Source organism: Serratia sp. PF-27, assembly GCF_030053255.1.
Classification (GTDB): Bacteria; Pseudomonadota; Gammaproteobacteria; order Enterobacterales; family Enterobacteriaceae; genus Serratia; species Serratia bockelmannii.
This window is the reverse complement of sequence record NZ_JASGBT010000006.1, coordinates 113,330-226,426: the sequence shown is the minus strand read 5'-3', so window position 1 is coordinate 226,426 and position 113,097 is coordinate 113,330. Positions and strand designations below refer to the sequence as shown.

Sequence of the window (113,097 nt, the reverse complement as noted above, 5' to 3'; positions counted from 1 at the left end):
GCCGGACAATGCCGACGCGGCCGAAGTGAAACGCGTTATCGACACTGGCCCCAGCGGCGCACTGAAATATAGGGAGAAATAATATGGAACATAAAATACTGGCAGACGAGAAGCGTTTTTATATCAATGACGAGCATGGCAAGCTGATCGCCGAGATCTCTTTCGTGCCGAGCGGCGACAAGCTGACCATTATCGATCACACCTGGGTGGATGAGTCATTGAAGGGGCAGGGCGTCGGCAAAAAGCTGGTGGCGCTGGTGGTGGAGAAAATGCGCGCGGAGCAGCGTAAAATCATTCCGCTATGCCCGTTCGCCAAGCATGAGTTCGATACCACCCCAGCCTATCAGGACATTCGCGCCTGAGGCGATAACGGGGCGCGGCGCGCCCCGATCATTCAGCAGACGCCGAAATCGCCGTCCTCGTGGTACAGCGCCACCTCGTTGGCCTGCACCTCCGTACGCTGCTCTTTACCCAGTTCATTCCAGCTGCAAACCAGGGTTTCGCCGTCGATCGCCACCACGGTCATCTTCGGGCCGCCGGTGGTGCGTTGTACAAAATCACCGATATTGAATGCCATGCGTTCCTCCACAACAGATTAAACCTCATCTATTGATAACACAGAATGGCGCCGCCGTTGGCAGGTGTTTCGTTATGCATTAGATTATATAGCGATTATCACCAAGGAGAGCAGACTAACATGCCGGGATTATTGATGTTTTATGTGGGCGGTACGGCGCCGGGCGCCAATATTGAGTTGCACGACGTGCAGTTTGCGGCGGCGGATCGGCCGGAAGAGGCGTATCCGCTGCTGCGTGAAAAGTGGTTCGGCGATAAGCGCAAGGTGCATGTCGACGGCTATGCGCGCATCGACTGGGCGGACGGTTACGACGTGAGCCTGGAGCCCGCGCTGTTCGCCGGTGAAGAGAAGCTGTTTTTCGTCAACGTGGGCGGCTACCGCAGCGATGAGCTGGCGGAACTGCACCAGTTCGGCCTGTTCGTGGCGCGCTCCGCCGACGAGGCGAAAGACAAAGCCAAACGGGTACTGCTGACTGACAGCGCGCAGCAGCACAAGGATGACCTGGCCGAAGTGGACGACTGCCTGCTGCTGCAGGCGCTGCAGGGCTACCACGTTCATTTGCGCGCCAACCCGCACGGCAAACCGGCCCGGCCGCTGTGGCAGGGGTATCTGCCAATCGGCGAACCCGCGTTATAACGCCGCCAGCGCCTGCAGCTGTTGCCGCAACCAGCGGCAGGCCTCCGGCCGGCCGTTCTTGCGGTGCAGGTAGATTTTGATCTGATACGGCGGCACCGGAAACGGCAGGGGATGGATATCCAGCGCCGCCGCCTGCCGCAATTTTTGCGCGGCGTAACGCGGCATGCTCATCACCAGTTTGCTGTCGGCGACGATGAACGGCGCGCCCAGCAGCGAAGGCGTGCGGATGGCGATATCGCGCTGCAGCCCCAGTTTGTCGAGCTGGTAGTCAATGACGCCACGCTGTTCGTTCCACGGCGTCACCACCAGATGACGCGCCTGCAGGTAGTTTTCCAGCGTCAGCTCGCCGTATTTCGCGCTGAACGCGGGCGAACAGATCGCCACATACTCATCCTCTAGCCAGCTCACCTCGTCGATCTCCGGGTAGCTTTCGCCATCGGTTTCGGTAAAGCCCAGCGCGAAGTCGATGCGCCCCGCCAGCAGATCGTTCAGCGCCACCTTGCGCTCGGAATAGCGCAGCTGAAACGATAACCCCGGCGCCAGGCGCTGCATCTGCGCCATCAGTGCGGGAAACACCGCGAAAGCGGTGTAATCGGTAATGGCGAAGGTGAAGCTCTCCCGGCTTTCGGCGGGGACGAAGCGCGGGCGCGGATGCAGCCCTTTGGCCAGCAGCGCCAGACTTTCGCTGACGGTCGGGGCCAGGCTGTCGGCATACACCGTCGGGTGCATGTCGTTGCCGACCCGGTAGAACAGCTCGTCTGCCAGCGCCTTGCGCAGCCGGATCAGCGCGTGGCTCAACGCCGACGCACTGAGGGCCAGCTCTGCTGCGGCGCGCGTCACCGATCGCAGCCGATAGACCGCTTCGAACACCAGCAGCAGGTTGAGATCAAGACGCTTCAAATCCAGATGCATGATATTCATTACCTGTTGATGAAAATGCAGTTCATACAGTATTTGAGGCGCGATATGCTGGCAAGCACAGTCATCAACACACTCAGGATTTGCCATGACCATTGAGATTTATCCGGCGCAAAAAAGCGACGCCAAACTGATTCTGGATATGATTATCGAGCTGGCAGTGTACGAAAAGGCGCGCGAGCAGGTGCTGGCCAGCGTGGAAGACATCGAACGCAGCCTGTTTGGGCCGGGCGCCTGTTCCGAAGCGCTGATTTGTACGGTGAACGGCGAGCCGGCGGGTTATGCGGTGTTCTTTATGAGTTACTCCACCTGGCTGGGTAAAAATGGCATCTATCTGGAAGACCTGTACGTGGCGCCGAAGCATCGCGGCGCGGGCGCCGGTAAAAAGCTGCTGCGACACATCGCCCAGCTGGCGTGCGAACGGCAGTGCGGTCGCCTGGAGTGGAGCGTGCTGGACTGGAACCAACCGGCCATCGATTTCTACCTCAGCATCGGCGCGCAGCCGCAGGGCGAGTGGGTGCGCTATCGTATGGAAGGCGAGGCGCTGACGCACTTCGCGGCGCACGGGGCGGCGTTACCGGCACAATAGCCGTTGGGGGGAGGCGGCCTCCCCAACTGTGGTGATGTGAACGGTTTACTGCGGATCAATCAGGCGGGTTTGCGGGCGGCGAGAATGAAGATCATCGGGCGCTCCTGCTCTTCGCCCAGCGCCGGATTAGCGGCGATTTGCTGCGCGCTGGGGCCCCATTCGTTCAAATGCTGGATGATAAACCCTTGCTGCGCCAGCGGGTTGATATAGCCGCCAAGCGTGCGGTGCTGCTTGATGACGCCTTCCGCCAGCCAGTTGGAAACGCGCTGGCCTTCTCGCTGGTAACCGTTGACCGGCCAGGATTTCTGCCCGTTGCCGTCGGTCAGCCAGCCCTGCTGCGCCGGGGCGGTGTAGATCGGGTGCTCGGCGGTGAAGATGAACTGCCCGCCGGGTTTCAGCGCGGCGTACACCGTGGCGAACAGGGCGGCCAGATCCTCGAGGTAGTGCAGCGTCAGCGAGCTGTAGACCAGATCGTAACTTTCCGGCGGCAGCTGCAGCTGCGCCAAATCTTGCCGACGGTACTCGATGCCCGCGTCGGCGGTCATTTCCCGCGCTTTGGCCAGCATTTTTTCCGAGACGTCCAGTCCCAGCACGCTGACTGCGCCCTGTTCGCGCGCGCTGCGGCAGAACCAGCCGTAGCCGCAGCCGAGATCGACCACGCTTTTGCCCTGTAAATCCGGCAGGATGCGGCGGATGGCGGGCCATTCCGGCGCGCCGTCCAGGCCGTGCTGCGAGCGGCTGAGCTGCGCATAGCCGTCGAAGAAAGCCTGATTGTCATAGATGTTTTGCGTCATGATGACTCCTTAGTGAATGACGGCGGCGGAATGCCGCTGCCATACCCTGCATATTGCTGCATAATTCTACGCTGACAACATGAATAACGGGAATGACGATGGACATGATTTCGGTGCGGCAAGCGCCCGAGCTGGCGCCGCGCGCCATTGCGTATTTTCAGCGGCACTGGGCCACGGCAGAGACGCTGATGATGTATGAAGACGCCATCAACTGCAGCCTCGGCGCCGCCAACCCGCTGCCGCAGTGGTACCTGCTGATGGAAAATGACCAGATCCTCGGCTGTGCGGGGCTCATCACCAACGACTTTATCAGCCGTGGGGAGTTGTATCCCTGGCTGTGCGCGCTCTACGTAGAAGAGACGCAGCGCGGCAGGGGCTACGGCGCCAAACTGATTGAGCATGTAGCTGCGGAAACCCGCCGGCTGGGCTTCCCGCAGCTGCACCTGTGCACCGATCTGGAAGGGTATTACGAACGCAGCGGCTTCGTTTATAACGGGCTCGGGTATCACCCCTGGGGCGAAGCCTCACGGGTCTATTCACGGGCGCTGTGATCGCCCTCGCCGGGGGCGTGTAAGACAAACCTGACTTTTCTTTCACCTCATCGCGCAACGCGGGTTACACTGACCGCTTGTTCGCCACCGACCGGGTTAATTCGCCGCCGCGATGAGAGTGCCACGCCAGCTACAGCAACGCTTTACCGCCTGCATCGCCATTATGGCGGTGCTGTTGCTGTTTGTGGCGCCGGTGGTGTCGAAATCGCTGATGCACCACCCGATGATGGGCGGCATGATGCAAACGGACGCCGCTATGCCGCACGACATGCACGGGATGGCGATGCCCGCCGCCGAGCATGCCGGCCACCACGGCATGGATCCTGCGGAGATGATTTTCTGCGGCTATTGCGAGCTGCTGATCCACGTGCCGCTGCTGCTGTGGGCATTCGTCCCGCTGCTGTGGCTGATGGCGCGCATCGCGCGCCTGCCTTGCGCGCCGCGCATCGTTTCTCCGCCCCTTCGGCGCCTGACTCTGCGGCCGAGCCCGCGCGGGCCGCCCGGCCAACCGTTTTTCCCTATTGCTTGATCATGGGTAACGCCGTCCGTATCGCTGCGGACGGTTTGCCTGCGCGCACAGTTTGAAAAACGAGAAAGGCCATGTCTTCAATAACCAAAACTCCACCTGCCGCATCGCCGCGTGGCGCGATGCTGAACCTGATCAGACGGCTGCATTTTTATATCGGCCTGCTGGTCGCTCCTTTTATTCTGGTCGCTGCACTGACCGGCACGCTGTATGTGCTGACGCCGCAGCTTGAAGAGGCGCTGTATCGCGATGCGCTTTTCACCGAACCGCACGGGCAGGCGAGATCGCTGGCTGACCAGATCGCCGCCGCCCGCCGTGCGGCGGGTGACGAGGCGCGCATTTACGCCGTGCGTCCGGCACCCGGCTCAATGGACACCACCCGCGTGCAGTTCGCGAGTGCCGATCTGGGCGCCTCCGAGTCGCGCGCGCTGTTTGTCGATCCTTACACCCTGGCGATCAAGGGCGACATGACGGTGTACGGCACCTCTGGCGTGCTGCCGCTGCGCACCTGGCTGGACAAGCTACACAGCAGCCTGTTGCTCGGCGACCTGGGGCGCAACTACAGCGAGCTGGCGGCCTCCTGGCTGTGGGTGGCCGCGCTGGGTGGCGTGGCGCTGTGGCTGGCGACGCGGCCGAAGCGCAAGCTGAAAAGGGCAAAAGGGGGCTTCGCCGCCAGCCGCCATTGGCATATCACGCTGGGCGTGGCGCTGCTGGCCGGGCTGCTGTTCTTCTCGGCTACCGGGTTGACCTGGTCGCAGTGGGCCGGCAGCAACATCGACGCACTGCGGGCCAACCTGGGCTGGCTGACGCCGCAGGTCAACACCAGCCTGCAGGCCGATGCGCCGCAGACGCCGGCCGATCCGCACGCCGAGCACCGCGGGATGATGCCGGGCATGAAGATGGGCCCTGCCGCGCAGGCCAATGCGTTGAACGGTGATTGGGATCGGGCGCTGCACGCTGCGCGCGCCGCCGGGATCGACGCCGTCAAGGTCGAGCTGCGCCAGCCGAAAGGCGAGGGCAAAGCCTGGACGGTGACCGAAGTGGATCGCAGCTGGCCGACGCAGGTGGACGCGGTCGCCATCGCGCCGCAAAGCTTCGCCGTCATCGATCAGGTGCGGTTCGACACCTTCCCACTCATCGCCAAGCTGACCCGCTGGGGCATCGACGCCCACATGGGCATTCTGTTCGGCTTGCCGAATCAGCTGCTGCTGGCGGCGTTCGGCCTCGGGCTGTGCCTGATGATTGCGCTGGGTTACCGCATGTGGTGGAGTCGCCGCCCGGCGGCGGGTGCGCAGCATCCGGTGCATACGCTGGTTGCCGCCTGGCTGGCGCTTTCCCTGCCGGCACGCGTCGTCACGCTGCTGGTTGCAGCCGTACTGGGTTATTGCCTGCCGGTAATGGGCGTGAGCCTCGCGGCGTTGCTGCTGGCGGACGTGTGGCGCTGGCGCGGCCAGCGGCAAGGCCTTCAGGACGAAACGCCGGAAGCGGCCGCCCGCCGCGCCGAGGTGCGCAAGTTCCGCGCGGCGGTGGCGACAGTGGCGGTGGCGGTCGGCTGCGTGATGGGCCGGGCGATCCTCGGCGGCACCGTCGAACAGTTTCAGCTGCCGTTCGGTGACTGGAGCGCACAGATGGTGATCATGCAGAGCCTGATGGTACTGCTGTATACGCTGGTGTTCACCCTGCTGCTTTCCATTCCGCTGTGGTATTTCTTCCTGGGGGAGAAAGAGGGGCGGTGAGGTAGCGTCCGGCATGCCTGCGGGCATGCCGGATATTTGGGAATAGGGCTTAAGCGCGTATCATCTCACCAGATAGGCAATTTCCACTGAAAGGAAGCGAACGATGACGTTTGAATAAGTGTGGGATATGTATAACTAAATGTATTTATTAATATTTTTGTGCTGTGCTCTATCCATCTGCGCAATTTTGTTCAGAAAGATTTTTCAGTTCTGATCTTCTATAAAATATCCCATCGGGCCGTGCCAAGCCTGGGGCTTTGGCGTACTCCCAAACTGAAAAATGCGTGAATTGGTAATCGCTCCCTGGTTTGGTTATTCTCTGAGCTGGACACATTTTGCTTAAGGAAAGCGAATGGACGCAAAGCAAATTGCACATGGAATTTTGGATGGAATTTCGACTATTCCCAGCGGGATGTATCATGGTGTCGTTCGCACTTGGCAAGGAGCTGGATTGGCTGGTAGCAACCTTAAGACTAGAAACCAAGAAGAAACAGAACGTTTCGCCCGTATGGTCAAGTCGATGGGTAACAGTGAAGAGCCCTTACGACGCCTGATTACTATTGTGATCACTGATTTCTATCAGAAATTAGACGCTAGCGGCAAAGAGTCCATCAATAATAAACTAGCCTATGGTGCCGGTCGTCTTGGTGGACGAACTGGGGGCCAATTTGCATTGGCGCAATTTGTGGCTCACATGATGCTAAGGAAAGCGACCTCTGCATTAGCCTATAAACAATTTGTACGCTTTGGCGCTTCGTTCACTCTCAACCTTGTAATGTTACAGGGACTTATCGAAGAGGCAGCCCAAGCATCCCGACGAATGCAAGTTAAGTTTCCTCAAACATACCGGAAGGTGTCGGCGTTAAATTTAGATATGGCATATTTCTTGGTTGAGGCGCAACTAGAGCCATATCTCCAATTCATTAACAGCCACCCTATGCTTTGTAAAGGTATTCAGAATGAACTCTGCAAAATCCTCTCTAACCAGAAAACTCACTAAGTATATAGGGTTAGGTGCTTCACATGCTTTGGAAGCCATAGTAACCGGCGTTTGCGCGATTGCTGCTTTCATGTCGCTGTTCTTACTTGATGGGGCAGTGATGAAGGTTGCTGGCTTTGTTGGTTTCTTCGTTGCCGGCTATCTAATCACCCTGGCGATTGCATGGCTGCGTGGGGAGCGGTAACAAAGTGGCGACGTAATTTTCTTGTCGCCATTACCAATGGTTCCACTGTGCTCATTACTTCACCTACTGTATTCCCAAAGCTCTCGGGGGCTGCTTTTTTACTGGATCTGTGCGGAGCATCCTGGGAAACTGTGTCGTTAGTGGGGTGATAGCCCGATTAGGCAGGCATATTCTTAACCACCGATTCCATTCCCCACTGGTTCGAGCGGACGCTTCTTCTCCAGATTTTACTGGGTGTTCTCGGATAAAAACAAAAAAGCCCGCAACCGAAGTTGTGGGCTTTTTCGCTATTATCGCCGGGTCTATCTGGTTCACTGGCGACGTATTTGGTGGACTGGCGGTTTTGCATGCGCTTTCCCGTCCCGTCACTCCCTTCGCAGCCCTGTCCCTCCGCGGCCTGAGCCTGCCCATGCACCTGCATGAAAACCGACCCACGAAGCGTGCAGGCGAGGCGGGGAAAGCACTGCGCGCCAGCGGTAAAGTATTTATTTAATGATATTTAATTTCGCGGCCTGAGCGCGTCGCTGCGCTGCGCAGGTTCGCGGGAGTGTCTGTGGTTAGCACGGAGACGTTTGAAGACGTGACGGGCTTCTGAGGTGACCAGTCGAGTGGTAAGAAAAAGTCCCCCCAAAGAAGGTGAAAATCAGTTATTCCGGCATTCATTGAAACGCTTCTAAAGCTGCTATTTCCCTAACGTATTCGGGCCTGTGGCAGCCTTGCCTCGGAATGCAACTGCATTAAAACTGACACACAAAGCGGGCAGGTGAGGCGGGGAAAGCATTGCGCGCTGATAGTGTTAAATCATTTTAATTTGTTGGTGCTAACAATAGATAACATAAGGCATCAGTTTTGGCCTCAGAAGTTTACACAGTTGCATTGAGTGTTCATAAGAAGGAGAGAGGCCTGAGTGGCTCAATGTTGAGTGAGATCAGGTTAACGAGAATGAACAATACTTGTTCATTTACTCTTCTTAAATTGCTATTCTAATTGAATGAAATTGTTGTAACTTTAAATTATCAGGCTTGAAATGGAGTTCCAAATGATTGCATCACTACTCACCAATGAATACGTAAGTGCCTTTGGATATATAGTTGGGGTGGTCTCTGGGTGTATAGCAATATACCAGACTATGCAAGTGACCAAGAAAAATAATGAGATACAACAGCTTAATGTTACGATAAATGATCTCAATTCGCAGATTACAAATATCACAACCAATAGGAACAATATTAATCAAGGGGGGCGCTCCCAATATTTCCAAGATAATAATGGGCCTGTTAATATTGATAATCGGGGGTAGATATGGGCTCTGGTGTTAATTTTAATGATAATACTGGCCCTGTACATATAACTAACCAGCCACGAGTATTAAGAGCCAGTGTTATTGGGAAATTGATAGAAATTATTTCCAATCCAGTTGGTGGCGGGCAAAGTTTAAATAGAAGTGCGTCAAATATTGACGTTAAAATCTCGTTCAATGATCTTAAAAGAAACAGATGGGTAGCTGAACTTTACAAAGAAGATGCTTTACTAGTTGATGAGTCTATTAAAACACTTGATAGTATAATTTTAAATGGTAGTGCCAAACTGAAAAGACAATTTAGAGGCTATTATAACGCGGCGTTGGGATTATATGGGCTCTATGAAAAGCCATTTAACATTGAAGTTGTCAGGAAAAACTCAGATAATATTATAGATGATGTTATTAGAGCTGCTCAAGAAACGGTTAGTTCATGCTCTAATTTAGATTCCGAGTTTTTACAAGAAGATATTGATAATGGCATTCGTATGATTGTGAGTTATTCAATTATCGAGTGCATAGTGCTGGAGAATCCAAATGATTACAATTGATTCGGATCCAAAAGCAAACCCTGTATATATTGGAAGTGTGGTACTTAGGCTTTTCCAAAGCAATGATTCAATGGTGATTGAAATTTCTCGACTGTATGATTTAGTAAATGCTGTCTTTGAATTATCGTTTGATCTTTTTCTTTACTCATTAGATTGGCTTTTCATAATCGGCGCAATTGAGTTAGATGGAAATGGTGGGGTAGTATATGCGGCTCAATAAACTTATTGTTTTAAAAAACAATGCTATTGTTAGGGAAGTGACGTTTAAAGACGGTTTAAACCTAATTGTAAATAAAAGAACTTCAGGTAAAGATAGTGGTAATAGTGTAGGTAAATCCACGTTATCACGCGTTTTAGATTACTTGTTTATGTCTTCAGGTAATGATATTTATCATGATGCTGAATTTGGAAAGGATATACCTGAAATAGTATCATTAATCAATGATAATATATTAAGGTTTACATTGGATTTCAATACGGTAGAAAATAAAAAAGCAATTATTTCTCGAACAATATCTACCGATGAGAAAAATTCAAAGTATTATTTAAGCGATATTGAAGTTGATAAAAAACAATATTATGACTTCATTGCTCAAGCAGTGTTTGGGTTGACTACAGATAAGCCATCTCTAAGAAATGTGTCGCATAAATTCATTAGAAACACGAATGAAAAAATGCAGAAAACTCTTAACTTTTTACATGCTAATACAACTTCTGATGTCTACGATTTATTATACTTATTTTTGTTTGGATTCAATGGGTTACCGTTGATAAAGAAAAAGGGCGAATTTAATAAAGATATAAAAAAACAAAAAGCATATCTTGCCGCATACAGAAATCCGAACAGAGAGACAGTTTTATCAAAAATGATTAAGCCTCTAAAAAAGGAAATTGCAGAGGCAGAGAAAAATATTAAAAATTTTGATTTCAAAGATAGCCATGATGAAAGCCTAAAAAAGCTATCAGAAATACAAAGGGTTATCAGTGACTACTCTTTGACTTATGCTTCTTTAAATATGCGCGTTAGGAATATTGAAGAATCGATCTTGTCTCTAAAAAATAATATCACGCAACTTGTAGAAGACGATTTAATTGAAATATATAATTCAGCCGGTCTTTATTTTAAAGGAGAGCTTAAAAGATCTTATGAAGAAATGGTATTATTCCATAATGATGTAATTAAAAATAAAATTAATTTTTTAGAATCGGAGTTGTTAAAGAAAAAAGAAGAGATTGATGCTGTAAATGAAAAAATTAATGATTTTCATGAGCAAGAGTCATCTTTATTTAAAACAATCAAAGAGCCTGAAACGTTAAAATCTATAAATCAACTATTTAATAAACTAACTGAGTTACGTGAAAATCTGGCTAGCATAGAGACTAATCTCACTCGTATTAATGATACTAATGCCTTAATAAAATCGCTTGAAGATAGTAGGGGGGAGTTACTCGAAGAGATCGAGTTGGCTGTTCAAGGTCTAGAAAAAAATATCGAGATTTTTAACGAGTTTTTTGGTGATCTTACAAAGGAAATTTATGGCGAGAGATATATCTTTGATCTTTCTTTCGATATTGATAAAGGAAAATGTAATTTTGATATTTCATGTGTTACGCCAAATAGTAACGGGGGTAAGAAGAAGGGCGAGATAACTGCATTTGATTTAGCATATATTAAATTTGTTGATAAAGTTAAATTGAAGAGACCAACTTTTGTAATTCATGATAGCATTGAAGATGTTGATGTGAATCAAATTAGAGATATATTTTTTGAAGCAAACAATATAAATGGTCAATATATTGTGTCAATCTTAAGTGATAAGTTTTCAGAAGATGTTGATTTAAAAATGATGAAGAATAACTCCATCCTTGAGTTATCTTCGACAAACAAATTCTTTAAGATATAATTATAAAAGGTTTGTTTGATAAACAAACCTTCCCCACCATGCCATTAGCTCTAATCTTTTATTCAGGTACGTTGAGCGGTTATAAGCTCTTCGTACTTCATTTTTATCACTATGGGCTAAGGCTGCTTCGATAACATCAGCATTAAAGCCCGCCTCATTTAAAGCTGTGCTCGCGATAGAACGTAGCCCATGTGCAACAAGTCTACCTCCGTAACCTATCCGTTTTAAAGCGGCATTAGCAGTCTGGCTATTCATAGATTGCTTTGGATCATTTCTACTTGGAAAAATGTGTTCTCGATGAGCACTAATAGGCTTCATCACTTCCAAAATTTCTAATGCCTGTGGCGATAAAGGAACAATATGTTCACGCTTCGCTTTCATCCGTTCGGCTGGAATCGTCCACAGTTTGGCACCGAGATCGATCTCTGCCCACCGAGCACCTGAGGCCTCAGAAGGGCGCACAAGCGTAAGGAGTTGCCATTCAATGAGACAGCGAGTCGCAACAGAGAGATTCGACATCACCAGAGAACGCATTAGCCTCGGCAACTCTTCTGGCCGCAGTGTCGGCATGTTTTGCTTTTTGGGTTTCTCAAAGGCCATGCCAACACCTGATGCCGGATTCGCATCTATCAGACCGGTGTTAACCGCATAAATCATTATCTCGTTAACACGCTGTACCAAACGACGAACAGTCTCAAGTGCACCACGAGCTTTAATTGGCTCCAGTGCTTCAACAATCGTTCTGGCTTTTATCTCCTGAACAGGTATCGAACCGATTGTGGGGAACACGTCTTTATCTAAAGAGCGCCAAATGTCTTTTGCATAATCTTCTGTGACGCTTCTGCTTTTTATCTGGAACCAGTTAGCGGCTACTGTTGAGAAAATGCTATCCAGCTCAATCTGACGTTGTTCTGACGCTAGCTCTTGTTGCTGCTGTGGATCCATGCCTTGTGCGAGCGTGGTTAAATGCTGGTCGCGTATCTGACGAGCTACTGCGAGTGTAAGAGCAGGATATGAGCCTAGACTCAAATTTGTGCGGCTGCTACTTCCCGGCCGTTGATAGCGGAAGCGCCAGAGCTTTTTACCAGTAGTTTTGATGAGTAAGAACAGGCCATCACCATCATGTAAGGTGAAGTCTTTTTCACGGGGTTTAGCTTTGAGTATCTCGTTGTTAGTCAGTGGGCGTGTAATGCGCGCCATGTCTGGATCCCTTCCATAATTGGTACACGTTTAATGGACCACAGTATAGCGTGTACCTAAACGTGTACCAATTTTCTCTGGATTTAGCCGGATGCCCTCGGACAACGACAGACACAAAAAAGCCCGCAGGGCTTGTGCCGTGCGGGCTTTCAGGATTTCCCCGGACGTATCCGGAAGAGCAAGTGGTGGAGCTGGGGGGATTTGAACCCCCGTCCGAAATTACTACACCGTCGGCACTACATGCTTAGTCCAATCTTTACATTCGCCGGCCAGCTGCGGATGGACACGCTACTGACAGACTAGCCTGATTGAGTTTAACGCTTCAGCCCCAGGCAGGACATCCACGCGATCTCTTTTGGGTTTGACCTCTCTTGATCCCCGTCCTAAGAGCGGAGGCTAGGGAGAGAGGGCTCTAAGCAGGGTATTAAGCTGCTAAAGCGTAGTTTTCGTCGTTTGCGACTATTTTTTTGCGGCTTTTTACGAGGCCAACCGCCCCTCGGCATGCTCCTAGGGCTTCGCAAATCCCGTCGAATCCAGAATCAGCCCCAAGTAACTTTGTGCAGTATACCAGAAGTTTACCTCGATAAGCCAGCGGCTTAACGATTGGCGTGCTTCATGATACGGGCTTTCGCCGTCTGCCATTCGCGATCTTTGATGTCATCGCGTTTGTCGTGCTCTTTCTTGCCTTTGGCTACGCCGATCTTGATCTTGCTCCAGGCATTTTTCCAATACAGGGACAAGGCCACCACGGTGTAACCGTCGCGGTTGACGCGGCCGAGCAGGGTGTCCAGCTCGCGTCGGTTCAGCAGCAGTTTACGGGTACGCGTCGGATCGCACACCACATGCGACGAAGCCACGTTGAGCGGGGTGATGGTGGCGCCAAACAGATAGGCTTCACCGTCACGGAACGTCACGTAGCTGTCGCTGAGGTTGGCTTTGCCTGCACGCAGCGATTTAACTTCCCACCCTTGCAGCGACAGGCCCGCCTCGAACTCTTCTTCAATGAAGTATTCGAAACGCGCGCGCTTGTTTTGGGCAATGGTGGCGGAACCGGGTTTGTGTGCTTTTTTCTTTGTCATAGTGCGTTCATTATACTGGATGCTTCAGCGAAAGAAATCCTTTCCCGTTCAGCACCTGCGCAATTTTTCGCATTTTTGGTGCCCTCATCCCTTAGCAGATTTTTTGTTTGCCGCCAGATAAATGGTATTATCTGTACGTTTTATGTCTTACAGGAAATGATATGCCCCAGATCAGTCGGTCTGCATTAGTGCCGTTCAGCGCCGAGCAGATGTATCAGTTGGTTAACGATGTTCATTCTTACCCCGATTTTCTGCCAGGCTGCACCGGCAGCCGGGTGCTTAACGCTACCTCCAACGAGATGACCGCCGCGGTGGACGTCGCCAAGGCCGGTATCAGCAAGACTTTCACCACGCGCAATACGCTACTGGATAACCAGAGCATCAATATGCAGCTGGTCGATGGCCCGTTCCGCAAGCTGATGGGCGGCTGGCAGTTCACGCCGCTGAGCGAAGAGGCCTGCAAGGTGGAGCTGCACCTGGACTTCGAGTTCACCAACAAACTGATTGAGTTGGCGTTCGGCAAGGTGTTCAAAGAGCTAGCGGGCAACATGGTGCAGGCATTCACCCAGCGGGCGAAAGAGGTCTACAGTGTCTGACATCCAGGTCGAGGTGGTGTACGCCTTGCCGGAGCGGCAGTACCTGCGCAAGGTGAAGCTGGCCGAAGGCAGCAGCGTCGAGCAGGCGATCCAGGCTTCGGGCCTGCTGGAGCTGCGCCAGGATATCGATCTTAAAAGCAACAAAATCGGCATTTACAGCCGCCCGGCCAAGCTGGGCGATACGCTGAACGATGGCGACCGGGTGGAGATTTACCGACCGCTGATCGCCGATCCGAAAGAGCTGCGCCGGCAACGGGCAGAAAAGGCAAAAAAATAAGGCGCTTATAGCGCCTTATTTTTTATCTGAAACTGATTTTTTCTTCCGCGTTGCAGCCTGCGACTGTCATGAGGAACACCATGCCCCCTCATGGGCCGGAAGAGCGGGCAGCGTCGATTACTTGGTCAGCGCCGGTTTGTTCTGGATGTCGGTCAACACGCCTGCGCTGTCGAAGGTCAGCGTCAGCGTCTGCTGGGTGATATCTTCATGGCCAGGCTGCTGGCGGAACACATAGAACCACGTCTGAGTTCCGAACGGGTCTTGCAGCATTGGGGTACCCAATGTGTAAGCGACCTGTTGTTGGGTCATCCCTTTCTGAATTTTCGCCACGTCGGTCGACGTCAGGTAGTTCCCCTGGTTGATGTCAGGACGATAAACCACCTTTTCAAAAGTAGAACAGCCTGCAGTCAGCATCACAAGAACTACAGCGGCGGCAGTCAGCGTTTTACAGCGCATAGTAATCACATTCCTTTAGGGCATAGGATGCCGATGATAATAGACCTTGCGGCAGTTGGAAACCTTTATACCCTTCATCTTTCACGTTGCGACGCGTTGGCTTTCCTTTAGCACCTCAAGCGCTTGGCCTGTTTCAGGCCGTTGAGGGGGCTTAAGATCACCGCCGCGCCGCACTTTAGATATATTTCGGGCCAACAGCGTCACTGTCAGACCGCAGGAAAGTGAAAAAGTTGAGCTTTTTTATGCCGCCAGCAGTTCTTTGGCGTTCGCCAACGTATTGCGGGTGACTTCGCTGCCGCCGAGCAGGCGCGCCAGCTCCTGCAGCCGGGCGCGTTTATCCAGCGGCGCCATCTGGGTTTCGGTGACCGTGCCGTCGGTCTGCTTGCTGACGAACAGGTGCTGATGCCCGCATCCGGCCACCTGCGGCAGGTGGGTGACGCACATCACCTGGGTGGATTCGCCGAGCTGGCGCAGCAGACGGCCGACGATGGCGGCGGTCGGGCCGCTGATGCCCACGTCCACCTCATCGAAGATCAGCGCCGGGGTTTCCATCTTGCGGGCGGTGATCACCTGAATGGCCAGCGCGATGCGCGACAGCTCACCGCCGGAGGCGACCTTCACCAGCGGTTGCAGCGGCTGCCCTGGGTTGGTGGAGACGCAGAACTCGGTGCGGCTGGCCCCTTCGGCGCTCAGATGCTGCGGTTCGAAGCGCACGTCGATGTTGAATTTGCCGTGCGGCATGGAGAGCGCCTGCATGCTGTCGGTGATGAGCGTGGTCAGCTCGGCCGCGTAGTGCAGGCGTTTCTGGTGCAGCTCTTCCGCCAGCGCCAGCGCCTGCTGATGATGCTGGGTGACCGCCTCGTTCAGGTGCTCATGATCGCTTTCCTGCTGTGAAAGCAGCTGCTGTTCATCCAGCAACTGCTGATGCAGCTGCGGCAGCTCTTCCGGTGCAACCTGGTGTTTGCGCGCCAGGCTGATTTGGCGCGACAGGCGCTGTTCCAGCTCGTGCAGGCGGTTGGGATCGAGATCCATGCGATCGGCGTAGTGGCGCAGCTCGTCGCTGGCTTCGCTGATCTGGATAGAAGCCTCTTCCAGCATGTCCAGCAGGCCGCTGAGCTTGTCGTCCAGCCCGGCTAGCTCAAGCAGCAGGTGTTTGGCGCTGTAGAGCTGGCTGAGCATGTTGTTCTCGTCGCTGTCGGCCAGCAGCTGCAGCGTCTGCTGGCTGAGGGTCAGCAGCTGGCCGCTGTTGGCCAGGCGCTTGTACTCGGCGTCAGTCTGTTCGAACTCGCCGGCCTGCGGCGCGAATTCGTTCAGCTCTTTCAACTGGTATTGCAGCAGATGCTTGCGCGCTTCGCGCTCGATGGACTGCTGCTGATGATGCGCCAGCTCGCGGCAGCTCCGGTGCCAGCGTTGGTAGGCCTGGCTCATCGCCGCCAGCAGGGCGGGTTCGTCGGCGTAGGCGTCGAGCAGCGCTTTTTGGTGCTCCGGCTTGAGCAGCAGCTGATGGGCGTGTTGGCCGTGGATTTGGATCAGGCGTTGCCCCAGCTCGCGCAGCTGCGACAGCGGCACGGCGGTGCCGTTGATAAAGCCGCGTGAACGGCCGTCGGCGTTGATCACGCGGCGCAGCAGGCATTCGTTGCTGTCGTCCAGTTGGTTCTGTTCCAGCCATTCGCGCGCGGACGGGGTGTCCGCCAGCGAGAAGCGGGCGCAGAGGTCGGCGCGGGCGGCTCCCAGGCGCACCACGTTGCCGTCGGCGCGGTTGCCGAGGCACAGCCCCAGCGCATCGATGGCGATGGATTTGCCGGCGCCGGTTTCACCGGTGATCGCCGTCATGCCCGGTTGAAAATCGATTTCCAACTCACGAACGATAGCAAAGTTGCTGATGGTTAATTGCGCCAGCATGGGAACCTTCCTGTGTATAAACACATAACTGTAGTTTCATACAGTATAAACTGGTTTTATATACAGTAAAGTGGCTGGCACAGATTTTAGAACAATTTTTTCGACCAGCCCAGCTTGGTGCTTAACGTGTTGAAATAGCTGTAGTCCTTCGGGTGAATCAGATTCAGGTGGAAATCGCTGCGGCGGATCAGCACTTCTTCGCCTTCCTGGATAGGCAGCGCGATCTGGCTGTCGCAGCTGATCTCCAGATCGCTGCCGATCTGCGAGAATTTCAGGCGGATGGTGCTGTCGCCGTTGATCACCAGCGGCCGGGCGGAAAGGGTGTGCGGGAACATAGGCACCAGCGCGATCGCCTCCAGCGACGGGGTGAGGATCGGCCCGCCGGCGGAGAGCGAGTAGGCGGTGGAGCCGGTCGGCGTGGCGATGATCAGGCCGTCGGAGCGCTGCGAGAAGGCGAAGCGATCGTCGATGTACACCTCGAATTCGATCATGTGTGCCACTTTGCCAGGGTGCAGCACCACTTCGTTGATGGCGGTGCTGATGCGGCACTGCTGGTGCTCTTTATGCACGATGGTTTCCAGCAGGAAACGCTGTTCGTCGATGTATTCGCCTTCCAGCACGTCCGCCAGCTGCTGCAGGGCGTTGTCGGGATCGAGATCGGTGAGGAAGCCGAGGTTGCCGCGGTTGACCCCGATCACCTTGATGTCGTAGCGCGCCAGCACGCGCGCGGCGCCGAGCATGTTGCCGTCGCCGCCAACCACCACCGCCAGATCGGCCCGCTGGCCGATATCCGCCAGGCTGCCGGTCACGGCGTCTTTCAGCCCCAAATCATGGGCGATTTGGCGTTCGACCATCACCGAATAGCCGCGGGCGACTAGCCAGTGGAACAACATCTCGTGGGTTGCCAGCGCTGAAGGGTGACGCGGGTGGCCAACAATGCCAATACAGGCGAATTTTTTATTCATTTGTTGTGATTTTCCTCACCGGGACCCGTTTATGCCCCACATTGTGACCGGTTGACTTGAAACCCCGGTTTTGATCCCCATAATAAGCCAAGTTGCGAGATTAATGCTAAAACGCGGAGATATTCATGAGTAGTAAAGAACAGAAGACGCCAAACGAGCAAGTCTCGGAAGAAATGGAACAACACGCTCATCACGATGATACGCTGCCGGAAGCGGCGGAAGGCGTCGATCTGCGCGATGCGCGTATCGCCGAACTGGAAGCCCAACTGGCGGAAGCGCAGCAGCACGAGCACGACAGCCTGCTGCGCGCCAAAGCGGAAGCGGAAAACATCCGCCGCCGCGCTGAACTGGACGTCGAGAAAGCGCACAAGTTCGCCCTGGAGAAATTCTCCGGCGATCTGCTGCCGGTGATCGACAACCTGGAGCGCGCGCTGGATCTGGCGGATAAAAACAATCCTGAACTGGTCGCGATGATCGAAGGCATCGAGCTGACGCTGAAATCGCTGCTGGACGTGGTGCGCAAGTATGGCATCGAAATCGTCGGCGACGTCAACGTGCCGTTCAACCCGGAAGTGCATCAGGCGATGAGCATGATGGAATCCGCCGATCACCAGCCGAACCACGTGATGATGGTGATGCAGAAAGGTTATACGCTGAACGGCCGCCTGCTGCGTCCGGCGATGGTCGCGGTCTCCAAAGCCAAGGCGTAATCGCCCCGGCAACGGCATAAAGAAAGGCACCCGAGGGTGCCTTTTTTGTCTCTGGACTATGCCTGCGGCAGGCGCGGCATCCAGTCGATCGGCGTGAGCCCTTGCTGCTCCAGCAGCTGATTGGCCTGCGAGAAGTGGCGGCAGCCGAGGAAACCGCGGTGCGCGGAGAGCGGTGACGGGTGCGGCGCCTTCAGCACATGGTGGCGGTTGCGGTCGATAAAGTTGCCTTTCTTCTGCGCGTGCGAGCCCCACAGCAGGAACACCACGCCTTCGCGGTTCTCATTCAGGGCGGCGATCACCTTATCGGTAAAGGTTTCCCAGCCCAGGTTGGCGTGCGAGTGCGCGCGGCCGCCTTCCACCGTCAGCACGGTGTTGAGCAGCAGCACCCCCTGTTCGGCCCAGCTTTGCAGGTAGCCGTGATCCGGGCGTTCGAAGCCGGGAATGGCGGTCGCCAGCTCTTTATACATGTTCACCAGCGACGGCGGCGCCGGCACGCCGGGGCGCACCGAGAAAGAGAGGCCGTGCGCCTGATTGGGGCCGTGATACGGATCCTGGCCGAGAATGACGACCTTGACGTCCGCCAGCTCGGTATAGCGGAAAGCGTTGAACACGTCCTTCTGCGGTGGATAAATGGTCTTACCGGCCTGGCGCTCAGCGGCAACAAAGGCGAGCGTTTCAACAAAATAGGGCTGCTCTTTCTCTTTGCCGATCACGTCATGCCAGGTGAGGGAGGTGGCCATAAACGCTCTCCTTTGTTTTCTTTAGCAATTCATGGGCTATAGCTTACCGTTTCAGCACGCGCAGCGAAACCCGCTTTTCATTTCTCGCCGCCGTGCCTTATGCAATTATTTTTGAAAATTTACAAAAATAATTGGTTTTTGCTGCAGTGGGAAAATTGATATAAAACATAAATTTGCCTCTTCACGCCCTGTGCCTACCCGGTAAAAATTGACTTTAATCAAGGAACTGGCCCGGTCAGGCTGGTATACAGAACAACAAGACAACAATGGTTTTACCAAATGGCCGAAACCAGAATTGGGTTTTCTCACGACGTGAATTTTTACGCCCTTGTACGGAGGCAACATAATGATTACCGGTATTCAAATTACCAAAGCGAATGACCAGGCGCTGGTGAATTCTTTCTGGCTGCTGGACGATGAAAAAGCGGAAGCTCGCTGCGTGTGCGCCAAGGCCAACTACGCGGAAGATCAGGTTGTCGCGGTGAGCGACCTGGGCCAGATCGAATACCGTGAAGTGCCGCTGGAAATGCAGCCGACCGTGCGCGTGGAAGGCGGTCAGCACCTGAACGTCAACGTGCTGCGTCGCGAAACTCTGGAAGACGCGGTCAAGCACCCGGAAAAATACCCGCAGCTGACCATCCGCGTGTCCGGTTATGCGGTGCGCTTCAACTCTCTGACGCCGGAACAGCAACGCGACGTTATCGCCCGCACCTTTACCGAAAGCCTGTAATTTGCGGCGCAGTCAATCAGGGAGCTTCGGCTCCCTTTTCTGCGTTTGGCGGCCGAAAACCGAACGCGGATCACATTCTGTACAAAGATAAGCATTTCTAATACAGAACTCATCCGACCTGCCGATAGCTAAATCAGCACCTATTCAGGTGCTCAATAAAAAGTCTATCGACAAGGAGTCGGCATGAGTATGCCTTTAAGTTTTACCTCTGCAGTATCCCCGGTGGCCGCGATCCCTACACCTCGCGCCGCTGCCGAGACGGCGACGGCGGCGCAGCCTGCGGCAGCGCCGGCAAATCCGGCGCCGGTGGCCACCCCTTCTCAGAACACGCTCAATGCGCAGAATCTGTTGAATACGCTGGTCGGCGATATTTCAGCGGCGGCCCCGACGGCGGCGGCAGCGCCGGGCGTGACCCGGGGGCAACAATCGCAGGAAGGTGATTATGCGTTGGCGCTGTTGGCCAAGGACGTTTATTCACTGAACGGCCAGGGCGCTGCCGGGTTCAACCGCCTGAGCGACAGCGCGCTGCTCGGTTTCGGCATCGATCCCGCCAGCCTGCACGACGCGGGCAGCGGTTTCCAGGCCGGGGTTTACAGCAACGACAAGCAGTATGTGTTGGCGTTCGCCGGCACCAACGACTGGCGCGACTGGCTGAGCAACGTGCGGCAGGCGACGGGCTATGACGATGTGCAGTACAATCAGGCGGTTGCCGCTGCCAAAAGCGCCAAGGCGGCCTTTGGCGATGCGCTGGTGATCGCCGGTCATTCGCTTGGCGGTGGCCTGGCGGCCACGGCTGCGCTGGCGACCGGTACCGTCGCGGTCACCTTCAACGCGGCTGGGGTTTCGAATTACACCCTGAATCGCCTGGGTATCGATCCGGCGGCGGCGAAGAAAGATGCCGAAGCCGGCGGCATTCGCCGCTACAGCGAGCAATATGACATGCTGACCAGCACCCAGGAGTCGACTTCGCTGATCCCGGACGCCATCGGCCATAACATCACCTTGGCCAACAACGATACCCTGACCGGCATCGATGACTGGCGGCCGAGCAAGCATCTGGATCGCAGCCTGACGGCGCACGGCATCGACAAGGTGATAAGCTCGATGGCGGAACAAAAGCCGTGGGAGGCGAAGGCCAATGCCTGAAGGGCGTCGCTTGCGGCGGGCGCTGGCGATAGCCTTACTGGCGCTGGTCGCGGTGACCGGTTTACTGATGATGGCTAAGGAGCAACAGATGGGGCAGGAGATTTCGCCGTTTGACGGTCGCAGCAATCTGGCGCTGGCTCAGGCGGTGGCGCATGGCGATACGCAGGGTATCCGTGCACAGGCCACGCAGGATCGCTTGCGCGAACGGGGCGATCGGCAGGTCACGCTGTTGCAGTGGGCGGTACTTTCGCAGCAGCCGGCCAGCGTGCAGGCGTTGCTGGCGCTCGGGGCAGACCCGGCGGCAGCGGGGCTGGACGGCAACAGCGCGCTGCACACCGCGGCGATGTTGCAAGATGCGCAGTACCTGCGGCTGTTGCTGGCCGAAGGGGCACAGGTGAACGTGCGTAATGCCGTTACCGGCGCCACGCCGCTTGCGGCGGCGGTGCTGGCCGGGCGCGAAGAGCAACTGCGGCTGTTGCTGGCGGCCGGAGCGGACACCACCTTGAGCGATCGGCTGGGGGATACTCCGCTGCATCTGGCGGCGAAGATTAACGCGCCGCACCTGGCGCTGCTGCTGTTGCAGGCCGGGGCCGATGCCCGGGCACGCAACCAGCAGGACGTCGTGTTCCAGTTTTACTTCTCGCAAACGCCGGCGCATTTGCAGAATGACGAGCTGAAGGCGCAGTTCCGCGAACTGGATAAATGGCTGCAGGGGCACCGTCTGGCCACGCACTACGCGCAGCAGTAAACGCCCATAAAAAAACCGCCTGTACAGGCGGTTTTTTCTTAGGCAGCGGTGGTTATTCCGCGTCGCCGGCCGGTTTGGCCTTCGCCTGACGGCGTTTGCCGACGTTTTTGGCGTCGCGATGGCGCACTTTCACCTTGGCCTTTTCTTTGTTCTTCGCCTTGTCTTCCGCGCGCTTGGCCAGCACTTTCTTCGACGGTTTACCGTTGCTCTTCTCGTTCGGCACCTTGGTTTTCGGCCGCAGTTCGTCGATCACGCGCGCTTTCAGCGGCTCGTTCAGGTAACGGCCCACTTTGCCCAGCAGCAGATGGTCGTGTGCTTCCACCAGCGAAATGGCGGTGCCTTTGCGCCCGGCGCGGCCGGTACGCCCGATGCGGTGCAGGTAGGTGTCCGCCGTGCGCGGCATGTCGAAGTTGAACACGTGGGTGATATCGAGGATATCCAGGCCACGTGCGGCAACGTCGGTGGCGACCAGCACGTTAACCCGGCCATCCATCATGCGTTTGACCGCCTCGTTGCGTTTGGCCTGCACCATTTCGCCTTCGAGATAGCAGGTGTTGATGCCCGCTTCGCGCAGCCAGGTGGCCAGCTCATGCACGCGCTCGCGCTTGCGCACGAAGATCACCGATTTCTGCACGTCTGGCTGCTGCAGCAGGTGGATTAGCAGCGCGGTTTTGTGCTGCACGTCATCGGCGCGGTAGTACCACTGCAGGATCTTTTTGCGTTCGCGGCGCGACGGATCGGCCTCCACTTCCACCGGCTCTTTCAGGATGCGCTCGGCGAATTCGCGGATCGCTTCGCCTTCCAGCGTGGCGGAGAACAGCAGCGTTTGGTTGCGCCAGCGGGTTTCGGCGGAGATGGTTTCGATGTCCTGCGCGAAGCCCATGTCGAGCATGCGGTCGGCTTCGTCGAGGATCAGGGTTTCCACCGCGCGGCAGTCGAAGTTCTCTTCTTTAATGTATTGCAGCAAGCGGCCGGTGGTGGCGACCACCACGTCCTGGTTTTCGCTGAACACTTCCGCGTGGTTCATGTAAGCGACGCCGCCGGTGATGGTGGCGATATCCAGCGAGGTATGAGCAGCCAATTCACGCGCCTGGTCGGCGACCTGCATCGCCAGTTCACGCGTTGGCGTCAGGATCAGCACGCGCGGCGGGCCGGATTTTTTGCGTGGAAAGTCCAGCAGGTGCTGCAAAACGGGCAGCAGGAAGGCGGCGGTTTTGCCGGTGCCGGTCGGAGCCGAACCTAAGACGTCGCGCCCGTCCATCGCCGGCGGGATCGCTGCGGCCTGAATGGCGGTGGGGCGATCGTAGCCTTTGTCGCGCAGCGCGTCGATCAGGCGGTCATCGAGTTCGAGTTCGGAAAAAGTGGTTGCTGTCATGGTCTACCTCTACTTGGGGCGCCGATTATAGACGGGTTGGCCGCGATCTTCACCTATTTAAGCGGAAAGCCGCTCTTTTCCCGCCGATCAGATTGCCTTATGCTACGCCAGTTTTATAGCCAGGTGGTGAGTGTGAGCAAGCGATCGAAAGCCGATTTTACCCCGCGCCGCGGGGGTTTTACCTTTAAACAATTCTTTGTCGCCCACGATCGTTGCGCCATGAAAGTGGGCACCGACGGGGTGCTGCTCGGCGCCTGGGCACCGCTGGGGCAGGCGCGCCGGGTGCTGGACATCGGCTGCGGCAGCGGGCTGATCGCGTTGATGCTGGCGCAGCGCAGCGGCGACGAAGTGACCATCGACGCGGTGGAACTGGATGAAGCCGCCGCCGGCCAGGCGCGCGAAAATGCGGCGGAATCGCCGTGGCCACAGCGCATCCGCGTGCATGCGCAGGATATTCATCATTATGCGCAGCGGCATGCCGCTGAGTATGATCTGATCGTCAGTAATCCGCCGTATTTCGAGCCGGCGGTGGCCTGCCGCGACCAGGCGCGCCACAACGCGCGCTACACCGAAACCCTGACGCACGGCGCGCTGTTGGTCTGCGCGGCGCAGCTGCTGGCGGAACAGGGGACGTTCTGCGTGGTGCTGCCGCACGACGTTGGCGCCGAATTCGAACGCCTGGCGCTGCAAAGCGGCTGGCATACGGCAGTGAAAGTGAACGTCAGCGACCGGGCCGATACGCCGCTGCACCGGGTGCTGCTGGCGCTGACACGGCGGGAAACGCCGCTGCAGGCGCAGGCGCTGGCGATCAAACAGGCCGATGGCAGCTACACCGACGATTTCCGCCGATTGATCACCGACTTCTACCTGTTCTACTGAAAAGAAAAGGGCGCCGATAAGGCGCCCTGTCGCAGAGTTTAAGGCTGCAAAATGGTCGGCAGCGCTTCCGGCAGCAAATCCGGGTAATCCAGCGTGTAGTGCAGGCCGCGGCTCTCTTTGCGCGCCATGGCGCTGCGCACGATAAGCTCGGCCACCTGCACCAGATTGCGCAGCTCCAGCAGGTTGTTGGAGATGCGGAAGTGCGCGTAGTACTCGTCGATTTCCGCCTGCAGCGTGTTGATGCGGCGCAGGGCGCGCTCCAGTCGCTTGGTGGTGCGCACGATGCCGACGTAATCCCACATGAACAGCCGCAGCTCGTGCCAGTTGTGCTGAATCACCACCCGTTCGTCCGCATCGTCCACCCGGCTTTCATCCCAGTGCGGCACCTGTTTGGCCTGCTGGATGAACGGCAGGCGCTGCAGAATGTCTTCCGCCGCCGACCAACCGTAAACTAGGCATTCCAACAGCGAGTTCGATGCCATGCGGTTGGCGCCGTGTAGGCCGGTGTAGCTGACTTCGCCGATGGCGTACAGCCCGTCGAGATCGGTGCGGCCGTGCTGATCGACCATCACGCCGCCGCAGGTGTAGTGCGCCGCCGGGACGATGGGGATCGGTTGCCGAGTCAGATCGAAGCCCAGCGTCAGCAGCTTTTCGTGGATCATTGGGAAGTGCTGGGTGATGAACTCCGCCGGCTTGTGGCTGATGTCCAGGTACATGCAGTCGGCGCCCAGGCGCTTCATTTCATGGTCGATGGCGCGGGCGACGATATCGCGCGGGGCCAGTTCGCCGCGTGGGTCGACATCCGGCATAAAGCGGCTGCCGTCCGGGCGCTTCAGGTAAGCCCCTTCGCCGCGCAGCGCTTCGGTCAGCAGGAAGTTGCGCGCCTGCGGGTGGAACAGGCAGGTTGGGTGGAACTGGTTGAACTCCAGGTTGGCGACCCGGCAGCCGGCGCGCCAGGCCATGGCGATGCCGTCGCCGGAGGAGATATCGGGGTTGGTGGTGTATTGGTACACCTTGGCCGCGCCGCCGGTCGCCAACACCACCGTTTTGGCGCGGTAGGTTTCCACCTGCTCCAGCTCGCGGTTCCAGACGTAAGCGCCCACGACTCGGCGGGTGCCCGGCAGGCCGATTTTATTCGAGGTGATAAGGTCAACCGCGTTGCGGCGCTCCATCACGCAAATATTGGGGTGAGCGCTTGCTTTCCCCACCAGCGTGGTCTCTACTTCCTTACCGGTCGCGTCCGCGGCGTGCAGGATGCGGCGATGGCTGTGGCCGCCTTCGCGCGTGAGGTGATAATGCGCCTCGCCCTGCGCGTTGATCTCGGTGTCGAACAGCACGCCCTGATCGATCAGCCACTGCACGCAGTGGCGCGCGTTGCCGGCGATGAATTCGACGGCCTCTTTGTCGCACAGGCCGGCGCCGGCAATCAAAGTGTCATCAACGTGTGAGGCAATGCTGTCCGTCTCATCGAACACCGCGGCGATCCCGCCCTGGGCGTAAAAGGTGGCCCCCTCGCTGAGCGGCCCCTTGCTGAGAACGGTAACCTTACAATGCTGCGCCAGGCGCAGCGCCAGTGACAGGCCCGCAGCGCCGCTGCCGACGATCAGGACATCGCTAACATGTTCAGATGATGGTTGCATAACGTATGATGTGTGCAGAAGAAGAGTGAATTTCATGTTAGCCTAACTGTCCGGGCAAAAGCCACGGATAGGGTGACATCAACAGAAAAAACAATGGCGATATGGAACTTCGTGTTCTATATGAACTCCAAGCGAGTGCTTGCTCAGGAAAATAATGTATGGCTGGCAGTACAATTTTACGCGTGGAGACGGATTTGGGGAGAGTTTACCTCGGATGAGCGAGCAGTTAACGGATCAAGTTCTGGTCGAGCGGGTCCAAAAGGGCGATCAGAAGTCGTTTAACCTACTGGTAGTGCGCTATCAGCATAAGGTGGCGAGTCTCGTTTCCCGCTATGTGCCGCAGGGCGATGTGCCCGATGTGGTGCAGGAGTCGTTTATCAAGGCCTATCGCGCACTGGAATCGTTCCGTGGCGACAGCGCTTTTTATACCTGGTTGTATCGAATCGCCGTGAACACGGCAAAGAATTATCTGGTTGCTCAGGGGCGCCGTCCGCCATCCAGTGATGTGGACGCCAACGATGCGGAAAATTACGAAAGTGCGGGCGCACTGAAAGAAATTTCGAACCCTGAGAACTTAATGTTGTCAGAAGAGCTGAGACAGATAGTTTTCCGTACCATTGAGTCTCTCCCTGAGGATCTTCGCATGGCGATTACCTTGCGGGAGTTGGATGGTCTAAGCTACGAAGAGATAGCCGCCATCATGGATTGCCCGGTCGGAACCGTACGTTCGCGTATTTTCCGCGCCCGGGAAGCTATCGATAATAAAGTTCAACCGCTGATCCAGCGTTAGCAATGGCGGGCACAGGAAGGGTACTTAGGCATGCAGAAAGAAAAGCTTTCCGCTCTGATGGATGGTGAATCGTTCGACAGCGAGCTGTTGAGTTCTCTGTCGCAAGATCGAACGCTTCAACAAAGCTGGCAGAGCTATCACCTGATACGTGACACACTGCGAGGTGATGTCGGACAAGTGATGCATCTCGACATCGCCGATCGCGTAGCCGCTGCACTTGAGAAAGAACCCGCCCGGCTGGTACCTTCCGCCGTTCAGGAATCTCAGCCGCAGCCTCACACCTGGCAGAAAATGCCGTTCTGGGACAAAGTGCGTCCTTGGGCGAGCCAGATTACGCAAATCGGTATGGCGGCCTGCGTGTCTCTGGCGGTGATCGTCGGCGTGCAGCAGTACAACCAGCCTTCTGCGCCATCGAACGCGTCCGAATCGCCGGCCTTCACTACGCTGCCGATCATGGGCCAGGCCTCGCCGGTCAGCCTGGGCGTGCCTGCCGACAGTTTCTCTACCGGCAGCGGTCAACAGCAGCAGGTGCAGGAACAGCGTAAGCGTATCAACGCCATGCTGCAGGACTATGAGCTGCAACGTCGCCTGCATTCGGATCAGCTGCAGCTTGAGCAAGGCAACCCACAACAGGCTGCCATTCAGGTTCCCGGAACTCAGTCTTTAGGAATGCAACAGCAGTAATGAAGCAAATCTGGTTCTCCGTTTGTTTATTGACGGGCAGCCTGCTCTATTCCAGCATCGCCCCGGCGCAGCCAACTGCGTCCGGGGCGTTATTGCAACAGATGAGCAGCGCCAGCCGTTCTCTCAATTACGAGCTCGCCTACATCAGCATCAGCAAGCAGGGAATCGAGTCGTTGCGCTATCGCCATGCGGTGATCGGCAACGTGCCGCTCGGCCAACTGCTGCATATGGATGGCCCGCGTCGCGAAGTGTTGCAGCGCGGCGGCGGGATCAGCTACTTCGAACCCGGTCTGGAACCGTTCACGCTCACCGGCGATCACATCGTCGATGCGCTGCCGGCGATCGTCTATGCCGATTTCACTCGTCTGGCCAAGTATTACGACTTCATCTCCGTGGGCAGCACCCGCATCGCCGATCGGCCGTGTGAAGTGCTGCGCGTAGTGGCGCGCGACGGTTCCCGCTACAGTTACATCGTCTGGATGGACGAAGACACCAAGCTGCCGCTGCGGGTGGATTTGCTCGATCGCGACGGCGAAACGCTGGAGCAATATCGGGTGATCTCCTTCGCGGTCGGCGCCGACGTACAGGGCGCGATGCAGGGGCTGCTCAAAGCCAACCTGCCGCCGCTGCTGTCGCTGCCGGCGGTGGAAAACGTCCAGCTGAGCTGGAGCACCGGCTGGTTGCCGGCCGGCGTGGACGAGGTGGCGCGCAATCGCCGCAAATTGCCGAATGTCGCCGTGCCGGTTGAATCCCGGCTCTACAGCGACGGCCTGTTCAGCTTCTCGGTCAACGTCAGCCCAGCGGGCAGCGGAGCCGGGCAGCAGTACTACCGTCAGGGGCGCCGCACCATTCAGACCGAAGTGCGCGCGGGCAACGAAATCACGATTGTGGGCGAATTGCCGCCGGCGACGGCCAAGCGCATCGCCGACAGCATTTCTTTCAAGGTATCGCCGTAATGATGAAAGAGTGGGCCACGGTGGTTTCGTGGCAACAGGGCGTAGCGCTGCTGCGCTGTGAACCCAAGGCCGGCTGCGGCAGCTGCACCGCGCGCTCCGGCTGTGGCGCGCGTGCGCTGAACGAGCTGGTGCCGGAAACCGAGCATCAGCTGCAGGTGCATATCGAGCAGCCGCTCGAACCGGGGCAGCGCGTCGAGGTCGGCATCGCGGAAGGCAGCCTGCTGCGCTCCGCCATGCTGGTTTACCTGACGCCGCTGCTGGGCATGATGTTGGGCGGCACGTTGCTGCAATATTGTTTCGGCAGCGACGCCTCGGCGGCAGTCGGCGCCGTACTGGGCGGCGGGGCGGCCTTTATGCTGGCTCGCCGCTTGGCTCGACGTCTGGGTGAGCAGGCCGATTACCAGCCGGTGGTGCTGCAGATTGGGTTGCCGCCTACCGCGATACGCATGCAGGCGGAAAACTCCCCGCTGATTTAAACCGACGGTCGCGTCATCGCCGGGTTGTGATAGGCGGTGATGCGGTTGTGGATCATATGCTCCAACAGCGCGATGAACAGATCGGCGCTGAGCAGCGAATCGTAGTTAATCGCGAACAGCAGATTTCCCTGGCCGTCGAGCAAGCGGATGCCGCGCTGCGGATGGTTTTCCAAGGTGCGGATCTGCTCGATCGGCACGTTTCCCCGTTCAGTCGTCAGCAAGGTGGCGCTCAGCCGCAGCGTTTCGGTCGGCGTGCCTTGCCGCTTGCCGAGCAGCAGCTGCCACAGCCAGCGCGCGTCGCCCTCAACGGTGTGAAACGACACCGTCTCCCCTTGATAGAGCGCATTCAACGCCAGCGGCCCGCGCTGTTGCAGCTGTTGGTCGACGATCACGTCCGCCAACCGCCACGAATGGGCGATATTGCTGAAAACCGTGCACCAGGGCTGATCTGCGCCGGTGCGAAACGCCGTGACGTCAAACAGCCCGCCAAAAGCCTTGCCGCCGCGAAAGCGATAGATATCACCGATCTTCTCAAACGGGATGAAACGCTCTTTGTGATGGTGGTCGTCAAAGACCCGCACGCCGTGCTCGTACAGGCGATAGGTCAGCGTCGGACGCAGATAATGCCGCAGCGCCAGCAGCGTACAGCCGAGTAAAATCGTGCCCGCGCCGGCCTGCAACAGCGTGATGACCTCGCTCTCGTCAATGCTGCTCAGCAGCGGCAGCACCAACAGCGCCGCCCCCACGCTAAACAGCAGCGCCGCCGCTGCCAGAATGCCCCAGTTGACCTTCGAAAAATCGTGCCGGCTCAGCATTTGCCCTTTATCGATCATAATGCACCTTCCAATCAACGTACGCAGATATGCTGGTGAACCCCGGTGGGCTGCCGATGTAGTGCCCGGAATAATGTTTTGTCGCGGAGTTCACGCCCTTTCTATCCGAGGGACGGTGGTGGCGTATATGGGGTTTTTCCTAAAGGATGTGGGGCAAAATCGAATTCTAAGAGGTTGATCCAAATATTCTTTTTCGATAATTTCAGAAGGGGTTTATTGCGCTGCGGCCGGTTATGTATTAGCACCGGAGTTTGATGGCCACGGAGCACCGGCAAGCCTCGGGTTCAGGCTGTATCGTCCGCGTTAACATCTGTTTTCACCCGCCGGGGCGACCTGTAACATTTAGCGGCGCATAATAGAATGCCTTCACTGCACCGATCGCTAGGTTTTCAGTGGTGTGGCATGTAGAATGCAGCGATTCAGGTGCAAGACGGCCTCACCCATTCACTGTCGCTTTAGGTCCATGCGGGTTTCTATAGGCGAGTAATTCAGAAATACCAAGGCAGAAAAACTTTTATAATGAAGCATATACGAAATTTCTCCATTATTGCCCATATTGACCACGGTAAGTCGACGCTGTCTGACCGCATTATCCAAATCTGCGGTGGCTTGTCCGACCGTGAAATGGCTGCGCAGGTGCTCGATTCCATGGATCTGGAGCGCGAGCGCGGCATCACCATCAAGGCGCAGAGCGTAACGCTGGATTATAAAGCGCTGGATGGGCAGACCTATCAGCTTAACTTTATCGACACCCCTGGCCACGTTGACTTCTCCTATGAAGTCTCCCGCTCGCTGGCGGCCTGCGAAGGCGCGCTGCTGGTGGTGGACGCCGGTCAGGGCGTAGAAGCCCAGACGCTGGCCAACTGCTACACCGCGATCGAAATGGATCTGGAAGTGGTGCCGGTGTTGAACAAAATCGACCTGCCGGCCGCCGATCCGGATCGCGCCGCGCAGGAAATTGAAGACATCGTCGGCATCGACGCTACCGATGCGGTGCGCTGCTCGGCCAAAACCGGCGTCGGTGTGCCTGAGGTACTGGAGCGTCTGGTGCGCGACATTCCTGCGCCGCAGGGCGATCCGGATGCGCCGCTGCAGGCGTTGATCATCGACTCCTGGTTCGATAACTACCTGGGCGTCGTGTCTCTGGTGCGCGTCAAGAACGGCACGCTGCGCAAGGGCGACAAGATCAAGGTCATGAGCACCGGCCAGGTGTATAACGCCGATCGTTTGGGTATCTTCACGCCGAAGCAGGTCGATCGCGACGTGCTGAACTGCGGCGAAGTGGGCTGGCTGGTCTGTGCGATCAAAGACATCCTCGGCGCGCCGGTGGGCGATACCCTGACGCAGGCGCGTCAGCCGGCGGATAAAGCGCTGCCGGGCTTCAAGAAAGTGAAGCCGCAGGTGTACGCCGGTCTGTTCCCAATCAGCTCCGACGACTATGAATCTTTCCGTGATGCGCTGGGCAAGCTGAGCCTTAACGACGCGTCCCTGTTCTACGAGCCGGAAAGCTCCACCGCGTTGGGCTTCGGCTTCCGCTGCGGCTTCCTCGGTCTGCTGCACATGGAGATCATTCAGGAACGTCTGGAGCGTGAATACGATCTGGATCTGATCACCACCGCGCCGACGGTAGTCTACGAAGTGGAAACCACCGGCAAAGAAGTGATCTACGTCGACAGCCCGTCCAAGCTGCCGCCGCTGAACAACATCCAGGAACTGCGCGAGCCGATCGCCGAATGTCACATGCTGATGCCGCAGGAATACCTGGGCAACGTTATCACCCTGTGCGTTGAGAAACGCGGTGTGCAGACCAACATGGTTTACCACGGCAACCAGGTGGCGTTGACCTATGAAATCCCGATGGCGGAAGTGGTGCTCGACTTCTTCGACCGCCTGAAGTCCACGTCGCGCGGTTATGCGTCGCTGGATTACAACTTCAAGCGTTTCCAGGCCTCCGACATGGTGCGCGTGGACGTGCTGATCAACAACGAGCGCGTGGATGCGCTGGCGCTGATCACCCACCGCGACAACTCGCAGTATCGCGGCCGTGAACTGGTGGAGAAGATGAAAGATTTGATCCCGCGTCAGCAGTTCGACATTGCGATTCAGGCGGCGATCGGCACGCACATCATCGCGCGCTCCACCGTGAAGCAGCTGCGTAAAAACGTGCTGGCGAAATGCTACGGCGGTGACGTCAGCCGTAAGAAAAAGCTGCTGCAGAAACAGAAAGACGGTAAGAAGCGCATGAAGCAGGTCGGCAACGTCGAGCTGCCGCAGGAAGCGTTCCTGGCCATTCTGCACGTCGGTAAAGACGGCAAGTAACCGCGACGAGTTCGCGAAACGAGGGAGTTTGCATGGCGAATATGTTTGCCCTGATCCTGGCGTTGGCCACCCTGGTCACTGGGATCATCTGGTGCTTCGAGCGCTTTAAATGGGCGCCGGCCCGCCGCGCGAAGATTGCGGCGGTCAACGAGCAGACCGCGGGCGCAGTAGACGATAAAACGCTGGCGAAAGTGGCGAAGCAGCCAGGCTGGGTAGAGACCGGGGCATCGGTCTTCCCGGTGTTGCTGCTGGTCTTTGTGGTGCGCTCGTTTATTTACGAACCGTTCCAGATTCCGTCCGGATCAATGATGCCGACGCTGTTGATTGGCGATTTCATTCTGGTGGAGAAATATGCCTACGGCATTAAAGATCCGATTACCCAGACTACGCTCATTGAAACCGGCCATCCGAAGCGTGGCGATATTGCGGTATTTAAATATCCGCTGGATCCGAAGCTGGATTATATCAAGCGCGTGATTGGCCTGCCGGGCGACCGTATTACTTACGATCCGGTGAATAAGCGCGTCACGGTGCAGCCGTCCTGCAACAGCGGGCAGTCCTGCGATACCGCGCTGGCCGTGACCTACGCCGATGCGCAGCCGAGCGACTTCGTGCAGCTGTTCAGCCGCAGCGGCATGGGCGAGGCCAGCAACGGCTTCTATCAGATCCCGCTGACCGATAACGTGCCGTCGGGCGGCATTCGCATGCGTGAGCGCCAGGAAAGCCTCGGCAACGTCACGCATCGCATCCTGACCGTGCCGGACGCGCAGGATCGGGTGGGCGCTTACTACCAACAGCCGGGTAAACCGCTGGCGGAGTGGGTGGTGCCGGCCGGGCATTACTTCATGATGGGCGACAACCGCGATAACAGCGCGGACAGCCGTTACTGGGGCTTTGTGCCGGAGAAGAATCTGGTGGGTAAAGCCACGGCCATCTGGATGAGCTTTGAAAAACAGGAAGGTGAGTGGCCTACCGGCGTGCGTTTCAGCCGGATCGGCGGTATTCATTAATCGCTGACTGATTCCCTGTTAATTTCACGCCGCAGCCTACTGCGGCGTGAAAGATTAAGGGGATATAAACACAGCATTATGTTTCCACTCGTTGTAGAATACTTTCTCGAGCGATAAAAAGTTGGCCCCTGCTGGGAGCCACTGCAAACGAAACAGCTTTGGATCGGCTTTCGGCGAAGCAGGCCTGTTCCGTATGCTGCAAGTTTTTGACGCATTCTTGATCTATTGGTAACTCATGAACCCCATCGTAATAAACAGGCTGCAGCGGAAGCTGGGCTACACTTTTCAACAGCAGGAGCTTTTACTGCAGGCTTTGACTCACCGCAGCGCCAGCAGTAAACACAATGAACGTCTTGAGTTTCTGGGTGACTCGATTCTGAGCTTTGTCATCGCCAATGCGCTCTATCATCGCTTTCCTCGCGTAGACGAGGGCGACATGAGCCGCATGCGCGCCACGCTGGTGCGCGGCAATACGCTGGCGGAGATGGCACGCGAGTTTGACCTGGGCGAATGTCTGCGGCTTGGGCCGGGCGAATTGAAAAGTGGTGGGTTCCGCCGCGAGTCAATCCTGGCGGATACGGTGGAGGCATTGATCGGCGGCGTGTTCCTGGACAGCGACATCCAGACCGTCGAGCGCCTGATTTTGGACTGGTATCGCAGCCGGTTGGACGAAATCAGCCCCGGTGATAAGCAGAAAGACCCGAAAACCCGTTTGCAGGAATTTTTGCAGGGGCGTCATCTGCCGTTGCCTTCTTATTTGGTGGTGCAGGTTCGCGGTGAAGCGCACGACCAAGAGTTTACCATCCACTGCCAGGTGAGTGGTTTGAGCGAGCCCGTGGTGGGCACCGGCTCAAGCCGCCGTAAAGCCGAGCAGGCGGCAGCGGAACAAGCGCTGAAAAAGCTGGAGCTTGAATGAGTGAAGTAAAACAACACTGCGGTTTTATCGCCATCGTCGGCCGCCCGAACGTGGGCAAATCGACGTTGCTGAACCAACTGCTGGGGCAGAAGGTTTCCATTACGTCGCGTAAGCCGCAGACGACCCGTCACCGCATCATGGGCATCGACACCGATGGCGTCTATCAGGCGATCTACGTCGATACCCCTGGGCTGCACATCGAAGAAAAACGCGCCATCAACCGTTTGATGAACCGCGCGGCCAGCAGCTCGATCGGCGACGTCGAACTGGTGATTTTCGTGGTCGAAGGCACCAACTGGACCGCCGACGACGAAATGGTGGTCAACAAGCTGCGCAGCCTGCGCTGCCCGGTATTGCTGGCGATCAACAAGGTCGATAACGTCACTGACAAATCCAAGCTGTTGCCGCACATCGCGTTCCTCAGCCAGCAGATGAATTTCCTCGACGTGGTGCCTATCTCCGCCGAGAAAGGGATGAACGTCGACACCATCGCCGGCATCGTGCGCAAGCTGCTGCCGGAAGCGGAACACCACTTCCCGGAAGACTACATCACCGATCGCTCCCAGCGCTTTATGGCGTCCGAGATCATCCGTGAGAAGCTGATGCGTTTCCTGGGCGAAGAGCTGCCCTATTCGGTGACGGTAGAAATCGAACAATTCGTGGCCAACGATCGCGGCGGTTACGATGTGCACGGCCTGATCCTGGTCGAGCGCGAAGGCCAGAAGAAAATGGTCATCGGCAATAAAGGCGCCAAGATCAAAACCATCGGCATCGAAGCGCGCCAGGACATGGAAAAGATGTTCGACGCCAAAGTGCATCTGGAGCTGTGGGTGAAAGTGAAATCCGGTTGGGCGGACGACGAACGTGCGCTGCGCAGCCTGGGCTATGTTGACGATCTGAAGTAACGACCCGTGGACGGCTGGGAGCGCGCTTTCGTCCTGCATGGGCGGCCGTACAGTGAAACCAGTCTGATGCTGGATCTGTTTACCGAAGGTCATGGGCGGGTGCGCTTGCTGGCGAAAGGCGCGCGCAGCCGCCGCTCCAATCTGAAGGGTTGCCTGCAGCCCTTTACCCCCCTGTTAGTGCGCTGGGGCGGGCGTGGCGAAGTGAAAACGCTGCGCAACGCCGAAGCGGTCTCCCTTGGTTTACCCCTCAGCGGCATGATGCTCTACAGCGGCCTGTATGTGAACGAGCTGCTGGCGCGCGTGCTGGAGCAGGAAACCAACTACTCGGTGCTGTTCTTCGACTACCTGCAATGCCTGCAGGCGCTGGCGGCGGAAGACAGTTCGCCGGAACAGGCGCTGCGTCAGTTCGAGCTGGCCCTGTTGCACCACCTGGGTTACGGCCTCGATTTCCTGCACTGCGCCGGCAGCGGCCTGCCGGTGGATGATGCCATGACCTACCGCTACCGCGAAGAGAAGGGCTTTATCGCCAGCCTGGTGGTGGATCACTACAGCTTCACCGGGCGCGAACTGCGCGCGTTGGCGGAGCGTCAGTTTCCCGATGCCGAGACGCTGCGCGCCGCCAAGCGTTTCACCCGCATGGCGCTGAAACCCTACCTCGGCGGCAAGCCGTTGAAGAGCCGCGAACTGTTCCGTCAGTTTGTGCGCAAACAGCCGAATACGCCGGTCGACGACGCCTGACCTTTTCCCCTTTTGCCGCCCTGCGCCCGCGTGTAAACTGCTGACACTGAAAATCGTATTTAGAGGTTGTCATGGCTGATTTGCTGCTGGGCGTCAATATCGATCACATCGCCACGTTACGTAACGCGCGCGGAACCCAATACCCGGATCCGGTTCAGGCGGCATTCATTGCCGAACAGGCGGGGGCCGACGGCATTACCGTGCATCTGCGCGAAGACCGCCGCCACATCACCGACCGCGACGTGCGCTTGCTGCGCCAGACCATCCAGACGCGCATGAATCTGGAGATGGCGGTGACCGACGAGATGCTGGATATCGCCATTGAGCTGAAGCCGCATTTCTGCTGCCTGGTGCCGGAAAAACGCGAAGAAGTGACCACCGAAGGCGGCCTGGACGTCGCCGGCCAGCTGGACAAAATGAGCGTGGCGGTTGAGCGCCTGGCGCAGGCGGGCATTTTGGTCTCGCTGTTCATCGATCCCGATCATCGCCAAATCGACGCGGCGGTGGCGGTGGGCGCCCCGTATATCGAAATCCACACCGGTGCCTACGCCGAAGCGCAGGGCGAGCTGGCGGTACAGGCCGAGCTGCGCCGCATCGCGGTCGCCGCCGCCTACGCGGCCGAGAAGGGGCTGAAGGTCAACGCCGGCCACGGCCTGACCTATCACAACGTGCAGCCGATCGCCGCGCTGCCGGAAATGCACGAGCTGAACATCGGCCATGCGATTATCGGCCAGGCGGTGATGAGCGGGCTGCCGGCCGCGGTTGCCGACATGAAAGTGCTGATGCGGGAAGCGCGCCGGTAATGGCGGTGCTCGGGCTGGGTACCGACATCGTCGAGATGGCGCGTATCGAAGCTGTGGTGGAGCGCAGCGGCGATCGTCTGGCGCACCGGGTGCTGAGCGACGCCGAGTGGGCGCTGTATCAGCAGCACCAGCAGCCGATTCGCTTTCTGGCCAAACGTTTCGCCGTGAAAGAGGCCGCCGCCAAGGCGTTCGGCACCGGCATTCGCAACGGCCTGGCGTTCAATCAGTTCGAAGTGTTCAACGATGCGCTGGGCAAGCCGAATATTCGTTTGCACGGCCGCGCCGCCGAGCTGGCGGGGGAGATGGGGGTCACCGCGATCCACGTTTCGCTGGCCGACGAACGGCGTTATGCCTGCGCGACGGTGATCGTCGAAAGCTGAAAAGAGAAAGGGCGCCTATGGCGCCCTTGTCAGTCCTGCGGCGATTAAATGCGATCGGCGTGGTGCAACACCACGAACTTGTCCCACAGCTGTTCGTTGCTCTCGCGGTGCTGCGGATCGGTAATGATGGTGTTGTCGATCGGGCAGACCTGCTGACAGGTCGGCGTATCGTAATGGCCGACGCACTCGGTGCAGCGGTCGGTATCTATCTGATAAATTTCATCGCCCATCGAAATTGCCTGGTTCGGGCATTCCGGCTCGCACATGTCGCAGTTGATGCATTTCTTGGTAATCAGCAGTGCCATTGTCAGTTATCTTTCCATCGGTGTGCTCGGGCTGGCGCGCAATCTATCATAGAATCGCCGCGCAACGGGCACTTTTTCGTCATCTTACCGCTTAGGGTAACTCAGGCGGATCGTCAGCCAACTGATCGAAATCAACCATTCTCTGCCCGTCAAACACCCAGCGTTTATCTGCATCTGCGATACGTATCGTAGGCATCACTTCGGGATGGGCAATCCGTATTCCCGCCTCTTGGGCAAACAACCCGATAAAATCGAACGCGCTTAAGGGATCATCAATGATCTGGTGCTGTTGGTCGTGATCGCTCAGCACCAGCAACGGCACCTGGTAATTCTGCCGGGTATCGCCGCTGTGGCGTAAAGAACGCCCACCGCCGATATCCTTGTGGGAAAGGCCGTGATCGGAGAAATAGAACAGTTTAAACGGTGTGCCACTCTGTTTCAGGCTGTGATAAACCTGCTCGATAAAACGGTCGGTCTTGCGGTAGGTAGAGAGATAGCAGGCCAGTTCCTTATTCGGCGACTCGACGCTCGGCGGTTCGCCGTTAAGCCGCTCGCAAAAGTCGGCGTGCGAGCCCATCAGATGCAGCACATACAGATTGCCTTGTCCCTGGCGACGCAATAATGGGTCAAATATCGGCAGCAGCGCATCGTCATCGGTATTGCGCGATTGGAAGTCGCCTTTCTTCAGGAAATAATGGCTATCGCTGAACATGGCGATTTTTGATACCGGCGTATCGAATTGTCCGAACATGCCCTGATTGGACAGCCAGTGGGTTTTGAGACCGGCGGCTTTTGCCAGGGTGATGATATTATCTCCGATGGCAATGTTGTGGCCGTTGCTCAAAGCCAGCGTGCGAGGAAGCGATTCGAACGTATTTGGCGCAGTGGAAATATAATTGCTGTAAAATCGTCCATTGGCATTATCCAGAAACGGCGTAGTGGACACCGGATAATCAAATAAGGACATATGATCCTTGCGCATACTTTCGCCGACGATAATGACATAGTTTTCATTCGTCGGTGCGCCTGCGGTTATTGACCAAGTATCTGGTGTTGTAGCACCGGCAGTTAATTCATCAACCTGCTGTTGGTATTGATGGTAAGCCGAGTAGAGGGATAAAAAGAAGTCAGGCAATTTAAGATTCGCCACACCGCCATTGAAGGCTCTGGCGATAATGATAACCATCAGCAGGGCTAGCAAGGGAAGTATAGTTTTTTTTGAAATGGCTTGCCGCCAAATAAATAGGCCGAGAATGGCCAGCATAACCAGAATGGCGGCGGGCAGCAGATAACAACTGGCCGGCAGGGTCTGCAAAAACTCCCTCGCTTCTATGAGGTTGGTTTGTAACAGGGCGGACATCACGGCAGCGGAAGGGGTACCGTAAATGGCCCCGACCGGCGCATACAGCGCGCACAGCAGAATAAACGGAATAATCAGGCCGTATCGGGTAAGCGAATGAATAGATAATAATAGCAAAGTAAGCGCAATAAAAAGAATATCAATACCTTTTCCACCGCTGTATCCCATCGCCTTGATTAGAATCAATGCAGTAATGACATAGAGTAAAAAGGTACGCAGAATCGGATGCGTCACGGAATGCCGCAACTTATCTAAAATAACAGTGTGTGTATTCATAATGGTATCGTTAAATAATGCTGTCCATGCACGCCCAATTATTGATCAATAATTGAGCAGGTCACCGCCCGCACATTATTTTTCGAATGCAGAGAAGGGAAATAATTGAACTGGCGGCGTTTTATCGGCCGCCATTATACGCGTCAAACCAACTTTTTCATTAACTGTTCGCTGTGCTTGATGCGATCGCGGGCATGATCGAGATCGTGCTGGATCAATGCCATAAACAGCAGGTCGGTGAGGGCGAACTGGGCGGTGCTGGAGGAGATGGCCGCGCTGCGGGTATGGGGCTCTTCGGCGATGGTATAGAGACAGTGGTCCGCGCGCTGCTGCAGACCATTGGGCGAGAAGCTGGTCAGCGCCAACACCCTGGCGCCGGCCTGGCGCGCCTCTTCCGCTGCCAGATTGATTTCACGCCGTTCGCCGCTGAAGGAGATAGCCAGCAGCAGATCGCGTTTGTCCAGCGCCTGCACCGCCGCCAGCTGGACGTGCATGTCCGCTTCGGCCACCGCCATCACGCCGATTTTCAGCAGCTTGAAGGAAAAATCCTTGGCCACCAGCCCGGAGGCGCCGATGCCGATCAGCATCACCCGGCGCGCCTGGCGCAGCATGTCCAGCGCCTGATGCAGCCGTTCTTCGCTGTTGATGTCCAGCGTCGCGCGCAGCGCCGCCTGCTTTTCCGCCAATAGCTTTTCACCGACGGTTTTCAGCGTGTCGCTGCTGAGGATGTGGTTGTGGACGGTCACTACCGGTTCGGCCTGCGGCTGGGCCAGCGTTTCGCTCAGCGCCAGCTTCAGCGCCGGGAAACCTTTATAGCCCAGTTTTTGGGCGAACTTGACCACGCTCGACTGGCTGATGCCGGCCAACTGGGCCAGCTTTTGCGAGCTGAGATGGCGCGCCTGCTCGGCGTTATTCAGCAGAAAGTCCGCCAGCTTGCGGTCGTTTTGCGCCAGTGTCGGATACATCTGGCGAATGCGCAGAAGGGTACTCATTGTTCTTTCCCTGGAAACCAGCGGCCATTTTGCCATGCAGAGGGCGAAAACGCGCGGTGAAAATTTTTGTGAGCTCGTCGTTAAAATAGCAAATAGCGCTCGCTTTGTTGAATAAAATATTCAAATATTGATTTAATTTTGTGAATTAAAAATTCAAAGGTGAACAGATGAACTTAGGCGCACTGGTATCGGAAACCCGCAACCCGGCCACTATGGGGCTGGATGAGATGTCGACGTTGGACATGGTCCGCTGCTTTAACCAGGAAGACCGCAAGGTGCCGGAGGCGATTGAAAAAGTGCTGCCGGCGATTGCGCAGGCGGTCGATTTGACCGCGGCGGCGCTGAAGGCCGGCGGCCGGCTGATTTATTTGGGCGCCGGCACCAGCGGCCGCCTGGGCGTATTGGATGCCTCCGAGTGCCCGCCGACCTTCGGCGTGCCGCACGGCGTGGTGGTGGGGCTGATCGCCGGCGGACCGGGCGCGCTGCTCAAAGCGGTGGAGGGGGCGGAAGACGACGAGGCCCTGGGCGAAGCCGATCTCCGGGCGCTGAACCTCACCGCCGTCGATATGGTGGTGGGGTTGGCGGCCTCCGGGCGCACGCCTTATGTGATTGGCGCACTGCGCTATGCACGCGGGCTGGGCTGCCCGACGGCGGCCATCTCCTGCAACCCGGATTCGCCGATTGCGCACGAAGCGCAGGTGGCGATTTCGCCGGTGGTGGGGCCAGAGGCGCTGACCGGTTCGACGCGCCTGAAATCCGGCACCGCGCAGAAACTGGTGCTCAACATGCTGTCGACCGGCGCGATGGTCAAACTGGGCAAGGTCTACCAGAACCTGATGGTGGACGTGAAGGCCACCAACGTCAAACTGGTGGATCGCGCTTGCCGCATCGTGGTGGAGGCCACCGGTGCAGAACGCGCTCAGGCGGAGGCGGCGCTGGCGCAGACCGGTTTTGAGGTTAAACCGGCGATCCTGATGATCTTGGCCGGCGTCAGCGCCGAAGAGGCGCAGCAGCGGCTGCAGCGGCACGACGGCTACCTGCGCGCGGCGTTGGTGCGTTAATTGACGGTGGGGGTGGCGATGGACAAGACAACGGCATTGGCGACACAGATCTTGGCGGGCGTGGGGGGCGAGGGCAATATCCTCAAACTGGAGAACTGCATGACGCGGGTGCGCATCGAGGTCAGCGACGAGCAGCGTCTGGATCTGGCCGCCCTCAAGCAGTTGCCCGGCGTGAAGGGCTATATCAAACAGGGTGAGCAGCATCAGTTTATCGTCGGCCCGGGCGCCGCCGCCAAGGTGGTGGACGCCATGCGCGGGCTGTTGAGCGGCAATGCACAGCCCGCTGCCGCCGTCGGTGACGCCGCCCGCACCAAGGCGCAGGCTAAGCAAAAATACGCTGCGCCGATGAGTGGCGCGCTGAAAAAGCTGGCCGACGTTTTTATTCCGCTGATCCCGGCGTTTATCGCCTCGGGGCTGATCACCGGCATCATCAACCTGCTGAAACGGCCCGACATCGCCGGTCAGTTGGCCGTGGACTACCCGAACGTGCTGGGGCTGCTGGCGATATTCGGCAGCGCGGTATTCGCCATCATGAACATTCTGGTTGGGGTGAACGCCGCGCGGGTGTTCGGCGGCTCACAGGCGATGGGCGGCGTGATGGCCGGGATCCTCTCCAGCCCTGCGCTGGCGCAGATCACGTTGTTCGGCGAGGCGCTGCAGCCGGGGCGCGGCGGGGTGATCGCCGTGCTGCTGGTGGTGGCGTTGATGTGCTGGGTGGAGAAACGCCTGCGCACGCTGTTGCCGGAGTCGGTCGAACTGATCCTTAACCCACTGCTGACCACGCTGGTCACCGCCTCGTTGGCGATCCTGATCCTGCAGCCGGTCGGGGGGGTTATTTCCGATGCCATCGCCCACGGCGCCAATCTGGCGATCGACAAGGGCGGGCTGCTTGTCGGGGCGCTGCTCTCGGGGCTGTTCCTGCCGCTGGTGCTCTCCGGCCTGCATCAGGGGCTGGTGCCGATCCACGTCGAGCTGGTGCAGGCGCACGGTTCCAACCCGCTGCTGCCGATCCTGGCGATGGCCGGCGTCGGTCAGGTGGGGGCGGCGCTGGCGGTGCTGTTGAAAACCCGCAATGCGCGGCTGAAGAAGGTGATCAAAGGGGCGTTGCCGGTCGGCATTCTCGGCATCGGCGAGCCGCTGATCTTCGGGGTGACGCTGCCGCTGGGCCGGCCGTTTATCGGCGCCTGCCTCGGCGGTGCGGTCGGCGGCGCGCTGATCAGCTACTGGAAGGTGGCGACGGTCATCACCTTCGGCATTTCGGGGCTGCCTTTGGCGTTGACCATCGTCTCAGGTAAGGTGATGTTGTATCTGGCGGGGATGCTGATTACGATTATCGCCGGTTTTCTCTTCACCTGGATGATGGGGTTCAACGATCCCGAGGAGTAGCGTTTGAGCGACAAGCAGCAACCATCGGCCGCAGAAGGGCGCCGCGTGGTCTTTTTCGATCTGGACGGCACTCTGCATCAGGAGGATATGTTCGGCAGTTTCTTGCGCTTCCTGCTGCGCCGTTTACCGCTGAATCTGCTGCTGGTGATACCGCTGTTGCCATTGATTGGCCTGGCGCTGTTGCTGCTGGGGCGCGCCGCGCGCTGGCCGATGAGCCTGTTGCTGTGGGCGATCACCTTCGGGCGCTCCGAAGCGACGCTGAAGGCGTTGGAGCGGCAGTTTATCGAGGTTTTCCGCCAGAAGGTGACCGCGTTTCCGGTGGTGCAAATGCGCTTGCGGCAGTATTTGGATGAGCACGATGCCGAGGTGTGGCTGATTACCGGCTCGCCGGAGCAACTGGTGGCGCAGGTCTATCGGGATTCGGCGTTTCTGCCGCGGGTGCGATTGGTCGGCAGCCGCATCGCGCGCCGCTATGGCGGCTGGGTGCTGACCTTGCGCTGTCTGGGCGTACAAAAAGTGGTGCAGTTGGAGCAACGGCTCGGTGCGCCGCTGAAGCTGTACAGCGGTTACAGCGACAGCAAGCAGGATAACCCGCTGCTGTTTTTTTGCGAACACCGCTGGCGGGTAAGCAAGCAGGGCGAGCTGCAGCAGCTGGAATAAACAAAGGGCGGAGAATTCCGCCCTTTGCTGTTATCGCTACCGCGATCAGTCGTCGGTTACGTCGTGCGGTTTGCGCCCCAGTTGCCAAATCTTCTCCGCATAATGCCCCAACGCCCACAGGCTCAGGCCGAGCAGCGCGAAGAAAATCGCCTTCGGCATGCTGTCCCAGAAAAACTCGAACAGGCGGGTATAGAGGTTGATGCCGAGGAATGTCAGCCCGAAACCGCGCAGCATGGCGTCGTCATGCTTCAACCCCAGCCAGATGGCGGCGAGGGCGGCCAGCCCGAACAGCAGGCTCCAGTGGAACAGCTCAATCTGGCGCGCGCGGTACCAGCTGTCGAGATCGCCGTAGTTGCCAAAGATGGATAGCAGCCACAGCGCGATGAACAGGTACAGCAGGCCCATCGCCAGCGACACCCGCTGCAGGCCGCGCTGCGCCAACAGCGGCCGCAGCAGCAATGCGGCGGCGATCAGCACCGCGCCGAAGGCGATAAAGCGAATCGGGTAGCTCATGCCGAGCCAGTAGGCGCCCCAGCCGGACAGGTAGCCGGTTTCGGCGCCGAAGGCATTGCCGAGCGACAGCAGGGCGAACCACCACACCAGCCCGGAGCGGCTGAACCAGCCGATCGCGCCGTACAGCAGCGCGGCGACCAGCAGCAGTACGGAAACCCGGCCGCTGCCGTTATCCAGCCAGACCCCCAACTGCCATAAGGCGCAGGCGGTGAGCAACACGGCGACAAACAGCGCCGCCTCATTGCCGTAGCGTTTTTCCGGGTGCCGTTGGCGGCGGCGCAGCGCCCAGACGTAGGCCAGCGCCGCCAGTGCGCCGGCGATCGCCATGCGCACCGGCGCGTCGAAGCGGAACAGTTCGCTCAGCCATTCAAGCAGTGCGCTGTCGGCGAACAGGCTGGTGACGGCGATCAGCAACGAGGCCAGCGCGGCGAGAAACGCATAGCGCGCCAGCCGTCGCCAGTCGAAAGGTTGTACGTCCACATGCAGCAGCAACTGCTGCCGTTGCTCGGGTGTCAAGGCGCCTTCCCCAACCCAGCCGTCCAGCGCCTTGCGCACCACGGTGGCGTTCTTTTTACTGAGTTTCATGTTTCTTGTCCCTGAATCACACGCTGATTCGGCCAGTATAGCCATTGGCGGGCGGCTACGACAAAGGGAGGCTAGTGTGTATAATGCCCGCCGCAAAAGCGCACGAGGAATTATGCGATGACTGAATATAACGATGAGTACTGGATGCGTCAGGCATTGCAGCTGGCCCTGCGCGCGCAGGAAGAGGGCGAGGTGCCGGTGGGTGCGCTACTGGTGCTGGACAATCAGGTCATCGGCGAGGGCTGGAACCGCCCGATCGGTCGACACGATCCAACCGCGCACGCCGAGATCATGGCGCTGCGCCAGGGCGGCGCGGTGCTGCAAAACTACCGCTTGTTGAACGCCACGCTGTACGTCACGCTGGAGCCCTGCGTGATGTGCGCCGGTGCGATGGTGCACAGCCGTATCCGCCGGTTGGTGTATGGCGCCGCCGACGAGAAAACCGGCGCGGCCGGTTCGCTGGTGGACATTTTGCGCCATCCGGGCATGAACCATCAGGTGGAGATCGTCTCGGGCGTGCTGGCGGACGAATGCGCCGCCACCCTGAGCAATTTCTTCCGCCTGCGCCGCGAACAGAAAAAAGCGCTCAAGCTGGCGCAGCGGGCGGCGGATAAGCCGGAATAATCAGTAGTTGAGCGCCAGTTCCGGCATCACCGTCGGATAGCCTTTCCCCAACGCTTCCTGCTCGGCGGCCGCTTGCGCCGCCTTTCTCTCTTTTTCCTGCAGATAACCCACCAGGCTGACCTGGTAGCGGCGGATGTTCTCTACATAGTTGTAGGCTTCACGCCCGCGCGCATAGCCGTAGGTCAGCTGCGGGTAGTAGCGCTTTTGGCTGAGCATCGGCAGGCGCTGTTTGACGTCGACCCAGCTGTCCGGATTGCCTTTTTGCGTTTTGGTCAGCTTGCGTGCGTCCAGCATATGGCCCCAGCCCATGTTGTAGGCCGCCAGCGAGAACCAGATGCGTTCGTCTTCCGGCACGCTGTCCGGCACCTTGGCCATCAGTCGCTGCAGGTAGAGCGCGCCGCCCTGAATGCTCTCTTCCGGATCGAGGCGGTCGTTGACCCCCAGGCCGTCGGCGGTGGCGCGGGTCAGCATCATCAGGCCGCGCACGCCGGTGGGGGAGGTGGCCTGCGGATTCCAGTGCGATTCCTGATAGGCGATGGCCGCCAGCAGCTTCCAGTCGATCTCGTTGGCGTGCTTCTCGAACAGCGGGCGGAAGTTGGGCAGCACCGAGTCGATGGCCGACAGGAAGGTTTTGGTGTCCACATAGTCGAAGCTGCCGACGTGGCCGAGGTATTTCTCCTCTAGCCGCGCCAGGGTGCCGTCGTCCACCATTTGACTGTAGAAATCCAGCATCGCTGCGTACAGGCTGTCGTCGCCGTCACGTTTGAGATACCAGGTTACCGGCTCTTCGTCGGTGACGTCGAACGCCACCGCCAGCTGCGGATGGATGCGCTGCAGCAGCGCGATGGTCACCGAATCGCCGAGGGTGTAGTCCAGCTTGCCGTCGGCAACCCGCTCCAGCAGCTCTTTGGAGGTGAGATCGCTGGAGGACTCCCAGGTGAGATCCGGGTATTTATCCTGCTTGAGCTGTTTTAGCGTGCTGACGTGCGCGGAACCGGAGGCGACCGCCAGCTTGCCTTTGATGTCGGCGAAGCTTTTCGGCCGCGGGGTGCCCAGTCGGTACACCAGCTGTTGGGAAACAGAGTAGTAGGCCGGGCCTGTGCGTGCGCGGCTCAGGCGTTCCCGGTTGTAGATAAGGCCTGCCGCCAGCAGGTCGGCGTCGTCGTCGTCCAGATCGTCGAACAGGTCATTGATGTTCTGATGGGGGATCACCACCAGCTTCACCCCGAGGTAGTTGGCGAAGCGCTTGGCCAGTTCGTAGTCGAGCCCACCCGGCCCTTGCTTGGTGTTGAAATAGGTCAGCGGGGAGTTCAGCGTGCTGATACGCAACTCGCCGCGGGAAATGATCTCCTGGAGTTGCCCGCCCTGGCCGCTGCGCCAGGTGATATTGGGCCACAGCGCGAGAGCCAGAAGCAGGGTGACAACGCCGATGAGGATGTAGTTTATTTTAAGACGTTTCAAATAGTTATCCAGTGGTGGCACAGGTACACCGGCGACGACAACCGCGACTTTTCTCATGGTTAAATCACCAGTGCGGGGGGCATTTTGCGCAACAAAACGCCAGTGTGCAACTTTATTGACACGTTATGACAATTCGTCGGTGTGGCACGCTTTTATCAATAATCCCTACGCAAACGGTTTCGTCGGCGGCGAGGATTCTCTATAATGACGCGCGTTTTCCCCTGTTGCGCCCAATGAAGCGTCTTATCCGTCGCTTCGAAGACGAGAGAACTTTGATTATGGAAATTCTGCGTGGTTCGCCCGCTTTATCGGCTTTTCGCATTACCAAACTGCTGTCCCGCTGCCAGGACGCTCACCTGCCCGTCAGTGATATCTACGCCGAGTACGTCCACTTTGCCGATGTTAGTGCACCGCTAAGTGCCGAAGAACACGCCAAGCTTCAGCGTCTGCTCAAGTACGGTCCTTCTCTCGCCGAACACGCTCCCGAAGGCCGGTTGCTGCTGGTTACGCCGCGTCCGGGCACCATTTCTCCCTGGTCTTCCAAAGCCACCGATATTGCCCACAACTGCGGTTTGCAACAGGTGCTGCGGTTGGAGCGCGGCCTGGCGTTCTACGTCAAGGCGCCCGAGCTGACGGAAACCCAGTGGCGCCAGCTCGCCGCGCTGCTGCACGATCGCATGATGGAAACCGTCTTCAGCGAGCTGCAACAGGCCGAACAGCTGTTCGCGCACCATCAGCCGGCGCCGTATCAGTCGGTCGACGTGCTGGGCGCAGGGCGCGCCGCGCTGGAGCAGGCCAACGTCCGGCTCGGCCTGGCGCTGGCGCAGGACGAGATCGACTACCTGCTGAATGCCTTTACCGGTTTGGGGCGCAACCCGACGGATATCGAACTCTATATGTTCGCGCAGGCCAACTCCGAGCACTGCCGCCACAAGATTTTCAACGCCGACTGGATCATCGACGGCGAACAGCAGCCTAAATCGCTGTTCAAAATGATCAAGAACACCTATGAGCAGACGCCGGACTACGTGCTGTCGGCGTATAAAGACAACGCCGCCGTGATGGAAGGCTCGCAGGTCGGTCGCTTCTTCGCCGCGCCGGAGAACGGCACGTACGATTACCATCAGGAAGACGCGCACATCCTGATGAAGGTAGAAACCCACAACCACCCGACGGCGATCTCACCGTGGCCGGGCGCCGCGACCGGCTCCGGCGGCGAGATCCGCGACGAGGGCGCCACCGGCCGCGGCGCCAAGCCGAAGGCGGGCCTGGTGGGCTTCTCGGTGTCCAACCTGCGCATTCCCGGCTTTGAACAGCCGTGGGAGCAGGATTTCGGCAAGCCGGAACGCATCGTCACCGCGCTGGATATCATGACCGAAGGCCCGCTGGGCGGCGCGGCATTCAACAACGAATTCGGCCGTCCGGCGCTGCTGGGCTACTTCCGTACCTATGAAGAGCGCGTCAACAGCCATAACGGCGTTGAGCTGCGCGGCTATCACAAACCGATCATGCTGGCGGGCGGTATCGGCAACATCCGCGCCGATCACGTGCAGAAAGGGGAAATCACCGTCGGCGCCAAGCTGGTGGTGCTGGGCGGCCCGGCGATGAATATCGGCCTGGGCGGCGGCGCAGCCTCGTCGATGGCGTCAGGCCAGTCCGATGCCGATCTGGACTTCGCTTCGGTGCAGCGCGACAACCCAGAAATGGAGCGCCGCTGTCAGGAAGTGATTGACCGCTGCTGGCAGTTGGGCGACCAGAACCCGATCCTGTTTATCCATGACGTCGGTGCCGGCGGCCTGTCCAACGCCATGCCGGAGCTGGTGAGCGACGGCGGCCGCGGCGGCCGCTTCGAGCTGCGCGATATCCTCAACGACGAGCCGGGCATGAGCCCGCTGGAAGTGTGGTGCAACGAATCGCAGGAACGTTACGTGATGGCGATTGCCCCGGCGCAGATGGCACAATTCGACGAGATTTGCCGCCGCGAGCGCGCACCTTATGCGGTGATCGGCGAAGCGACCGAAGAACAGCACCTGACGCTGAACGACCGCCACTTCGACAACCAGCCGATCGACATGCCGCTGGACGTGCTGCTCGGCAAGACGCCGAAAATGACCCGCGACGTGACCCGCCTGCAGGCGCATGGCGAGGCGGTGCAGCGTGAGAACATCACGCTGGCCGACGCGGTGAAACGCGTGCTGCATTTGCCGGCCGTTGCGGAGAAAACCTTCCTGATCACCATCGGCGACCGCACCGTTACCGGCATGGTGGCGCGTGACCAGATGGTCGGCCCGTGGCAGATCCCGGTGGCCGACTGTGCGGTCACCACCGCCAGCCTGGACAGCTATTACGGCGAAGCGATGTCGCTCGGCGAACGCGCGCCGGTGGCGCTGCTGGACTTCGCCGCCTCCGGCCGCCTGGCGGTCGGGGAAGCGCTGACCAACCTGGCCGCCACGGAAATCGGCAGTCTGAAGCGCGTGAAGCTGTCCGCCAACTGGATGGCCGCCGCCGGCCACCCGGGTGAAGACGCCGGCCTGTACGAAGCGGTGAAAGCGGTGGGCGAAGAGCTGTGCCCGGCGCTGGGCATCACCATTCCGGTGGGTAAAGACTCCATGTCGATGAAAACCCGCTGGCAGGAAGGCAATGAACAGCGTGAAATGACCTCGCCGCTGTCGCTGGTCATCACCGCCTTCGCCCGCGTGGAAGACGTGCGCCACACCGTGACGCCACAATTGCGCACCGATAAGGGCGACAGCGCGCTGCTGTTGATCGACCTGGGCAACGGCCATAACGCGCTGGGCGCCACCGCGCTGGCGCAGGTTTACCGCCAACTGGGCGACAAACCTGCCGACGTGCGCAACGTTGCGCAGCTGGCGGGCTTCTTCAACGCCATGCAGCAGCTGGTGGCCGATCGCGCGCTGCTGGCTTACCACGATCGCGCCGACGGCGGCCTGCTGGTGACGCTGGCGGAGATGGCCTTCGCCGGTCACTGCGGCGTAGAGGTTAACCTCGATGGCCTCGGCGACGATGCGCTGGCGGTGCTGTTCAACGAAGAGCTGGGCGCGGTGATCCAGGTGAGCGCCGAACGCCTCGACGACGTGAAGCGGGCGTTCGCGCAGCACGGTCTGACCGACAACGTGCATCACATCGGCAGCGTGCAGGCCGGCGATCGTTTCGTCATCACCCAGCACGGCAAGGCGCTGTACAGCGAAAGCCGCAATACGCTGCGCACCTGGTGGGCGGAAACCACCTGGCAGATGCAGCGCCTGCGCGATAACCCGGCGTGCGCCGATCAGGAACATCAGGCCAAGCAGGATGAACAAGATCCTGGCCTGAACGTGAAACTGACCTTCGCACCCGAGGAAGACATCGCCGCGCCGTACATCGCCAAGGGCGCTCGCCCGAAAGTGGCGGTGCTGCGCGAGCAGGGGGTGAACTCCCACGTTGAAATGGCGGCGGCGTTCCACCGCGCCGGCTTTGACGCGGTGGACGTGCACATGAGCGATCTGCTGGCAGGGCGCCGCGATCTGCAGGACTTCCACACGCTGGTGGCCTGCGGCGGCTTCTCTTACGGCGACGTACTGGGTGCTGGCGAAGGCTGGGCGAAGTCTATCCTGTTCAACGAGCGGGTGCGTGACGAGTTTGAGGCGTTCTTCCACCGTCCGCAGACGCTGGCGCTGGGCGTATGCAACGGCTGCCAGATGATGTCCAACCTGCGCGAGCTGATCCCGGGCGCCGAACACTGGCCGCGCTTCGTGCGCAACCTGTCGGATCGCTTCGAGGCGCGCTTCAGCCTGGTGGAAGTGGCGGCCAGCCCGTCGCTGTTCATGCAGGGCATGACCGGTTCGCGCATGCCGATCGCCGTTTCCCACGGTGAAGGGCACGTCGAAGTGCGCGATGCGGCGCATCTGGCGGCGCTGGAAAGCCATGGTCTGGTGGCGCTGCGTTTCGTCAACAATGCCGGTCAGGTGACGGAAGCTTACCCGGCTAACCCGAACGGTTCGCCGAACGGCATTACCGCCGTAACCAGCGCCAACGGACGCGCCACGGTGATGATGCCGCACCCGGAACGCGTGTTCCGCACGGTCAGCAACTCCTGGCACCCGGAAGAGTGGGGCGAGGACAGCCCGTGGATGCGCATGTTCCGCAACGCCCGTAAGCAGCTGGGCTAAAAACGGCCACCACCGTACAGAGGGCGCAAGCAATTGCGCCCTTTTTTATGGCCGGCGTTCGCCGACTGGCGGCAGTGTCTGCATTTTGCGACAGGCGCCATTTTTCCTGTCGCTAAATGGAGACATTTAACTGTTTGATTTTATTGATGGTAAGCGGGTTTAGCTTTAGTTGTCTGCATTTGGCGACAGCGCGGCGTTTTTTTCATAACTCATCGGTGCGTGATGCGCAAAGAAATTTGCTGATATAATTTTATTTTTTAATAAAATCATGTGATTATAATTTTAATTGCAAAGTTGGCACGCAGCGTGCATTATTCTCGTCAGTTGCTCATTCAACTTTTTATGACGGCGCCGTCATTAGACGGCAAATCGCCTCATAAGCCTCCGAATGATGCCAAAGAAATGGTGCCTATCGTCCAACTAAACCGATAACAGACCGTGCAAGCGGCTTTATCAAGCATCGGGCGACACGTGGAGTGAGGCACCGCCTGTATCCAACTGTGATGAAGGGTTCATCAATCCTGGATACTTACGGATGCTATTCGTCCTGTTCGATGCCAGCCGCTGCGCTACATCACCCTGGGGACGAGGTTCAAGGGCATCCACACTTTCCTTGCGTTGGGGCAAGTTTCTTGCCCCGATGTCAATTTTCAACGCTGCGCTTATCCCTGTTTCGTTGCCTATGCCCTCGAACGCAGACGCTCTCCCCACACTCTCGTTTTCGCACCGGTTGATATTACCGGGGCCGCATGCCGTCGGCAGGCCTATGGGTGCGGTTCACCAATCCCGTCGCTTTTTCCTTGTGCGTTCAGGATTCTCCCTTGCCGGGCTTTTTTCTTTCCGGCGAGTCAGTTAGCATCGTGACAGAGCTGAGAGAATGAGATGATTTCGTTGAAAAAATGGCGTTTATTTCCCCGTTCGCTGCGGCAATTGGTGCTGCTGGCCTTTCTGTTGGTGCTGCTGCCGCTGTTGGTGCTGGCCTATCAAGCCTACCAGAGCCTGGATCACCTCAGCGCGCAGGCGGCGGACATCAACCGCACCACGCTGGTGGACGCACGGCGCAGTGAGGCGATGACCAGCGTGGCGCTGGAGATGGAGCGCAGCTATCGTCAGTACTGCGTGCTGGTCGATCCTACGCTGCAGAAGCTGTACCAGAACCAGCGCAAGCAATATTCGCAGATGCTGGACGCCCACGCGCCGATTCTGCCGGACGAGCGCTACTACCAAACGCTGCGTCAGTTGCTGACCCAGCTGGCGGCGATCAAATGCCATAACAGCGGGCCGGACCAAGAGGCTTCGGCCTTGCTCGAATCGTTCTCCCGTTCCAACGCCGAAATGGTGCAGGCCACGCGCGCGGTGGTGTTCTCGCGCGGCCAGCAGCTGCAGCAGGCCATCGCCGAGCGTGGCCAGTTCTTCGGCTGGCAGGCGCTGCTGCTGTTCCTGGTCAGCGTGCTGCTGGTGGTGCTGTTTACCCGCATGATCATCGGGCCGGTCAAGGCCGTGGAACGGATGATCAACCGCCTGGGGGAAGGGCGCGCGCTGGGCAGCACTGCATCGTTCAAGGGGCCGCGCGAGCTGCGTTCGCTGGCGCAGCGCATCATCTGGCTGAGCGAGCGGCTGGCGTGGCTGGAATCGCAGCGCCACGAATTCTTGCGCCATATCTCGCACGAGTTGAAAACGCCGCTGGCCAGCATGCGCGAAGGCACCGAGCTGCTGGCCGACGAGGTGGCGGGGCCGCTGACTTCCGATCAGAAAGAGGTGGTGACGATCCTCGACAACAGCAGTCGCCACCTGCAGCAGCTGATTGAACAGCTGCTGGATTACAACCGCAAACTGGCCGATGGCCCGGCGGAACACGAGAACGTCGAGCTGCGCGAGATGGTCGATTTGGTGGTCGCCGCGCACAGTTTGCCGGCGCGGGCGAAGATGATTTCCACCGAAATCGTGCTGGAGGCGGAAATCTGCTGGGCAGAGCCTACGCTATTAATGCGCGTGCTGGATAATCTCTACTCCAATGCGGTGCACTACGGCAAGGAATCCGGTAACATTTGGATCCGCAGCCGTCAGGTTGGACAACGGGTGCAAATCGACGTCGCCAATACCGGCACGCCGATCCCCGAGGCTGAAAGAGCCATGATTTTCGAGCCTTTTTTCCAGGGTAGTCACCAGCGAAAAGGGGCGGTAAAAGGAAGCGGACTGGGGTTGAGCATCGCTCAGGACTGTATCCGTCGCATGCGCGGTGAGCTGCAACTGGCGACGGTCGCCGGTGCAGACGTCTGCTTCCGCATTGAACTGCCGTTAACCGCCGAGAATGAATAAATAATGTACACATGGTCTAAGCGCCTTCGTCTTTCACAGACCGAACGTTCACCGCGTGCCACGCACAGAGCGCCGCTCGGCAAACGCCCGATCAGCTGGTTGGGCGCCGTCTTCTTTATGCCGCTGTTGCTGGCGGGCTGCGTCGATCGCGCCGTCAGCGGCGGCCTGAACGCTCAGCAGCAAGAGGCGATCCCGGATACCAAGGTGATCGATTACCGCACCGCGGCTTGCGATACCCTGTGGCAGTTGGACGACAAGGATGCGCTGGATAATGCGCTCTACTGGCTGCGCGCGATGGACTGCGCCGATCGCATCGGGTCGACCCAGGCGCGCGCGCTGGCGAAAACGGTGCCGGGTGACAGCTGGTCCGGCGTTTTCAAACAGAGCATCCTGCTGGGTAGCGCACAGCCGACCTCCGGCGAACGCCGCCAGATGATCGACAGGATCAACAGCTACCGGATGGAGTTCCCCGGCTCGCTGCGTCCACTGACGCAGCTGTGGCGCCAGCAGCAGATGCTGCAGATCACGCTGTTCGATGAGAAAGCGCGCTATCAGCATCTGCAGGAGAGCAGCGACAGCCAGATCGATTCGCTGCGCCAGAGCCAGGCGCGTTTGCAATCGCAGCTGCAGGACACCTCGCGCAAGCTGGAAAACCTGACCGACATCGAGCGCCAGCTCTCTTCGCGCAAGCAGCTGCAAGGGGAAATCCCGGACAACGGCGCGGGCTCCCAAAAGGGCGAAGCCGCCGGTAAAAACGGCGCGGCCGCCAAAGGGGCTGAGCCGCAGGACGAGCCGGAAAAGGGCACCGCGCTGCCGGTTGAACCGGAAGACACCTATACGCCGCCCCCTGCCAATAAGGAGTCCCACGCGCAATGACCGCACGCAAACCGGCCAACCTGTTATTGGTTGACGACGATCCCAGCCTGCTGAAGCTGCTGGGCATGCGCCTGACCAGTGAAGGTTTTCACGTCACCACCGCCGAAAGCGGCCAGGAAGCGCTGCGCCTGCTGGCGCGCGAACAGATCGATCTGGTGATCAGCGATCTGCGTATGGACGAGATGGACGGCATGGCGCTGTTCGCCGAGATCCAAAAACATCAGCCGGGCATGCCGGTGATCATTCTCACTGCGCACGGTTCGATTCCCGATGCGGTGGCCGCCACCCAGCAAGGGGTGTTCAGCTTCCTCACCAAACCGGTGGATCGCGATGCGCTGTACAAGGCCATCGACGAGGCGCTCGCGCTGTCGGCCACCCCGGCCGGCGACGAGGCCTGGCGGGAAGACATCGTCACCCGCAGCCCGCTGATGCTGCGCCTGCTGGAGCAGGTGAAAATGGTGGCGCAGTCCGACGTCAGCGTATTGATCAACGGCCAGAGCGGCACCGGCAAAGAGGTGGTGGCGCAGGCGATCCACGCCGCCAGCCCGCGCGCCGGCAAGGCGTTCATCGCCATCAACTGCGGCGCGCTGCCGGAGCAGCTGCTGGAGTCCGAACTGTTCGGCCACGCCAAGGGCGCCTTTACCGGCGCGGTCAGCAGCCGCGAAGGGCTGTTCCAGGCGGCGGCGGGCGGCACGCTGTTCCTCGACGAAATCGGCGATATGCCGCTGTCGCTGCAGGTGAAGTTGCTGCGTGTGCTGCAGGAGCGCAAGGTGCGGCCGCTGGGCAGCAACCGCGATCTGGACATCGACGTGCGCATCATCTCCGCCACCCACCGCGATCTGCAAAAGGCGATGGCGAAGAACGAGTTCCGCGAGGATCTCTACTACCGCCTCAACGTGGTGAACCTGAAGATCCCGGCGCTCAACGAGCGCGCCGAAGACATTCCGCTGCTGGCCAACCACCTGTTGCGCGAGGCGGCTCAGCGGCACAAGCCGTTCGTGCGCAGCTTCTCGACCGACGCCATGAAGCGGCTGATGACCGCCAGCTGGCCGGGCAACGTGCGTCAGCTGGTCAACGTCATCGAGCAGTGCGTGGCGCTGACCTCGGCGCCGGTGATCAGCGAAGCCCTGGTGGAGCAAGCGCTGGAAGGGGAAAACACCGCGCTGCCGACCTTTGCCGAAGCGCGCAACCAGTTTGAGTTGCACTACCTGCGCAAGCTGCTGCAGATCACCAAGGGCAACGTGACCCAGGCCGCACGCATGGCGGGCCGCAACCGCACCGAGTTTTACAAATTGCTGTCGCGTCACGAGCTGGACGCCAACGATTTCAAAGAATGACAGATTCCCGCCGGTGCCTGCCACGCAGGTTCTCAACAAATCCGGCGGAATGATTTACACTCCGTTCTCTTTGCCGCGGCGCGCCCCGGCGTAGAGCACCATGGAACGTATTAAGCGGGATCGTACACAAATGAGCAGATCACTTTCCATCGCCCTGGCCCAGCTGAACCTGCTGGTCGGCGACATTGAAGGCAACACCGAACGCATGTTGCAAATCGTGCAGGAGCAGCAGAAGGCGGGAGCCGATCTGGTCATGTTCAGCGAACTGGCGCTGTCCGGCTACCCGCCGGAAGACCTGCTGTATCGCAATGACTTCTATCAGCGCTGCGACGCGCAGCTGCTGCGCCTGCAGCAGGCCTCCGCCGAGACGGCGATCCTGGTCGGCCACCCGTGGCGCGAAGGCGACAAGCTGTATAACGCGCTGTCGCTGTTTGCCGAAGGCCGCCTGCTGACCCGCTACTTCAAGCAGCAGCTGCCGAACTACGGCGTGTTTGATGAGAAGCGCTATTTCCATGCCGGCAACGACACCTGCGTGGTGGAGCTGAAAGGCTACCGTCTGGGGCTGCTGATTTGCGAAGATCTGTGGTTCCCTGAGCCGATCGACGCCGCCAAGGCGGCCGGCGCGGAGATTATCCTGTCGATCAATGCCTCGCCGTATAACCGCGAAAAACCGTATATCCGTAAAACGCTGATGGCCGGCCACTGCCAGCGCACTCAGCTGCCGCTGGTGTACCTCAATCAGGTCGGCGGCCAGGATGAGCTGATCTTCGACGGCTGCTCCAAGGTATTCGATGCCGCCGGCACCATGACCCACCGTCTGGCGGCCTTCGACGAGCAGGTGACTCGTCTGGAATTCAACGAGCTGGCCGTGGTGCCGATGGCCGATCCGGCCGCTGAACTGCCGCAGCTGGCGCAGGTGTATCAGGCGCTGGTGCTGGCGGTGCGCGACTACGTGACCAAAAACGGCTTTAAAGGCGCGGTGCTGGGGCTGTCCGGCGGCATCGACTCGGCGCTGACGCTGGCGATCGCCGTGGATGCGTTAGGTAAAGACAAGGTGCAGGCGCTGATGATGCCGTTCCGCTATACCGCGGACATCAGCATCGCCGACGCCAAGGAAGAGGCGGAAATCCTCGGCGTGGAGTTCGATATCGTCTCCATCGAACCGATGTTCGACGCCTTTATGGGCCAGCTGTCGCCGATGTTCGCTGGCACCGAGCGTGACACCACCGAAGAAAACCTGCAGGCGCGTTGCCGCGGGGTGGTGCTGATGGCGCTGTCCAACAAACGCCGTAGCATCGTGCTGACCACCGGTAACAAGAGCGAAATGGCGGTGGGTTACGCCACGCTGTACGGCGATATGGCCGGCGGTTTCGACGTGCTGAAAGACGTGCCGAAAACGCTGGTGTTCAAGCTGTCCGAATACCGTAATACCGTCTCCTACGTGATCCCGCAGCGGGTGATCGATCGTCCGCCGTCCGCCGAGCTGGCGCCGGATCAGGTCGATCAGGACAGCCTGCCGCCGTACGATATCCTGGATGCGATCCTGGAAGGCTACGTTGAGCGTGACAAGTCGGTCGCCGATCTGGTGGCCGAAGGGTTCGACGAAGCGATCGTGCGCAAGGTGATCCGCCTGGTGGACATCAACGAATACAAGCGGCGTCAGGCCGCCGTCGGGCCGCGCATCACCGCCCGTAACTTCGGCAAAGACCGCCGCTACCCCATCACATCCGGTTTTGGCCGCAAAAATTGGTAAAAGGAAAGAAGATGAAAAAGATCGACGCGATTATCAAGCCGTTCAAACTGGATGACGTCCGCGAAGCGCTGGCCGAAGTGGGCATCACCGGCATGACGGTCACCGAAGTGAAAGGTTTCGGCCGCCAGAAGGGCCACACCGAGCTATACCGCGGTGCCGAGTACATGGTCGACTTTTTGCCTAAGGTGAAGATCGAGATCGTGGTTGCCGACGACATCGTTGACACCTGCGTGGAAACCATCATGCAGACCGCGCAGACCGGCAAGATCGGCGACGGCAAGATCTTCGTCTTCGACGTGGCGCGCGTGGTGCGCATCCGTACCGGTGAGCAGGACGAAGAAGCGATCTGATCCTCCGCAGGATCATCGGCCATCAGGGCGCAGCGTGCTGCGCCCTTGTCATTTCTGTCCCCCGCGCATCATGCTTCTTCGCCTCGCCGTTTCCCCCTTTTTGCCTGTCAGCATTCTAAAAAAGCGAACGCTATCGCGTTTTTGATACTTTTCCCGATCGCTTTTCTCGCGGGATCTACAATCAATCTAACTATCTTGATTGAGGTGATCCCCAATGAATTTCAAGTTGCGGCTAGGCGGCAAGGGCGTGCATCCCCAGGAGCTTACTCAAGTAAGTGACTGGGGTAAGCGCACGCAGACAACAACGCAGCGGCTTGAAAGGCGATGGGGATGATGACGTTACGCCAAATCCGCCACTTCATCGCCGTGGCGGAAACCGGGTCGATCTCCGCCGGCGCCCAGGCGGTGTTTGTCTCCCAGTCTTCGCTGACGCTCGCGATCCAGCAGCTGGAAACCGAGATCGGCGTGCGGCTGTTCGATCGCCACGCCAAGGGCATGACGCTGACCCATCAGGGGCATCAGTTTCTGCGCCAGTCGTATCTGATCCTGGCGACGGTGGACAACGCCAAGCGCAGCCTGCAGATCGGCACCGAAAGCCTGACCGGCAAGCTGACCGTCGGCGTCACCAGCCTGGTGGCCGGCTACTTTCTGGTGGAGCTGCTCACGCGCTTTAAATCGGCCTATCCCAACGTCACCGTGCAGGTGGTAGAAGACGAACGCCCGTACATCGAGCATCTGCTGGTCAGCGGCGAGATCGACATCGGCGTACTGATCTTGTCGAACATCGAGGACCGCGACGCGCTGCAGACCGAGGTGCTGATGCACTCGCCGTACCGCCTGTGGCTGCCGCCGCTGCACCCGCTGCTGGAGCACGAGAGCATCAGCCTGGCGGACGTGGCCAAACAGCCGCTGATCCAGCTCAACGCCGATGAAATGGACGTGCACGCGCGGCGCATCTGGGTGCGCGCCGGGCTGAAGCCGGAGATCGCCATGAAGACCGCCTCGACCGAGGCGGTGCGCAGTCTGGTGGCGGCGGGGATGGGGGTCTCCATCCAGCCGGACATGGCGTACCGCGCTTGGTCGCTGGAGGGCAACATGATCGAGGCGCGCAAGCTGGACGATCTGCTGGAGCCGCTGGATATCGGGTTGGCATGGCGGCGCGGCAGCGCGCGGCCGGAGCTGGTGACGCCGTTCCTCACCATCGCGCGCGAGAACGGCAGCAAACACGCCGCCGGGCTTAAGCATTCGATTTAATCGAACGCGTCGTTCAGTATTTAGAATTTGTTGCCCGCCAGAGGCTCGCTTAGGCTGATTAAAACTAACTTATTCACATTTGGTTAACGTTTTTGTCACTTAGGGGCGTCAGGCGATGGCGGATGTGCAGGTTCTCTCAGGTTTGTCCTGTCAGCAGTTCATTAACGGTCAGCTTATCGACGGCGAAGGCCAGCAGGAATGCATCGTCAATCCGGCTAACGGCGAGACGCTGATCGCCCTGACCGAAGCTTCTTCGGCGCAGGTCGGCAGTGCGGTGAAAGCCGCGCAGCAGGCGTTCAGCCATTGGTCGCGCACCACGCCGGCCCAGCGCGCCACGCTGTTGCTGCGCATCGCCGACGCCATCGAGCGGCAGGCGCCGCAGCTGGCGCAGCTGGAGGCCCTCAACTGCGGAAAACCGCTGCATCAGGCGCTCAATGACGATCTGCCGGCGGCGGTCGACGTGTTTCGCTTCTTCGCCGGCGCGGTGCGCACGCAGCAAGGGCAGCTGGCCGGCGAGTATGTGCCCGGCCACACCTCGATGATCCGCCGCGATCCCATTGGTGTGGTGGCCTCGATCGCCCCCTGGAACTATCCGCTGATGATGGCGGCGTGGAAAATCGCGCCGGCGCTGGCGGCGGGCAATACCGTGGTGTTTAAACCGTCCGAACATACGCCGCTGACCATTCTGGCGCTGGTGCCGGCGCTGCAGGAGATCCTGCCGCCGGGCGTGCTGAACATCGTCTACGGCGGCGGGGAAGGGGTCGGCAGCCAGCTGGTGGGGCACCCGCAGGTGCGGCTGGTGTCGGTCACCGGCGATATCGTCACAGGGCAAAAAATTCTCCAGGCGGCGGCCAAAAGCGTCAAGCGCACTCATCTGGAGCTGGGGGGCAAAGCGCCGGTGATCGTCTGCGACGACGCCGATCTCGACGAGGTGGTCAACGGCATTCGCACCTACGGCTATTACAACGCCGGCCAGGACTGCACCGCCGCCTGCCGCATCTACGCGCAGGCCGGCATCTATCCCAAACTGGTGGACGCGCTGGGCGAGGCGGTCGCCAGCCTGCGCTTCGCCCGCAAGCGCGATCAGGACAACGAGATCGGCCCGTTGATAAGTAGCCGCCAGCGCGATCGCGTCGCCAGCTTTGTCGAGCGGGCGCTCAGCCAACCGCATATCGAATTGATCACCGGCGCCGCGGCGCACTCCGGGCCGGGGTTCTACTACCAGCCGACCCTGCTGGCGGGTTGCCTGCAAAGCGACGAGATCGTGCAGCGTGAGGTGTTTGGCCCGGTGGTCAGCGTCACGCGCTTCGAACACCTGGAGCAGGCAGTCGAGTGGGCCAACGACTCGGAATACGGGCTGGCTTCGTCGGTGTGGACGCAAAATATCGATCGGGCGCTGCACATTGCCGCCCATCTGCAGTACGGCAGCACCTGGATCAACACCCATTTCACCTTGGCGAGCGAGATGCCGCACGGCGGCCTGAAACGCTCCGGCTACGGCAAGGATCTGTCCAGCGATTCGCTGCAGGATTACAGCGTTGTCAGACACGTAATGGCGAAGTTCAAAGCCAGCTTCTAGCGGTTCTATAAAGCAAAATCGGGCGGCAGCCGTTCCCTGCCGCACACAGATACGCAACACAGGGGTAATTACGATGAGAAAAACTACCGCAGTCACCACCACCGTCTCCGCGCTCTGTCTCACCGTGCTGTGCGGCCTGGCCCAGGCGGCCGATCTGCCGCAGTCACTGGGCAAAGGCGAAGGCCGGCTGGATATCATCGCCTGGCCCGGCTACATCGAACGCGGCCAGTCCGACAAAAACTACGACTGGGTCACCCAGTTTGAGAAGCAAACCGGCTGCGCGGTGAACGTGAAGACCGCCGCTACCTCCGATGAAATGGTCAGCCTGATGGCCAAAGGCGGCTACGATCTGGTGACCGCCTCCGGCGACGCCTCGCTGCGCCTGATCTTCGGCAAGCGGGTGCAGCCGATCAACACCGCGCTGATCCCGAACTGGAAGAACATCGATCCGCGCCTGCTGAACGGCGCCTGGTACACCGTGGACGGCAAAACCTACGGCACGCCGTACCAGTGGGGGCCAAACCTGCTGATGTACAACACCAAAACCTTCCCGACGCCGCCGGACAGCTGGGCGGTGATCTTCCAGCAGCAGAACCTGCCGGACGGCAAGAGCAACCAGGGGCGGGTGCAGGCTTACGACGGCCCGATCTACATCGCCGACGCGGCGCTGTTCCTGAAGGCCACCCAGCCGCAGCTCGGCATCAGCGATCCTTATCAGCTCAACGAAGAGCAGTATCAGGCGGCGCTGAAGCTGCTGCGCAGCCAGCACGCGCTGATCCACCGCTACTGGCACGATACCTCGGTGCAGATGAGCGACTTTAAAAACGAAGGCGTGGTGGCTTCCAGCGCCTGGCCGTATCAGGCCAACGCCCTGAAGGGCGAGGGGCAGCCGATCGCCACCGTGTTCCCGAAAGAGGGCGTGACCGGCTGGGCGGATACCACCATGTTGCACAGCGACGCCAAACACCCGAGCTGCGCCTACCAGTGGATGAACTGGTCGCTGGAGCCGAAGGTGCAGGGCGACGTGGCGGCCTGGTTCGGGTCGGTGCCGGCTTCGCCGGCGGGCTGCAAGGCCAGCGCGCTGCTGGGTGAGAAGGGCTGCGAAACCAACGGCTTCAACCAGTTCGACAAAATCGCCTTCTGGAAAACGCCGCAGGCGCAGGGCGGCAAGTTCGTGCCGTACAGCCGTTGGACCCAGGACTACATCGCCATCATGGGCGGCCGCTAAGCCGCGGGGCGCAGCCCGCTGCGCCCGAATCACATCCGTATGGAGCACAGAAAATGACCATTGCCGTGCAATTCATCGATGTTTCGCGGACTTTCGGCGATGTTCGCGCCGTGGATCGGGTATCCATCGATATTCAGGACGGGGAATTCTTCTCCATGCTCGGGCCGTCCGGCTCGGGCAAAACCACCTGCCTGCGCCTGATCGCCGGCTTTGAACAGCTCACTTCCGGCTCGATTCGCATCCACGGCCAGGAAGCCGCCAACCTGCCGCCGTACCAGCGCGACGTGAACACCGTGTTTCAGGATTACGCGCTGTTCCCGCACATGTCGGTGCTGGAAAACGTCGCCTACGGCCTGATGGTGAAGGGCGTCGCCAAACGCGAGCGGCTGGCGCGGGCGCAAGAGGCGCTGGAGAGCGTGGCGCTCGGTTTCGTTGCCGAACGCAAACCGGCGCACTTGTCGGGCGGCCAGCGTCAGCGCGTGGCGTTGGCGCGCGCGCTGGTCAATCGGCCGCGGGTGCTGCTGCTGGACGAGCCGCTCGGCGCGCTGGATCTCAAGCTGCGCGAGCAGATGCAGGGCGAGCTGAAGAAGCTGCAGCGCCAGCTGGGCATCACCTTTATCTTCGTCACCCACGATCAAAGCGAAGCGCTGTCGATGTCCGATCGGGTGGCGGTGTTCAATAACGGCCGCATCGAACAGGTGGATACGCCGCGCGAGCTTTACATGCGGCCGAAGACGCCGTTCGTCGCCGAGTTCGTCGGCACCTCCAACGTGGTACGTAGCGAGCTGGCGCAGCGCCTGCTCGGCGAAAGTCGAACCTTCTCGATCCGGCCGGAACATATCCGCCTGCTGGAGCAAGGCGGCGCGGCGCAGGACGAGATCCAGGTGCAGGGCACGCTGCAGGAAATCCATTACCAGGGCGCGGCCACGCGGTATGAAATCGCGCTGAACGGCGGCGAAAAGCTGCTGGTCAGCCAGGCCAATCCGCAGTGGATCGCCGAAGGGCAACAGCGGCAGATCGGCCAGCCGATCGTCGCCTGCTGGCCGCGCGCGGCGATGGTGCCGCTGCTGGAGGAGAGGTGAGATGGACATGAGCATCGATTCCCCTTCGGCGCGCGGCGGCACCGTGCGCGCGCTGTCGACCTGGCTTTATCGCCGGCCGACGCTGTATCTGCTTTTGCTGCTGGTGCCGCCGCTGCTGTGGTTCGGCGCGGTGTACCTCGGTTCGCTGCTGACGCTGCTGTGGCAGGGGTTTTACACCTTCGACGATTTCACCATGGCGGTGACGCCGGATCTGACCTTCGCCAACCTCGCGGCGCTGTTCAACCCGGCCAACTACGACATCATCCTGCGCACGCTGACCATGGCGGTGCTGGTGTCGCTGGCCAGCGCGGCGCTGGCGTTCCCCATCGCCTATTACATGGCGCGTTACACCAGCGGCCGCGTCAAGGCGTTCTTTTACATCGCCGTGATGATGCCGATGTGGGCCAGCTATATCGTCAAAGCCTATGCCTGGACCCTGCTGCTGGCGAAAGACGGCGTGGCGCAGTGGTTCCTGCAGCACCTGGGGCTGGAGCCACTGTTGGCTTCGTTGCTGACGGTGCCCGGCGTCGGCGGCAACACGCTGTCGACCTCGGGGCTGGGGCGTTTTCTGGTGTTCGTCTATATTTGGCTGCCGTTCATGATCCTGCCGATCCAGGCGGCGCTGGAGCGCCTGCCGCCCTCGCTGCTGCATGCCTCAGCGGATCTGGGCGCGCGACCGGCGCAGACTTTCCGCCACGTTATTTTGCCGCTGGCGGTGCCGGGTATCGCCGCCGGATCGATCTTCACCTTCTCGCTGACGCTGGGCGACTTTATCGTGCCGCAGCTGGTGGGGCCGCCGGGCTATTTCATCGGCAGCATGGTGTACGCCCAGCAGGGCGCGATCGGCAATATGCCGATGGCTGCGGCCTTTACGCTGGTGCCGATCGTCCTGATCGCCATCTACCTTTCCATCGTCAAACGTCTGGGGGCTTTCGATGCACTCTGAACGCGCGCCCTTAGGGCTGAAGCTGGCCGCCTGGGGCGGACTTGTCTTCCTGCATTTCCCGTTGGCGATCATCGCCATCTATGCCTTCAACACCGAGGATGCGGCCTTCAGCTTCCCGCCGAAGGGCTTCACGCTGCACTGGTTTAACGTCGCCGCCGGGCGGCAGGACATCCTCGATGCGGTACTGCTGTCGGCGCAGATCGCCTGCCTGGCGACCGCCATCGCGCTGGTGCTCGGCACCCTGGCGGCGGCGGCGCTGTATCGGCGCGATTTCTTCGGCAAGGACAGCATTTCGCTGCTGCTGCTGCTGCCGATCGCGCTGCCGGGGATCGTCACCGGCCTGGCGCTGCTGGCGGCGTTCAAGGCGCTGAACATCGAGCCGGGCATCCTGACCATCGTCGTCGGCCATGCGACGTTCTGCGTGGTGATCGTGTTCAACAATGTCATCGCCCGGTTCCGCCGCACCTCGTACAGCTTGATCGAAGCGTCGATGGATCTAGGCGCCGACGGCTGGCAAACCTTCCGTTACGTGATCTTGCCGAACCTCGGCTCGGCGCTGCTGGCCGGCGGCATGCTGGCGTTTGCGCTGTCGTTCGACGAAATCATCGTGACCACCTTTACCGCCGGCCACGAGCGCACGCTGCCGCTGTGGCTGCTGAACCAGCTCGGCCGCCCGCGCGACGTGCCGATCACCAACGTGGTGGCGCTGTCGGTGATGCTGTTGACCATGCTGCCGATCCTCGGCGCTTACTACCTGACCAAAGGTGGAGAAAGCGTCGCCGGCAGCGGCAAATAATTTCCTTACCCGACCTCTGATAAAAGGATAACCCTATGCAAAGCCAACTGTTGATTGACGGCCAACTGGTGAATGGCCAGGGCGCGACCCAGCCGGTGTATAACCCGGCGACCGGCGAAGTGATCGCGCAGGTGGCGGAGGCCAGCCCGGAGCAGGTCGATCGCGCGGTGCTGGCGGCGGATGCCGCGTTCGTCGCCTGGGGGCAGACCACGCCGAAGGAGCGCGCCGAGCATCTGCTCAAGCTGGCGGATCTGATCGATGAGCATGCCGAGACCTTCGCCAAGCTGGAGTCGCTCAACTGCGGCAAGCCTTATCACTGCGTGTTGAACGACGAGCTGCCGGCGGTGGCCGACGTGTTTCGCTTCTTCGCCGGAGCCAGCCGCTGCCTGAGCGGCATGGCGGCCGGCGAGTATCTGGCCGGGCATACCTCGATGATCCGTCGCGATCCGCTCGGGGTGGTGGCCTCGATCGCGCCGTGGAACTACCCGCTGATGATGGCGGCCTGGAAACTGGCGCCGGCGTTGGCAGCGGGCAACTGCGTGGTGATTAAGCCGTCGGAGCAGACGCCGCTGACCACTTTCAAACTGGCCGAGCTGGCCGCCGGGCTGTTCCCGCCGGGCGTGCTCAACGTGCTGTTCGGCCGCGGCGCCGGCGTCGGCGATCGGCTGACCGGGCATGACAAGGTGCGCATGGTGTCGCTGACCGGCTCGATCGCCACCGGCGAGCACATCATCGCCCACACCGCCGCCGGCATTAAGCGTACCCATATGGAGCTGGGCGGCAAGGCGCCGGTGCTGGTGTTCGACGACGCCGATCTGCAGCAGGTGGTGGACGGCATTCGCGGCTTCGGTTTCTACAACGCCGGGCAGGATTGCACCGCCGCGTGCCGCATTTACGCGCAGAAAAGCATTTATCCCGAGCTGGTGAAGCGACTGGGCGAGGCGGTGGCCAGCCTGAAGATCGGTGCGCCGGACGACGAGAGCACCGAACTGGGGCCGTTGATTACCGCCCAGCATCTGGAGCGGGTCGCCGGTTTTGTCGAGCGCGCCAAAGCGTTGCCGCACGTGCAGGTGGTGACCGGCGGCGAGAAGGTGAAAGGGCCGGGTTACTATTTCCAGCCGACGCTGTTGGCCGGCGCGCGCCAGGACGATGAGATCGTGCAGCGCGAAGTGTTCGGCCCGGTGGTGACGGTGACGCCGTTTGACGATGAAGAGCAGGTGCTGGCCTGGGCGAATGAATCCAACTACGGGCTGGCGTCGTCCGTGTGGACCCGCGACGTGGGCCGCGCGCATCGCTTAAGCGCCCGGCTGCAATATGGCTGCACTTGGGTGAACACCCACTTCATGCTGGTGAGCGAAATGCCGCACGGCGGCCAGAAACTGTCCGGCTACGGCAAGGATATGTCGATGTACGGGCTGGAGGATTACACCGCCATTCGTCATGTGATGTTCAAACATTGATTTTACAATAATTATCCGCACAATAGCGCGGCCTTCGGGCCGGCCTCGGCCGGCCGATGATAATAAAAATTGAAAGGAAGCCTATATGGGTATCACCCGACGCGATTTTCTCAACGGGGTGGCGATCACCATCGCCGCCGGGTTGACGCCGCTGCAAATCTTGCGCGCGTCGCCGCAAACCGCCAATCAAACCCTGTACTATCCGCCAGCGCTGACCGGGCTGCGGGGCAACCATCCGGGCTCGTTCGAGCATGCGCACCAGCTGGGGCGCGACGGCAAAACCTTTGATTTCGGCAGCGTGCCCGCCGTTGAAGAGTTCGATCTGGTGGTGGTCGGCGCCGGCATCAGCGGGTTGGCGGCCGCCTGTTTCTGGCAGCAGCTGAAAGGCGAGCGGCAGCGCATTCTTTTGATCGACAACCATGACGACTTCGGCGGCCACGCCAAGCGCAACGAATTCAACACCGACGACGGCATGCTGCTCGGCTACGGCGGCAGTGAATCGCTGCAGTCGCCGCGCTCCAACTTCAGCCCGGTGGCGATGGGGCTGCTGCGCAAGCTCGGCGTCGATATCGACCAACTGGAGCAGGCGTTTGACACCACCTTCTACCCGGATCTGAACCTGAGCCGTGGGGTTTACTTCGATCGCAAGAACTTCGGCGTCGACAAGGTGGTGAGCGGCGATCCGGGCCGCACGGTGGCGGACGACATTCCGCGCGATCGCCTCAACGGCCGCTCTTATGAAGCGTTCATCGGCGATTTCCCGCTGCCGGAAAGCGATCGCCAGGCGCTGATCGCGCTGCATACGGTGGAGAAAGATTATCTGCCGGAGATGACGCTGGAGCAGAAGGTCGAGTGGCTGGATACCCACAGCTACACCCAGTTCCTGCGTGAAAAAGTGGGCCTGAGCGAGCTGGCGATCCGTTATTTCCAACAGACCACCAACGACTTCCAGGCGGTGGGCATCGACGGCACGTCGTGCAGCGATGCGCGCATCTGCGATCTGCCGGGCCTCGGCGGCATGAATCTGCCGCCGCTGGACGAAGAGTCGCAGGCGGATCTCGACGATCCTTACGTGTTCCACTTCCCGGACGGCAATGCCACGCTGACGCGCCTGATGGTGCGCAAGCTGATCCCGGCGGTGGCGCCGGCCGGCAAAGACATGAATGACGTGGTGCTGGCCAAATTCGACTACAGCCAGCTCGATCGGCCGGAGTCGCCGGTGAAGCTGCGTTTGAACAGCACCGGGCTGCATGCGGCCAACGTCGGCGACAAGGTGGAAGTCACCTATATGACCGGCGAGAAGATGACCAAGGTGCGCGCCGGGCAGGTGGTGATGGCCGGCTACAACATGATGATCCCATACCTGGTGCCGGAGATGTCGCACGAGCAGCAGGAGGCGCTGAAGCAGAACGTCAAGGCGCCGCTGGTGTACAGCAAGGTGGTGATCCGCAACTGGCAGCCGTTCATCAAGCTGGGCGTGCACGAAATTTATTCGCCGGCCGCGCCGTACAGCCGCGTGAAGCTGGACTACCCGGTGAGCATGGGCGGGTACCAGCACCCGCGCGATCCGGCTCGGCCAATCGGCCTGCATATGGTCTATGTGCCGACGCTGCCGGGCAGCGGCCTCAGCCCGCGCGAGCAGTCGCGCAAAGGGCGCGCGCTGCTGCTGGGCACGCCGTTCGAGGTGCACGAGCAGATGATCCGCGAACAGCTACAGGGCATGCTGGGCGAGGCCGGTTTCGACCATCAGCGCGACATTCAGGCGATCACCGTCAACCGCTGGTCGCACGGTTACTCCTACTTCCTCAACGGGCTGTTTGACGACGAAGACGAAGCCAAGAAAATCATCGAAACGGCGCGGCAGCCGATCGGCAAGATCGTTATCGCCAACTCCGATTCCGACTGGAGCCCGTACGCCAACTCGGCGATCGATCAGGCGTGGCGCGCGGTGAACGAACTGGCCTACGGCAAGGTTGCCGCCAAGGAGGGAGCATGAGTCTGCGTTCGCTGTACCTGTTGAGCCTGCTGGCGGCCGGCGGCTCGGCCCAGGCGATGTCGGCCGGGGAATACGTCGCCAAAGCCGGCGACTGCACCGCCTGCCACACCGCGCCGGGCGGCGCTGAACTGGCGGGCGGCATGAAGTTCCCGACGCCGCTCGGGGCTATCTACGCCACCAACATCACGCCGGACAAGCTGCACGGCATCGGCGCCTATTCGTTCGAGGAGTTCGATCGCGCCATGCGCCAGGGGGTAGCCAAAGACGGCCACCGGCTCTACCCGGCGATGCCGTACACCTCCTACGCCAAAATGAGCGCGGAAGACATGCGCGCGCTGTATGACTACCTGATGAATGAGGTGCCGGCGCAGAACGTCGCCAACCGGGACAGCGACATCAGCTGGCCGCTGTCGATGCGCTGGCCGCTGGCGGTGTGGAACTCGCTGTTCCACGACGACCAGCCGTATCAGGCAGATCCGCAGCAAAGCGCCGAGTGGAACCGCGGCGCCTATCTGGTGCAGGGCGCGGGCCATTGCGGCAGCTGCCACACGCCGCGCGGCTGGGCGATGCAGGAGAAGGGCCTGGATGGCAAGGCGCCGGTATTCCTGAGCGGCGCCGAGCTGGACGGCTGGTACGCCTCCAATCTGCGCGGCCTGCCGCCGGAAGAGGTGACGGCGCTGCTGAAAACCGGCCGCAGCCGCCATGCGGCAGTCGCCGGGCCGATGAGCGAGGTGGTAACCCACAGCACGCAGTATCTCAGCGACGGCGATCTGAACGCCATCGCGGTGTACCTGCGCAGCCTGGCGCCGGACGCCGCCGCCAAAGCCGCTGCGCCAGCCACGCAGGCGGATAACCCGGGCGGAAAGGCGACCTATGCGATGTACTGCTCGACCTGCCACGGCAATAAGGGGGAGGGCACTGACTTCGCCATTCCGGCGCTGGCGGGCAATGCCACGGTAACGGCGGACAATCCGCTGACCGCGCTGCGGGTGGTGCTGGAGGGGGCGCATACGCCGATCACGCAGCAGGCGATGGCGTTTGACATGCCGGCTTATGGCTGGGCGTTGAACGATCGGCAGGCGGCCGATCTGATGAGCTACCTGCGGGGAAGCTGGGGTAACCAGGCGGCGCCGGTGACGGTGCAGCAGGTGCAGGACGCGCGCCAACTGCAGGCGAAATGAAGAGGGAGCGCGGTCTGACGGCCGCGCTCCGCAAGCATTACAGCACCTTATGCGGGCCGAAGCATTCGTAGTGGATGCGTTCGGCCTCTACGCCCATCTCCAGCAGCTGTTTGCCCACGAACTGCATGAAGGCCACCGGGCCGCAGAAGTAATAGTGCATCTGCGGATCGGCCAGGCTGCCTTGCAGCGCGCTCAAATCCATCAATCCGCGGCTGTGGTAGTCGCGGCCTTCCACGTCATCGGCACCCGGCTCGCGGTACCACACATGGCGGCTCAGATTCGGCATACGCCCGGCAATATCCGCTACCTCATCGGCAAAGGCGTGCACGCTGCCGTTTTCCGCCGCGTGCAGCCAGTGGACCTGCGCCTGATGTTGGTTGTCGTGCAGGGTGTTGAGCATGCCGAGCATCGGGGTTTGGCCGACGCCGGCGGAGATCAGCGCCACCGGCGTGGTCGGCGCCACGTCGAGGAAGAAGTCGCCGTGCGGCGGGGCGATGTAGATCACGTCGCCTTCCTGCGCCTGCTGGTGCAGGTAGTTGGACACTTTCCCCTGATCTTCGCGCTTCACCGCGATGCGGTAGAACTCGCCGTTTGGCGAGGTGGTCAGCGAGTACTGGCGAATTTCCTGATGCTCCAGGCTGTCGTGCTTGATGTAGATCGCCAGGTATTGCCCCGGTTTGAAGTCCGCCACCCGGCCGCCGTCCACCGGCGCCAGCACGAAACTGCAGATCACGTCGCTCTGCGGCTGTTTCTTCAGGATGCGGAATGCGCGCAGATCGCGCCAGCCGCCGTTGTCGGTTTCGCTCTGCTGATAAATCTGCTCTTCACGCTGGATAAATACGTTGGCCAGCACGCCGTAGGCCTTGCCCCAGGCGTCCAGGACTTCCTGGCCCGGGCTGAACATTTCGTCCAGGGTCGCCAGCAGGTGACCGCCGACGATGTTGTACTGCTCCGGCTGGATATTGAAGCTGGTGTGCTTCTGCGCGATGCGCTCCACCGCCGGCAGCAGCGCCGCCAGGTTCTCGATGTTGGCAGCATAGGCGCAGATGGCGTCGAACAGCGCCTGACGCTGATCGCCGTTGCGCTGGTTGCTCATGTTGAAAATGTCTTTCAATTCCGGGTTGTGCGCGAACATGCGATCGTAAAAGTGGGCGGTCAGCTTCGGCCCGGTCGCAGCCAGCAGGGGAATGGTGGATTTCACGGTGGCGATGGTTTGGCTATCCAGCATGGAAGCGCTCCTTGGGTTGGGATCTTGACGATAATTGTAATGATGTATTTTAAATGCATCTTATTGGGTTCCGCGTCGCTTGTAAATACCCTTGTTTTCGTTGCGGTGTTCTTCGGGCGTCGATCGCGCTCACAGAACATGAAAAAAGCGCATTGTTCGCATGAGGAAATGTCCGTTGATAAACGACGGTATTTAGCGGATCAAAGCCTTGCGCCACCTTATGCCAATCGTTTGCGTAAAAACCTCTGTCAAGACCTATCTTCGGTGGGGCGAAACGGTTTACACTGTGGCCCAGAACCCAAACGGGTAGTTATTTGGTGATTTTTTAGTTAGCTGATTTAAGTCAGGAGATGCCGGATGTTAAAGCGTGAAATGAACATTGCCGATTACGATGCGGAACTGTGGCGTGCCATGGAGCAGGAAGTGGTGCGTCAGGAAGAGCACATCGAGCTGATCGCGTCTGAGAACTACACCAGCCCGCGCGTGATGCAGGCTCAGGGTTCCCAGCTGACCAACAAATACGCTGAAGGCTATCCGGGCAAGCGTTACTACGGCGGCTGCGAATACGTGGATATCGTTGAGCAGCTGGCTATCGATCGTGCCAAAGAATTGTTCGGCGCCGATTACGCCAACGTGCAGCCGCACTCCGGCTCTCAGGCTAACTTCGCCGTGTACACCGCGCTGCTGCAGCCGGGCGACACCATTCTGGGCATGAACCTGGCGCATGGCGGCCACCTGACCCACGGTTCCCCGGTTAACCTGTCCGGCAAACTGTATAACGTGGTGCCTTACGGCATCGACGACAAAGGTCAAATCGACTATGACGATCTGGCCAAACAGGCGCAAACCCACAAGCCGAAAATGATCATCGGCGGCTTCTCCGCATACTCCGGCGTGGTTGACTGGGCCAAAATGCGCGAAATCGCCGACAGCATCGGCGCTTACCTGTTCGTCGACATGGCGCACGTGGCGGGCCTGATCGCCGCCGGCGTGTACCCGAACCCGGTACCGCACGCACACATCGTCACCACCACCACCCACAAAACCCTGGCGGGTCCGCGCGGCGGCCTGATCTTGGCGAAGGGCGGCGACGAAGAGCTGTACAAGAAGCTGAACTCCGCCGTGTTCCCTGGCGGCCAGGGCGGCCCGCTGATGCACGTGATCGCCGGCAAGGCGGTGGCGCTGAAAGAAGCGATGGAGCCTGAGTTCAAGGTTTACCAGCAGCAAGTGGCGGTCAACGCCAAGGCGATGGTGGACGTGTTCCTGCAGCGCGGCTACAAAGTGGTCTCCGGCGGCACCCATAACCACCTGTTCCTGCTGGATCTGGTCGATAAAAACCTGACCGGTAAAGAAGCGGACGCCGCCCTGGGCCGCGCCAACATCACCGTCAACAAAAACAGCGTGCCGAACGATCCGAAGAGCCCGTTCGTCACCTCCGGCGTGCGTATCGGCACCCCGGCCGTGACCCGTCGCGGCTTCAAAGAGGCTGACGTGCGCGAACTGGCCGGTTGGATCTGCGATGTGTTGGACAACATCAACGATGAAGCCACCATCGAACGCACCAAGAAGAAAGTACTGGATATCTGCGCCCGCCTGCCGGTTTACGCATAATCCCGCTTTTGCCTGATAAAACCCGCTGCGGCGGGTTTTTTTGTGGCCGCTCTCGGTAAACTGTGAGCTGTCTTGCACTCTAACGCATTGAAGTGGAATGAAGATTGCGGGGCGGTGTGAGCTCTGTCAAAGTATTGCCCTCACTCCGGAGGGATCATGGTTCTGCAATCCACGCGTTGGCTCGCGCTCAGCTATTTCACCTACTTCTTTTCCTATGGCATCTTCTTACCGTTCTGGGGCGTGTGGCTGAAAGGCGAAGGCATCGCGCCGGAAACCATCGGCATATTGCTCGGCGCCGGTTTGGTGGCCCGCTTCCTCGGCAGTTTACTGATTGCACCCCGCGTTAAAGATCCCTCTCATTTAGTCTCCGCCCTGCGCCTGCTGGCGCTGCTGACACTGGCTTTCGCGGTTGGCTTCTGTTTCGGCAACGGTTGGGGCTGGCTGATGCTGGTGATAGCGGGGTTCAACCTGTTCTTCTCGCCGCTGGTGCCGCTGACCGACGCGCTGGCCGGCACCTGGCAAAAGCAGATCCGTATGGACTACGGCCGGGTAAGGCTGTGGGGCTCGCTGGCGTTCGTCATCGGCTCGGCGCTGACAGGGCAGCTGGTGGCGGTGTGGGGCCATAACGCCATTCTCTACAGCCTGATCTTCAGCGTGCTGGCGATGCTGCTGGGCATGTTGCTGAAGCCGAGCGTCATGCCGCAGGGCGAAGCGCGTACGCACAGCGATACCGAACGTTCGCTGTGGGCACTGCTGAAAGAGGGGCCGGTCTGGCGCTTCCTGTTGTGCGTCACGCTGCTGCAGGGGGCGCACGCCGGCTACTACAGCTTCGGCTCCATTTACTGGCAGGAGGCGGGCTATTCGGCCTCGACCATCGGCTATCTGTGGTCGCTGGGCGTGGTGGCGGAGGTGATTATTTTCGCCAGCAGCAACGTGCTGTTCCGCCGCTGGAATGCGCGCAACCTGCTGTTGCTCTCCGCCTGCTGCGGCGTGTTGCGCTGGAGCCTGATGGCCTATAGCACCGAGCTGGGCTGGCTGCTGCTGATCCAGATCCTGCACTGCGGCACTTTCACCGTCTGCCATCTGGCGGCGATGCGCTTTATCGCCGCGCGCCAGGGACAAGAGGTGATCCGGCTGCAGGCGGTGTATTCGGCGCTGGCGATGGGCGGCGGTATCGCCGTCATGACGGTCATTGCCGGGTTCCTGTTCGAACATTGGCAGGGTGGGGTATTCTGGGTGATGGCGGCGGTCGCGGTGCCGGCCTTGTTCATCCGGCCGCCGGCGGTCAGCGTCAGCCGCTGATTAAGGCGCTTCCAGCAGCGCGCGGATGGCCTGGCGCTGCCGTGTTTCCAGCGGCAATTCGGTATAGATCAACGGCGGGTGCGGATCGCTGTGCACCGCCGCATAAGGGGTGATCACCAGCATGACGCCCTGCGGCGCTCCGCCGCGCAGATAGTCGCTCAACGGCAGATACTTGATGTTCAGCGGCAGCAGCGTGAGCTCGCGGATCTGGTATTCCACTTCCTCTTCCAACTGCGGGTTATCCAGCGTCAGCAGCAGCACCTGTTTTTCCTGCAGCGCGTTGTCCTGCATCAGCCAGGCGCCGAAGCTGATGGCCACCAGGCCCGCCTCCTCGTTGGAAAAATGCACGCCGTATTCCTGTTCCAGCGGTATCAGCGCTTCCTGCGTGGTGCGCATTAGCCGCGGGTATTTGCGCACCACTTCTTCCAGCAGCATATTGTCGATGCCGATGGCGAAACGGCAGCGCTCCAGCGCCGGCGCCAGGTGGGCGAACAGCTGGCTGACCAGCTCCGTCTTGCTGCTGAAGGCCATGCCGGAAAGCTGCTGGAAACGCTCGACCATGCTGTCGATCGCCGCCATCAATCTCTGCTCTTGCGCCGAGTCATTGCTGTGGTAGCTGTGATTTTTCAACATGGTGAAGGTCAGCGCCAAAAAATCGCGCTCGTCTGCCTGCGGCGGCTGGTTAAACAGCCGGTTGCAGGCCTGATGCAGCCAGGCGGCGGCTTGCTGCTCCGGCTTTTGCCGCAGCCAGTCGCGTTGAACGGCGTCGAAATGCGGATGGCGCTGCAGGCGATTTTGCCAGGCGCAGTAGAGCAGATAATGCTGCAGGAATTGGCGGTCGCGCGCATCGAAGCGGCGGTTGAGCAGCGGCTCGCAGGCGTCGATCGCCTCTGTCAGTGCAGACGCCGGGGCGGCGTCGGCCGCCAGCGCGTGCCGCAGGCGCGGGGCGAAATCACCTTCAACAAACTGCGGGCTGCAGCGCAGGGCCCGCCGCAGCCAATGGATCAGGCACAGACGCTGGTTGAGCGCGCTGCCCCGCAGGTGGTAGCCATGGTCGGGATCGACGGCGATCTCCAGGTGATGGAAACGCTGGATTTCACTGGCCACCTCGGCTATATCTTGCCGGGTTATCGGGGGGGCAACGCCATTGATTCGGCTTAGGGTCTCCAGCTGTAACTCGGGCTCCGGCGTGTACAGCATCAGCAGCAGATGGCAGCGCCGTTGTTGTCCGGAGAGCGCGGGCACGGGAGAGGTGTCCAGGCTCATTATCACCTTCCGGCATAAAAGGTTGCGATTATGCCTAAGCATAGCAAAAGGCTTTGTGACGGCAGGGTTACCGCGCAGCTTTTACTTCGGCTTACAACTTTCGTCACAAATATCGCCGGGAGAGGCGGGCCGTTCGGTATTTATTTGTGTTACGTTATAACAAATACAGGTAAGGCAAGATAATGATGAAGTTACGTCGTCTTTTGGTTGCTTTCGGCGCCGTGTTCAGCGCCGGTGCGATCGCGCATCCGCACAGCTTTATCGACATGAATACCACCTTCGTCGCCAAAGACCAGCGGCTGGTCGGCCTGAAAATGGTGTGGGTGATGGATGAAATCACCTCGGCGGATCTGCTTTACGATGCGAAAAACGCCAAGAGCGATTCGGAAGTGTGGAAAAAGCTGGCGGCGGAAGTGATGGCCAACGTGCTGGGGCAGCACTATTTCACCGATCTTTACCGCGACGGCAAGCCGGTGAAATATCTGAACTTGCCAAGCGAATATCACCTGTCGCGCCAGGGCAATCAGGCGGTGCTGGAGTTCGTGCTGCCGTTGGCCGAACCGCAGCCGCTGGCGGGCAAGCCGTTCGAACTTTCTACTTACGATCCGACTTATTTCGTGGATATGACCTATAAAGACCAAAATGCACTGCATCTGCCGCCGGAGATGGCGCAGCAGTGCAGCTACAAGCTGATGACGCCGCAGCCGAATGCGTCGCTGCAGGCCTATGCGCTGTCGCTCGACAAGAACGACTCGCCCGGCGAAGACCTGGCGCTGGGGCAACAGTTCGCCCAGCGGGTGACGCTGCAATGTCGTTAAATCTCTCGCAACCGACGACGAGCCGGCGTCACTGGGCCTTCGGCCTGTGGCCGCTGCTGCCGTTCACACTGGTGCTGGCGGCCGCCGCGCTGCTGGCGTGGCACTATTGGCCGCAGCTGCTGATGCAGAGCGTGGTGTGGCAAAAAGCGCTGCACCAGCAGATGGCGGGGCTGTTGCAGCAGGTGAAGGCCGCGCCGCAGCAGGCCGGACTGGCGCTGATGCTGTTCAGCCTCGGCTATGGCGTCTTGCATGCGCTCGGCCCCGGCCACGGCAAAGTGGTGATCGCCACCTACCTGGCCACCCATCCGGCGCGGCTGAAAAGCAGCCTGAAGCTGACCTTCGCCGCTTCGCTGGTGCAGGGCGGGGTGGCGATCGCGCTGGTCACGCTGATGCTGGTGGTATTGCAGCTCTCTTCGCGCCAGCTGCACCAAAGCAGTTTCTGGCTGGAAAAGGGCAGCTTTATCCTGGTGATGCTGCTTGGCGTGCTGCTGAGTTGGCGCGCGCTGAAACGCCTGTTTGCGGCGATCAAGGCAATGCGCCCGGCGCCGGCGCTGCGCATCAACAGCCTGACGCCGCTGGCGGCGGATCATGTGCACAGCGCCAATTGCGGCTGCGGCCACCGGCATCTGCCGAGCGACAGCGAGCTGCAGGCGGGAAGCGACTGGCGCACTCAGGCCGCCATCGTGCTGGCGATGGGCATGCGTCCCTGTTCGGGGGCGATTTTAGTGCTGCTGTTCTCCAAGGTGATCGGCGTGTTCGGCTGGGGCGTGATCTCCGCGCTGGCGATGGCGTTCGGCACCTCGTTGACCATCTCCATGCTGGCGCTGCTGGTGCATTACAGCCGCCGGCTGGCGGTGCGCCTCAGCCGTTCGCGCGCGCCCGCCGCCTGGAGCGCGGTGGCCTGGGGTTCGCTGGCGCTGGCCGGCGGTCTGATCCTGTTGGCCGCCGGGCTGTTGCTGTATGTCAGCGCGCAGCCGGAATTCGGCGGCGGCATCCGCCCCTTCTCCCGCTAACGGGCATAAAAAAAGCGCTGCATCGGCAGCGCTTTTTTTCAATTCGCTTCTGGCGATTAACGCTTCAGCGCTTCGCTCAGTTCTTCACGCATGGTGGCCAGCATGGCTTTCACCACGCGTGGGTTACCTGCGACCAGGTTACCTGAGCTGAAGTGGTTGTGGCCGCCGACGAAGTCGGTCACCAGGCCGCCGGCTTCACGCACCAGCAGCTCGCCCGCGGCGAAGTCCCACGGCTTCAGGCCGATCTCGAAGAAACCGTCTACGCGGCCGGCGGCCACATAGGCCAGATCCAGCGCGGCGGAACCGGTGCGACGGAAGTCTGCGCACTGGGTGAACAGCTTGCCGACGATGTTGATGTAAGGCGTTGCGTGCTGTTTGACTTTGAACGGGAAGCCGGTCGCCAGGATGGTGCCATCCAGATCTTTGGCGTTGGTACCGCGCAGGCGGTAGCCGTTGAGCTGTGCGCCCTGACCGCGAGTGGCGGTGAACAGTTCGTTGCGCATCGGATCGTAAACCACGGCCACTTCAGTACGGCCTTTGATGCGTACGGCGATGGAAACAGAGAAATGAGGGAAACGTTTGATGAAGTTTGCAGTGCCATCCAGTGGATCGATCACCCATTGCACATCGCGATCTTCGCCGATCAGCTCACCGCGTTCTTCGCTCACGATACTGTGTTGCGGATAAGACTTGCGGATGACGTCGATGATCAGATGCTCTGCATCTCGATCGACGTTGGTGACGAAGTCATTGGTCCCTTTCTGGCTCGCTTCTACAGCGTCCGGGGTTTCGTAGTTTTTGGCAATCAGGTTACCGGCCTTGCGCGCAGCGCGCACGGCGATAGTCAGCATCGGATGCATGGGTATCTTCCAACTAGGATGTTAAAGAACAGGAAACGGCGCGAAGTATAGCAGCTGTTCGGCAAATTGCCTACGGCTGTGTTAAGATGCTGCGATTTTCCGCCACGCTCAGAGTTTGTATGCTGCACAATATCCGCATTGTTCTGGTAGAGACTTCACATACCGGCAACATGGGCTCGACCGCCAGAGCCATGAAAACCATGGGGTTAACCAACCTTTATCTGGTTAATCCGCTGATCAAACCCGATTCTCAGGCCATCGCCCTGGCTGCCGGCGCCAGCGACGTGATCGGCAACGCCACCATCGTCGATACCCTCGATGACGCCATCGCCGGCTGTAGCTTGGTGGTGGGCACCAGCGCACGTTCTCGCACCTTGCCGTGGCCGATGCTGGAGCCGCGTGAATGCGGCGTGCGCGCGGTGCACGAGGGCGAGCACGCGCCGGTGGCGCTGGTGTTCGGCCGCGAACGCGTCGGGCTGACCAACGATGAATTGCAGAAGTGCCACTACCACGTCGCCATTCCGGCCAACCCGGACTACAGCTCGCTGAACCTGGCGATGGCGGTGCAGATCCTGGCGTATGAAGTGCGCGTGGCTTACCTCGATCGCCAACAGGCGGGCGCGCCGCAGCTGGAAGAGACGCCGTATCCGCTGGTGGATGACCTCGAGCGTTTCTATCAGCACCTGGAGCAGACGCTGCAGCGCACCGGCTTTATTCGCCCGTCCCATCCGGGCCAGGTGATGAGCCGCCTGCGCCGGCTGTTCACCCGCGCGCGCCCGGAAGGGCAGGAGCTGAATATCCTGCGCGGCATGCTAACCTCGATCGAGAAACAGGATAAACATCAAGGTAATTAATTGATGTGGCATAACGGTGGGCGACAATAGTATTAGTTATCCAAAGGTTATAACATGTATTTTATATACCTTTGTTCTTGCTAAGTTCAAAACGTGCTAATACTTGAGTTAATTACTAGGTTAAATAGTTGACTGTTTTACTCAGGAATGTCAGACTTTCGGCCATATTTGACCAACAGGTAACCATTGAGCTATGAGACTGACATCCAAAGGCCGTTATGCCGTAACCGCTATGCTTGACGTAGCGCTGCATTCCCAGGAAGGGCCGGTGCCACTGGCGGACATTTCCGAACGCCAGGGTATTTCGCTCTCTTATCTGGAACAATTATTCTCCCGTCTGCGCAAGAATGGCCTGGTGGCCAGCGTGCGCGGTCCGGGCGGTGGTTATCTGCTGGGTAAAGACGCGGGTGAGATCGCCGTTGGCGCTGTCATCACTGCCGTCGATGAATCGGTAGATGCAACCCGTTGCCAGGGCAAAGAAGGCTGTCAGGGCGGCGATCGCTGCTTGACCCACGCCCTGTGGCGCGATCTGAGCGAGCGCATCAGCGGGTTCCTGAACAACATTACGCTGGCAGAACTGGTCAATAACCAGGAAGTGCTGGTGGTGGCGGATCGTCAAAACAACGATACGCGCCGCACGGCCAACGGTCGTCCGCAAGAAACTATCAACGTTAATCTGCGCGCATAAGCAGCTGGCGAAATTATTTTAGTTTTTGGAAGTGATGTACGGAGCACAAGAGCAATGAAATTACCGATTTATCTGGATTACTCAGCAACGACGCCGGTTGACCCGCGCGTTGCTGAGAAGATGATGCAGTTTTTGACCCTGGACGGCACTTTCGGCAACCCGGCTTCCCGTTCCCACCGTTTCGGTTGGCAGGCGGAAGAGGCGGTAGACATCGCCCGTAACCAAATCGCCGAACTGGTGGGCGCCGACCCACGCGAAATCGTCTTCACCTCCGGGGCGACCGAATCCGACAACCTGGCGATTAAAGGCGCTGCCAATTTCTACCAGAAAAAAGGCAAGCACATCATCACCAGCAAAACCGAACACAAAGCCGTGCTGGACACCTGCCGTCAACTGGAGCGCGAAGGGTTTGAAGTCACCTACCTGGCGCCACAGAGCAACGGCATCATCAGCCTGCAGGATCTCGAAGCGGCGCTGCGCGATGACACCATCCTGGTCTCCATCATGCACGTCAACAACGAAATCGGCGTGGTGCAGGACATCGAAGCGATCGGTGAAATGTGCCGTGCGCGCGGTATCATCTACCACGTTGACGCCACCCAGAGCGTGGGCAAACTGCCTATCGATCTGAGCAAGCTGAAAGTCGACCTGATGTCGTTCTCCGGCCACAAAATCTATGGCCCGAAAGGCATCGGCGCGCTGTACGTGCGTCGCAAGCCGCGCATCCGCATCGAAGCGCAGGTGCACGGCGGCGGTCACGAGCGCGGCATGCGTTCCGGCACCCTGCCTGTCCACCAGATCGTCGGCATGGGCGAAGCTTACCGCATCGCCAAAGAAGAGATGACCGAAGAGATGGCGCGTCTGCGCACCCTGCGCGATCGTCTGTGGAACGGCGTGAAAGATATGGAAGAAGTGTATCTGAACGGCGATCTGGAGCACGGCGCACCGAACATCCTGAACGTCAGCTTCAACTACGTTGAAGGCGAGTCGCTGATCATGGCGCTGAAAGACCTGGCCGTTTCTTCCGGTTCAGCCTGTACCTCCGCCAGCCTCGAGCCGTCCTACGTGCTGCGCGCGCTGGGCATGAGCGATGAATTGGCGCACAGCTCGATCCGTTTCTCCCTGGGGCGTTTCACCACGGAAGAAGAGATCGACTACACCATTCAACTGGTGCGTAAATCCATCGGCCGTCTGCGCGATCTGTCCCCACTGTGGGAGATGTTCAAGCAGGGCGTGGACATCAACAGCATCGAATGGGCGCATCATTAATTCTCAGGTTTCAGGAGCAAGGTCATGGCTTACAGCGAAAAAGTAATCGATCATTATGAAAACCCGCGTAACGTGGGTTCTTTCGACAACGAAGATCCTACCGTCGGCAGCGGCATGGTAGGGGCGCCGGCTTGCGGCGACGTGATGAAGCTGCAAATCAAGGTTAACGATGAAGGCATCATCGAAGACGCGCGCTTTAAAACTTATGGCTGCGGTTCCGCCATCGCCTCCAGCTCGCTGGTGACCGAATGGATGAAAGGCAAGTCGCTCGATCAGGCTGAAGCGATCAAAAACACCCAGATCGCCGAAGAGCTGGAATTGCCGCCGGTCAAAATTCACTGCTCGATCCTGGCTGAAGACGCCATCAAAGCAGCGATTGCCGACTATAAGAGCAAGCATAGCGCCAAGTAATTTGTCTGAATCGGCCCGGCCGCGCCGGGCTTTGATGTGAAGTGTGAGGTTGTGATGTCTATTACCATGAGCGACAGCGCTGCGCAGCGTGTTCAGGCGTTTTTGACGAACCGCGGCAAGGGTCTCGGCCTGCGTCTGGGAGTGCGAACTTCCGGCTGCTCCGGGATGGCCTATGTGCTGGAATTTGTTGACGAAGCCAACGATGACGACATCGTGTTTGAAGACAAAGGCATCAAGGTGATCATCGACGGCAAGAGCCTGGTCTACCTTGACGGCACCGAGCTTGATTTCGTTAAGGAAGGCCTGAACGAAGGCTTCAAGTTCAACAACCCGAACGTCTCAAGCGAGTGCGGCTGCGGCGAGAGTTTCAACGTCTGACAGTCCATCGTGCTCCCCCGTTTCGGCGGGGGAACTTCATCCGCTAATGCCCAGAGCACGCTATGGATTACTTTACTTTATTCGGGCTGCCCGTTCGCTACACCGTGGACGGCAGCCTGCTTGCGTCCCGCTTCCAGGATCTGCAGCGCCAATTTCACCCCGATCGTTTCGCCAACCAGCCGGAGCGCGAACGCCTGATGGCGTTGCAGCAGGCGGCGACCATCAACGAAGCCTACCAGTCGCTGAAGCACCCGTTAAAACGCGCGGAGTATATGCTATCTTTGCACGGCTTCGATCTGGGCAACGAACAGCATACGATGCGCGACACCGCCTTTCTGATGGAACAGCTGGAGCTGCGCGAAGAGCTCGACGCCATTGAGCGCAAGCCGGAGGCGGAAAGCCTGCTGGCCGATTTCGGCGCGCGGCTGGCCACCTCCATCAAGCAGCGCAGCGCGCTGATGCTGCAGCAGTTGGACAGTGAACAGTGGGCGGATGCCGCCGACACCGTGCGCAAGCTGCGCTTTTTGGACAAACTCCAGCAACAGGTTGAACAACTCGAAGAAAAACTGCTGGGTTTTGAGTAACACCTTCTGATTCTGATTGTGGAAGCTTCAACATGGCCTTATTACAAATTAGTGAGCCTGGCCTCAGCGCCGCGCCGCACCAGCGACGCCTGGCCGCCGGTATCGACTTAGGCACCACCAACTCGCTGGTCGCCACGGTGCGCAGCGGGCAAGCGGAAACGCTGGCCGACGATCAGGGACGCCATTTGCTGCCTTCGGTGGTGCATTATCAGGCGGACGCGCAGCGCGTCGGCTGGGATGCGCGCCAACAGGCGGCGCAGGATCCGGCCAATACCGTCAGCTCCATCAAACGCATGATGGGTCGCTCGTTGGCGGACGTGCAGCAACGTTACCCGAACCTGCCGTATCAATTTCAGGCCAGCGACAACGGCCTGCCGCTGATCGTCACCGCCGCCGGCCCGGTTAACCCGGTTGGCGTCTCCGCCGATATCCTGCGGGCTCTGTCCGCGCGCGCGCAAGCGGCGCTGGAAGGCGAGCTGGATGGCGTCGTGATTACCGTTCCCGCTTACTTCGACGACGCGCAGCGCCAGGGCACCAAAGACGCGGCGCGTCTGGCCGGCCTGCACGTCCTGCGCCTGCTGAATGAGCCGACCGCGGCGGCGATTGCCTACGGGCTGGATTCCGGTCAGGAAGGGGTGATCGCGGTTTACGATCTGGGCGGTGGCACCTTTGATATCTCCATTCTGCGCCTCAGCCGCGGCGTGTTCGAAGTGCTGGCCACCGGCGGCGATTCCGCGCTGGGCGGCGACGATTTCGATCACCTGCTGGCCGACTGGCTGCGCGAGCAGGCCGGCGTGGCCGATCGCAGCGATCACGGTGTGCAGCGCCAACTGCTGGACGCCGCCATCGCCGCCAAAATCGCGTTGAGCGATGCCGACAGCGTGTGCGTTGAGGTAGCCGGCTGGCAGGGCGAGGTGACCCGCGCCCAGTTCGAAGCGCTGATCGCTCCGCTGGTGAAACGTACGTTGATGGCCTGCCGCCGCGCGCTGAAAGATGCCGGCGTCGCCGCCGACGAGGTGCTGGAAGCGGTGATGGTCGGCGGTTCCACCCGCGTGCCGCTGGTGCGTGAGCAGGTGGGGGCCTTCTTCGGCCGCACGCCGCTGACGTCGATCGATCCGGATAAAGTGGTCGCCATCGGCGCCGCGATCCAGGCCGACATCCTGGTGGGCAACAAGCCGGACAGCGACATGCTGCTGCTGGACGTGATCCCGCTGTCGCTGGGCCTGGAAACCATGGGCGGTCTGGTGGAGAAAGTGATCCCGCGCAACACCACCATTCCGGTGGCGCGCGCGCAGGAGTTCACCACCTTTAAAGATGGCCAGAGCGCGATGATGATCCACGTGCTGCAGGGCGAGCGCGAGCTGGTGCAGGATTGCCGTTCGCTGGCGCGCTTCACGCTGCGCGGCCTGCCGCCATTGCCTGCTGGGGGCGCGCACATTCGCGTCACCTTCCAGGTGGATGCCGATGGTCTGCTGAGCGTCACCGCGATGGAGAAATCCACCGGCGTTGAAGCCTCGATCCAGGTCAAGCCGTCATACGGTCTGTCGGACAGCGAAATCGCCGGCATGATCAAGGATTCGATGGCCAACGCGCAAAGCGACGTGGGCGCGCGCAAGCTGGCGGAGCAACGCGTGGAAGCCGCGCGGGTGCTGGAAAGCCTGCAGGGTGCGCTGGCCACCGACGCCGCGCTGCTGAGCGAGGCGGAAAGCCAGGCGATCGCCGCCGCGACCCAGGCGTTGCAGCAGGCGGCGCAGGGTGAAGATCCCGCCGCTATCGAAGACGCCATCAAAACATTAGATGCACAAACGCAAGATTTTGCCGCGCGCCGCATGGACGCTTCCATTCGCCGCGCGCTGGCTGGCCATTCTGTGGATGAGGTTTAACCATGCCTAAAATTGTTTTCCTGCCCCATCAAGACCTTTGCCCGGAAGGGGCGGTTCTGGAAGCCGAAAAAGGGGAGTCGATCCTCAACGTTGCGCTGCGCAACGGCATTGAAATCGAGCACGCCTGCGAGAAATCCTGCGCCTGCACCACCTGCCACTGCATCGTGCGTGAAGGCTTCGATTCGCTGGAAGAGAGCAGCGAGCTGGAAGACGACATGCTGGACAAAGCCTGGGGGCTGGAGCCGGAAAGCCGTCTGAGCTGCCAGGCGCTGGTCGCCGACGAAGATCTGGTGGTCGAAATGCCGCGCTACACCGTCAACCACGCGCGTGAGCATTAATTGTTAGCCGCAGCGTCAACCCGGAGATCATAATGGGACTGAAGTGGACCGACAGCCGTGAAATCGGCGAAGCCCTGTACGACCAATACCCGGACACCGATCCGAAAACCGTGCGTTTTACCGACATGCATCAGTGGATCTGCGATCTCGAAGAGTTCGACGACGATCCGCAGGCTTCCAACGAAAAAATACTGGAAGCGATCCTGCTGGTCTGGTTAGATGAAGCGGAGTAAATAGCGTAACGGGCTGCCATGGGCGGCCCGTTTATTTTGTATCCGACAAGATTAATAAAAGAATAATCCGGAGTAAGAAGGCTATGACAACAGAATTCATGCAGGTCACGCTGTCGCAACAACCTGCCGACGCCCGCTGGGGCGAGAAAGCGCTGCTGAGCACCAACGGCGAAGGGATGACCATCCACCTGACCGGGGCCGACAAGCTGGGCGCGATCCAGCGCGCGGGCCGCAAAATTGATGGCCAGGGCATCAAAAACGTCAAGCTGGCCGGCGACGGTTGGGATTTGGAAAACAGCTGGGCGTTCTGGCAAGGCTATCGCGGGCCGAAAGGGCAGCGCAACGTCGAATGGGCTGAACTGCCGGAAGCCGCGCGTCAGGAGCTGGATAAGCGCCTGAAGATCGTCGACTGGGTGCGTGACACCATCAACATGCCGGCGGAAGAGCTGGGGCCGGAGCAACTGGCGACCCGCGCTGTCGATTTGATGTGCGACGTCGGCTGCGATGCCGTCAGCTACCGTATCACCAAGGGCGAAGATCTGCGCGAGCAGAACTATGCTGGCATCCACACCGTCGGCCGCGGTTCCGAACGCCCGCCGGTGCTGCTGGCGCTGGACTTCAACCCGACCGGTAACCCGGACGCGCCGGTGTTCGCTTGCCTGGTCGGCAAGGGCATCACCTTCGATACCGGCGGTTATAGCCTGAAACAGAGCGCCTTTATGGATTCGATGAAGGCTGACATGGGCGGTGCGGCCACCATCACTGGCGCCCTGGCGCTGGCGGCGGCGCGCGGCCTGAAGCAGCGCGTGAAGCTGTACCTGTGCTGCGCCGACAACATGGTCAGCGGCAACGCCTTCAAACTGGGTGATATCATTCGCTACCGCAACGGCAAAACCGTTGAGGTGATGAACACCGATGCGGAAGGGCGCCTGGTGCTGGCCGACGGCCTGATCGACGCTTCTGAGCAGAATCCGCAGCTGATTATCGACTGCGCCACCCTGACCGGCGCGGCCAAAACCGCAGTGGGCAACGACTACCACGCCCTGTTCAGCTTCGACGATGCGCTGGCGCAGGAACTGTTGAGCAGCGCCGCCGCCGAGCAAGAGCCGTTCTGGCGTCTGCCCCTGGCCGAGTTCCACCGTAGCCAGCTGCCGTCCAACTTCGCCGAGCTGAACAACGTAGCCGGCCCGGCCTACACCGCCGGCGCCAGCACCGCGGCGGCCTTCCTGTCGCACTTCGTCAAGAATTACCAACAGGGCTGGCTGCACATCGACTGCTCCGCCACCTACCGCAAAGGCGCGGTGGATCAGTGGTCGGCCGGCGCGACCGGTTTGGGCGTGCGTACCCTGGCCAACCTGCTGCTGAGCAAAGCCAAATAATTGAACGCCCGCCGCATCGGGCGCTAGAATGCGCATTATCTTCGGGGCCCAGCATGCTGGGCCTCGCTATTTGATCCTGGAGTTTGCCATGAGTGCCCATCATCACGATGCCGCCCCGAGCGAGAACGAACTTGAACGCCTGCTGAAGCTGGCGGTGACGGAGCCGGCCCACCGCCCGGCGTTCTTCCGTGAACTGCTCGAGGCCACGGTGCTGATCCTCGGCGACAGCGAACAGGTGCAGCAGGACGGCGACATCACGCTGAACGCGGATACGCCGGTCAATATCCAGCATTGGGAAAAGCAGGACGGCGGCAGCATCATTCCGTTCTTCACTTCGCTGGAAGCACTGCAGAAGGCCGTTGAGGACGAACAGCCGTTCATCGCCATGCCGGCGCGGGTGCTGTTTGAAATCACCCAGGGCGCGGATCTGTTCCTCAACCCGAAGGCGGAGTACGGCAAAGAGTTCTATCCGGAAGAGGTGGCGATGCTGTTGGCGACCGGCGGCGTCGTCAAACCGGTGGAGCATTACGTCGATAAAGAGACCCAAATCCTGCTGGGGCAGCCCGAGGAGTACCCGTCGGCGATGGTGGATGCGTTGACCACGCTGTTCAGCCAGCGCAAACCGGTGCGCCGCGCGTTCCTGGCGCTGATGCACGACCAGGTGGCGGACGAGAAGCCGAATCTGCTGATCGGGCTGGAAGTGGACGCCGAGCCGGCGGAGATCGAGGCGTTGATCAACGAGGCCGGCAGCGTCGCCAGCGAAACGGCGCCAAACGACGAACCGGTGGATTTCTGCCTGGTGTCGGAGAACGAGCGCGGCATCAGCCACTATCTGATCGCCCATACGCAGCCATTTTACCAGCGCCGCTGGGGCAGTTGGCTGCGCAATTTGATCCCGTCTACCGACAAGACCCAGTAGCGCCGCCGCGTGGTCGAAAATGCCCCATGAAGATCATATTTTTTTAATGAAATGTTGATTTTCCCGTAGGCAAGCGTTAACGGCGCACATATAATCTGCGCCACTTGAGAAGGCCGGCAACATTGCAGACCGGCCTGTTTTGGAAGTCATACAGAGGCCATCATGACCGTAGAACGTACCTTTTCCATCGTTAAACCAAACGCAGTAGCCAACAACGACATCGGCGCTATCTACGCGCGTTTCGAGCGCGCCGGTTTCAAAATCATCGCCGCTAAAATGCTGCGTCTGACTCGCGAACAAGCTGAAGGCTTCTACGCTGAGCACAAAGGCCGTCCATTCTTCGACGGTCTGGTTGAGTTCATGACCTCTGGCCCAATCATGGTGCAGGTTCTGGAATCTGAAAACGCCGTGCAGCGCAACCGCGACATCATGGGCGCAACCAACCCGGACAACGCACTGGCCGGCACCCTGCGCGCCGACTACGCGGACAGCTTCACCGCTAACGCCGTTCACGGTTCCGACTCTGTTGAATCCGCACAGCGCGAAATCGCTTACTTCTTCAACGAAAGCGAAATCTGCGCACGTTAATCGCGCGTTTCTGAGCTGATAGCCAGGCATTCACCGGCTGAAACAATAAAAATGCCCTGAATGCCTTTCAGCCATAGAAACCCGCTACTAAAATTTGTACAATGCCGCGCCCCTGATAAGACGACTTGTCAGGGGCGTGTTTTTAGTGCCGCCACCCGAATCTCGCGGGCTGAAATGCACAACTTACTGTCCATTCTTTAGCGCCATAACGTGTAATAACGAGGCCAGAGATCATTATGTTAGAACCCATCACGTCCGAGCACACCGTGTCTGAAAATAATTCGCTGACTACCCCCTCCGTTAACGTGGAGCAACCGGCTGCGGCCAAAATCAACCTGCTGGATCTGAACCGCCAGCAAATGCGCGAGTTCTTCGCCGAAATGGGCGAGAAGCCGTTCCGCGCCGATCAGGTGATGAAGTGGATTTACCACTACTGCTGCGACGATTTCGAGCAGATGACCGACATCAACAAAGTCCTGCGCGGCAAGCTGCAGCGCGTGGCGGAAATCCGCGCGCCGGAAGTGGCGGAAGAACAGCGTTCGGCCGACGGCACCATCAAGTGGGCGATTAAAGTCGGCGATCAGCAGGTTGAAACCGTGTACATCCCGGAAGCCGACCGCGCGACGCTGTGCGTCTCCTCGCAGGTAGGCTGCGCGCTGGAGTGCAAATTCTGTTCGACGGCGCAGCAGGGCTTCAACCGCAACCTGCGCGTGTCGGAAATCATTGGCCAGGTGTGGCGCGCGGCGAAAATCATCGGCGCGCTGAAGGTGACCGGCCAACGTCCGATCACCAACGTGGTGATGATGGGCATGGGCGAGCCGCTGCTCAACCTGAACAACGTGGTGCCGGCGATGGAAATCATGCTGGACGACTTCGGCTTTGGCCTGTCCAAACGCCGCGTGACCCTGTCTACTTCTGGCGTAGTGCCAGCGCTGGACAAGCTGGGCGACATGATCGACGTGGCGCTGGCGATCTCGCTGCACGCGCCGAACGACACCATCCGCGATGAGATCGTGCCGATCAACCGCAAATACAACATCGAGACCTTCCTGTCCGCAGTGCGTCGCTATCTGGAGAAATCCAACGCCAACCAGGGCCGCGTGACCGTCGAGTACGTGATGTTGGATCATATCAACGACAGCACCGACGATGCGCATCAGCTGGCGGAAGTGCTGAAAGACACGCCGTGCAAGATTAACCTGATCCCATGGAACCCGTTCCCGGGCGCCCCCTACGGCCGCAGCTCCAACAGCCGGGTGGATCGTTTCTCCAAGGTGTTGATGGAATACGGCTTTACGACTATTGTTCGTAAAACCCGTGGTGACGATATCGACGCCGCCTGCGGGCAACTGGCGGGTGAAGTGATCGACCGTACCAAGCGTACCCTGAAGAAGAAAATGGCCGGGGAACCTATCAACGTACGGGCGGTCTGAATCCTATAGCACCATTTTTTGTTATCTAACAGCCTGTTATGCGCAAGCATGTCGCTGGCGGGCGTTAGCTGACGGCCGATAAGGAAATGAATGCGGGCATGAAGCTGAAACTGTGGGGTATGTGGCTGGCGGCCGGGTTGTTGGCCGGGTGTTCCGGTTCAGCGCCGGAAAAGGAAGCACAAGTCTCTGAGGCGGGCCAGACGCGGTTGCAACTGGGCCTGGAGTACCTGCAGCAAGGCGACATGGACGCCGCACGCCAGAACCTGGAAAAGGCGCTGGACGCGGCCCCACAGGATTACCGCACGCAGTTGGGCATGGCGCTCTACGCGCAGCGGAACGGTGAAAACACCGAGGCCGAACAGCGTTATCGGCAAGCGCTCAAACTTGCGCCGGGCAATGGCACCGTATTGAATAATTACGGTGCGTTTCTTTGCGGTTTAGGGCAGTATGTACCGGCGCAACAGCAGTTTAGCGCTGCGGCGCTGGTGCCCGATTATGGCCAGGTCGCCGACAGCCTGGAAAACGCAGGTTACTGTTTTCTCAAGGCCGGACAAAACGATGAGGCGCGCACGCTGTTGAGCCGCGCGCTAAAAGTCGATCCGGACAAAGGCACTCCGCTGTTGGCGGAGGCCGAAAAGCAATTTGGAGAAGGGAAGCGCGCCCAGTCGCAACTTTTATTGGATGTTTATCAGCATGTTCTGCCGGCCAGCGCCAGCAGCTTATGGTTACAGATTCGTTTCGCCGCGTCAGCCGGCCGCCAGGATAGCGTTCAACGCTATGGCAAGCAGCTAGCGCGAAGTTTTCCACAATCCAAACAGTACCAGCAGTTCTTAGCTAATGAATACTGAAGCCTCCCAAGATAAAACCGTATCCATGACGACGGGCCAGCGCCTGCGTCAGGCCCGTGAGCAACTCGGGCTGAGCCAACAGACCGTTGCAGAACGCCTGTGTCTCAAAATGTCCACCGTGCGCGATATCGAGGAAGACAGCGTGTCTGCTGACCTCGCGTCCACCTTCGTGCGCGGCTACATCCGTTCCTACGCCAAGCTGGTGCATCTGCCGGAAGACGAACTGCTGCCGATGCTGGCCAAGCAGGCGCCGTTGAAGATGGCGAAAGTGGCGCCGATGCAAAGCTTCTCGCTGGGCAAGCGCCGCAAGAAACGCGACGGCTGGCTGATGAGCTTCACCTGGCTTATCGTGTTCGTGGTGATCGGCCTGACCGGCGCTTGGTGGTGGCAAAACCACAAGGCGCAGCAGGAAGAGATCGCCACCATGGCCGATCAATCCTCGGCGCAGCTTTCACAGAATAACGAAGGGCAGTCCGTGCCGCTGACCGACGGCAATGCCGACGCCGGCACCAACGTGCCGTTGGTCGACAACAGCGCTACGCCGGCTGATACCGGCGCAGCGGCTCAGACGCCTGCGGCGACCGCCCAGGCGCCGAGCGCGGCCCAGCAGCAGCCTGCCGTGGTGTCGCCAAGCCAGACAACCCTGCCGGAAACCGCGCCGGCGGCACAAGCGCCGTTGCCGACCGCCGATGCGGGCGTGGCTGCGCCGGCGGCCGATCCGAACGCGCTGGTGATGGATTTCTCCGCCGACTGCTGGCTGCAGGTGACCGACGCGAGCGGTAAAACGCTGTTCAGCGGCACCCAGAAGCAAGGTGGCAAGCTGAACCTGACCGGCACTGCGCCGTATAAACTGACCATCGGCGCGCCGGCGGCAGTTCAGATCCAGTATCAGGGTAAACCGGTTGATTTAAGCCGGTTCGTTAAGTCAAACCGTGTTGCTCGCCTGACCGTCGCCGCGCAGTAATCGCGCGGCTGGTCGTGATGTCAGAGCAGCAATGGAGAGTAAGTAATGCATAACCAAGCGCCCATCAACCGTCGAAAATCTACACGCATTTACGTCGGCAAGGTGCCTATTGGTGATGGTGCGCCGATTGCCGTGCAGTCGATGACCAACACCCGTACCACCGATGTTGAAGCAACGGTTAATCAGATCAAAGCGCTGGAGCGCGTGGGCGTCGACATCGTCCGCGTTTCGGTTCCTACCATGGACGCCGCCGAGGCGTTCAAACTGATCAAGCAGCAGGTCAACGTGCCGCTGGTCGCCGATATCCACTTCGATTATCGCATCGCGCTGCAGGTTGCCGAATATGGCGTAGACTGCCTGCGCATCAACCCGGGCAACATCGGCAACGAATCGCGCATTCGCTCGGTGGTGGACTGCGCCCGCGACAAGAACATCCCGATTCGCATCGGCGTCAACGGCGGCTCGCTGGAGAAAGACCTGCAGGAAAAGTACGGCGAACCTACGCCGGAAGCGCTGTTGGAATCCGCCATGCGCCACGTGGACATCCTCGATCGTCTCAACTTCGACCAGTTCAAGGTCAGCGTCAAGGCGTCGGACGTGTTCCTGGCGGTGCAATCCTACCGCTTGCTGGCGTCGCGCATCGATCAGCCGCTGCATCTGGGCATCACCGAAGCCGGCGGCGCGCGCAGCGGGTCGGTCAAATCGGCCATCGGCCTGGGCATGCTGCTGTCTGAAGGCATCGGCGATACCCTGCGCATCTCGCTGGCGGCGGATCCGGTTGAAGAAGTGAAGGTCGGTTTCGACATTCTGAAGTCGCTGCGCATCCGCGCGCGCGGCATCAACTTCATCGCCTGCCCGACCTGTTCGCGTCAGGAGTTCGATGTGATTGGCACGGTGAACGCGCTGGAGCAGCGCCTGGAAGACATCATCACGCCGATGGACGTCTCGATCATCGGTTGCGTGGTGAACGGCCCGGGCGAAGCGCTGGTGTCCACCATGGGCGTGACCGGCGGCCACAAGAAGAGCGGCTTCTATGAAGACGGCGTGCGCCAGAAAGAGCGTTTCGACAACGAACAGATGATCGACCAGCTGGAAGCGAAAATTCGCGCCAAGGCCGCGATGATGGACGAAAGCAACCGCATCACGGTCAACCTGCTGGAAAAATAAGCGTTATCGCTACACGGCGGGCCAGTTGGCCCGCTTGTTTATGAGCCTGAAGGGCAGAAAACCGCATCCGCGTTGAATACCGGGCGGCAAAGTCCCTATAATCGGGTTCATTTTTACAGACAACGGACAGAGAACTCACGTGGCAAAGAACATTCAAGCCATTCGCGGCATGAACGACTACCTGCCGGAAGAAACGGCATTATGGCAGCGTATTGAAGGCACCCTCAAGCAGGTGCTGGGCGGCTACGGTTACAGCGAAATCCGGTTGCCGATTGTAGAGCAGACCCCGTTATTCAAACGCGCGATCGGCGAAGTGACCGACGTCGTGGAAAAAGAGATGTATACCTTCGAAGACCGCAACGGCGAAAGCCTGACGCTGCGTCCGGAAGGGACGGCCGGCTGCGTGCGCGCCGGCATCGAACATGGTCTGCTGTACAATCAGGAACAGCGTCTGTGGTACATCGGCCCGATGTTCCGCTACGAGCGCCCGCAGAAGGGCCGCTATCGCCAGTTCCATCAGCTGGGCGCGGAAGTGTTCGGCCTGCAAGGCCCGGATATCGACGCTGAGTTGATCCTGCTGACCGCCCGCTGGTGGAAAGCGCTGGGCATCGCCGAGCACGTCAAGCTGGAGCTGAACTCGATCGGTTCGCTGGAAGCGCGCGCCAACTACCGCGACGCGCTGGTGGCGTTCCTGGAGCAGCACGTCGAGGTGCTGGACGAAGACTGCAAACGCCGCATGTACAGCAACCCGCTGCGCGTGCTGGACTCCAAGAATCCTGAGGTGCAGGCGCTGTTGAACGACGCGCCGCGCCTGTCCGAGTACCTGGATGAAGAATCCCGTGCTCACTTCGCCGGTCTGTGTGAACTTTTGGCGCAGGCAGGTATCCCATATACCGTTAACGAGCGCCTGGTGCGCGGTCTGGATTACTATAACCGCACCGTGTTTGAGTGGGTGACCACCAGCCTGGGCGCGCAGGGCACCGTCTGCGCGGGCGGCCGTTACGACGGCCTGGTCGAGCAATTGGGCGGCCGCGCCACCCCGGCGGTCGGTTTCGCCATGGGCCTCGAGCGTCTGGTGTTGCTGGTGCAGGCGGTTAACCCGGAATTCAAGGCGCCGTCGGCTATCGACGTGTACGTCATCTCTTCCGGCGCGGGCACCCAGAGCGCGGCAATGCAGCTGGCTGAACAGGTGCGCGACGCGGCGCCGCAGCTGAAGCTGATGACCAATTACGGCGGCGGCAACTTCAAGAAGCAGATCACTCGTGCGGACAAATGGGGCGCGCGCATCGCGCTGATCCTGGGTGAGAGCGAAGTGGCGGCGCAGCAGGTGGTGGTGAAAGACCTGCGCAGTGGTGAACAAGAAACGCTGGCGCAAAGCGAAGTCGCGGCGCGTCTGGCTTTGATGTTAGGTTAAGGAGAAGGACACCGTGGAAGTCTATACCACTGAAAACGAACAAGTCGACGCACTGCGTCGGTTCTTTGCCGAGAACGGCAAAGCGCTGGCGGTGGGCGTGGTGCTCGGAATTGGTGCCCTGGTTGGCTGGCGTTACTGGCAGAGCCATGAAAACTCCAACATGATGGCGGCATCGCAATCCTATCAGGAAGCCAGCGATCGTCTGGCGGCCGGCAAGCCGGATGACGTGGCTGCCGCAGAGAAATTTGTCCAGGCTAACGGCAACAGCTACGGCGTACTGGCCGCGCTGCAGTTGGCCAAGCACTTTGTCGAACAGAATGATTTCGCCAAGGCGGAACAGCAGCTGGTGCTGGCGCAGGGCCAGACCAAAGACGACAACCTGTTGGCGATGATCGACCTGCGTCTGGCGCGTGTCCAGCTGCAGGAGAAAAAGCTGGATGAAGCGCTGAAAACGCTGGATGGCGTGAAAGGCGAAGGCTGGGCGGCGATGATGCAGGATGTGCGCGGCGATGTATTGCTGGCCAAGGGCGACGCCAAGGGCGCGCGCGAAGCTTACAGCAAAGGCATTGAGTCCAATGCTTCTCAGGCGCTGCAGGTTCTGCTGCGCATGAAATTGAATAACTTGTCCAGCTAAGGGGAATTCCCATGCAATTGCGTAAAACACTCTTGGTCGGACTGGTTTCCGCTGCCTTGCTGAGTGGTTGCTCGCTGTTTAACAGCGAAGAAGACGTGGTTACCATGTCGCCGTTGCCGAAAGTTGAAAATCAGTTCACGCCGAGCAAGGCGTGGAGCACCTCGGTGGGCGACGGCATCGGTGAGTATTACTCCCACCTGCGTCCGGCCTATCAGGACAGCACCATTTACGCCGCCGATCGCTTTGGCATCGTGAAAGCGATAGACGCCGACAGCGGCAACGAGAAGTGGAAGGTCAACCTCTCCGAGAAGACCGGCTTCTTCTCCAGCAACCTGTCTGCGCTGCTGTCGGGCGGCCTGACGGTTGCGGGCGACAAGGTTTACGTCGGCAGCGAAAAAGCGGTGGTTTACGCATTGAACACCGCCGACGGCGCCATCGCCTGGCAGACCAAAGTGGCCGGCGAAGCGATTTCACGTCCGGTTATCAGCGACGGCATGGTGTTGGTGCACACCTCCAACGGCATGCTGCAGGCGCTGAACGAAGCCGACGGCGCGGTGAAGTGGACGGTTAACCTGGACATGCCTTCGCTGTCGCTGCGCGGTGAATCCGCGCCGGCCGTCGCCTTTGGCGCCGCCATCGTCGGCGGTGACAACGGCCGCGTCAGCGCCGTGCTGATGCAGCAGGGCCAACTGATCTGGCAACAGCGCATTTCTCAGCCGAGCGGCGCGACCGAAATCGATCGCCTGAACGACGTGGACACCACGCCGGTAATCGTTGACGGCGTGGTCTACGCGCTGGGTTACAACGGCAACCTGACGGCGCTGGATCTGCGTTCCGGTCAGATCATCTGGAAACGCGAGCTGGGTTCGGTGAATGATTTCATCGTCGACGCGGGCCGCATCTACCTGATCGACCAGAACGATCGCGTGGTGGCGCTCAGCACCGAAGGCGGCGTGACCGTGTGGACGCAAAGCGATCTGCTGCACCGCAACCTGACGCCGCCGGTGATGTATAATGGTTATCTGGTGACCGGTGACGCCGAAGGCTATCTGCACTGGGTCAACACCACCGATGGCCGTTTTGTCGCCCAGCAGGAAGTGGACAGCTCCGGCTTCCTGTCTGCGCCGATGGTGGCCGGCGACAAGCTGGTCATCCAGGCTCGCGGCGGGAAAGTTTACGCTTTCACCCGCTAACGCCGCTCGTCGTGATCCTTCTAGCGCCCGAAAGATTTCGGGTTGCAGCCAGGCGGCAAGCGCATGAGTCCTCGGGAGCTTAGTGAGCTAAGTGACCGAGGCGAAGGTGCGCAGACAACGCCGCTGTGGCGCGAAAGATGAAGGGGAAAACGGCTCCTGAATGTTCAGGGGCCGTTTCGTATTTTATAAGCTGCACCGCTGGTGTCTATCCACAGTGCAGTAACGCATTGATTATTAAGTAATGAGGCTTCAACAATGATACCTGTCGTCGCGCTGGTCGGGCGCCCGAATGTGGGTAAATCCACCTTGTTCAACCGTTTAACCCATACGCGTGATGCGCTGGTGGCGGATTTTCCGGGGCTGACGCGTGACCGCAAGTATGGTCGTGCTGAAATCGAAGGCAATGAATTCATCATCGTCGATACCGGCGGTATCGACGGCACCGAAGACGGCGTCGAAACGCGCATGGCCGGTCAGTCGCTGCTGGCGATCGAAGAAGCGGACATCGTGCTGTTCATGGTCGACGCCCGCGCCGGCCTGATGCCGGCGGATCAGGGCATCGCCCAGCACCTGCGCAGCCGCCAAAAGGCGACCTTCCTGGTGGCCAACAAGACCGACGGCCTGGACCCGGACACCGCCACCGCCGATTTCTACTCGCTCGGCCTGGGTGAAGTGTTCGCTATCGCCGCTTCTCACGGCCGTGGCGTGACCCAGCTGATTGAACACGTGCTGGTGCCGTTCGTGCCGGAAAAACCGGAAGACGTCGAGCTGACCGAGGAAGAGGCCAATGCCGCTTACTGGGCCGAGCAAAACGGTGAAACGCTGGAAGGCGAAGAAGACGAAGAGCCGGAAGAAGCGTTCAACCCGCAGGATCTGCCGATCAAACTGGCGATCGTCGGCCGCCCGAACGTCGGTAAGTCTACGCTGACTAACCGCATCCTCGGCGAGGAGCGCGTGGTGGTGTATGACATGCCGGGCACCACCCGCGACAGCATCTACATTCCGATGGTGCGCGACGAACGCGAATATGTGCTGATCGACACCGCCGGGGTGCGTAAACGCGGCAAGGTGACTGAAACCGTCGAGAAGTTCTCGGTGATCAAGACCCTGCAGGCGATTGAAGACGCCAACGTGGTGCTGCTGGTGATCGACGCGCGTGAAGGCATCTCCGATCAGGATCTCTCGCTGCTCGGCTTTATCCTCAACAGTGGGCGCTCACTGGTGATTGCGGTCAACAAGTGGGACGGCATGAGCGAAGAAGATCGCGAGCACGTGAAAGAGATGCTCGACCTGCGTCTGGGCTTCGTCGACTTCGCGCGCGTGCACTTTATTTCCGCCCTGCACGGCAGCGGTGTCGGCAACCTGTTCGAATCGGTACAGGAAGCCTACGAGTGCGCAACCCGCCGCGTAAACACCTCGATGCTGACCAAAATCATGCAGATGGCGGTTGACGACCACCAGCCGCCGTTGGTGCGCGGCCGCCGCGTGAAGCTGAAATATGCCCACGCCGGCGGTTACAACCCGCCGATCGTGGTGATCCACGGCAACCAGGTCAGCGATCTGGCCGATTCGTACAAGCGCTATCTGATGAACTACTTCCGCCGCTCGCTGAACGTGATGGGGACGCCGATCCGCATCCAGTTCAAAGAGGGTGACAACCCGTTCGCCGGCAAACGCAACCTGCTGACGCCGACCCAGATGCGTAAGCGCAAGCGCCTGATGAGCCACCTGAAAAAGAGCAAGTAATTGCTCATGAGGGGCGCGGCAGTGATGCCGCGCCCCTTTTTTATTGGCCCGAAATCGTTTTATTATCTGAAGATTACCTCGCCTGCCTGAAGGAACACCATGTCCTGGGAAACCTGGAGTTTTGCGTTTAACGTCACCGTGCCGAATCTGCTGATGATGCTGCTGGGGATCCTGCTGCGCCATTGGCGCCTGATGGATGACCGTTTCGTCGACGGCGCGACCCGCCTGGTGTTCAATCTGGCGCTGCCGTGCCTGCTGTTTTTCAGCATCGCCACCAACCACCCGCAGCTGCTCGGCAACCTGCCGCTGGTGCTGTTCGGCGCGGTCGGCACGCTGGCGACCTTCCTGCTCTTGGAGCTGGCGGCCAAGTGGCTGGTGAAAGAACCGCGTGAGCGCGGGGTGTTCGTGCAGGGCGGTTTCCGCGCCAATACCGCCATCGTCGGCCTGGCCTACGCCATGACCGCCTATGGCAGCGAAGGCATTGCGCTCGCCTCGCTGTACCTGACGGTGACGGTGATCCTGTTCAACATACTGTCGGTTATCACCCTCACGCGCAGCCTACAGGGTGGGCAGGGCAAGAAAATCAGCCACCTGTCGCTGCTGCGCAGCATCGTTACCAACCCGCTGATCATCGGCCTGGTGTGCGGGCTGCTGTATGCGCAAACCGGGCTGGGCATCCCGACCGTGATCCGCCAGACCGGCAGCTATATCTCCGCGCTGTCGCTGCCGCTGGCACTGCTGTGCACCGGCGCCAGCCTGGATTTTCGCGCCATGTTCCGCTCGTCCAACGTGGCGGCGCTGTCGTCGGCGGCCAAGCTGTTTCTGGTGCCGTGCCTGATGACGCTGGCCGGCTGGCTGTGCGGGTTTCAGGGTGCGGCGCTGGGCATTATCTTCCTGTTTTCCGCCACGCCGACCGCTTCGGGCAGCTATGTGATGACGCGCGCCATGGGCGGCAACGCCACGCTGGCGGCCAACATTATCGCTATCACCACCGTCGGGTCGTTCTTCACCACCGCGTTGGGGATCTATTTCTTGCGCTCATGGGGCGCGATTTAACCTGGGAGCCGTTATGGATGCGCATTGTCCGCACTGTCGTCAAACCATGAAGTGGGTAGCGGGTCATTACCATTGTGAAGCCTGCCTCTGCGATTATCGGCAGCTGGCGAGCTGCCCGGAGTGCGGGCAGCCGCTGCAAGAATTGAAAGCCTGCGGGGCGGTGGATTACCTGTGCCAGAACGGGCACGGGCTGATCTCCAAAAAACGGGTGAATTTCAGCTATCAGCCGCTGTAAGCCCTCACTCATCCACCTGGCCGGTTTTCCACAAATCCACCAGCGCCTGCGGCGCGCTGCTTTCCGGGATTAACAGCACGATCTCGGTGCTCAGGGTGGGGCTGGTGTAGTTGATCTGTACGCGGTAGTAGCGCTGGTCGCCGCAGCCGGGGGAGTTGGGTTGGCCCTCTTCCTGGGCGTACGGCAGTGTCTGATTCAGCAACTGATTCAGGCGCTGCCGTTGCTCCGGCGTGATATCGGCCAGCGCAATGCGGCGCTGGCCCGCCAGTTTGGGAATGTAGGCGAAGCCTCCCTCGCGCGCCAGCTCAATGACCGTATCCTGATTGAGCGTCGGCAGCGGTTTCATTACTCCACCCCCACCTGATGCCAGGCCTGTTGCACCTTGTCCGCCACGCTTTGATCGAAACGCGCTAGCGCATGTTTCACCGTGGCGCGGGCGAAGGTGGCGAAGTCGGCGTTTTGCGGCAGCGCTTTGTCGCACACTGTGTCATACCAGACGTAGCCGGCTTTCTCCCAGGCGAAGCCGCCCAGCGCCGTCGCCGCCAGATAGAAGGCGCGGTTGGGGATGCCGGAGTTGAGATGCACGCCGCCGTTGTCTTCCTTGGTCTGGATATAATCCTTCATGCCGGCGGGCTGCGGGTCTTTGCCCAGCAGCGGATCGTCGTAGGCGGTGCCGGGTGCCGACATCGAGCGCAGCCCTTGGCCTTTGATGCCCTTGGCGAGCAGCCCGGCGCCGATCAGCCAGTCGGCTTTATCGGCGGTTTGCTGCAGGTGGAACTGCTTGACCAGCGAACCGAACACGTCGGACAGCGACTCATTGAGCGCCCCGGACTGCTGGTAGTAGATCAGCCCGGCTTCGCTCTCGGTCACGCCGTGCGCCAGCTCGTGGCCGACCACGTCGATGGCGATGGTGAAACGGTTGAAGATCTCGCCGTCGCCGTCGCCGAACACCATCTGCTGGCCGTTCCAGAAGGCGTTTTGGTACTCCTTGCCGTAGTGTACGCTACCGACCAGCGGCAGCCCCTGGTTATCCAGTGAGTTGCGGCGGTAGGCCTGCCAGAAGAAATCGTAGGTGACGCCGAGGTAGTCGTAGGCTTCGTCCACCGCCACATCGTGGTTGCTGGGCTGGCCCTCTTTGCGCACCTGTTTGCCAGGCAGTAGGGTGCCGTTCTGCGCGTCGTAGATATCGCGGAGCGCTTCGCCGGCTCGGGCGTTTTTTTCGGTCGGCGAACGCAGCGGCTTGTTGCCGAGCAGGCTTTGCACATGATTCAGGGTGTGCAGCGCGCAGTCGCGCTGCGGGGCGTTGCCGTGTTCAATGATGCGGCGCAGCATGTAGGGAGGAATGACGGAACGCATGCGCTGGGCTGGCATAGTGGCTCTCCTTAGGCAAAAATTTTACCTCATCGAATGAATGCACTGTGCCTAAGTGTAGCCTACTCGTCATAAAGCCTGTGGTCATGCGTGCTCACCGCCGGCGCGGTCTTGTGCGGGCTGACGCGCCGCACCGAGGCGCGCACCGCCAGCCGACCGTGCAGCAACAGATTGCACGGCGGCGCGTCGGCGCGCAGCATGCGCCGCTGCAGCAGCTGGATCGCTTCGTAGCCCAGTTCGTCGCGCGGCACCTGCACTGAGGTCAGCGGCACGTCGTGGATTTCCGCCAGGTTGAAGCCGTCGGTGCTCATTACCGAGACGTCGCCCGGCACGCTCAGCCCCCGCTTGTTGAGCGCCTTGACCGCCCCGACCGCCATGTAGTCGCCGCCGGCCAGGATCGCCGTCGGCAGCGGGGAGTGGCCGTGGAGGCCATCGAGATAGGTGGTCAGCGCCTGCTCGGCCTCTTCACTGCCGAAGCCGGAGGTGGTGACCAGATGGTTGCCATCGTCGAACGGCAAATGATGCCGGGCGTAGGCCTGCCGAATGCCCGCCAGCCGCAGCTCCATGGTGTGGCGGCGCAGACACTGCAGATTGAGGATATGGCTATGCCCCTGCTGAAACAGGTAGCTGGCGGAGTAGTCGCCGATCAGCTGATGATCCGGCGAGACGCTGTCCAGCCGCATCTGCCGATCGCTGCAGTTGATCAGCACGCAGGGCTTGTGCAGATCGGCGGCCAGGGTGTGGATATGCTCGTCGTCGATGCCGATGATCAGCGCCGCTTCGGTGTGCGGGTCGCTCATCTTTTCCAGAAACAGCGCGCCGTCGCTGTGTTGCTCTTCCAGCCCGCAGTAGCGGATGCGCACCTCGTGCTCCATCAGCGCGGCGGCGATACCCTGAATGACCTTGTAGTAGAAGATGTCGGTGCGTACGTCGAACGCGCGCTGTGGCGCGAACACCATCACGTTGTTCAGCATCAGCCGGCCGCTGGAAATACCCTGCAGAATGCCGTTTTGCTGCGCACAGTCCAGCACCTTGCGGCGCGCCTCGGCGCTGGTGTTGGCCTTGCCCGCCAGCACGCGGGAAACGGTGCTGATCGACAACCCGGTTTGGCGAGCGATCTCCTGAATTTTCAGCTTTCCGTTCATTCTGTGATCTCCTTCAAATTCGTCCATGAGAATATTTTCACCGCGGATTTTCAGCGTCTTGACCGGCTTTTATGCCCATTATGACTATTTTTTCACCCACCTGTGAAAATCTTTGCAAAAAACCCCGTTTCGCTGCGCGCTCTCGCTGAGTAGTCTGCATTGGTACACCAATTTTAGCGATCTGTCAGTCCAATTTTAACGGTGTGCGAAAAAGAAAACAAAAAATAAATCATGGGGTTGTGATTGTCTTTCGGCCAATGATACGGCGCCGACCCGCTTTCACCGTCCCGTGTTTGATAGCACAACGTACCCTACCAAAACGCGCGTCGCCGTCGCCGGCGGCCGCGGGGAGAGAACCGATGAGTGTGGAGATCAATCAGGCGGTCGCGCAGAGCGGCCGGCGCAAGTTCAAATCGCTGCGCTGGTGGATGCTGGCGCTGTTCTTGCTGGGCGTCACGGTCAACTACATCACCCGCAACTCGCTGGGCATTTTGGCGCCGGAGCTGAAAACCAGCCTGAACATGAGCACCGAGCAATATGCCTGGGTGGTGGCGTCGTTCCAGCTGGCCTACACGGTGTTTCAGCCGATCTGCGGCTGGCTGATCGACGTTATCGGCCTGAAGATGGGCTTTCTGATCTGCGCCGGCATTTGGGCGGTGGTATGCATGTTGCACGCCGGCGCCGGCAGCTGGCTGCAACTGGCCATTCTGCGCTTCTTCATGGGAGGCGCGGAGGCGGCGGCCACCCCGGCCAACGCCAAGGCGATCTCCGATTGGTTCCCGAAGAAGGAGCGGCCGATCGCTGCCGGCTGGGCGGGCGTCGGTTTCTCCATCGGCGCCATGCTGGCCCCGCCGATCATCGTCATCGCTCACGTCTCCTTCGGCTGGCAAGGCGCCTTCCTGTTCTCCGGCGGGCTGGCGCTGATCTGGGTGGTGCTGTGGTGGCTGTTCTACCACTCGCCGCAGCAGCACCCGAACCTCAGCCAGCAAGAGTTGGATCTGATCCGCGAAGACAACGAGCCGGTGTTGCCGAAGCTGCCGTTTCTCACCTCGCTGGCCAGCCTGTGCAAGAACAAGAAATTTTACGGCATCGCCATCCCGGCCTTTCTCGCCGAGCCGGCCTGGGCGGTCTTCAGCTTCTGGGTGCCGCTGTACCTGGCCACCGAACGCGGCATGGATCTGAAACAGATCGCGATGTTCGCCTGGCTGCCGTTCCTGGCGGCGGATATCGGCAGCGTCGCCAGCGGCTATCTCACCACCCTGTACCGCAAATGGTTCGGCTGCAGCCGCGTTAACTCGGTGGTCGCCAGCTCGGTGACCGGCGCTTTCCTGATGGTGTCGCTGGCGTTTGTCGCGATCACCCAAGATCCCTATGTGGCGATCGCGCTGATCTCGATCGGCGGGTTCGGCCATCAGGTGATCTCCTGCATGCTCAGCGCCCTGGTGGTGGAATCGTTCGATAAGAACCAAATGGCGACGGTCAACGGCATGCGCGGCTCCAGCGCCTGGATCGCCAGCTTCCTGTTTACGCTCCTGATCGGCGCGGTATCCGACACCCTCGGCTTTAACCCGCTGTTTATCGCGATGGGCTTCTTCGATTTGATCGGCGCCCTGTTCCTGGTCGCCCTGATTGCCGAGCGCGGCGGTAAGAAAACCCCTTCACACAGCTAAGTGGAATATTTATGAAAACCTTGAAAAATTGGACATTGGCGGCGCAGCATGCGGACCACGTCGAGCTGCTGGTCGATGAACGCCACCGTTTCTGCCTGTACGTACTGGAAAACGAGTTGTTCCGCGTGTTGATCAAACGTGAGGGCGAGCTGGCGCTGGATCGCACCTGGAGCATCGCGCCGCAAGAGGATGTGCCCTGGGAGGGGCGCGATCGGCTCAGCGTCGCCGGTTTCAGCCTCCCGGGCTATCAGCTGTGCCAGGAGGGCGATCGGCTGGTGGTCAGCACGCCGCGGCTGCGCGTGACGGTGCATCAGCCGCTGTGGTTGGCGTGGGAGTATTGCAATGCCGCCGGCGAGTGGCGGCCGCTGGCGGCGGATCGGCCGACCAGCGCCTACTTGCTCAATGCGCACGGCGACGGCGTGGCGCACTACCAGCGGCGTTTTGCCGATGAGCGCTATTACGGCCTGGGGGAGAAAGCCGGCGATCTGGAACGCACCGGCCGCCGCTTTGAGATGCGCAATCTGGACGCCATGGGCTACAACGCCGCCAGCACCGATCCGCTGTACAAGCACATTCCTTTTACCATCACCCGTGGGCCGGAGGCGAGCTTCGGCCTGTTCTACGATAACCTGAGCAGCTGCTGGCTGGATCTGGGCAACGAGATAGACAACTACCACGCGGCCTACCGCCGCTATCAGGCCGAAGCGGGCGATCTGGATTACTACCTGTTCCTCGGGCCGAAGGTTTTGGACGTCACCAAGGCCTTCGTGCGCCTGACCGGCCGCACCCACTTCGGGCCGAAGTGGAGCCTGGGCTACAGCGGTTCGACCATGCACTACACCGACGCGCCGGACGCCCAGCAGCAGCTGCAGCAGTTCATCGCGCTGTGCCGCCAACACGCCATACCCTGCGACTCCTTCCAGCTGTCGTCGGGCTACACCTCGATCAACAACAAGCGCTACGTGTTCAACTGGAACTACGACAAGGTGCCGCAGCCCAAGCTGCTCAGCCAGGCGTTTCACGACGCCGGCCTCAGGCTGGCGGCCAACATCAAGCCGTGCCTGCTGCAGGATCACCCGCAGTATCAGGCGGTGGCGGCGCAGGGGCTGTTTATCCGCGATTCGCAAAGCGACGCGCCGGAGCGCTCCAGCTTCTGGGACGACGAAGGATCGCACCTCGACTTCACTAACCCGGCGACGGTGCGCTGGTGGCAGCAGGGTGTCACGCAGCAGCTGCTGGAGATGGGCATCGATTCCACCTGGAATGACAACAACGAGTACGAAGTGTGGGATGGCGAAGCGCGCTGCCACGGCTTCGGGCGGCCAATCGCCATCAAGCATATCCGCCCGGTGATGCCGCTGCTGATGATGCGCGCCTCGATGGAGGCCCAGCAGCGCTTCGCGCCGCAGAAGCGGCCGTACCTGATCTCGCGCTCCGGCTGTGCCGGCATGCAGCGCTACGTGCAGACCTGGAGCGGCGACAACCGCACCAGTTGGCAGACGCTGCGCTACAACATCCGCATGGGGCTGGGCATGAGCCTGTCCGGGCTGTATAACCTCGGCCACGACGTCGGCGGCTTCTCCGGCGACAAACCGGACGCGGAGCTGCTGGTGCGCTGGGTGCAAAACGGCGTGATGCATCCGCGTTTCACTATCCACTCCTGGAACGACGACGCCACGGTCAACGAGCCCTGGATGTACCCGGCCGCCACCCCGGCGGTGCGCGAGGCGATCAATCTGCGTTACCGGCTGCTGCCGTATTTCTACACCCTTCTGTGGCAGGCCTGCGTTGACGACGAGCCGATGCTGCGCCCGACCTTCCTCGATCACGAACAGGATGCGCGCACCTTCGGCGAGAACGACGATTTTCTGATTGGCCGCGATCTGCTGGTGGCCAGCGTGGTGGAACCGGCGCAGCGCCGGCGTTCGGTGTATTTGCCGGACAACGGCGAAGGCTGGTACTGCTTCTACAGCGGCCAGTGGTTCGGCGGCGGCCAGACGGTGACGCTGGCGGCGCCGCTGGAGCGCCTGCCGTTGCTGGTGCGTGCCGGGGCGGCGCTGCCGCTGTCGCAGCGGCTGGCGCATGTGGACGTGGCCGCCGACGATCGGCGCGAGCTGCGGCTGTTCCCGCTCAAGGGCTGCGGCGCAAGCAGTGGGTTGTTGTTTGAGGACGACGGTGAAAGCGACGGCTGGCGGCAGGGCGATGCGCTGTGGCTGCGCTGGGAAATGCGCTGCGACAATCAGCGCATCATGCTGGATATCACGACGGAAGGGCGTTTCCGCCCGGCCTGGCGCACGCTGGCGCTCAGCCTGCCGGAAGGTGAAACGCGCGCGCTGTGGGTGAACGGCGAACCGGGCGAGCGTTTTACGCTGGAGTAGGGGGGTTACTCGGTCGCGCGCTTCTTGCGCGGCTTTTTGGCGACGGTGATGGTTTTCACCTCGCTTTCCACCCAGCCGTCCTGCAGGCGGGTTTTCAGCAGTTCGCCGACCTGCGCCTGTTCGGTGGTTTTCAGCAGCTCACCGCGCGGGGTTTGCGTCACGCTGTAGCCGCGCGCCAGCGTCGCCAGCGGGCTGACGGTCTCCAACTGGCTGCAGGCCACGCCTAAGCGCTGGCGGTAGGCGTTGAGCTGGCGCTCCATCGCCTGCTGCAGACGGTATTCCTGCTGCTGCACGCGTTGTTGGTAGCGGTGAATACGGCCCTGCGGCTGCACCTGCGCCAGCCGCTGCTGGGCGCGTTCGCTGCGGCGGGCGGCCAGGCGCAGCAGCTGCTGCATGCCGTCTTCCATTCGGCGCTGCAGCTTGAACAGCAGCGTCTGCTGGCGCGCCAGGCGCAGATGCGGATGCTGCTGCTGTAAACGGTGGTGAATGCGGGTGAACTGCTGCTGGCGCTGCGCCAGATAGTAATCCATCGCCATCTCCAGCCGCTGCTGCTGCGACTGCAGCTGGCGCAACAGCTCAAGCTGATTGCGGCTGACCAGTTCGGCGGCGGCGGAAGGGGTCGGCGCGCGCAGATCGGCGACGAAGTCGGCGATGGTGACGTCGGTTTCATGGCCGACGGCGCTGACGATCGGAATGCGGCTGGCGAAGATCGCCCGCGCCACGCGTTCGTCGTTGAAGCTCCACAGATCTTCCAGCGAACCGCCGCCGCGGCCGACGATCAGCACGTCGCATTCATCGCGGCGGTTGGCGGTCTCGATGGCGCGCACGATTTGCATCGGCGCTTCCGCGCCCTGCACCGAGGTGGGGTAGATGACGATCGGCAGCGATGGATCGCGCCGCTGCAACACCTGCAGGATATCGTGCAGCGCCGCGCCGCTGGCGGAGGTGATCACCCCGACGCGTTTGGCCGGGGCGGGCAGCGGCTGCTTGAACTGCTGATCGAACAGCCCTTCGGCGCTCAGGCGCTGTTTCAGCTGCTCGAACTGTTGCTGCAGCAGGCCGTCGCCGGCGGGCTGCATGCTCTCGGCGATCAGCTGGTAGTCGCCGCGCGGTTCATACAGCGTGATGCTGGCGCGCACCAGGACCTGCTGGCCGTTTTGCGGCCGGAAGGTGACGCGGCGGTTGCTGTTGCGGAACATCGCGCAGCGCACCTGGGCGCGGTCGTCTTTCAGCGTGAAATACCAGTGGCCGGAGGCGGGCTGGGAGAGGTTGGATATCTCGGCGGAGAGCCAAATCTGCCCCATTTCCATTTCCAGCAGTTGGCGAACCGTCTGATTGAGGCGGCTTACGGTAAAAATGGAAGGCGAAACAGGTAGCGACATGTGACCCAGATCAAATTTCAAAACAATCACTTAATTGGTCGATACTACATGGCTGAAAAAGGTAATCAAGACTTTTTGTAAGAAAGTGCTGGAGGCAACCGATTCCGCTCTGTATAATGCCGCGGCAATATTTTATCTTTTTCACAGCCCACCCTGGTGAGATATTGCCCATGCTACGTATCGCTAAAGAAGCTCTGACGTTTGACGACGTCCTCCTGGTTCCAGCCCACTCCACGGTTCTGCCTAACACCGCAGAGCTCGGCACTCAACTGACCAAAACCATCCGCCTGAACATCCCTATGCTGTCCGCAGCCATGGATACCGTGACCGAATCCGGCCTGGCCATCGCGCTGGCGCAGGAAGGCGGCCTGGGCTTCATCCACAAAAACATGTCCATCGAGCGCCAGGCTGAAGAAGTCAGCCGCGTGAAGAAGCATGAAAGCGGCGTAGTTACCGACCCGCAGACCGTTACCCCGTCCACCACGCTGCAGGAAGTGAAAGAGCTAACCGCGCGCAACGGCTTCGCCGGTTACCCGGTCGTTACCGAAGATAACGAGCTGGTCGGCATCATCACCGGCCGCGACGTGCGCTTCGTGACCGATTTGTCTCAGCCGGTGACTGCGGTGATGACGCCGAAAGATCGCCTGGTCACCGTGAAAGAAGGTGAAGCGCGCGACGTGGTGCTGCAGAAGATGCACGAAAAGCGCGTAGAAAAAGCGCTGGTGGTGGACGACAGCTTCCACCTGCTGGGCATGATCACCGTTAAAGACTTCCAGAAAGCGGAACGTAAGCCGAACGCCTGTAAAGACGAGCACGGCCGTCTGCGCGTGGGCGCGGCGGTCGGCGCCGGCGCCGGCAACGAAGAGCGCGTTGACGCGCTGGTGGCGGCAGGCGTTGACGTCCTGCTGATCGACTCCTCGCACGGCCACTCCGAAGGCGTGTTGCAGCGCATCCGCGAAACTCGCGCCAAATACCCGGATCTGCAGATCGTCGGCGGCAACGTCGCGACCGCAGCGGGCGCCAAAGCGCTGGCTGAAGCCGGCGTGAGCGCGGTGAAAGTGGGTATCGGCCCTGGCTCCATCTGCACCACCCGCATCGTGACCGGCGTGGGCGTACCGCAGATCACCGCCATCGCCGACGCGGTGGAAGCGCTGGAAGGCACCGGCATTCCGGTTATCGCCGACGGCGGCATCCGCTTCTCGGGCGACATCGCCAAAGCGATCGCCGCGGGCGCATCCTGCGTGATGGTCGGCTCCATGCTGGCGGGCACCGAAGAATCCCCGGGCGAAATCGAGCTGTATCAGGGCCGTTCGTTCAAATCTTACCGCGGCATGGGCTCGCTGGGCGCGATGTCCAAAGGTTCTTCCGACCGTTACTTCCAGACCGATAACGCCGCCGACAAACTGGTGCCGGAAGGTATCGAAGGCCGCGTCGCCTATAAAGGCATGCTGAAAGCCATCGTGCACCAGCAGATGGGCGGCCTGCGCTCCTGCATGGGCCTGACCGGCTGCGCCACCATCGACGATCTGCGCACCAAGGCGGAGTTCGTGCGCATCAGCGGCGCCGGCATTCAGGAAAGCCACGTGCACGACGTGACCATCACCAAAGAGTCGCCGAACTACCGCATGGGCTGATGCCTTAACCTCTCCTGAGTGAGAGGCCGGGGTGGGGCGCCAAGCCCCATCCCGAAACACACATTTTCGCTCTTTTTCTCTTGTTGCTGGAATTCGCCTCACATGACACAAAATATCCATAAGCATCGCATCCTGATACTGGACTTCGGTTCGCAATACACTCAACTGGTCGCCCGCCGCGTGCGCGAAATCGGCGTTTACTGCGAACTGTGGGCCTGGGACGTTAGCGAAGCGCAGATCCGCGAATTCAACCCAAGCGGCATCATCCTGTCCGGCGGCCCGGAAAGCACCACCGAAGCCGGCAGCCCGCGCGCCCCTGACTACGTGTTCAACGCCGGCGTGCCGGTGCTGGGCGTGTGCTACGGCATGCAGACCATGGCGATGCAGCTGGGTGGCCATGTGCAGGGTTCCAACGAACGCGAGTTCGGCTACGCGCAGGTGGAAATCGTCAAAGAGAGCGCGCTGCTGCGCGACATCGAAGACGCTATCAGCCCGGCCGGCAAACCGCTGCTGGACGTGTGGATGAGCCACGGCGACAAAGTGACCGCGATCCCGTCCGACTTCGTGACCATCGCCAGCACCGATACCTGCCCGTTCGCCATTATGGCCAACGAAGAAAAACGCTTCTACGGCGTGCAGTTCCACCCGGAAGTGACCCACACCCGCCAGGGCCAGCGCATGCTGGAGCGCTTCGTACTGGACATCTGCCAGTGTGAAGCCCTGTGGACCCCGGCCACCATCATCGAAGATGCGGTCGAGCGCATCCGCGAGCAGGTGGGTGAAGACCACGTGATCCTCGGCCTGTCCGGCGGCGTCGACTCCTCCGTGACCGCGATGCTGCTGCACCGGGCCATCGGCAAACGCCTGACCTGCGTGTTCGTCGACAACGGCCTGCTGCGCCTGAACGAAGCCAAGCAGGTGATGGAAATGTTCGGCGACCACTTCGGCCTGAACATCGTGCACGTTGAGGCGGAAAACCGCTTCCTGACCGCACTGGCGGGCGTGGACGAGCCGGAAGCCAAGCGTAAAATCATCGGCCGTGTGTTCGTTGAAGTGTTCGACGAAGAAGCCTGCAAGCAAGAGCAGGTGAAATGGCTGGCACAGGGCACCATCTACCCGGACGTGATCGAATCCGCCGCTTCCGCCACCGGCAAAGCGCACGTGATCAAATCGCACCACAACGTGGGCGGCCTGCCGAAAGAGATGAAGCTGGGCCTGGTCGAGCCGCTGAAAGAGCTGTTCAAAGACGAAGTGCGCAAGATCGGCCTGGAGCTGGGTCTGCCGTACGACATGCTGTTCCGTCACCCGTTCCCGGGCCCGGGTCTGGGCGTGCGCGTGCTGGGCGAAGTGAAGAAAGAGTACTGCGATCTGCTGCGCCGCGCCGATGCCATCTTCATCGAAGAGCTGCACAAAGCCGATCTGTACAACAAAGTCAGCCAGGCGTTCACCGTGTTCCTGCCGGTGCGTTCGGTCGGCGTGATGGGCGACGGCCGCAAATACGACTGGGTGGTCTCCCTGCGTGCGGTAGAAACCATCGACTTCATGACCGCGCACTGGGCGCACCTGCCGTATGACTTCCTCGGCCGCGTCTCCAACCGCATCATCAACGAAGTGGACGGCATCTCCCGCGTGGTGTACGACATCAGCGGCAAGCCGCCGGCGACGATTGAGTGGGAATGATTTGACACTTCCCGCAGCCTGTTCGTAACTAGGCCGAAGTGACTGAAACCCTCTGTTTTTACAGAGGGTTTTTCTTTATATGACCAAACATTTTCTGCCTGATGCCAGCCATAAGTAAAGCCGAACATCGTTTGTGGTCTAAATATGGCCTATGTTCGGACCTTGGTATGATTGATAGCGCCTGGGGATACGTTGAAAGTAGAGACCATCAACTACGTTATAGAATCCTATGAGCAGTTGCAGGAGCGAGAGAACGCCATTGCTCTGCTGAAATTGCTGACGCTGTCAGAAAAGGATAAAGCGGAAGGGCGCGTGTTCTCAAAGGAATCGCTGTTGGATGGGCTTTAAGCACTACAGTGCTCCGCATCAAGGGATTGCAATGGAACCTTTGAGTACACGTTTACGGTAAAGCACGGCATCGACGCGATTGTCACATCAGCAGGATATCCAGCAGTTGTTGTTTAAGCGTCTGATCATGCCCTGATAGCCCAATGGCTGCCTAACCCTCGTTTTCATGCAAGTGAAAGACTATGGGGAACCGCATCACTCGTCCTGCTCATCATACTTACGTTGGCACTCCTGAATCGCCTCAATATTCCCCAGCGTCCAGTCGAACAGTACCGAGAACGGCCCCTGCAGGGATTTGCCGAGCGGCGTCAGCGAATACTCGACGCCAAGCACCCGCCCGTCCAACACTTTGCGATGCACCATGCCGTTGCGTTCCAGCTTGCGTAGCGTCTGGGTCAGCACGCGTTGCGTGACGCCATCCAAACGGCGCTTGATGGCGTTGAAGCGCTGCGGCTCGCGCAGCACTTCCAGCACCATCATGGACCATTTATCGGCAATCTGATCGAGCACGATGCGGCTTGGGCAGTCGGCGCGGTAAACAACATCGGTCTTATCCATCGGTATCCTCCTGCATCCCTGGGATGCTTAAGGTGCGTAATTGACGCCAGGTATGCAAAGTATACCATTCGAAACAGGGCACGAATAACCCGCACTTGTACCCCAGGTAAAAGGACATTGAGATGACAGATACAGATTTCAGCAAGCTCAGGCTGTCTCATGCGCACGGCGTGATGACGATCGCTATCGATAACCCACCGGTAAACGTACTCGATGTGGCGCTGATGTCGGAAATCAGCCGTTTATTGCTCGCGGTGCGTGACGATCCGGATACGCGGGTGTTGGTGTTCCAGAGCGCGAACCCAGCGTTCTTTATTGCTCACGTCGACATGACCTTGATCGATGAGCCGCACGCTTTCGACGAACTGGCGAGCAACGCGCCGGAGGGGCTAAATCCGTTCCAGGCGTTTGGCGAGCTGCTGCGTAGCCAGCCGCAGGTCACTCTCGTTAAGCTGGCCGGGCTGGCGCGCGGCGGTGGCGCCGAGTTTGTGGCGGCGGCCGATATGGCTTTCGCGGCACGGGAAGCGGCGGGGCTGGCCCAGTGCGAGGCCTTGATGGGCATTACGCCCGGCGGCGGTGCGACGCAGTATCTGACGAGCCGAATGACGCGCGGCCGCGCTCTGGAAGTGATCCTGGGCGCCGATCTCATCGATGCCGCTACCGCAGAACGCTACGGCTGGATTAACCGCGCCTTGCCTGCCGCCGAGCTGGATGATTTCGTCGAGCAGTTAGCGCGCAATATCGCGGCATTGCCTGCGGGGGTGATTGCGGCGGCCAAACAGGCGATGCCTGCACCGGATCTGCAGGCCGGTTTTTATCGCGAGCACGACGCCTGGGCGGGATTGTTCGCACGCCCGGCCGCGGAGCGGTTGATCCGCGGTGGGCTGAAAGCCGGTGCGCAAACCCCGGAGGGGGAGCGCAACCTTGAAGGCCTGCTGCGGCATCTTGCCCGCTAAGGCACCGCCTCGCGCTAGCCCGCCCCCCACTGCGTCAGCAGCGCATGCAGCTTGGCCGGCTCCAGCGGCTTGCGCAGCACCAGATAGCCTTCCTGCTCGGCCTCTTGCAATATCTGTGAGTTGAACTCGCCGCTGACCATCGCGCCGCTCACGTCCGGCAGGCGCTCGAACAGCGCTTTCAGGATGTCGAAACCGCTCTCGCCGGAGCGCAGGCGCTGGTCGCACAGCACGGCGAACGGCGTAAAACCGTCCTCGACAATGGCGAAGGCCTCCTCGGCGGAGGCCGCGCAGCGCACGGTGATGCCCCAGGTGCTCATCAGGCTCTCCCAGGCGGAGGTCACCAAGGGATCGTCGTCCACCACCAGGCAGGCGCCGCGCAGCGGCGCATAGCGGATAGGCGTGGCGGTGTTGTCGTAGGCGGCCGCGGTTTCCGGCGCTTTGTCTTCGCCGATATATTGCGTGAAGCGCATCCAGAAGCGCGAACCTTTGCCTTCGACGGAGTGCATGCCGTACTTCACCTTCATCAGTTTGGCGCAGCGCGCCACCACCGCCAGCCCCAGCCCGTGGCCGGCGCTGTCGATTTTCCACGCCAGTTCAGGGCGGTAGTAAGGGGAGAAGATTTTGCTTTTCTCTTCGTCGGCGATGCCCACGCCGGTGTCCCACACTTCCACCAGGCACTCGGGGCCGCGTGGGCGGATGGCGATCAGCACGCCGCCCTGTTGCGTATAGCGCAGGGCGTTTTGGATCAGGTTGATCAGCGATTGCCGCACCAGCAGCGGATCGCCCATCACGCTGATACGCCGTCTAGGCCGCCAGGTGCGCAGCGCCAGGGCGCGGCTGTTGGCCTCTTCGCGGAACAGGGTGACTACCGAGTCGAGCAGGGCGCCGATATCCACATGGGTGGCGGCGGTGCGCACGTTGCCGGATTCGATCTTGCTGAGATCGAGCAGTGAATTGAACATCAAATGCACCGAACGCACGCTTTGTTGCAGATCCAGCAGCTGCGGCGTCAGGCTGTCGTCCCGGTTTTTGTGGATGATGGCTTCGATCAGAAAACCCATGGCGTGCACCGGCTGGCGCAGATCGTGGCTGGCGGTGGTCAGGAACTGGTTCTTGTCCAACAGCGCCTGTTCCGCCTCTTCTTTAGCCTGGCGGAACTGCTCCGCCAGGCGCGAGCTTTGTTCTTCGAGCAGCGCCTGCTGGATAAAGAACGCATGCGAGGTTAATGCGTGGCGGTAAATGGCGAAGCCGTACAGCAAGTTCAGCATCAGTACGATGAACATCACGTCTTCCAGCCGCCAGATGATGCCGAGGTTCAGCAGCCCCCAGGAGGCGAAGAAAAAGCGGGTAAAGGTGCTGATGACGGGCGTCAGGTGCGTTGCGTTGGCGGCGACGATCGCAGCGATGCTGATATTGAGCAGCAGGAAAAAGTCAAAGTTATGGGTCTGTGGGGTAATTAAATAGAGTGATGAGATCCCCAACCCGTGAATAAACGCCACCTTATTAATGCGCGGCAGCCAGCGGCGCAGCACGGTGTCTTCATCATTTTCTTTGGCCTCATGCAGATAGCGACGATGTCCTATTCGGATCGCCACGGCGCATAGCAGGTAAACGATGATCCAGGTAATGGTTGGGCCGAGTTCATCACCCAGCAAATAAATCCAGATGGCGAACGGAATGCCGACGAAGGGCACGGCGGTGAAGCTGAACACCAGCCGCATGAAGGTGTTGTCCAGCAGGCGGATCTGTGCGCGTGGGGAGATGCCATCATTTTGTAAATGCTGGAAAAACCTCATGACGACGGATCCCGTTTGCCGTGCAACAGCGTGATGGCTTCCACTCGGCTGTTGACGCCGATCTTTTTCAATATATTGCTGATATGCTCTTTGACGGTCGGCTCGGAAATAGACAGTTGCGTCGCAATTCTTTTATTTGGCAGGCCGCGCAGCATCATAGTTAATACGTCTAATTGCCTCGGTGTTAAATTGAATTTATTTAAATGGTCATGGTTGTTTTTAATGGCGGCTTCATTGCCTTCCGGGAACCATTCCTGATTATTGTTCAGCGCAAAAACCGCCCTGGCGAATAATTCTGGCGGTTCATTTTTTAACACGAACCCATGCCCGCCGGCATTGTGCACTTTCTGCCAGATATTGTTATTCTCGTCGCCGCTGACCACCAAAATCCGCACCTGCGGATAACGTTGTTTTACTTCTTTGAGTAATTTCAACGCCGTACCGGAAGAGAGCCAAAAATCAATCACCAGTAAACGCGGTGGGCCATTTTCCCTAATATGGCGGTAGCAATTCTCTTCATTGGTCACCACATGCGCCTGTTTGAATCGGCAATGCGTGCTGAGAAAATTGGCGATACCGCTTGCTACCAATGGATGGTCATCAACGACCAACGCATAATCCTGCCCCAAAGGATTCTCCTTTCGCCTTCAAATATCAGATAGGTCTGATGAATTATTATCAACCCTCCCTACTTTAGGAGGGTTTTTTCGTTTAGGAAAGGGAAATATATTATTCGAGGATTTGGATAAGAGAAAACATAAAGCTAATCGGTAATTTTAACTGATTGGTTATAAAGGATAATTTATGAAGAAACCACTTATCGCTTTAACCGTTACGATGATGATAGCCGGTTGTTCCACCCTGAAAACCGATCAGGCCATTCCATTACTGCAGGCGGAAACCGCCAAAATGCTGGGCCTGGGCTCATCGGACGAAATTACCGTGACCAACGTCAATGGCGCACAGCCAGATGCGCTGGGCGGCCAAAAACTTTCTTATCGCGCCACCACGGAAAAAGGCCGTATTTTTGATTGCTCATCGCTGATGATGCCGGGAATTTTAGGTTCGTCGCCGTCGCTGAGCGCGCCGACCTGTACGCCGGTGGTCACGCATAAATAATTCGCTTCGGGGGCGGTATTGCCGCTTCCTGGTTTTCCATCGTCGGAGCGTCAGCGCCGGGGGGCAATAAGCTTTTGCTTCGACGATCACTAAACCGGTGTGCGCGAAATAACGCCTCACACCTCCTCTAGTGTATTGAGTTTTCCTATAACAATAAATTTCGCGACATCACGCTAACGAGTACGGAGATAGCCCGTGAATGACAAGACATCGCACCCTTTAGCGGTTAGTACACCGCTTTCCAAACTTTACCTCGCTCTATTTTCTGCGCCGCTGTTGATGCTGGCGCCCGCCGATATCGCTCGCGCAGACGATGCCATTTTTGACGGCGACTCAAAAATTACCGAATCATTGGCCTACACCGGGGACGTTTACGTCGGCCGCAATCAAAGCGGCAATCTGCTGATCGAGAATGGCAAGATCAGCGCCTATAACATCAATATTGGCCGGCTGTTCAACGGCCAAATTCATGAGAGCGTAGTCACGGTCCGCGGGCCGAACGCCGAGCTGAACGCGGTGAACGATCAGTTCGTGCTGCGTGGCGGCCTGAATCTGGGGCGGGGCACCTTGCGGGTTGAAGACGGTGCGCTGGCCAGCGCGAAAGAGATCGTGGTCGGCACCACCCGTGGCTATGACAGCCACCTTATCGCCACCGGCGCCGGTTCTCGCGTCACCAGCAA

109 protein-coding genes, 1 other RNA gene and 1 pseudogene (2 of these 111 only partly in view) are annotated in these 113,097 nt (G+C 59.7%); 83 read left to right on the top strand and 28 right to left on the bottom strand.

The annotated features are described in order from the left end of the window. Both QMZ29_RS02915 and QMZ29_RS02910 read left to right on the top strand, forming a co-directional pair. Positions 1–82, top strand: partial view of a (4Fe-4S)-binding protein gene (locus QMZ29_RS02915; protein WP_261426672.1) — the final stretch only. The gene continues 149 nt to the left of window position 1, outside the view; 82 of the gene's 231 nt are visible here — the last part of the coding sequence; the start codon falls outside the window, past its left edge; its stop codon occupies positions 80–82. Position 83: 1 nt separating this feature from the next. Next, positions 84–362 carry a GNAT family N-acetyltransferase gene (locus QMZ29_RS02910; protein ID WP_016929824.1) on the top strand — a complete coding sequence of 93 codons (279 nt, stop codon included), beginning with the start codon at positions 84–86 and terminating at the stop codon, positions 360–362. Between the two features lie 32 nt (positions 363–394). Here the strand turns inward: QMZ29_RS02910 and QMZ29_RS02905 are convergent, their stop codons facing one another. Continuing rightward, entirely contained in the window at positions 395–577 is a 183-nt protein-coding gene (locus QMZ29_RS02905) for a GDFGVC terminal motif YodC-like protein (RefSeq protein WP_016929823.1), read from the bottom strand. Between the two features lie 120 nt (positions 578–697). On the opposite strand from QMZ29_RS02905, the gene QMZ29_RS02900 reads away from it, so the two are divergent. Continuing rightward, the gene (locus QMZ29_RS02900; protein WP_197811342.1) at positions 698–1,213 is read left to right on the top strand and encodes a DUF1543 domain-containing protein; all 516 of its coding nucleotides are present in this window, start codon (positions 698–700) and stop codon (positions 1,211–1,213) included. Here the strand turns inward: QMZ29_RS02900 and QMZ29_RS02895 are convergent. Beyond that, entirely contained in the window at positions 1,208–2,134 is a 927-nt protein-coding gene (locus QMZ29_RS02895) for a LysR substrate-binding domain-containing protein (RefSeq protein ID WP_060434308.1), read from the bottom strand. The two genes, QMZ29_RS02900 and QMZ29_RS02895, sit on opposite strands and share 6 nt — an antisense overlap. Before the next feature lie 85 nt (positions 2,135–2,219). On the opposite strand from QMZ29_RS02895, the gene QMZ29_RS02890 reads away from it, so the two are divergent. Beyond that, a complete protein-coding gene (locus QMZ29_RS02890) occupies positions 2,220–2,720 on the top strand; it encodes a GNAT family N-acetyltransferase (protein WP_025303970.1) in 501 nt (166 codons plus the stop codon). Between the two features lie 59 nt (positions 2,721–2,779). Here the strand turns inward: QMZ29_RS02890 and QMZ29_RS02885 are convergent, their stop codons facing one another. After that, positions 2,780–3,514 (bottom strand): class I SAM-dependent methyltransferase, encoded by a 735-nt coding sequence (locus QMZ29_RS02885; RefSeq protein WP_261426670.1) that lies wholly within the window; start codon positions 3,512–3,514, stop codon positions 2,780–2,782. 98 nt (positions 3,515–3,612) lie between these two features. Here QMZ29_RS02885 and QMZ29_RS02880 point away from each other — a divergent pair, with 98 nt between their 5' ends. The 8 genes from QMZ29_RS02880 (at position 3,613) to QMZ29_RS02845 (ending at position 11,266) form a co-directional block, all read left to right on the top strand. Beyond that, positions 3,613–4,065, top strand: coding sequence for a GNAT family N-acetyltransferase (locus QMZ29_RS02880; protein WP_060434479.1), 453 nt, complete (start codon positions 3,613–3,615; stop codon positions 4,063–4,065). 112 nt (positions 4,066–4,177) lie between these two features. Beyond that, positions 4,178–4,594, top strand: coding sequence for a DUF2946 domain-containing protein (locus QMZ29_RS02875; RefSeq protein WP_261426660.1), 417 nt, complete (start codon positions 4,178–4,180; stop codon positions 4,592–4,594). Positions 4,595–4,665: 71 nt separating this feature from the next. Further along, positions 4,666–6,327 carry a DUF2534 family protein gene (locus tag QMZ29_RS02870; protein ID WP_261426658.1) on the top strand — a complete coding sequence of 554 codons (1,662 nt, stop codon included), beginning with the start codon at positions 4,666–4,668 and terminating at the stop codon, positions 6,325–6,327. 352 nt (positions 6,328–6,679) lie between these two features. After that, positions 6,680–7,327 (top strand): Ssp6 family T6SS pore-forming effector, encoded by a 648-nt coding sequence (locus QMZ29_RS02865; RefSeq protein ID WP_147827566.1) that lies wholly within the window; start codon positions 6,680–6,682, stop codon positions 7,325–7,327. Beyond that, the gene (locus QMZ29_RS02860; RefSeq protein ID WP_055317294.1) at positions 7,287–7,511 is read left to right on the top strand and encodes a hypothetical protein; all 225 of its coding nucleotides are present in this window, start codon (positions 7,287–7,289) and stop codon (positions 7,509–7,511) included. The genes QMZ29_RS02865 and QMZ29_RS02860 overlap by 41 nt, the downstream gene beginning before the upstream one ends. A gap of 1,302 nt (positions 7,512–8,813) precedes the next feature. Beyond that, on the top strand, positions 8,814–9,362 hold the full coding sequence (locus QMZ29_RS02855; protein WP_080786359.1) for a hypothetical protein: 549 nt from the start codon (positions 8,814–8,816) through the stop codon (positions 9,360–9,362). Then, positions 9,349–9,582 (top strand): ABC-three component system middle component 6, encoded by a 234-nt coding sequence (locus QMZ29_RS02850; protein WP_031523069.1) that lies wholly within the window; start codon positions 9,349–9,351, stop codon positions 9,580–9,582. The genes QMZ29_RS02855 and QMZ29_RS02850 overlap by 14 nt, the downstream gene beginning before the upstream one ends. Continuing rightward, positions 9,569–11,266, top strand: a complete 1,698-nt coding sequence (locus tag QMZ29_RS02845; RefSeq protein ID WP_192453293.1) for a DUF2326 domain-containing protein — start codon at positions 9,569–9,571, stop codon at positions 11,264–11,266. The genes QMZ29_RS02850 and QMZ29_RS02845 overlap by 14 nt, the downstream gene beginning before the upstream one ends. Here QMZ29_RS02845 and QMZ29_RS02840 read toward each other — a convergent pair whose 3' ends face one another. From QMZ29_RS02840 to smpB, 3 genes are all read right to left on the bottom strand, one after another. After that, positions 11,267–12,466, bottom strand: coding sequence for an integrase domain-containing protein (locus tag QMZ29_RS02840; RefSeq protein WP_080786361.1), 1,200 nt, complete (start codon positions 12,464–12,466; stop codon positions 11,267–11,269). A 183-nt stretch (positions 12,467–12,649) separates the two neighbouring features. After that, positions 12,650–13,013, bottom strand: a transfer-messenger RNA (tmRNA) gene (ssrA, locus tag QMZ29_RS02835). 49 nt (positions 13,014–13,062) lie between these two features. Beyond that, positions 13,063–13,545: an SsrA-binding protein SmpB gene (gene smpB, locus QMZ29_RS02830; RefSeq protein WP_016929804.1), complete on the bottom strand. Its 483-nt coding sequence runs from the start codon at positions 13,543–13,545 to the stop codon at positions 13,063–13,065. Between the two features lie 161 nt (positions 13,546–13,706). Here smpB and QMZ29_RS02825 point away from each other — a divergent pair, with 161 nt between their 5' ends. Together QMZ29_RS02825 and QMZ29_RS02820 are read left to right on the top strand one after the other, a co-directional pair. Continuing rightward, positions 13,707–14,141: a type II toxin-antitoxin system RatA family toxin gene (locus QMZ29_RS02825; RefSeq protein ID WP_033648948.1), complete on the top strand. Its 435-nt coding sequence runs from the start codon at positions 13,707–13,709 to the stop codon at positions 14,139–14,141. Further along, positions 14,134–14,418 (top strand): RnfH family protein, encoded by a 285-nt coding sequence (locus tag QMZ29_RS02820; protein WP_004929098.1) that lies wholly within the window; start codon positions 14,134–14,136, stop codon positions 14,416–14,418. The genes QMZ29_RS02825 and QMZ29_RS02820 overlap by 8 nt, the downstream gene beginning before the upstream one ends. Before the next feature lie 117 nt (positions 14,419–14,535). Here the strand turns inward: QMZ29_RS02820 and bamE are convergent, their stop codons facing one another. The 3 genes from bamE to nadK all read right to left on the bottom strand — a co-directional run bounded on the left by bamE (position 14,536) and on the right by nadK (position 17,741). Next, the gene (bamE, locus tag QMZ29_RS02815) at positions 14,536–14,874 is read right to left on the bottom strand and encodes an outer membrane protein assembly factor BamE (RefSeq protein WP_004929101.1); all 339 of its coding nucleotides are present in this window, start codon (positions 14,872–14,874) and stop codon (positions 14,536–14,538) included. Positions 14,875–15,114: 240 nt separating this feature from the next. Further along, complete coding sequence (gene recN, locus QMZ29_RS02810) at positions 15,115–16,776, bottom strand: DNA repair protein RecN (protein WP_261426640.1); 1,662 nt, start codon at positions 16,774–16,776, stop codon at positions 15,115–15,117. A gap of 86 nt (positions 16,777–16,862) precedes the next feature. Further along, positions 16,863–17,741 (bottom strand): NAD(+) kinase, encoded by an 879-nt coding sequence (nadK, locus tag QMZ29_RS02805; RefSeq protein ID WP_019452304.1) that lies wholly within the window; start codon positions 17,739–17,741, stop codon positions 16,863–16,865. Positions 17,742–17,866: 125 nt separating this feature from the next. On the opposite strand from nadK, the gene grpE reads away from it, so the two are divergent. After that, positions 17,867–18,451 carry a nucleotide exchange factor GrpE gene (gene grpE / locus QMZ29_RS02800; RefSeq protein ID WP_261426637.1) on the top strand — a complete coding sequence of 195 codons (585 nt, stop codon included), beginning with the start codon at positions 17,867–17,869 and terminating at the stop codon, positions 18,449–18,451. Between the two features lie 56 nt (positions 18,452–18,507). Here grpE and ung read toward each other — a convergent pair whose 3' ends face one another. Beyond that, positions 18,508–19,191: a uracil-DNA glycosylase gene (gene ung / locus QMZ29_RS02795; protein ID WP_283225693.1), complete on the bottom strand. Its 684-nt coding sequence runs from the start codon at positions 19,189–19,191 to the stop codon at positions 18,508–18,510. Between the two features lie 346 nt (positions 19,192–19,537). Here ung and grcA point away from each other — a divergent pair, with 346 nt between their 5' ends. The 3 genes from grcA to QMZ29_RS02780 all read left to right on the top strand — a co-directional run bounded on the left by grcA (position 19,538) and on the right by QMZ29_RS02780 (position 21,815). Further along, entirely contained in the window at positions 19,538–19,921 is a 384-nt protein-coding gene (gene grcA / locus QMZ29_RS02790; RefSeq protein ID WP_004929114.1) for an autonomous glycyl radical cofactor GrcA, read from the top strand. 183 nt (positions 19,922–20,104) lie between these two features. Next, entirely contained in the window at positions 20,105–21,067 is a 963-nt protein-coding gene (locus QMZ29_RS02785; protein ID WP_261426629.1) for a Tle-like phospholipase domain-containing protein, read from the top strand. After that, a complete protein-coding gene (locus QMZ29_RS02780) occupies positions 21,060–21,815 on the top strand; it encodes an ankyrin repeat domain-containing protein (protein ID WP_261426627.1) in 756 nt (251 codons plus the stop codon). Before QMZ29_RS02785 ends, QMZ29_RS02780 begins: the two co-directional genes overlap by 8 nt. 52 nt (positions 21,816–21,867) lie before the next feature. On the opposite strand, the gene srmB is transcribed toward QMZ29_RS02780, so the two are convergent. Further along, positions 21,868–23,190, bottom strand: coding sequence for an ATP-dependent RNA helicase SrmB (srmB, locus tag QMZ29_RS02775; protein WP_025303951.1), 1,323 nt, complete (start codon positions 23,188–23,190; stop codon positions 21,868–21,870). Positions 23,191–23,289: 99 nt separating this feature from the next. On the opposite strand from srmB, the gene trmN reads away from it, so the two are divergent. Next, positions 23,290–24,069 carry a tRNA(1)(Val) (adenine(37)-N(6))-methyltransferase TrmN gene (gene trmN / locus QMZ29_RS02770; protein WP_261426625.1) on the top strand — a complete coding sequence of 260 codons (780 nt, stop codon included), beginning with the start codon at positions 23,290–23,292 and terminating at the stop codon, positions 24,067–24,069. A 38-nt stretch (positions 24,070–24,107) separates the two neighbouring features. On the opposite strand, the gene nadB is transcribed toward trmN, so the two are convergent. Further along, complete coding sequence (gene nadB, locus QMZ29_RS02765) at positions 24,108–25,709, bottom strand: L-aspartate oxidase (protein ID WP_025303949.1); 1,602 nt, start codon at positions 25,707–25,709, stop codon at positions 24,108–24,110. A gap of 214 nt (positions 25,710–25,923) precedes the next feature. Here nadB and rpoE point away from each other — a divergent pair, with 214 nt between their 5' ends. Genes rpoE through rseC form a run of 4 tightly spaced genes read left to right on the top strand, consistent with a single transcriptional unit; the run spans position 25,924 to position 28,615 of the window. Next, complete coding sequence (rpoE, locus tag QMZ29_RS02760; protein WP_004929136.1) at positions 25,924–26,499, top strand: RNA polymerase sigma factor RpoE; 576 nt, start codon at positions 25,924–25,926, stop codon at positions 26,497–26,499. A gap of 30 nt (positions 26,500–26,529) precedes the next feature. After that, positions 26,530–27,183, top strand: coding sequence for an anti-sigma-E factor RseA (gene rseA, locus QMZ29_RS02755; protein WP_016929795.1), 654 nt, complete (start codon positions 26,530–26,532; stop codon positions 27,181–27,183). Further along, a complete protein-coding gene (gene rseB / locus QMZ29_RS02750) occupies positions 27,183–28,139 on the top strand; it encodes a sigma-E factor regulatory protein RseB (RefSeq protein ID WP_025303948.1) in 957 nt (318 codons plus the stop codon). The genes rseA and rseB overlap by 1 nt, the downstream gene beginning before the upstream one ends. After that, positions 28,139–28,615, top strand: coding sequence for a SoxR-reducing system protein RseC (rseC, locus tag QMZ29_RS02745; RefSeq protein WP_261426623.1), 477 nt, complete (start codon positions 28,139–28,141; stop codon positions 28,613–28,615). Before rseB ends, rseC begins: the two co-directional genes overlap by 1 nt. Here the strand turns inward: rseC and QMZ29_RS02740 are convergent. Further along, positions 28,612–29,448, bottom strand: coding sequence for a hypothetical protein (locus tag QMZ29_RS02740; protein WP_025303946.1), 837 nt, complete (start codon positions 29,446–29,448; stop codon positions 28,612–28,614). The two genes, rseC and QMZ29_RS02740, sit on opposite strands and share 4 nt — an antisense overlap. 519 nt (positions 29,449–29,967) lie before the next feature. Here QMZ29_RS02740 and lepA point away from each other — a divergent pair. The 7 genes from lepA to acpS all read left to right on the top strand — a co-directional run bounded on the left by lepA (position 29,968) and on the right by acpS (position 36,519). After that, positions 29,968–31,767 carry a translation elongation factor 4 gene (gene lepA / locus QMZ29_RS02735; RefSeq protein WP_173888356.1) on the top strand — a complete coding sequence of 600 codons (1,800 nt, stop codon included), beginning with the start codon at positions 29,968–29,970 and terminating at the stop codon, positions 31,765–31,767. A 32-nt stretch (positions 31,768–31,799) separates the two neighbouring features. Continuing rightward, positions 31,800–32,777 carry a signal peptidase I gene (lepB, locus tag QMZ29_RS02730; RefSeq protein ID WP_142591378.1) on the top strand — a complete coding sequence of 326 codons (978 nt, stop codon included), beginning with the start codon at positions 31,800–31,802 and terminating at the stop codon, positions 32,775–32,777. Between the two features lie 235 nt (positions 32,778–33,012). Further along, positions 33,013–33,693, top strand: a complete 681-nt coding sequence (gene rnc, locus QMZ29_RS02725; protein WP_004929158.1) for a ribonuclease III — start codon at positions 33,013–33,015, stop codon at positions 33,691–33,693. Next, positions 33,690–34,598, top strand: coding sequence for a GTPase Era (gene era / locus QMZ29_RS02720; RefSeq protein ID WP_261426620.1), 909 nt, complete (start codon positions 33,690–33,692; stop codon positions 34,596–34,598). The genes rnc and era overlap by 4 nt, the downstream gene beginning before the upstream one ends. Positions 34,599–34,604: 6 nt before the next feature. Further along, positions 34,605–35,336 (top strand): DNA repair protein RecO, encoded by a 732-nt coding sequence (gene recO / locus QMZ29_RS02715; RefSeq protein ID WP_004929165.1) that lies wholly within the window; start codon positions 34,605–34,607, stop codon positions 35,334–35,336. Positions 35,337–35,407: 71 nt separating this feature from the next. Then, complete coding sequence (pdxJ, locus tag QMZ29_RS02710) at positions 35,408–36,139, top strand: pyridoxine 5'-phosphate synthase (RefSeq protein ID WP_025303943.1); 732 nt, start codon at positions 35,408–35,410, stop codon at positions 36,137–36,139. Continuing rightward, positions 36,139–36,519, top strand: coding sequence for a holo-ACP synthase (gene acpS / locus QMZ29_RS02705; RefSeq protein ID WP_260953696.1), 381 nt, complete (start codon positions 36,139–36,141; stop codon positions 36,517–36,519). The genes pdxJ and acpS overlap by 1 nt, the downstream gene beginning before the upstream one ends. 44 nt (positions 36,520–36,563) lie before the next feature. On the opposite strand, the gene QMZ29_RS02700 is transcribed toward acpS, so the two are convergent. The 3 genes from QMZ29_RS02700 to QMZ29_RS02690 all read right to left on the bottom strand — a co-directional run bounded on the left by QMZ29_RS02700 (position 36,564) and on the right by QMZ29_RS02690 (position 39,452). Beyond that, positions 36,564–36,824 (bottom strand): YfhL family 4Fe-4S dicluster ferredoxin, encoded by a 261-nt coding sequence (locus QMZ29_RS02700; RefSeq protein WP_025303942.1) that lies wholly within the window; start codon positions 36,822–36,824, stop codon positions 36,564–36,566. A 91-nt stretch (positions 36,825–36,915) separates the two neighbouring features. Further along, positions 36,916–38,460: a phosphoethanolamine transferase gene (locus QMZ29_RS02695; RefSeq protein WP_261426615.1), complete on the bottom strand. Its 1,545-nt coding sequence runs from the start codon at positions 38,458–38,460 to the stop codon at positions 36,916–36,918. 143 nt (positions 38,461–38,603) lie between these two features. Continuing rightward, positions 38,604–39,452: a MurR/RpiR family transcriptional regulator gene (locus tag QMZ29_RS02690; protein ID WP_016929788.1), complete on the bottom strand. Its 849-nt coding sequence runs from the start codon at positions 39,450–39,452 to the stop codon at positions 38,604–38,606. 167 nt (positions 39,453–39,619) lie between these two features. On the opposite strand from QMZ29_RS02690, the gene murQ reads away from it, so the two are divergent. From murQ to yfhb, 3 genes are read left to right on the top strand one after another with little or no spacing between them, the layout of a single operon-like run. Continuing rightward, complete coding sequence (murQ, locus tag QMZ29_RS02685) at positions 39,620–40,513, top strand: N-acetylmuramic acid 6-phosphate etherase (protein ID WP_197811327.1); 894 nt, start codon at positions 39,620–39,622, stop codon at positions 40,511–40,513. A gap of 18 nt (positions 40,514–40,531) precedes the next feature. Next, a complete protein-coding gene (locus tag QMZ29_RS02680; RefSeq protein ID WP_164067822.1) occupies positions 40,532–41,899 on the top strand; it encodes a PTS transporter subunit EIIC in 1,368 nt (455 codons plus the stop codon). Positions 41,900–41,902: 3 nt separating this feature from the next. Continuing rightward, a complete protein-coding gene (gene yfhb / locus QMZ29_RS02675; RefSeq protein ID WP_043138142.1) occupies positions 41,903–42,559 on the top strand; it encodes a phosphatidylglycerophosphatase C in 657 nt (218 codons plus the stop codon). A gap of 45 nt (positions 42,560–42,604) precedes the next feature. Here the strand turns inward: yfhb and QMZ29_RS02670 are convergent, their stop codons facing one another. After that, a complete protein-coding gene (locus tag QMZ29_RS02670; protein ID WP_261426605.1) occupies positions 42,605–43,657 on the bottom strand; it encodes a DUF2157 domain-containing protein in 1,053 nt (350 codons plus the stop codon). Positions 43,658–43,774: 117 nt separating this feature from the next. Between QMZ29_RS02670 and tadA the strand changes: the two genes are divergently transcribed. After that, complete coding sequence (gene tadA, locus QMZ29_RS02665; protein WP_033644114.1) at positions 43,775–44,281, top strand: tRNA adenosine(34) deaminase TadA; 507 nt, start codon at positions 43,775–43,777, stop codon at positions 44,279–44,281. On the opposite strand, the gene mltF is transcribed toward tadA, so the two are convergent. After that, the gene (mltF, locus tag QMZ29_RS02660) at positions 44,282–45,742 is read right to left on the bottom strand and encodes a membrane-bound lytic murein transglycosylase MltF (RefSeq protein ID WP_261426603.1); all 1,461 of its coding nucleotides are present in this window, start codon (positions 45,740–45,742) and stop codon (positions 44,282–44,284) included. Between the two features lie 275 nt (positions 45,743–46,017). Between mltF and purL the strand changes: the two genes are divergently transcribed. From purL to QMZ29_RS02585, 15 genes are all read left to right on the top strand, one after another. Continuing rightward, on the top strand, positions 46,018–49,911 hold the full coding sequence (gene purL, locus QMZ29_RS02655; RefSeq protein ID WP_197819548.1) for a phosphoribosylformylglycinamidine synthase: 3,894 nt from the start codon (positions 46,018–46,020) through the stop codon (positions 49,909–49,911). An 882-nt stretch (positions 49,912–50,793) separates the two neighbouring features. Then, positions 50,794–52,230 (top strand): sensor histidine kinase, encoded by a 1,437-nt coding sequence (locus QMZ29_RS02650; protein ID WP_025303933.1) that lies wholly within the window; start codon positions 50,794–50,796, stop codon positions 52,228–52,230. Between the two features lie 3 nt (positions 52,231–52,233). Beyond that, the gene (qseG, locus tag QMZ29_RS02645) at positions 52,234–53,106 is read left to right on the top strand and encodes a two-component system QseEF-associated lipoprotein QseG (protein ID WP_053085981.1); all 873 of its coding nucleotides are present in this window, start codon (positions 52,234–52,236) and stop codon (positions 53,104–53,106) included. After that, the gene (gene glrR, locus QMZ29_RS02640; RefSeq protein ID WP_025303931.1) at positions 53,103–54,443 is read left to right on the top strand and encodes a two-component system response regulator GlrR; all 1,341 of its coding nucleotides are present in this window, start codon (positions 53,103–53,105) and stop codon (positions 54,441–54,443) included. Before qseG ends, glrR begins: the two co-directional genes overlap by 4 nt. A gap of 130 nt (positions 54,444–54,573) precedes the next feature. Further along, complete coding sequence (locus QMZ29_RS02635) at positions 54,574–56,196, top strand: NAD+ synthase (RefSeq protein WP_025303930.1); 1,623 nt, start codon at positions 54,574–54,576, stop codon at positions 56,194–56,196. Positions 56,197–56,207: 11 nt separating this feature from the next. Continuing rightward, on the top strand, positions 56,208–56,546 hold the full coding sequence (gene glnB / locus QMZ29_RS02630) for a nitrogen regulatory protein P-II (protein WP_004847623.1): 339 nt from the start codon (positions 56,208–56,210) through the stop codon (positions 56,544–56,546). Positions 56,547–56,876: 330 nt separating this feature from the next. After that, complete coding sequence (locus QMZ29_RS02625) at positions 56,877–57,800, top strand: LysR substrate-binding domain-containing protein (RefSeq protein WP_261426593.1); 924 nt, start codon at positions 56,877–56,879, stop codon at positions 57,798–57,800. Positions 57,801–57,915: 115 nt separating this feature from the next. Then, positions 57,916–59,379, top strand: a complete 1,464-nt coding sequence (locus QMZ29_RS02620; RefSeq protein WP_049209560.1) for a gamma-aminobutyraldehyde dehydrogenase — start codon at positions 57,916–57,918, stop codon at positions 59,377–59,379. A 73-nt stretch (positions 59,380–59,452) separates the two neighbouring features. Then, positions 59,453–60,607 (top strand): putative ABC transporter substrate-binding protein YdcS, encoded by a 1,155-nt coding sequence (gene ydcS / locus QMZ29_RS02615; protein WP_025303928.1) that lies wholly within the window; start codon positions 59,453–59,455, stop codon positions 60,605–60,607. A gap of 53 nt (positions 60,608–60,660) precedes the next feature. Next, positions 60,661–61,689, top strand: coding sequence for an ABC transporter ATP-binding protein (locus QMZ29_RS02610; RefSeq protein ID WP_015378790.1), 1,029 nt, complete (start codon positions 60,661–60,663; stop codon positions 61,687–61,689). A gap of 1 nt (position 61,690) precedes the next feature. Beyond that, complete coding sequence (locus QMZ29_RS02605; RefSeq protein WP_033644105.1) at positions 61,691–62,635, top strand: ABC transporter permease; 945 nt, start codon at positions 61,691–61,693, stop codon at positions 62,633–62,635. Beyond that, positions 62,625–63,431, top strand: coding sequence for an ABC transporter permease (locus QMZ29_RS02600; protein ID WP_004941378.1), 807 nt, complete (start codon positions 62,625–62,627; stop codon positions 63,429–63,431). The genes QMZ29_RS02605 and QMZ29_RS02600 overlap by 11 nt, the downstream gene beginning before the upstream one ends. A 35-nt stretch (positions 63,432–63,466) precedes the next feature. After that, on the top strand, positions 63,467–64,891 hold the full coding sequence (gene patD / locus QMZ29_RS02595; RefSeq protein WP_261426582.1) for an aminobutyraldehyde dehydrogenase: 1,425 nt from the start codon (positions 63,467–63,469) through the stop codon (positions 64,889–64,891). An 85-nt stretch (positions 64,892–64,976) separates the two neighbouring features. Continuing rightward, complete coding sequence (locus QMZ29_RS02590) at positions 64,977–66,887, top strand: NAD(P)-binding protein (RefSeq protein ID WP_261426580.1); 1,911 nt, start codon at positions 64,977–64,979, stop codon at positions 66,885–66,887. Then, complete coding sequence (locus tag QMZ29_RS02585; protein WP_197811322.1) at positions 66,884–68,068, top strand: c-type cytochrome; 1,185 nt, start codon at positions 66,884–66,886, stop codon at positions 68,066–68,068. Before QMZ29_RS02590 ends, QMZ29_RS02585 begins: the two co-directional genes overlap by 4 nt. Positions 68,069–68,105: 37 nt before the next feature. On the opposite strand, the gene hmpA is transcribed toward QMZ29_RS02585, so the two are convergent. Next, on the bottom strand, positions 68,106–69,296 hold the full coding sequence (gene hmpA, locus QMZ29_RS02580; RefSeq protein ID WP_197769676.1) for an NO-inducible flavohemoprotein: 1,191 nt from the start codon (positions 69,294–69,296) through the stop codon (positions 68,106–68,108). Between the two features lie 357 nt (positions 69,297–69,653). Between hmpA and glyA the strand changes: the two genes are divergently transcribed. Both glyA and QMZ29_RS02570 read left to right on the top strand, forming a co-directional pair. Beyond that, a complete protein-coding gene (glyA, locus tag QMZ29_RS02575; protein ID WP_025303922.1) occupies positions 69,654–70,907 on the top strand; it encodes a serine hydroxymethyltransferase in 1,254 nt (417 codons plus the stop codon). A gap of 156 nt (positions 70,908–71,063) precedes the next feature. Continuing rightward, on the top strand, positions 71,064–72,209 hold the full coding sequence (locus QMZ29_RS02570; protein ID WP_141967200.1) for a 3-phenylpropionate MFS transporter: 1,146 nt from the start codon (positions 71,064–71,066) through the stop codon (positions 72,207–72,209). Here the strand turns inward: QMZ29_RS02570 and csiE are convergent, their stop codons facing one another. Beyond that, the gene (csiE, locus tag QMZ29_RS02565) at positions 72,210–73,475 is read right to left on the bottom strand and encodes a stationary phase inducible protein CsiE (protein WP_202670470.1); all 1,266 of its coding nucleotides are present in this window, start codon (positions 73,473–73,475) and stop codon (positions 72,210–72,212) included. It lies immediately after the preceding gene. A gap of 182 nt (positions 73,476–73,657) precedes the next feature. Here csiE and QMZ29_RS02560 point away from each other — a divergent pair, with 182 nt between their 5' ends. Together QMZ29_RS02560 and QMZ29_RS02555 are read left to right on the top strand one after the other, a co-directional pair. Continuing rightward, positions 73,658–74,293 (top strand): DUF1007 family protein, encoded by a 636-nt coding sequence (locus QMZ29_RS02560; RefSeq protein WP_261426573.1) that lies wholly within the window; start codon positions 73,658–73,660, stop codon positions 74,291–74,293. Then, the gene (locus QMZ29_RS02555; RefSeq protein WP_025303918.1) at positions 74,284–75,306 is read left to right on the top strand and encodes a nickel/cobalt transporter; all 1,023 of its coding nucleotides are present in this window, start codon (positions 74,284–74,286) and stop codon (positions 75,304–75,306) included. Before QMZ29_RS02560 ends, QMZ29_RS02555 begins: the two co-directional genes overlap by 10 nt. A 56-nt stretch (positions 75,307–75,362) precedes the next feature. On the opposite strand, the gene suhB is transcribed toward QMZ29_RS02555, so the two are convergent. Further along, on the bottom strand, positions 75,363–76,166 hold the full coding sequence (gene suhB, locus QMZ29_RS02550) for an inositol-1-monophosphatase (RefSeq protein ID WP_025303917.1): 804 nt from the start codon (positions 76,164–76,166) through the stop codon (positions 75,363–75,365). A gap of 119 nt (positions 76,167–76,285) precedes the next feature. On the opposite strand from suhB, the gene trmJ reads away from it, so the two are divergent. From trmJ to QMZ29_RS02440, 22 genes are all read left to right on the top strand, one after another. Beyond that, a complete protein-coding gene (trmJ, locus tag QMZ29_RS02545) occupies positions 76,286–77,020 on the top strand; it encodes a tRNA (cytosine(32)/uridine(32)-2'-O)-methyltransferase TrmJ (RefSeq protein WP_025303916.1) in 735 nt (244 codons plus the stop codon). 193 nt (positions 77,021–77,213) lie between these two features. Continuing rightward, on the top strand, positions 77,214–77,708 hold the full coding sequence (gene iscR, locus QMZ29_RS02540; protein ID WP_004941404.1) for a Fe-S cluster assembly transcriptional regulator IscR: 495 nt from the start codon (positions 77,214–77,216) through the stop codon (positions 77,706–77,708). 54 nt (positions 77,709–77,762) lie between these two features. Next, positions 77,763–78,977: a cysteine desulfurase gene (iscS, locus tag QMZ29_RS02535; protein WP_016929764.1), complete on the top strand. Its 1,215-nt coding sequence runs from the start codon at positions 77,763–77,765 to the stop codon at positions 78,975–78,977. 24 nt (positions 78,978–79,001) lie between these two features. Beyond that, complete coding sequence (gene iscU, locus QMZ29_RS02530) at positions 79,002–79,388, top strand: Fe-S cluster assembly scaffold IscU (protein ID WP_004941408.1); 387 nt, start codon at positions 79,002–79,004, stop codon at positions 79,386–79,388. A 54-nt stretch (positions 79,389–79,442) separates the two neighbouring features. Beyond that, entirely contained in the window at positions 79,443–79,766 is a 324-nt protein-coding gene (iscA, locus tag QMZ29_RS02525) for an iron-sulfur cluster assembly protein IscA (RefSeq protein WP_004941410.1), read from the top strand. Between the two features lie 62 nt (positions 79,767–79,828). Continuing rightward, positions 79,829–80,350 (top strand): co-chaperone HscB, encoded by a 522-nt coding sequence (hscB, locus tag QMZ29_RS02520; RefSeq protein ID WP_060439408.1) that lies wholly within the window; start codon positions 79,829–79,831, stop codon positions 80,348–80,350. Positions 80,351–80,382: 32 nt separating this feature from the next. After that, entirely contained in the window at positions 80,383–82,233 is a 1,851-nt protein-coding gene (gene hscA, locus QMZ29_RS02515; RefSeq protein ID WP_025303914.1) for a Fe-S protein assembly chaperone HscA, read from the top strand. 2 nt (positions 82,234–82,235) lie between these two features. Next, positions 82,236–82,571 carry an ISC system 2Fe-2S type ferredoxin gene (gene fdx / locus QMZ29_RS02510; RefSeq protein ID WP_004941417.1) on the top strand — a complete coding sequence of 112 codons (336 nt, stop codon included), beginning with the start codon at positions 82,236–82,238 and terminating at the stop codon, positions 82,569–82,571. Between the two features lie 32 nt (positions 82,572–82,603). Further along, positions 82,604–82,804 (top strand): Fe-S cluster assembly protein IscX, encoded by a 201-nt coding sequence (iscX, locus tag QMZ29_RS02505; RefSeq protein WP_006327336.1) that lies wholly within the window; start codon positions 82,604–82,606, stop codon positions 82,802–82,804. Positions 82,805–82,887: 83 nt separating this feature from the next. Further along, a complete protein-coding gene (gene pepB / locus QMZ29_RS02500) occupies positions 82,888–84,183 on the top strand; it encodes an aminopeptidase PepB (RefSeq protein WP_025303913.1) in 1,296 nt (431 codons plus the stop codon). A gap of 88 nt (positions 84,184–84,271) precedes the next feature. Further along, positions 84,272–85,102 carry an enhanced serine sensitivity protein SseB gene (gene sseB, locus QMZ29_RS02495; RefSeq protein ID WP_049204939.1) on the top strand — a complete coding sequence of 277 codons (831 nt, stop codon included), beginning with the start codon at positions 84,272–84,274 and terminating at the stop codon, positions 85,100–85,102. Between the two features lie 162 nt (positions 85,103–85,264). Beyond that, positions 85,265–85,690 (top strand): nucleoside-diphosphate kinase, encoded by a 426-nt coding sequence (gene ndk, locus QMZ29_RS02490; protein WP_004941424.1) that lies wholly within the window; start codon positions 85,265–85,267, stop codon positions 85,688–85,690. Positions 85,691–85,926: 236 nt separating this feature from the next. Further along, complete coding sequence (rlmN, locus tag QMZ29_RS02485) at positions 85,927–87,123, top strand: dual-specificity RNA methyltransferase RlmN (RefSeq protein WP_004941426.1); 1,197 nt, start codon at positions 85,927–85,929, stop codon at positions 87,121–87,123. 98 nt (positions 87,124–87,221) lie between these two features. Next, a complete protein-coding gene (gene pilW / locus QMZ29_RS02480; RefSeq protein ID WP_142591384.1) occupies positions 87,222–87,971 on the top strand; it encodes a type IV pilus biogenesis/stability protein PilW in 750 nt (249 codons plus the stop codon). Continuing rightward, entirely contained in the window at positions 87,961–88,935 is a 975-nt protein-coding gene (rodZ, locus tag QMZ29_RS02475; RefSeq protein WP_025303910.1) for a cytoskeleton protein RodZ, read from the top strand. The genes pilW and rodZ overlap by 11 nt, the downstream gene beginning before the upstream one ends. Before the next feature lie 45 nt (positions 88,936–88,980). Then, positions 88,981–90,102, top strand: a complete 1,122-nt coding sequence (gene ispG / locus QMZ29_RS02470; RefSeq protein ID WP_016929756.1) for a flavodoxin-dependent (E)-4-hydroxy-3-methylbut-2-enyl-diphosphate synthase — start codon at positions 88,981–88,983, stop codon at positions 90,100–90,102. A gap of 139 nt (positions 90,103–90,241) precedes the next feature. Continuing rightward, positions 90,242–91,516: a histidine--tRNA ligase gene (gene hisS, locus QMZ29_RS02465; RefSeq protein ID WP_025303909.1), complete on the top strand. Its 1,275-nt coding sequence runs from the start codon at positions 90,242–90,244 to the stop codon at positions 91,514–91,516. A 13-nt stretch (positions 91,517–91,529) separates the two neighbouring features. Beyond that, complete coding sequence (locus QMZ29_RS02460; protein WP_049204897.1) at positions 91,530–92,150, top strand: YfgM family protein; 621 nt, start codon at positions 91,530–91,532, stop codon at positions 92,148–92,150. Between the two features lie 11 nt (positions 92,151–92,161). Continuing rightward, positions 92,162–93,343, top strand: a complete 1,182-nt coding sequence (gene bamB / locus QMZ29_RS02455) for an outer membrane protein assembly factor BamB (protein ID WP_261426560.1) — start codon at positions 92,162–92,164, stop codon at positions 93,341–93,343. 255 nt (positions 93,344–93,598) lie between these two features. Further along, on the top strand, positions 93,599–95,089 hold the full coding sequence (gene der / locus QMZ29_RS02450) for a ribosome biogenesis GTPase Der (protein ID WP_004941442.1): 1,491 nt from the start codon (positions 93,599–93,601) through the stop codon (positions 95,087–95,089). Between the two features lie 99 nt (positions 95,090–95,188). Next, positions 95,189–96,145, top strand: coding sequence for an AEC family transporter (locus QMZ29_RS02445; RefSeq protein WP_033648913.1), 957 nt, complete (start codon positions 95,189–95,191; stop codon positions 96,143–96,145). Positions 96,146–96,158: 13 nt separating this feature from the next. Next, on the top strand, positions 96,159–96,380 hold the full coding sequence (locus QMZ29_RS02440) for a zinc ribbon domain-containing protein (protein WP_049296119.1): 222 nt from the start codon (positions 96,159–96,161) through the stop codon (positions 96,378–96,380). A 4-nt stretch (positions 96,381–96,384) separates the two neighbouring features. Here QMZ29_RS02440 and QMZ29_RS02435 read toward each other — a convergent pair whose 3' ends face one another. The 3 genes from QMZ29_RS02435 to QMZ29_RS02425 all read right to left on the bottom strand — a co-directional run bounded on the left by QMZ29_RS02435 (position 96,385) and on the right by QMZ29_RS02425 (position 98,896). Then, complete coding sequence (locus tag QMZ29_RS02435; protein ID WP_016929750.1) at positions 96,385–96,726, bottom strand: protealysin inhibitor emfourin; 342 nt, start codon at positions 96,724–96,726, stop codon at positions 96,385–96,387. Next, complete coding sequence (locus tag QMZ29_RS02430; RefSeq protein WP_147824133.1) at positions 96,726–97,751, bottom strand: M4 family metallopeptidase; 1,026 nt, start codon at positions 97,749–97,751, stop codon at positions 96,726–96,728. Before QMZ29_RS02430 ends, QMZ29_RS02435 begins: the two co-directional genes overlap by 1 nt. Before the next feature lie 62 nt (positions 97,752–97,813). After that, the gene (locus tag QMZ29_RS02425; protein ID WP_261426552.1) at positions 97,814–98,896 is read right to left on the bottom strand and encodes a LacI family DNA-binding transcriptional regulator; all 1,083 of its coding nucleotides are present in this window, start codon (positions 98,894–98,896) and stop codon (positions 97,814–97,816) included. Positions 98,897–99,255: 359 nt separating this feature from the next. Here QMZ29_RS02425 and QMZ29_RS02420 point away from each other — a divergent pair, with 359 nt between their 5' ends. Together QMZ29_RS02420 and QMZ29_RS02415 are read left to right on the top strand one after the other, a co-directional pair. After that, on the top strand, positions 99,256–100,566 hold the full coding sequence (locus QMZ29_RS02420; RefSeq protein WP_060434365.1) for an MFS transporter: 1,311 nt from the start codon (positions 99,256–99,258) through the stop codon (positions 100,564–100,566). 11 nt (positions 100,567–100,577) lie between these two features. Continuing rightward, positions 100,578–102,944, top strand: coding sequence for a glycoside hydrolase family 31 protein (locus QMZ29_RS02415; RefSeq protein ID WP_261426550.1), 2,367 nt, complete (start codon positions 100,578–100,580; stop codon positions 102,942–102,944). Positions 102,945–102,949: 5 nt separating this feature from the next. On the opposite strand, the gene xseA is transcribed toward QMZ29_RS02415, so the two are convergent. Beyond that, complete coding sequence (gene xseA / locus QMZ29_RS02410) at positions 102,950–104,326, bottom strand: exodeoxyribonuclease VII large subunit (RefSeq protein WP_261426548.1); 1,377 nt, start codon at positions 104,324–104,326, stop codon at positions 102,950–102,952. Between the two features lie 170 nt (positions 104,327–104,496). Between xseA and guaB the strand changes: the two genes are divergently transcribed. The 3 genes and pseudogenes from guaB to QMZ29_RS02395 all read left to right on the top strand — a co-directional run. Further along, positions 104,497–105,960, top strand: a complete 1,464-nt coding sequence (gene guaB / locus QMZ29_RS02405; protein ID WP_038629838.1) for an IMP dehydrogenase — start codon at positions 104,497–104,499, stop codon at positions 105,958–105,960. Positions 105,961–106,062: 102 nt separating this feature from the next. After that, positions 106,063–107,640 (top strand): glutamine-hydrolyzing GMP synthase, encoded by a 1,578-nt coding sequence (gene guaA, locus QMZ29_RS02400; protein WP_043138057.1) that lies wholly within the window; start codon positions 106,063–106,065, stop codon positions 107,638–107,640. 213 nt (positions 107,641–107,853) lie between these two features. Further along, a pseudogene (locus QMZ29_RS02395) lies at positions 107,854–107,988 on the top strand (type II toxin-antitoxin system Phd/YefM family antitoxin); the annotation flags it as partial. Between the two features lie 195 nt (positions 107,989–108,183). Here the strand turns inward: QMZ29_RS02395 and QMZ29_RS02390 are convergent. Next, positions 108,184–108,546 carry a winged helix-turn-helix transcriptional regulator gene (locus QMZ29_RS02390; RefSeq protein WP_060434368.1) on the bottom strand — a complete coding sequence of 121 codons (363 nt, stop codon included), beginning with the start codon at positions 108,544–108,546 and terminating at the stop codon, positions 108,184–108,186. A 122-nt stretch (positions 108,547–108,668) separates the two neighbouring features. Here QMZ29_RS02390 and QMZ29_RS02385 point away from each other — a divergent pair, with 122 nt between their 5' ends. Continuing rightward, a complete protein-coding gene (locus tag QMZ29_RS02385; protein ID WP_060434370.1) occupies positions 108,669–109,502 on the top strand; it encodes an enoyl-CoA hydratase/isomerase family protein in 834 nt (277 codons plus the stop codon). A 14-nt stretch (positions 109,503–109,516) separates the two neighbouring features. Here the strand turns inward: QMZ29_RS02385 and QMZ29_RS02380 are convergent, their stop codons facing one another. Next, positions 109,517–111,298 carry a hybrid sensor histidine kinase/response regulator gene (locus tag QMZ29_RS02380; protein ID WP_060434372.1) on the bottom strand — a complete coding sequence of 594 codons (1,782 nt, stop codon included), beginning with the start codon at positions 111,296–111,298 and terminating at the stop codon, positions 109,517–109,519. Continuing rightward, complete coding sequence (locus QMZ29_RS02375; RefSeq protein ID WP_043138047.1) at positions 111,295–111,927, bottom strand: response regulator transcription factor; 633 nt, start codon at positions 111,925–111,927, stop codon at positions 111,295–111,297. Before QMZ29_RS02375 ends, QMZ29_RS02380 begins: the two co-directional genes overlap by 4 nt. A gap of 175 nt (positions 111,928–112,102) precedes the next feature. On the opposite strand from QMZ29_RS02375, the gene QMZ29_RS02370 reads away from it, so the two are divergent. Both QMZ29_RS02370 and QMZ29_RS02365 read left to right on the top strand, forming a co-directional pair. Beyond that, positions 112,103–112,417, top strand: a complete 315-nt coding sequence (locus QMZ29_RS02370) for a putative periplasmic lipoprotein (protein WP_025303891.1) — start codon at positions 112,103–112,105, stop codon at positions 112,415–112,417. Positions 112,418–112,612: 195 nt separating this feature from the next. Then, on the top strand, positions 112,613–113,097 hold the start of the coding sequence (locus QMZ29_RS02365; RefSeq protein WP_261426539.1) for an autotransporter outer membrane beta-barrel domain-containing protein. Its footprint extends 2,578 nt past the window's final position; the window shows 485 of its 3,063 coding nt (coding positions 1–485); it begins with the start codon at positions 112,613–112,615; the stop codon falls past the right edge of the window.

Bases quoted from the DNA above. Each gene is read 5' to 3' on its own strand.
- QMZ29_RS02910 (WP_016929824.1), top strand. From the start codon at position 84: ATGGAACATAAAATACTGGCAGACGAGAAGCGTTTTTATATCAATGAC.
- QMZ29_RS02905 (WP_016929823.1), bottom strand. From the start codon at position 577: ATGGCATTCAATATCGGTGATTTTGTACAACGCACCACCGGCGGCCCG.
- QMZ29_RS02900 (WP_197811342.1), top strand. From the start codon at position 698: ATGCCGGGATTATTGATGTTTTATGTGGGCGGTACGGCGCCGGGCGCC.
- QMZ29_RS02895 (WP_060434308.1), bottom strand. From the start codon at position 2,134: ATGAATATCATGCATCTGGATTTGAAGCGTCTTGATCTCAACCTGCTG.
- QMZ29_RS02890 (WP_025303970.1), top strand. From the start codon at position 2,220: ATGACCATTGAGATTTATCCGGCGCAAAAAAGCGACGCCAAACTGATT.
- QMZ29_RS02885 (WP_261426670.1), bottom strand. From the start codon at position 3,514: ATGACGCAAAACATCTATGACAATCAGGCTTTCTTCGACGGCTATGCG.
- QMZ29_RS02880 (WP_060434479.1), top strand. From the start codon at position 3,613: ATGGACATGATTTCGGTGCGGCAAGCGCCCGAGCTGGCGCCGCGCGCC.
- QMZ29_RS02875 (WP_261426660.1), top strand. From the start codon at position 4,178: ATGAGAGTGCCACGCCAGCTACAGCAACGCTTTACCGCCTGCATCGCC.
- QMZ29_RS02870 (WP_261426658.1), top strand. From the start codon at position 4,666: ATGTCTTCAATAACCAAAACTCCACCTGCCGCATCGCCGCGTGGCGCG.
- QMZ29_RS02865 (WP_147827566.1), top strand. From the start codon at position 6,680: ATGGACGCAAAGCAAATTGCACATGGAATTTTGGATGGAATTTCGACT.
- QMZ29_RS02860 (WP_055317294.1), top strand. From the start codon at position 7,287: ATGAACTCTGCAAAATCCTCTCTAACCAGAAAACTCACTAAGTATATA.
- QMZ29_RS02855 (WP_080786359.1), top strand. From the start codon at position 8,814: ATGGGCTCTGGTGTTAATTTTAATGATAATACTGGCCCTGTACATATA.
- QMZ29_RS02850 (WP_031523069.1), top strand. From the start codon at position 9,349: ATGATTACAATTGATTCGGATCCAAAAGCAAACCCTGTATATATTGGA.
- QMZ29_RS02845 (WP_192453293.1), top strand. From the start codon at position 9,569: ATGCGGCTCAATAAACTTATTGTTTTAAAAAACAATGCTATTGTTAGG.
- QMZ29_RS02840 (WP_080786361.1), bottom strand. From the start codon at position 12,466: ATGGCGCGCATTACACGCCCACTGACTAACAACGAGATACTCAAAGCT.
- smpB (WP_016929804.1), bottom strand. From the start codon at position 13,545: ATGACAAAGAAAAAAGCACACAAACCCGGTTCCGCCACCATTGCCCAA.
- QMZ29_RS02825 (WP_033648948.1), top strand. From the start codon at position 13,707: ATGCCCCAGATCAGTCGGTCTGCATTAGTGCCGTTCAGCGCCGAGCAG.
- bamE (WP_004929101.1), bottom strand. From the start codon at position 14,874: ATGCGCTGTAAAACGCTGACTGCCGCCGCTGTAGTTCTTGTGATGCTG.
- recN (WP_261426640.1), bottom strand. From the start codon at position 16,776: ATGCTGGCGCAATTAACCATCAGCAACTTTGCTATCGTTCGTGAGTTG.
- nadK (WP_019452304.1), bottom strand. From the start codon at position 17,741: ATGAATAAAAAATTCGCCTGTATTGGCATTGTTGGCCACCCGCGTCAC.
- grpE (WP_261426637.1), top strand. From the start codon at position 17,867: ATGAGTAGTAAAGAACAGAAGACGCCAAACGAGCAAGTCTCGGAAGAA.
- ung (WP_283225693.1), bottom strand. From the start codon at position 19,191: ATGGCCACCTCCCTCACCTGGCATGACGTGATCGGCAAAGAGAAAGAG.
- grcA (WP_004929114.1), top strand. From the start codon at position 19,538: ATGATTACCGGTATTCAAATTACCAAAGCGAATGACCAGGCGCTGGTG.
- QMZ29_RS02785 (WP_261426629.1), top strand. From the start codon at position 20,105: ATGAGTATGCCTTTAAGTTTTACCTCTGCAGTATCCCCGGTGGCCGCG.
- QMZ29_RS02780 (WP_261426627.1), top strand. From the start codon at position 21,060: ATGCCTGAAGGGCGTCGCTTGCGGCGGGCGCTGGCGATAGCCTTACTG.
- srmB (WP_025303951.1), bottom strand. From the start codon at position 23,190: ATGACAGCAACCACTTTTTCCGAACTCGAACTCGATGACCGCCTGATC.
- trmN (WP_261426625.1), top strand. From the start codon at position 23,290: ATGCTACGCCAGTTTTATAGCCAGGTGGTGAGTGTGAGCAAGCGATCG.
- nadB (WP_025303949.1), bottom strand. From the start codon at position 25,709: ATGCAACCATCATCTGAACATGTTAGCGATGTCCTGATCGTCGGCAGC.
- rpoE (WP_004929136.1), top strand. From the start codon at position 25,924: ATGAGCGAGCAGTTAACGGATCAAGTTCTGGTCGAGCGGGTCCAAAAG.
- rseA (WP_016929795.1), top strand. From the start codon at position 26,530: ATGCAGAAAGAAAAGCTTTCCGCTCTGATGGATGGTGAATCGTTCGAC.
- rseB (WP_025303948.1), top strand. From the start codon at position 27,183: ATGAAGCAAATCTGGTTCTCCGTTTGTTTATTGACGGGCAGCCTGCTC.
- rseC (WP_261426623.1), top strand. From the start codon at position 28,139: ATGATGAAAGAGTGGGCCACGGTGGTTTCGTGGCAACAGGGCGTAGCG.
- QMZ29_RS02740 (WP_025303946.1), bottom strand. From the start codon at position 29,448: ATGATCGATAAAGGGCAAATGCTGAGCCGGCACGATTTTTCGAAGGTC.
- lepA (WP_173888356.1), top strand. From the start codon at position 29,968: ATGAAGCATATACGAAATTTCTCCATTATTGCCCATATTGACCACGGT.
- lepB (WP_142591378.1), top strand. From the start codon at position 31,800: ATGGCGAATATGTTTGCCCTGATCCTGGCGTTGGCCACCCTGGTCACT.
- rnc (WP_004929158.1), top strand. From the start codon at position 33,013: ATGAACCCCATCGTAATAAACAGGCTGCAGCGGAAGCTGGGCTACACT.
- era (WP_261426620.1), top strand. From the start codon at position 33,690: ATGAGTGAAGTAAAACAACACTGCGGTTTTATCGCCATCGTCGGCCGC.
- pdxJ (WP_025303943.1), top strand. From the start codon at position 35,408: ATGGCTGATTTGCTGCTGGGCGTCAATATCGATCACATCGCCACGTTA.
- acpS (WP_260953696.1), top strand. From the start codon at position 36,139: ATGGCGGTGCTCGGGCTGGGTACCGACATCGTCGAGATGGCGCGTATC.
- QMZ29_RS02700 (WP_025303942.1), bottom strand. From the start codon at position 36,824: ATGGCACTGCTGATTACCAAGAAATGCATCAACTGCGACATGTGCGAG.
- QMZ29_RS02695 (WP_261426615.1), bottom strand. From the start codon at position 38,460: ATGAATACACACACTGTTATTTTAGATAAGTTGCGGCATTCCGTGACG.
- QMZ29_RS02690 (WP_016929788.1), bottom strand. From the start codon at position 39,452: ATGAGTACCCTTCTGCGCATTCGCCAGATGTATCCGACACTGGCGCAA.
- murQ (WP_197811327.1), top strand. From the start codon at position 39,620: ATGAACTTAGGCGCACTGGTATCGGAAACCCGCAACCCGGCCACTATG.
- QMZ29_RS02680 (WP_164067822.1), top strand. From the start codon at position 40,532: ATGGACAAGACAACGGCATTGGCGACACAGATCTTGGCGGGCGTGGGG.
- QMZ29_RS02670 (WP_261426605.1), bottom strand. From the start codon at position 43,657: ATGAAACTCAGTAAAAAGAACGCCACCGTGGTGCGCAAGGCGCTGGAC.
- tadA (WP_033644114.1), top strand. From the start codon at position 43,775: ATGACTGAATATAACGATGAGTACTGGATGCGTCAGGCATTGCAGCTG.
- QMZ29_RS02650 (WP_025303933.1), top strand. From the start codon at position 50,794: ATGATTTCGTTGAAAAAATGGCGTTTATTTCCCCGTTCGCTGCGGCAA.
- qseG (WP_053085981.1), top strand. From the start codon at position 52,234: ATGTACACATGGTCTAAGCGCCTTCGTCTTTCACAGACCGAACGTTCA.
- glrR (WP_025303931.1), top strand. From the start codon at position 53,103: ATGACCGCACGCAAACCGGCCAACCTGTTATTGGTTGACGACGATCCC.
- QMZ29_RS02635 (WP_025303930.1), top strand. From the start codon at position 54,574: ATGAGCAGATCACTTTCCATCGCCCTGGCCCAGCTGAACCTGCTGGTC.
- glnB (WP_004847623.1), top strand. From the start codon at position 56,208: ATGAAAAAGATCGACGCGATTATCAAGCCGTTCAAACTGGATGACGTC.
- QMZ29_RS02625 (WP_261426593.1), top strand. From the start codon at position 56,877: ATGATGACGTTACGCCAAATCCGCCACTTCATCGCCGTGGCGGAAACC.
- QMZ29_RS02620 (WP_049209560.1), top strand. From the start codon at position 57,916: ATGGCGGATGTGCAGGTTCTCTCAGGTTTGTCCTGTCAGCAGTTCATT.
- ydcS (WP_025303928.1), top strand. From the start codon at position 59,453: ATGAGAAAAACTACCGCAGTCACCACCACCGTCTCCGCGCTCTGTCTC.
- QMZ29_RS02610 (WP_015378790.1), top strand. From the start codon at position 60,661: ATGACCATTGCCGTGCAATTCATCGATGTTTCGCGGACTTTCGGCGAT.
- QMZ29_RS02605 (WP_033644105.1), top strand. From the start codon at position 61,691: ATGGACATGAGCATCGATTCCCCTTCGGCGCGCGGCGGCACCGTGCGC.
- QMZ29_RS02600 (WP_004941378.1), top strand. From the start codon at position 62,625: ATGCACTCTGAACGCGCGCCCTTAGGGCTGAAGCTGGCCGCCTGGGGC.
- patD (WP_261426582.1), top strand. From the start codon at position 63,467: ATGCAAAGCCAACTGTTGATTGACGGCCAACTGGTGAATGGCCAGGGC.
- QMZ29_RS02590 (WP_261426580.1), top strand. From the start codon at position 64,977: ATGGGTATCACCCGACGCGATTTTCTCAACGGGGTGGCGATCACCATC.
- QMZ29_RS02585 (WP_197811322.1), top strand. From the start codon at position 66,884: ATGAGTCTGCGTTCGCTGTACCTGTTGAGCCTGCTGGCGGCCGGCGGC.
- hmpA (WP_197769676.1), bottom strand. From the start codon at position 69,296: ATGCTGGATAGCCAAACCATCGCCACCGTGAAATCCACCATTCCCCTG.
- glyA (WP_025303922.1), top strand. From the start codon at position 69,654: ATGTTAAAGCGTGAAATGAACATTGCCGATTACGATGCGGAACTGTGG.
- QMZ29_RS02570 (WP_141967200.1), top strand. From the start codon at position 71,064: ATGGTTCTGCAATCCACGCGTTGGCTCGCGCTCAGCTATTTCACCTAC.
- csiE (WP_202670470.1), bottom strand. From the start codon at position 73,475: ATGAGCCTGGACACCTCTCCCGTGCCCGCGCTCTCCGGACAACAACGG.
- QMZ29_RS02560 (WP_261426573.1), top strand. From the start codon at position 73,658: ATGATGAAGTTACGTCGTCTTTTGGTTGCTTTCGGCGCCGTGTTCAGC.
- QMZ29_RS02555 (WP_025303918.1), top strand. From the start codon at position 74,284: ATGTCGTTAAATCTCTCGCAACCGACGACGAGCCGGCGTCACTGGGCC.
- suhB (WP_025303917.1), bottom strand. From the start codon at position 76,166: ATGCATCCGATGCTGACTATCGCCGTGCGCGCTGCGCGCAAGGCCGGT.
- trmJ (WP_025303916.1), top strand. From the start codon at position 76,286: ATGCTGCACAATATCCGCATTGTTCTGGTAGAGACTTCACATACCGGC.
- iscR (WP_004941404.1), top strand. From the start codon at position 77,214: ATGAGACTGACATCCAAAGGCCGTTATGCCGTAACCGCTATGCTTGAC.
- iscS (WP_016929764.1), top strand. From the start codon at position 77,763: ATGAAATTACCGATTTATCTGGATTACTCAGCAACGACGCCGGTTGAC.
- iscU (WP_004941408.1), top strand. From the start codon at position 79,002: ATGGCTTACAGCGAAAAAGTAATCGATCATTATGAAAACCCGCGTAAC.
- iscA (WP_004941410.1), top strand. From the start codon at position 79,443: ATGTCTATTACCATGAGCGACAGCGCTGCGCAGCGTGTTCAGGCGTTT.
- hscB (WP_060439408.1), top strand. From the start codon at position 79,829: ATGGATTACTTTACTTTATTCGGGCTGCCCGTTCGCTACACCGTGGAC.
- hscA (WP_025303914.1), top strand. From the start codon at position 80,383: ATGGCCTTATTACAAATTAGTGAGCCTGGCCTCAGCGCCGCGCCGCAC.
- fdx (WP_004941417.1), top strand. From the start codon at position 82,236: ATGCCTAAAATTGTTTTCCTGCCCCATCAAGACCTTTGCCCGGAAGGG.
- iscX (WP_006327336.1), top strand. From the start codon at position 82,604: ATGGGACTGAAGTGGACCGACAGCCGTGAAATCGGCGAAGCCCTGTAC.
- pepB (WP_025303913.1), top strand. From the start codon at position 82,888: ATGACAACAGAATTCATGCAGGTCACGCTGTCGCAACAACCTGCCGAC.
- sseB (WP_049204939.1), top strand. From the start codon at position 84,272: ATGAGTGCCCATCATCACGATGCCGCCCCGAGCGAGAACGAACTTGAA.
- ndk (WP_004941424.1), top strand. From the start codon at position 85,265: ATGACCGTAGAACGTACCTTTTCCATCGTTAAACCAAACGCAGTAGCC.
- rlmN (WP_004941426.1), top strand. From the start codon at position 85,927: ATGTTAGAACCCATCACGTCCGAGCACACCGTGTCTGAAAATAATTCG.
- pilW (WP_142591384.1), top strand. From the start codon at position 87,222: ATGAAGCTGAAACTGTGGGGTATGTGGCTGGCGGCCGGGTTGTTGGCC.
- rodZ (WP_025303910.1), top strand. From the start codon at position 87,961: ATGAATACTGAAGCCTCCCAAGATAAAACCGTATCCATGACGACGGGC.
- ispG (WP_016929756.1), top strand. From the start codon at position 88,981: ATGCATAACCAAGCGCCCATCAACCGTCGAAAATCTACACGCATTTAC.
- bamB (WP_261426560.1), top strand. From the start codon at position 92,162: ATGCAATTGCGTAAAACACTCTTGGTCGGACTGGTTTCCGCTGCCTTG.
- der (WP_004941442.1), top strand. From the start codon at position 93,599: ATGATACCTGTCGTCGCGCTGGTCGGGCGCCCGAATGTGGGTAAATCC.
- QMZ29_RS02445 (WP_033648913.1), top strand. From the start codon at position 95,189: ATGTCCTGGGAAACCTGGAGTTTTGCGTTTAACGTCACCGTGCCGAAT.
- QMZ29_RS02440 (WP_049296119.1), top strand. From the start codon at position 96,159: ATGGATGCGCATTGTCCGCACTGTCGTCAAACCATGAAGTGGGTAGCG.
- QMZ29_RS02435 (WP_016929750.1), bottom strand. From the start codon at position 96,726: ATGAAACCGCTGCCGACGCTCAATCAGGATACGGTCATTGAGCTGGCG.
- QMZ29_RS02430 (WP_147824133.1), bottom strand. From the start codon at position 97,751: ATGCCAGCCCAGCGCATGCGTTCCGTCATTCCTCCCTACATGCTGCGC.
- QMZ29_RS02425 (WP_261426552.1), bottom strand. From the start codon at position 98,896: ATGAACGGAAAGCTGAAAATTCAGGAGATCGCTCGCCAAACCGGGTTG.
- QMZ29_RS02420 (WP_060434365.1), top strand. From the start codon at position 99,256: ATGAGTGTGGAGATCAATCAGGCGGTCGCGCAGAGCGGCCGGCGCAAG.
- QMZ29_RS02415 (WP_261426550.1), top strand. From the start codon at position 100,578: ATGAAAACCTTGAAAAATTGGACATTGGCGGCGCAGCATGCGGACCAC.
- xseA (WP_261426548.1), bottom strand. From the start codon at position 104,326: ATGTCGCTACCTGTTTCGCCTTCCATTTTTACCGTAAGCCGCCTCAAT.
- guaB (WP_038629838.1), top strand. From the start codon at position 104,497: ATGCTACGTATCGCTAAAGAAGCTCTGACGTTTGACGACGTCCTCCTG.
- guaA (WP_043138057.1), top strand. From the start codon at position 106,063: ATGACACAAAATATCCATAAGCATCGCATCCTGATACTGGACTTCGGT.
- QMZ29_RS02390 (WP_060434368.1), bottom strand. From the start codon at position 108,546: ATGGATAAGACCGATGTTGTTTACCGCGCCGACTGCCCAAGCCGCATC.
- QMZ29_RS02385 (WP_060434370.1), top strand. From the start codon at position 108,669: ATGACAGATACAGATTTCAGCAAGCTCAGGCTGTCTCATGCGCACGGC.
- QMZ29_RS02380 (WP_060434372.1), bottom strand. From the start codon at position 111,298: ATGAGGTTTTTCCAGCATTTACAAAATGATGGCATCTCCCCACGCGCA.
- QMZ29_RS02370 (WP_025303891.1), top strand. From the start codon at position 112,103: ATGAAGAAACCACTTATCGCTTTAACCGTTACGATGATGATAGCCGGT.